Annotated in this window: 106 protein-coding genes, 2 pseudogenes and 1 riboswitch (2 of these 109 only partly in view); of the genes and pseudogenes, 80 read left to right on the top strand and 28 right to left on the bottom strand. The window is 31.5% G+C overall.

Going from position 1 to position 115,343, the window contains the following annotated elements:
* Together ACWJKE_RS09220 and ACWJKE_RS09215 are read left to right on the top strand one after the other, a co-directional pair.
* Positions 1–2,283: the 3' portion of a DEAD/DEAH box helicase gene (locus ACWJKE_RS09220; RefSeq protein WP_462958741.1), read on the top strand. Its footprint begins 666 nt before the window's first position; the window shows 2,283 of its 2,949 coding nt (coding positions 667–2,949); its start codon lies beyond the left edge, outside the window; the stop codon is at positions 2,281–2,283.
* A 54-nt stretch (positions 2,284–2,337) separates the two neighbouring features.
* Entirely contained in the window at positions 2,338–2,751 is a 414-nt protein-coding gene (locus tag ACWJKE_RS09215) for a hypothetical protein (protein WP_220319929.1), read from the top strand.
* Positions 2,752–2,838: 87 nt separating this feature from the next.
* Here ACWJKE_RS09215 and ACWJKE_RS09210 read toward each other — a convergent pair.
* Positions 2,839–3,153: pseudogene (locus ACWJKE_RS09210) on the bottom strand (tyrosine-type recombinase/integrase); the annotation flags it as partial.
* A 62-nt stretch (positions 3,154–3,215) separates the two neighbouring features.
* Between ACWJKE_RS09210 and ACWJKE_RS09205 the strand changes: the two are divergent.
* Complete coding sequence (locus ACWJKE_RS09205) at positions 3,216–3,698, top strand: DnaB-like helicase C-terminal domain-containing protein (protein WP_220319930.1); 483 nt, start codon at positions 3,216–3,218, stop codon at positions 3,696–3,698.
* A 230-nt stretch (positions 3,699–3,928) separates the two neighbouring features.
* Here ACWJKE_RS09205 and ACWJKE_RS09200 read toward each other — a convergent pair whose 3' ends face one another.
* The 4 genes and pseudogenes from ACWJKE_RS09200 to ACWJKE_RS09185 all read right to left on the bottom strand — a co-directional run bounded on the left by ACWJKE_RS09200 (position 3,929) and on the right by ACWJKE_RS09185 (position 9,244).
* A complete protein-coding gene (locus ACWJKE_RS09200) occupies positions 3,929–5,215 on the bottom strand; it encodes a TolB family protein (RefSeq protein ID WP_220319931.1) in 1,287 nt (428 codons plus the stop codon).
* Between the two features lie 62 nt (positions 5,216–5,277).
* Complete coding sequence (locus ACWJKE_RS09195) at positions 5,278–6,786, bottom strand: HAMP domain-containing sensor histidine kinase (protein WP_220319932.1); 1,509 nt, start codon at positions 6,784–6,786, stop codon at positions 5,278–5,280.
* Between the two features lie 18 nt (positions 6,787–6,804).
* The gene (locus tag ACWJKE_RS09190) at positions 6,805–7,491 is read right to left on the bottom strand and encodes a response regulator transcription factor (RefSeq protein WP_220319933.1); all 687 of its coding nucleotides are present in this window, start codon (positions 7,489–7,491) and stop codon (positions 6,805–6,807) included.
* Between the two features lie 819 nt (positions 7,492–8,310).
* Positions 8,311–9,244, bottom strand: a pseudogene (locus ACWJKE_RS09185) (magnesium transporter CorA family protein).
* A gap of 234 nt (positions 9,245–9,478) precedes the next feature.
* On the opposite strand from ACWJKE_RS09185, the gene ACWJKE_RS09180 reads away from it, so the two are divergent.
* The 5 genes from ACWJKE_RS09180 to ACWJKE_RS09160 all read left to right on the top strand — a co-directional run bounded on the left by ACWJKE_RS09180 (position 9,479) and on the right by ACWJKE_RS09160 (position 13,675).
* Entirely contained in the window at positions 9,479–10,027 is a 549-nt protein-coding gene (locus ACWJKE_RS09180; protein WP_165411501.1) for a manganese efflux pump MntP, read from the top strand.
* Positions 10,028–10,044: 17 nt separating this feature from the next.
* On the top strand, positions 10,045–11,505 hold the full coding sequence (locus tag ACWJKE_RS09175; RefSeq protein WP_462956603.1) for an aminoacyl-histidine dipeptidase: 1,461 nt from the start codon (positions 10,045–10,047) through the stop codon (positions 11,503–11,505).
* A gap of 204 nt (positions 11,506–11,709) precedes the next feature.
* Positions 11,710–12,117, top strand: a complete 408-nt coding sequence (locus ACWJKE_RS09170; protein ID WP_216302741.1) for a Fur family transcriptional regulator — start codon at positions 11,710–11,712, stop codon at positions 12,115–12,117.
* A gap of 15 nt (positions 12,118–12,132) precedes the next feature.
* The gene (locus tag ACWJKE_RS09165) at positions 12,133–12,531 is read left to right on the top strand and encodes a DUF6762 family protein (RefSeq protein WP_216302742.1); all 399 of its coding nucleotides are present in this window, start codon (positions 12,133–12,135) and stop codon (positions 12,529–12,531) included.
* A 139-nt stretch (positions 12,532–12,670) separates the two neighbouring features.
* Entirely contained in the window at positions 12,671–13,675 is a 1,005-nt protein-coding gene (locus tag ACWJKE_RS09160) for a rhomboid family intramembrane serine protease (protein WP_462958740.1), read from the top strand.
* Positions 13,676–13,732: 57 nt separating this feature from the next.
* Here ACWJKE_RS09160 and ACWJKE_RS09155 read toward each other — a convergent pair whose 3' ends face one another.
* Entirely contained in the window at positions 13,733–15,496 is a 1,764-nt protein-coding gene (locus tag ACWJKE_RS09155; RefSeq protein ID WP_220286436.1) for an ATP-dependent metallopeptidase FtsH/Yme1/Tma family protein, read from the bottom strand.
* A gap of 416 nt (positions 15,497–15,912) precedes the next feature.
* Here ACWJKE_RS09155 and ACWJKE_RS09150 point away from each other — a divergent pair, with 416 nt between their 5' ends.
* The 5 genes from ACWJKE_RS09150 to ACWJKE_RS09130 all read left to right on the top strand — a co-directional run bounded on the left by ACWJKE_RS09150 (position 15,913) and on the right by ACWJKE_RS09130 (position 23,034).
* Complete coding sequence (locus tag ACWJKE_RS09150; RefSeq protein ID WP_220319936.1) at positions 15,913–16,842, top strand: ribonuclease H1 domain-containing protein; 930 nt, start codon at positions 15,913–15,915, stop codon at positions 16,840–16,842.
* 23 nt (positions 16,843–16,865) lie between these two features.
* Entirely contained in the window at positions 16,866–19,598 is a 2,733-nt protein-coding gene (locus ACWJKE_RS09145) for an ATP-binding protein (RefSeq protein ID WP_462954305.1), read from the top strand.
* Between the two features lie 179 nt (positions 19,599–19,777).
* Positions 19,778–19,954, top strand: a complete 177-nt coding sequence (locus ACWJKE_RS09140; protein WP_165411508.1) for a YtxH domain-containing protein — start codon at positions 19,778–19,780, stop codon at positions 19,952–19,954.
* Between the two features lie 263 nt (positions 19,955–20,217).
* Positions 20,218–21,516 carry a helix-turn-helix domain-containing protein gene (locus tag ACWJKE_RS09135; protein WP_165411509.1) on the top strand — a complete coding sequence of 433 codons (1,299 nt, stop codon included), beginning with the start codon at positions 20,218–20,220 and terminating at the stop codon, positions 21,514–21,516.
* Positions 21,517–21,738: 222 nt separating this feature from the next.
* Positions 21,739–23,034, top strand: coding sequence for a helix-turn-helix domain-containing protein (locus ACWJKE_RS09130; protein ID WP_216302747.1), 1,296 nt, complete (start codon positions 21,739–21,741; stop codon positions 23,032–23,034).
* 36 nt (positions 23,035–23,070) lie between these two features.
* On the opposite strand, the gene ACWJKE_RS09125 is transcribed toward ACWJKE_RS09130, so the two are convergent.
* Both ACWJKE_RS09125 and ACWJKE_RS09120 read right to left on the bottom strand, forming a co-directional pair.
* Positions 23,071–23,796, bottom strand: a complete 726-nt coding sequence (locus ACWJKE_RS09125; RefSeq protein ID WP_216302748.1) for a type 1 glutamine amidotransferase — start codon at positions 23,794–23,796, stop codon at positions 23,071–23,073.
* Positions 23,797–23,828: 32 nt separating this feature from the next.
* On the bottom strand, positions 23,829–25,187 hold the full coding sequence (locus tag ACWJKE_RS09120; protein ID WP_216302749.1) for a Mur ligase family protein: 1,359 nt from the start codon (positions 25,185–25,187) through the stop codon (positions 23,829–23,831).
* Between the two features lie 742 nt (positions 25,188–25,929).
* On the opposite strand from ACWJKE_RS09120, the gene pckA reads away from it, so the two are divergent.
* The gene (pckA, locus tag ACWJKE_RS09115; protein ID WP_216302750.1) at positions 25,930–27,507 is read left to right on the top strand and encodes a phosphoenolpyruvate carboxykinase (ATP); all 1,578 of its coding nucleotides are present in this window, start codon (positions 25,930–25,932) and stop codon (positions 27,505–27,507) included.
* A 416-nt stretch (positions 27,508–27,923) separates the two neighbouring features.
* A complete protein-coding gene (locus tag ACWJKE_RS09110; protein ID WP_462958739.1) occupies positions 27,924–28,751 on the top strand; it encodes an undecaprenyl-diphosphate phosphatase in 828 nt (275 codons plus the stop codon).
* A 226-nt stretch (positions 28,752–28,977) separates the two neighbouring features.
* Here ACWJKE_RS09110 and ACWJKE_RS09105 read toward each other — a convergent pair whose 3' ends face one another.
* Positions 28,978–29,841 carry a ComEC/Rec2 family competence protein gene (locus tag ACWJKE_RS09105; RefSeq protein ID WP_462958738.1) on the bottom strand — a complete coding sequence of 288 codons (864 nt, stop codon included), beginning with the start codon at positions 29,839–29,841 and terminating at the stop codon, positions 28,978–28,980.
* Between the two features lie 153 nt (positions 29,842–29,994).
* On the opposite strand from ACWJKE_RS09105, the gene ACWJKE_RS09100 reads away from it, so the two are divergent.
* Entirely contained in the window at positions 29,995–30,723 is a 729-nt protein-coding gene (locus tag ACWJKE_RS09100; RefSeq protein ID WP_216302753.1) for a lysophospholipid acyltransferase family protein, read from the top strand.
* A gap of 114 nt (positions 30,724–30,837) precedes the next feature.
* On the opposite strand, the gene ACWJKE_RS09095 is transcribed toward ACWJKE_RS09100, so the two are convergent.
* Complete coding sequence (locus ACWJKE_RS09095) at positions 30,838–31,059, bottom strand: DUF378 domain-containing protein (RefSeq protein ID WP_165411517.1); 222 nt, start codon at positions 31,057–31,059, stop codon at positions 30,838–30,840.
* Between the two features lie 321 nt (positions 31,060–31,380).
* Between ACWJKE_RS09095 and ACWJKE_RS09090 the strand changes: the two genes are divergently transcribed.
* Positions 31,381–31,767 carry a hypothetical protein gene (locus ACWJKE_RS09090; RefSeq protein WP_216302754.1) on the top strand — a complete coding sequence of 129 codons (387 nt, stop codon included), beginning with the start codon at positions 31,381–31,383 and terminating at the stop codon, positions 31,765–31,767.
* Between the two features lie 118 nt (positions 31,768–31,885).
* Here the strand turns inward: ACWJKE_RS09090 and ACWJKE_RS09085 are convergent, their stop codons facing one another.
* Positions 31,886–34,918: a vitamin B12-dependent ribonucleotide reductase gene (locus ACWJKE_RS09085; RefSeq protein ID WP_216302755.1), complete on the bottom strand. Its 3,033-nt coding sequence runs from the start codon at positions 34,916–34,918 to the stop codon at positions 31,886–31,888.
* 435 nt (positions 34,919–35,353) lie between these two features.
* Here ACWJKE_RS09085 and ACWJKE_RS09080 point away from each other — a divergent pair, with 435 nt between their 5' ends.
* Together ACWJKE_RS09080 and ACWJKE_RS09075 are read left to right on the top strand one after the other, a co-directional pair.
* The gene (locus tag ACWJKE_RS09080; RefSeq protein WP_216302756.1) at positions 35,354–35,884 is read left to right on the top strand and encodes a gamma carbonic anhydrase family protein; all 531 of its coding nucleotides are present in this window, start codon (positions 35,354–35,356) and stop codon (positions 35,882–35,884) included.
* A 164-nt stretch (positions 35,885–36,048) separates the two neighbouring features.
* The gene (locus tag ACWJKE_RS09075) at positions 36,049–36,888 is read left to right on the top strand and encodes a CvfB family protein (protein ID WP_216302757.1); all 840 of its coding nucleotides are present in this window, start codon (positions 36,049–36,051) and stop codon (positions 36,886–36,888) included.
* 57 nt (positions 36,889–36,945) lie between these two features.
* On the opposite strand, the gene ACWJKE_RS09070 is transcribed toward ACWJKE_RS09075, so the two are convergent.
* The 4 genes from ACWJKE_RS09070 to ACWJKE_RS09055 all read right to left on the bottom strand — a co-directional run bounded on the left by ACWJKE_RS09070 (position 36,946) and on the right by ACWJKE_RS09055 (position 42,874).
* On the bottom strand, positions 36,946–39,609 hold the full coding sequence (locus ACWJKE_RS09070) for a cation-translocating P-type ATPase (protein WP_462959347.1): 2,664 nt from the start codon (positions 39,607–39,609) through the stop codon (positions 36,946–36,948).
* A 44-nt stretch (positions 39,610–39,653) separates the two neighbouring features.
* Positions 39,654–40,178, bottom strand: coding sequence for a chromate transporter (locus ACWJKE_RS09065; RefSeq protein ID WP_165411523.1), 525 nt, complete (start codon positions 40,176–40,178; stop codon positions 39,654–39,656).
* Positions 40,179–40,697 (bottom strand): chromate transporter, encoded by a 519-nt coding sequence (locus tag ACWJKE_RS09060; RefSeq protein WP_216302766.1) that lies wholly within the window; start codon positions 40,695–40,697, stop codon positions 40,179–40,181. It lies immediately after the preceding gene.
* 266 nt (positions 40,698–40,963) lie between these two features.
* Entirely contained in the window at positions 40,964–42,874 is a 1,911-nt protein-coding gene (locus ACWJKE_RS09055; protein WP_462959346.1) for an NAD(+) synthase, read from the bottom strand.
* A 430-nt stretch (positions 42,875–43,304) separates the two neighbouring features.
* On the opposite strand from ACWJKE_RS09055, the gene ACWJKE_RS09050 reads away from it, so the two are divergent.
* From ACWJKE_RS09050 to ltrA, 3 genes are all read left to right on the top strand, one after another.
* Positions 43,305–43,733 (top strand): NfeD family protein, encoded by a 429-nt coding sequence (locus ACWJKE_RS09050; protein ID WP_220286424.1) that lies wholly within the window; start codon positions 43,305–43,307, stop codon positions 43,731–43,733.
* A 30-nt stretch (positions 43,734–43,763) separates the two neighbouring features.
* Positions 43,764–44,729: an SPFH domain-containing protein gene (locus ACWJKE_RS09045; RefSeq protein ID WP_216302762.1), complete on the top strand. Its 966-nt coding sequence runs from the start codon at positions 43,764–43,766 to the stop codon at positions 44,727–44,729.
* 451 nt (positions 44,730–45,180) lie between these two features.
* A complete protein-coding gene (gene ltrA, locus ACWJKE_RS09040) occupies positions 45,181–46,590 on the top strand; it encodes a group II intron reverse transcriptase/maturase (RefSeq protein WP_462952630.1) in 1,410 nt (469 codons plus the stop codon).
* A 77-nt stretch (positions 46,591–46,667) separates the two neighbouring features.
* Here ltrA and ACWJKE_RS09035 read toward each other — a convergent pair whose 3' ends face one another.
* Positions 46,668–47,261, bottom strand: coding sequence for a flavin reductase family protein (locus ACWJKE_RS09035; protein WP_216303397.1), 594 nt, complete (start codon positions 47,259–47,261; stop codon positions 46,668–46,670).
* A 182-nt stretch (positions 47,262–47,443) separates the two neighbouring features.
* On the opposite strand from ACWJKE_RS09035, the gene ACWJKE_RS09030 reads away from it, so the two are divergent.
* Positions 47,444–47,800 (top strand): hypothetical protein, encoded by a 357-nt coding sequence (locus ACWJKE_RS09030; protein WP_220286422.1) that lies wholly within the window; start codon positions 47,444–47,446, stop codon positions 47,798–47,800.
* Positions 47,801–48,163: 363 nt separating this feature from the next.
* Positions 48,164–49,087, top strand: a complete 924-nt coding sequence (locus ACWJKE_RS09025; RefSeq protein WP_220286421.1) for an alpha/beta hydrolase — start codon at positions 48,164–48,166, stop codon at positions 49,085–49,087.
* A 162-nt stretch (positions 49,088–49,249) separates the two neighbouring features.
* Here ACWJKE_RS09025 and ACWJKE_RS09020 read toward each other — a convergent pair whose 3' ends face one another.
* The 3 genes from ACWJKE_RS09020 to ACWJKE_RS09010 form a co-directional block, all read right to left on the bottom strand.
* Positions 49,250–50,026 carry a nitroreductase family protein gene (locus ACWJKE_RS09020; protein ID WP_216303399.1) on the bottom strand — a complete coding sequence of 259 codons (777 nt, stop codon included), beginning with the start codon at positions 50,024–50,026 and terminating at the stop codon, positions 49,250–49,252.
* A gap of 85 nt (positions 50,027–50,111) precedes the next feature.
* On the bottom strand, positions 50,112–50,909 hold the full coding sequence (locus ACWJKE_RS09015; RefSeq protein WP_165411532.1) for a metal ABC transporter permease: 798 nt from the start codon (positions 50,907–50,909) through the stop codon (positions 50,112–50,114).
* A 9-nt stretch (positions 50,910–50,918) separates the two neighbouring features.
* Positions 50,919–51,578: a metal ABC transporter ATP-binding protein gene (locus ACWJKE_RS09010; protein ID WP_220286420.1), complete on the bottom strand. Its 660-nt coding sequence runs from the start codon at positions 51,576–51,578 to the stop codon at positions 50,919–50,921.
* 321 nt (positions 51,579–51,899) lie between these two features.
* Here ACWJKE_RS09010 and ACWJKE_RS09005 point away from each other — a divergent pair, with 321 nt between their 5' ends.
* From ACWJKE_RS09005 to cobS, 4 genes are all read left to right on the top strand, one after another.
* Complete coding sequence (locus ACWJKE_RS09005) at positions 51,900–52,160, top strand: DUF3892 domain-containing protein (protein ID WP_258280749.1); 261 nt, start codon at positions 51,900–51,902, stop codon at positions 52,158–52,160.
* Positions 52,161–52,350: 190 nt separating this feature from the next.
* Positions 52,351–53,433, top strand: coding sequence for a nicotinate-nucleotide--dimethylbenzimidazole phosphoribosyltransferase (gene cobT, locus ACWJKE_RS09000; protein WP_216303402.1), 1,083 nt, complete (start codon positions 52,351–52,353; stop codon positions 53,431–53,433).
* 19 nt (positions 53,434–53,452) lie between these two features.
* Complete coding sequence (cobC, locus tag ACWJKE_RS08995; RefSeq protein WP_220286418.1) at positions 53,453–54,043, top strand: alpha-ribazole phosphatase; 591 nt, start codon at positions 53,453–53,455, stop codon at positions 54,041–54,043.
* 118 nt (positions 54,044–54,161) lie between these two features.
* Positions 54,162–54,914 carry an adenosylcobinamide-GDP ribazoletransferase gene (gene cobS / locus ACWJKE_RS08990; RefSeq protein ID WP_216303404.1) on the top strand — a complete coding sequence of 251 codons (753 nt, stop codon included), beginning with the start codon at positions 54,162–54,164 and terminating at the stop codon, positions 54,912–54,914.
* Between the two features lie 322 nt (positions 54,915–55,236).
* Here cobS and ACWJKE_RS08985 read toward each other — a convergent pair whose 3' ends face one another.
* Positions 55,237–56,148, bottom strand: coding sequence for a transposase (locus tag ACWJKE_RS08985; RefSeq protein ID WP_216303405.1), 912 nt, complete (start codon positions 56,146–56,148; stop codon positions 55,237–55,239).
* A gap of 213 nt (positions 56,149–56,361) precedes the next feature.
* Positions 56,362–56,546, top strand: a riboswitch (cobalamin riboswitch).
* 145 nt (positions 56,547–56,691) lie between these two features.
* Between ACWJKE_RS08985 and ACWJKE_RS08980 the strand changes: the two genes are divergently transcribed.
* The 12 genes from ACWJKE_RS08980 (at position 56,692) to ACWJKE_RS08925 (ending at position 67,313) form a co-directional block, all read left to right on the top strand.
* A complete protein-coding gene (locus ACWJKE_RS08980; protein ID WP_165411539.1) occupies positions 56,692–57,525 on the top strand; it encodes a sirohydrochlorin cobaltochelatase in 834 nt (277 codons plus the stop codon).
* A 69-nt stretch (positions 57,526–57,594) separates the two neighbouring features.
* Positions 57,595–58,713, top strand: coding sequence for a pyridoxal phosphate-dependent aminotransferase (locus tag ACWJKE_RS08975; RefSeq protein ID WP_216303407.1), 1,119 nt, complete (start codon positions 57,595–57,597; stop codon positions 58,711–58,713).
* 41 nt (positions 58,714–58,754) lie between these two features.
* A complete protein-coding gene (locus ACWJKE_RS08970; RefSeq protein WP_462959345.1) occupies positions 58,755–60,080 on the top strand; it encodes a cobyrinate a,c-diamide synthase in 1,326 nt (441 codons plus the stop codon).
* 68 nt (positions 60,081–60,148) lie between these two features.
* Positions 60,149–60,775: a precorrin-8X methylmutase gene (locus tag ACWJKE_RS08965; protein ID WP_165411542.1), complete on the top strand. Its 627-nt coding sequence runs from the start codon at positions 60,149–60,151 to the stop codon at positions 60,773–60,775.
* 92 nt (positions 60,776–60,867) lie between these two features.
* The gene (gene cbiD, locus ACWJKE_RS08960) at positions 60,868–61,953 is read left to right on the top strand and encodes a cobalt-precorrin-5B (C(1))-methyltransferase CbiD (protein ID WP_462959344.1); all 1,086 of its coding nucleotides are present in this window, start codon (positions 60,868–60,870) and stop codon (positions 61,951–61,953) included.
* Positions 61,954–62,012: 59 nt separating this feature from the next.
* The gene (cbiE, locus tag ACWJKE_RS08955) at positions 62,013–62,618 is read left to right on the top strand and encodes a precorrin-6y C5,15-methyltransferase (decarboxylating) subunit CbiE (protein WP_165411544.1); all 606 of its coding nucleotides are present in this window, start codon (positions 62,013–62,015) and stop codon (positions 62,616–62,618) included.
* A gap of 67 nt (positions 62,619–62,685) precedes the next feature.
* Positions 62,686–63,351: a cobalt-factor II C(20)-methyltransferase gene (locus tag ACWJKE_RS08950; RefSeq protein ID WP_216303410.1), complete on the top strand. Its 666-nt coding sequence runs from the start codon at positions 62,686–62,688 to the stop codon at positions 63,349–63,351.
* Positions 63,352–63,432: 81 nt separating this feature from the next.
* Positions 63,433–64,185: a precorrin-4 C(11)-methyltransferase gene (cobM, locus tag ACWJKE_RS08945; protein WP_216303411.1), complete on the top strand. Its 753-nt coding sequence runs from the start codon at positions 63,433–63,435 to the stop codon at positions 64,183–64,185.
* Positions 64,186–64,205: 20 nt separating this feature from the next.
* The gene (gene cobJ, locus ACWJKE_RS08940) at positions 64,206–64,922 is read left to right on the top strand and encodes a precorrin-3B C(17)-methyltransferase (protein ID WP_216303412.1); all 717 of its coding nucleotides are present in this window, start codon (positions 64,206–64,208) and stop codon (positions 64,920–64,922) included.
* A 99-nt stretch (positions 64,923–65,021) separates the two neighbouring features.
* On the top strand, positions 65,022–65,789 hold the full coding sequence (locus ACWJKE_RS08935) for a cobalt-precorrin-6A reductase (protein ID WP_216303413.1): 768 nt from the start codon (positions 65,022–65,024) through the stop codon (positions 65,787–65,789).
* A gap of 213 nt (positions 65,790–66,002) precedes the next feature.
* Positions 66,003–66,851, top strand: a complete 849-nt coding sequence (locus ACWJKE_RS08930) for a DegV family protein (protein ID WP_216303414.1) — start codon at positions 66,003–66,005, stop codon at positions 66,849–66,851.
* A gap of 6 nt (positions 66,852–66,857) precedes the next feature.
* Entirely contained in the window at positions 66,858–67,313 is a 456-nt protein-coding gene (locus tag ACWJKE_RS08925) for a PadR family transcriptional regulator (protein WP_165411550.1), read from the top strand.
* An 80-nt stretch (positions 67,314–67,393) separates the two neighbouring features.
* Here ACWJKE_RS08925 and ACWJKE_RS08920 read toward each other — a convergent pair whose 3' ends face one another.
* The gene (locus tag ACWJKE_RS08920) at positions 67,394–68,419 is read right to left on the bottom strand and encodes a PTS transporter subunit IIC (RefSeq protein WP_220319947.1); all 1,026 of its coding nucleotides are present in this window, start codon (positions 68,417–68,419) and stop codon (positions 67,394–67,396) included.
* A gap of 347 nt (positions 68,420–68,766) precedes the next feature.
* Between ACWJKE_RS08920 and ACWJKE_RS08915 the strand changes: the two genes are divergently transcribed.
* The 6 genes from ACWJKE_RS08915 to ACWJKE_RS08890 are packed head-to-tail and all read left to right on the top strand — an operon-like array spanning position 68,767 to position 74,498.
* On the top strand, positions 68,767–69,342 hold the full coding sequence (locus ACWJKE_RS08915; protein ID WP_216303416.1) for an RNA polymerase sigma factor: 576 nt from the start codon (positions 68,767–68,769) through the stop codon (positions 69,340–69,342).
* Positions 69,311–70,138 carry a hypothetical protein gene (locus ACWJKE_RS08910; protein WP_462954294.1) on the top strand — a complete coding sequence of 276 codons (828 nt, stop codon included), beginning with the start codon at positions 69,311–69,313 and terminating at the stop codon, positions 70,136–70,138. Before ACWJKE_RS08915 ends, ACWJKE_RS08910 begins: the two co-directional genes overlap by 32 nt.
* Entirely contained in the window at positions 70,122–71,006 is an 885-nt protein-coding gene (locus ACWJKE_RS08905) for an ABC transporter ATP-binding protein (protein WP_462954293.1), read from the top strand. Before ACWJKE_RS08910 ends, ACWJKE_RS08905 begins: the two co-directional genes overlap by 17 nt.
* Positions 70,990–72,093, top strand: coding sequence for a hypothetical protein (locus tag ACWJKE_RS08900; RefSeq protein WP_462954292.1), 1,104 nt, complete (start codon positions 70,990–70,992; stop codon positions 72,091–72,093). The genes ACWJKE_RS08905 and ACWJKE_RS08900 overlap by 17 nt, the downstream gene beginning before the upstream one ends.
* A gap of 35 nt (positions 72,094–72,128) precedes the next feature.
* The gene (locus tag ACWJKE_RS08895; protein WP_462954291.1) at positions 72,129–73,160 is read left to right on the top strand and encodes an ABC transporter permease subunit; all 1,032 of its coding nucleotides are present in this window, start codon (positions 72,129–72,131) and stop codon (positions 73,158–73,160) included.
* Between the two features lie 18 nt (positions 73,161–73,178).
* Entirely contained in the window at positions 73,179–74,498 is a 1,320-nt protein-coding gene (locus ACWJKE_RS08890) for a S8/S53 family peptidase (protein WP_462959343.1), read from the top strand.
* Positions 74,499–74,584: 86 nt separating this feature from the next.
* On the opposite strand, the gene ACWJKE_RS08885 is transcribed toward ACWJKE_RS08890, so the two are convergent.
* The 4 genes from ACWJKE_RS08885 to ACWJKE_RS08870 all read right to left on the bottom strand — a co-directional run bounded on the left by ACWJKE_RS08885 (position 74,585) and on the right by ACWJKE_RS08870 (position 78,641).
* On the bottom strand, positions 74,585–75,253 hold the full coding sequence (locus tag ACWJKE_RS08885) for a DUF4397 domain-containing protein (RefSeq protein ID WP_462959342.1): 669 nt from the start codon (positions 75,251–75,253) through the stop codon (positions 74,585–74,587).
* Between the two features lie 277 nt (positions 75,254–75,530).
* Positions 75,531–76,364, bottom strand: coding sequence for a carbohydrate ABC transporter permease (locus tag ACWJKE_RS08880; RefSeq protein ID WP_165411558.1), 834 nt, complete (start codon positions 76,362–76,364; stop codon positions 75,531–75,533).
* Positions 76,361–77,224 (bottom strand): carbohydrate ABC transporter permease, encoded by an 864-nt coding sequence (locus ACWJKE_RS08875; RefSeq protein WP_216303424.1) that lies wholly within the window; start codon positions 77,222–77,224, stop codon positions 76,361–76,363. Before ACWJKE_RS08875 ends, ACWJKE_RS08880 begins: the two co-directional genes overlap by 4 nt.
* Before the next feature lie 94 nt (positions 77,225–77,318).
* Positions 77,319–78,641 carry an ABC transporter substrate-binding protein gene (locus ACWJKE_RS08870; protein WP_216303425.1) on the bottom strand — a complete coding sequence of 441 codons (1,323 nt, stop codon included), beginning with the start codon at positions 78,639–78,641 and terminating at the stop codon, positions 77,319–77,321.
* Positions 78,642–79,232: 591 nt separating this feature from the next.
* On the opposite strand from ACWJKE_RS08870, the gene ACWJKE_RS08865 reads away from it, so the two are divergent.
* Complete coding sequence (locus ACWJKE_RS08865) at positions 79,233–80,930, top strand: oleate hydratase (RefSeq protein ID WP_216303426.1); 1,698 nt, start codon at positions 79,233–79,235, stop codon at positions 80,928–80,930.
* A 141-nt stretch (positions 80,931–81,071) separates the two neighbouring features.
* Here the strand turns inward: ACWJKE_RS08865 and ACWJKE_RS08860 are convergent, their stop codons facing one another.
* Complete coding sequence (locus ACWJKE_RS08860; protein WP_462954289.1) at positions 81,072–81,632, bottom strand: TetR/AcrR family transcriptional regulator; 561 nt, start codon at positions 81,630–81,632, stop codon at positions 81,072–81,074.
* Positions 81,633–81,836: 204 nt separating this feature from the next.
* Between ACWJKE_RS08860 and ACWJKE_RS08855 the strand changes: the two genes are divergently transcribed.
* The 5 genes from ACWJKE_RS08855 to ACWJKE_RS08835 all read left to right on the top strand — a co-directional run bounded on the left by ACWJKE_RS08855 (position 81,837) and on the right by ACWJKE_RS08835 (position 86,570).
* Positions 81,837–82,256, top strand: a complete 420-nt coding sequence (locus ACWJKE_RS08855) for a HutP family protein (protein WP_216303448.1) — start codon at positions 81,837–81,839, stop codon at positions 82,254–82,256.
* Positions 82,257–82,396: 140 nt separating this feature from the next.
* A complete protein-coding gene (locus ACWJKE_RS08850; RefSeq protein ID WP_462953225.1) occupies positions 82,397–83,458 on the top strand; it encodes an IS30 family transposase in 1,062 nt (353 codons plus the stop codon).
* 430 nt (positions 83,459–83,888) lie between these two features.
* A complete protein-coding gene (locus ACWJKE_RS08845; RefSeq protein WP_216303428.1) occupies positions 83,889–84,899 on the top strand; it encodes an ABC transporter substrate-binding protein in 1,011 nt (336 codons plus the stop codon).
* The gene (locus ACWJKE_RS08840) at positions 84,899–85,792 is read left to right on the top strand and encodes an ABC transporter permease (protein ID WP_165411564.1); all 894 of its coding nucleotides are present in this window, start codon (positions 84,899–84,901) and stop codon (positions 85,790–85,792) included. Before ACWJKE_RS08845 ends, ACWJKE_RS08840 begins: the two co-directional genes overlap by 1 nt.
* Entirely contained in the window at positions 85,776–86,570 is a 795-nt protein-coding gene (locus ACWJKE_RS08835; protein ID WP_165411565.1) for an ABC transporter ATP-binding protein, read from the top strand. Before ACWJKE_RS08840 ends, ACWJKE_RS08835 begins: the two co-directional genes overlap by 17 nt.
* A gap of 80 nt (positions 86,571–86,650) precedes the next feature.
* Here ACWJKE_RS08835 and ACWJKE_RS08830 read toward each other — a convergent pair whose 3' ends face one another.
* On the bottom strand, positions 86,651–86,935 hold the full coding sequence (locus ACWJKE_RS08830; RefSeq protein ID WP_216303429.1) for a DUF4491 family protein: 285 nt from the start codon (positions 86,933–86,935) through the stop codon (positions 86,651–86,653).
* Between the two features lie 426 nt (positions 86,936–87,361).
* Here ACWJKE_RS08830 and ACWJKE_RS08825 point away from each other — a divergent pair, with 426 nt between their 5' ends.
* The 19 genes from ACWJKE_RS08825 (at position 87,362) to ACWJKE_RS08735 (ending at position 103,400) form a co-directional block, all read left to right on the top strand.
* A complete protein-coding gene (locus ACWJKE_RS08825; protein ID WP_216303430.1) occupies positions 87,362–88,531 on the top strand; it encodes a 1-propanol dehydrogenase PduQ in 1,170 nt (389 codons plus the stop codon).
* Positions 88,532–88,751: 220 nt separating this feature from the next.
* Positions 88,752–89,096 (top strand): ethanolamine utilization microcompartment protein EutS, encoded by a 345-nt coding sequence (gene eutS, locus ACWJKE_RS08820; RefSeq protein WP_165411568.1) that lies wholly within the window; start codon positions 88,752–88,754, stop codon positions 89,094–89,096.
* 9 nt (positions 89,097–89,105) lie between these two features.
* Positions 89,106–89,537 (top strand): EutP/PduV family microcompartment system protein, encoded by a 432-nt coding sequence (locus tag ACWJKE_RS08815; protein WP_220286410.1) that lies wholly within the window; start codon positions 89,106–89,108, stop codon positions 89,535–89,537.
* Between the two features lie 38 nt (positions 89,538–89,575).
* Positions 89,576–90,151, top strand: a complete 576-nt coding sequence (locus ACWJKE_RS08810) for an ANTAR domain-containing response regulator (RefSeq protein ID WP_165411570.1) — start codon at positions 89,576–89,578, stop codon at positions 90,149–90,151.
* Positions 90,141–91,550 carry a sensor histidine kinase gene (locus tag ACWJKE_RS08805; RefSeq protein WP_220286409.1) on the top strand — a complete coding sequence of 470 codons (1,410 nt, stop codon included), beginning with the start codon at positions 90,141–90,143 and terminating at the stop codon, positions 91,548–91,550. Before ACWJKE_RS08810 ends, ACWJKE_RS08805 begins: the two co-directional genes overlap by 11 nt.
* Before the next feature lie 140 nt (positions 91,551–91,690).
* A complete protein-coding gene (gene eutA, locus ACWJKE_RS08800; protein WP_220286408.1) occupies positions 91,691–93,124 on the top strand; it encodes an ethanolamine ammonia-lyase reactivating factor EutA in 1,434 nt (477 codons plus the stop codon).
* Between the two features lie 22 nt (positions 93,125–93,146).
* A complete protein-coding gene (locus ACWJKE_RS08795; RefSeq protein ID WP_216303434.1) occupies positions 93,147–94,511 on the top strand; it encodes an ethanolamine ammonia-lyase subunit EutB in 1,365 nt (454 codons plus the stop codon).
* A gap of 17 nt (positions 94,512–94,528) precedes the next feature.
* Entirely contained in the window at positions 94,529–95,407 is an 879-nt protein-coding gene (eutC, locus tag ACWJKE_RS08790) for an ethanolamine ammonia-lyase subunit EutC (RefSeq protein ID WP_216303435.1), read from the top strand.
* Positions 95,408–95,437: 30 nt separating this feature from the next.
* On the top strand, positions 95,438–96,091 hold the full coding sequence (gene eutL, locus ACWJKE_RS08785; RefSeq protein WP_165411575.1) for an ethanolamine utilization microcompartment protein EutL: 654 nt from the start codon (positions 95,438–95,440) through the stop codon (positions 96,089–96,091).
* 14 nt (positions 96,092–96,105) lie between these two features.
* Positions 96,106–96,684, top strand: coding sequence for a BMC domain-containing protein (locus tag ACWJKE_RS08780; RefSeq protein ID WP_220286407.1), 579 nt, complete (start codon positions 96,106–96,108; stop codon positions 96,682–96,684).
* Between the two features lie 14 nt (positions 96,685–96,698).
* Positions 96,699–98,144: an acetaldehyde dehydrogenase (acetylating) gene (locus ACWJKE_RS08775; protein ID WP_216303449.1), complete on the top strand. Its 1,446-nt coding sequence runs from the start codon at positions 96,699–96,701 to the stop codon at positions 98,142–98,144.
* A gap of 47 nt (positions 98,145–98,191) precedes the next feature.
* The gene (gene eutM / locus ACWJKE_RS08770; protein WP_165411577.1) at positions 98,192–98,488 is read left to right on the top strand and encodes an ethanolamine utilization microcompartment protein EutM; all 297 of its coding nucleotides are present in this window, start codon (positions 98,192–98,194) and stop codon (positions 98,486–98,488) included.
* 85 nt (positions 98,489–98,573) lie between these two features.
* On the top strand, positions 98,574–99,329 hold the full coding sequence (locus ACWJKE_RS08765; RefSeq protein ID WP_216303437.1) for a cobalamin adenosyltransferase: 756 nt from the start codon (positions 98,574–98,576) through the stop codon (positions 99,327–99,329).
* 13 nt (positions 99,330–99,342) lie between these two features.
* A complete protein-coding gene (eutD, locus tag ACWJKE_RS08760) occupies positions 99,343–99,969 on the top strand; it encodes an ethanolamine utilization phosphate acetyltransferase EutD (protein WP_165411579.1) in 627 nt (208 codons plus the stop codon).
* A gap of 97 nt (positions 99,970–100,066) precedes the next feature.
* Entirely contained in the window at positions 100,067–100,831 is a 765-nt protein-coding gene (locus tag ACWJKE_RS08755; RefSeq protein ID WP_220286406.1) for a hypothetical protein, read from the top strand.
* Between the two features lie 45 nt (positions 100,832–100,876).
* Positions 100,877–101,155: a EutN/CcmL family microcompartment protein gene (locus ACWJKE_RS08750; protein ID WP_462959341.1), complete on the top strand. Its 279-nt coding sequence runs from the start codon at positions 100,877–100,879 to the stop codon at positions 101,153–101,155.
* Between the two features lie 42 nt (positions 101,156–101,197).
* On the top strand, positions 101,198–101,740 hold the full coding sequence (locus tag ACWJKE_RS08745; RefSeq protein WP_216303439.1) for a BMC domain-containing protein: 543 nt from the start codon (positions 101,198–101,200) through the stop codon (positions 101,738–101,740).
* Between the two features lie 73 nt (positions 101,741–101,813).
* Positions 101,814–102,911 (top strand): ethanolamine utilization protein EutH, encoded by a 1,098-nt coding sequence (gene eutH, locus ACWJKE_RS08740; RefSeq protein ID WP_216303440.1) that lies wholly within the window; start codon positions 101,814–101,816, stop codon positions 102,909–102,911.
* A gap of 36 nt (positions 102,912–102,947) precedes the next feature.
* Positions 102,948–103,400: a cupin domain-containing protein gene (locus tag ACWJKE_RS08735; RefSeq protein ID WP_216303441.1), complete on the top strand. Its 453-nt coding sequence runs from the start codon at positions 102,948–102,950 to the stop codon at positions 103,398–103,400.
* A gap of 79 nt (positions 103,401–103,479) precedes the next feature.
* Here the strand turns inward: ACWJKE_RS08735 and ACWJKE_RS08730 are convergent, their stop codons facing one another.
* A complete protein-coding gene (locus ACWJKE_RS08730; protein ID WP_462959340.1) occupies positions 103,480–105,051 on the bottom strand; it encodes an acyl CoA:acetate/3-ketoacid CoA transferase in 1,572 nt (523 codons plus the stop codon).
* A 222-nt stretch (positions 105,052–105,273) separates the two neighbouring features.
* On the opposite strand from ACWJKE_RS08730, the gene ACWJKE_RS08725 reads away from it, so the two are divergent.
* The 9 genes from ACWJKE_RS08725 to ACWJKE_RS08685 all read left to right on the top strand — a co-directional run.
* Complete coding sequence (locus ACWJKE_RS08725; RefSeq protein WP_462959339.1) at positions 105,274–106,437, top strand: iron-containing alcohol dehydrogenase; 1,164 nt, start codon at positions 105,274–105,276, stop codon at positions 106,435–106,437.
* On the top strand, positions 106,438–107,283 hold the full coding sequence (locus ACWJKE_RS08720) for a class II fructose-bisphosphate aldolase (protein WP_216303444.1): 846 nt from the start codon (positions 106,438–106,440) through the stop codon (positions 107,281–107,283).
* 9 nt (positions 107,284–107,292) lie between these two features.
* Positions 107,293–108,309: a 5-dehydro-2-deoxygluconokinase gene (gene iolC / locus ACWJKE_RS08715; RefSeq protein ID WP_216303445.1), complete on the top strand. Its 1,017-nt coding sequence runs from the start codon at positions 107,293–107,295 to the stop codon at positions 108,307–108,309.
* A gap of 11 nt (positions 108,310–108,320) precedes the next feature.
* Positions 108,321–109,109, top strand: a complete 789-nt coding sequence (locus tag ACWJKE_RS08710) for a 5-deoxy-glucuronate isomerase (RefSeq protein ID WP_216303446.1) — start codon at positions 108,321–108,323, stop codon at positions 109,107–109,109.
* A gap of 35 nt (positions 109,110–109,144) precedes the next feature.
* Positions 109,145–111,079 carry a 3D-(3,5/4)-trihydroxycyclohexane-1,2-dione acylhydrolase (decyclizing) gene (gene iolD / locus ACWJKE_RS08705; RefSeq protein ID WP_216303447.1) on the top strand — a complete coding sequence of 645 codons (1,935 nt, stop codon included), beginning with the start codon at positions 109,145–109,147 and terminating at the stop codon, positions 111,077–111,079.
* 19 nt (positions 111,080–111,098) lie between these two features.
* A complete protein-coding gene (gene iolG / locus ACWJKE_RS08700) occupies positions 111,099–112,112 on the top strand; it encodes an inositol 2-dehydrogenase (RefSeq protein WP_216304652.1) in 1,014 nt (337 codons plus the stop codon).
* A gap of 18 nt (positions 112,113–112,130) precedes the next feature.
* Complete coding sequence (gene iolE, locus ACWJKE_RS08695; RefSeq protein WP_220286536.1) at positions 112,131–113,027, top strand: myo-inosose-2 dehydratase; 897 nt, start codon at positions 112,131–112,133, stop codon at positions 113,025–113,027.
* 26 nt (positions 113,028–113,053) lie between these two features.
* The gene (locus ACWJKE_RS08690; protein ID WP_216303165.1) at positions 113,054–114,649 is read left to right on the top strand and encodes a solute:sodium symporter family transporter; all 1,596 of its coding nucleotides are present in this window, start codon (positions 113,054–113,056) and stop codon (positions 114,647–114,649) included.
* Positions 114,650–114,745: 96 nt separating this feature from the next.
* Positions 114,746–115,343: the 5' portion of a DeoR/GlpR family DNA-binding transcription regulator gene (locus ACWJKE_RS08685; protein ID WP_216303164.1), read on the top strand. The gene runs 158 nt beyond the window's last position; 598 of the gene's 756 nt are visible here — the first part of the coding sequence; its start codon is at positions 114,746–114,748; its stop codon lies off the right edge, out of view.

Raw genomic sequence — 115,343 nt, 5'->3', positions numbered from 1 at the left:
GATAAAAATGATGTGTATTTATTTAATTGGAAACTTTATATACCATCAAAAAATCAAGTTCTAAAATATGTTGCGTTATGTGAAAAGTTAAAAAAAAATGGTGAAATTCTATACCCCGGCGGAATAGAAAACTATAACAAAATTATCTCATTTTTAAGTAGTATTTCAAATAATATTAATATTAGTGAAGAGATAAAAGATTTTGCAGCAAATTTCATAAAACCTGAGTTTTACATATATGAGATAGGCAGTGATATTTATTGTGATATAGAAGTGATTTACGGTAATGATAAAATAAATATATTAAAGAAAGATAAAAGTAAAAATATAATTACACGTAATTATAAAAAAGAAGACAAAATACTTATGGAACTAGAAAAGTATAGGTTTATAAAAAGAAATGAGAAGCTACTTTTTATAGGCTCAGATGAGCAATTATTTGACATATTAAGTAAGAACGAGAAGAATCTACATTCTCTTGGCAATGTTACATTTGGAAAAGGGATTAAAGACAGGAAAATATATGATTTCACGGCTATTGAAGCAGAAATTAAAGAAAAGGATGGCTACTATGATTTTTCCTACGGTATACATGATATCGAAAATAAAGAATTAAATAGTGTACTCTCTTCATTTAAGCAAAAAAGAAGGTTTTATAAAACTAATAATAATAACTTTTTAGATTTTAAAGATGCGGGAGTTAAAAATTTCTTTGATTTAATAGAAGTGTTTAATATTAATAAAAAAATAGAAAATGGATTAATGCATATGGATAAAGGTAAGGCATTATATTTAAATGAAAAGATGAAAAACAAGGGTATTCAGTTTGTAAAAGGTACTGAAGTGTTAAATGATATAGAAAACGCTTTATTGGATATAAATAATATGGATATAAGGGTGCCAATGAACTTAAAAGCCACACTTCGTGAATATCAAATAGATGGTTTTAAATGGCTTAAAAGTCTAAGTCGGTTAGGATTTGGAGGGATATTAGCCGATGAAATGGGACTTGGTAAAACAATTCAAACAATAGCTCTTCTATTATCAGAAGAGAATAAAAAATCTATTATTATTAGTCCAACTTCCCTTATTTATAATTGGAAGGCTGAACTAGAAAAATTTTCACCTAGTCTAAATGTAGCTATTGTACATGGCGAAAAAAGCCGGCGACTTAAATTGATTCATAGTTTAGAGGAGTATGATATAATACTAACAACCTATGGAACTTTAAGAACAGATATAGGGTTATATGAGGATATTAGTTTTGATTATTGTATTATAGATGAAGCCCAAAATATAAAAAATCATTTAGCACAAAATACAAAGGTTATTAAAGAAGTTAAAGCTAAGGTAAGATTCGCATTAACAGGCACTCCTATTGAAAATAATTTAATAGAACTTTGGTCTATTTTCGATTTTATAATGCCCGATTATTTATACTCTAAAGAAATTTTTGAATCAAAATTTATAATTAATAAAGAAGGTGATTTAGAAGAACTTAAATTGCTAATTAAGCCTTTTCTCCTAAGGAGAACAAAAAAAGAAGTATTGAAAGAACTACCAGATAAAATAGAAAAGAAGTTTATAGTTGAGATGACATCAGTTCAAAAGGCTGTATATAAATCTTATACTAAAGTTGTCAGGGATAAAATGAAAAATAATAACGGTGATGATAAAATAGAGATTTTTTCTTGTTTAACTAAGTTGCGACAAATTTGTTTAGATCCTTCACTTGTAATAGACGAATACAAAGGTGGAAGTGGAAAGCTGAAAATTGCAACTGAGCTTATAGAAAATCATATGGAAACATACGGAAAAGTGTTATTATTTTCTCAATTTACGGCAGTACTTAAAAATATAGGAGAGAATTTAAATGAAAAGGGAATTCGGTACCTTTATTTAGATGGAAAAACAAAAGCAAAGGATAGAATTAAACTGGTAGATGAATTTAATAACAGTTGTGAATCATTAGTTTTTTTAATCTCGCTAAAGGCAGGGGGAACAGGTCTTAACTTAACCTCTGCAAATTTAGTTATTCATTTTGACCCTTGGTGGAATCCAGCAGTAGAGAATCAAGCAACAGATAGGGCTCATAGAATTGGTCAAAAAAATGTAGTAGAAGTGATTAAGTTAGTTACTAAGGGGACTATAGAAGAAAAGATCATTCTACTCCAAGAAAACAAAAAACATTTAATAGACAGTGTAATTACAGGGGAACTTACAAGTAGTGATATTCTAGGCAAACTTACAAAGAAAGAACTTCTGGAAATTTTTAGATTTTAGGGTTTAGAGTGAGGGTGCCACGCGCTAAAGATAGCACCAAAAGGAGATATAAAAATGTACGTAGAGTTTAATAATAAAATTGTAGATAGCAAGGATATAAAAGATATAATTGAAAAAAATACAGAATTTAAAGTAGTTAAAGACATGAGTAAAGGTTCAAAGAGAAATGATATATTAGCTTTTAATTTAAGTGTAGAAATAAATACATTAAATGACCTAATGGAAGGTGAATTTAATTTAAATGAATTAACAGAAGATGAATTATTCGATGAATACTTATCACTGGCAGAAGAAATTGCAATGGACATTGAAGAATACGTTCCTGACGGTGCTATTATGGACATTAAGTCTTATAAATGGGATAAATCAGATGATGGGATAAAGTTAGTTATAATTATAGCATCAGAGGATACTACAGAATTAAAATTAAAGGATATTATGAGGAAACTTATAACTCAAGTGGAGTAAAATTGCAGACTAACGTTGAAATAACTAGGGTTTACAAGTAACCAATCTTTTGATTTGGTCTATATGCCACCCCTTTGCCACCCTTAATTATTTTTGGGTGGCAAATATATTTTCAAGAATATTTACAGTATCATTTTTCATTTTTAAGGTTACATGAGAATAAGTATCCATAGTGGTGCCTATTTTGCTATGTCCAAGTCTTTCTTGAATATCTTTTGGAACAGTGCCACCTTCTAAAAGAATGGTGGCATGAGTATGTCTTAAAGAATGAAAATTATATTTAATTCCTAACTCATAATTAACTACACGAGATATATATATTAAACTATTATTTGAGACAAGTCCACCATTTTCTTGAGTACATACAAAATCATTTTTAGTATAAAATTCACCATAATATAAAAACAGTTAAGAACTTAAGTATTAAACGAGAACTAATAAAGGCGTGTCAAGATGATCTAAACATGGTGTATGGAGAAAATATAGACATAAGAGACGTAATTGCTACCTTAGAAACTAAGATGTTTAGCGCAAGCGATATGTACGAAGAAAAAACAGTAAACTTAGAAGAACTAATGACTCAATCAATAGATTTAATTGATAATGGATATAAAAATGGGGGACAACTACTAGGAACGACTACAGGATATAAGCCTCTTGATAATGCTATAAATGGTTTTGTAAAAGGAGATTTACGTATTATAGCTGTAAGGCCTAGTATGGGCAAAACTGCACTGAGTATGGAAATGTTAAACAAACTACCTCCTGGGAAAAAAGGCTTAATATTTGAAATTGAAATGCCTAAAGGTAAATTAGGAATAAGAATGTTAGCACCCAGGACATGCATAAACCAACAAGATTTAAGCAAAGGATTAATAAAAGATACTGACTTTAGTGTGATCCAAAAGGAAGCTGAAAAAATGGCATTTAAAAATATAGTCTCATAACTTAACTTAGTGGTCAAGTATTAATACTATGATTCTGAGATAAGATTTGATACAGTTTTGATGCCCTTTTATTAAAATTCACTTAAAACCAAATAAGTCTCAAAAACGAACGTTTTTGAGACTTGTTTATATATTTCAAATAATTTAACTAACTCATTTTGAGAGAATCAACAAAAGCATTATCATTTAATGCAGTCTTTGATAACCATTCTAAATAGGATTACTTTTTTCTATTTTAAATATATGCTATGAATACTTCCATTTTCAGCAAAAATCCTACTATCTAAATTTAAAATTTTAGATTCAAAAATTGTAACTTTATTGCTATCATTATTCCAAAATACTCCATTAGGGTTAAGTATATTAAAATAATTTATATCTTTAAGCAATAAAATCTTATTAACTATTTCGTTTCCATTAAACTTTGCTGCATATATACTCCATACTCCTTTATAATCTTCACCACTATATGTTGCATAAACAATTTTGTTTTCATCCGGCGAAATCCAAAATGGTACAATATGGCTTCCTATTGATTGTGCGAATTTATTTGTTTTTTTACTATTTACATCATAAATAAATAAGCCATCTTCCCCATTTATGTTTCCTTCAAAAACTATTTTTTGTCCTTCATTAATAACAGCAAAACCATAGTTAACTATACGGTTTTTTTGTGTCTTTGCTTCAGCAGATGGTAAAACCATCACAGGTTGCACTTTCCCATCATCTGTAGTTATCTTATAAATGCCTTCTGTTATAATTGTTTTTTCATTGTTTTTTGTTTTAGCAGTCCCTACAAAGTAAACATCTTTTCCATTATTACTATAAACACCTGCTAATTGATTTATTCTCTGATTACCCTCTTTAAATTCTTTCAATTTGTCATTCTCCACGTCATATACAACTATTGATGGGCTTTTAGCAAATGTTAATCCTACTATATATTTACTATTTATAGACCATTGTCCCAGCATATTGCCTTTCACATTAATTTTCTTCTTGGAATTGCTTTTTATATCAACTATATAATAACAGCTTTCATCATTTTCCTTTGTGTTATACATATACTTTGTTTTATCGGGAGAAATTGTAGCACCATCTTCTAAATTGGAAGGTGACTTTTCAAAAGTAGATAAGTTAAGTTTATAGGTGCCTCCTCTAACCTCCTTAATAAATTTAAGTTCTTCTTCTTCATTTGTATTTTCATTATCAATCTTTTCAAATTTCTCCTCTATATCCTTTCTACTGAGGCCTATTTGAACAATAGCTTGGTTATCTCCTACCAGGCCTATCATATTATTAAGTCCTTCTATTCTATCTGTTTTTTCACTCTTTACTACTTGCAGTGGTTTATATTCATCTGGGGCGATTGCCTTTATTTTGTTATAAGGCAGCACTACAGAATTATTACTTGCCATTAAGGGCTTGGAGTATGAATATACTACACTCACTGCCCCTAACACTAATATCCCTACAACTACAGCCCCTACTTTCCAATTCTTATTTCCTTGTCCCATAATTTCTTCCTCCTAAATTTAAATTTTATAAGTTAATTATAAACAAAAGTTGTGACATTGAGTTAACACGATGTTACAATGTTGTAAACTTTTAGAGGAATTACTATATGTACTTCAGTGCCTTTTCTCTCTTCACTAATTATTTTTATACTTCCATTATGTTTATCTATAATTTTTTTTACTATAGATAGTCCTAATCCAGAACTTCCTGCTTCTCTTGAAGTTTGTTTATTCACCCTATAAAAAGGTTCAAATATCATTTCTAACTTATTAGAAGGTATTCCTTGTCCTTTATCTTTAATAATTATATTACAGTTACCATTTTCCTTGGATAACTTCACATTTATAGTAGAGTTAACATTGCCATACTTAATAGAATTATCTATTATATTTATAATTACCCTTCTAATCTCGTTTGGATTACCTAATACAATAACCTCTTTATCTATAACTTTTTCTATATGTATCTCATATTTATTTGCTCTTATTTTCATATCATTACATGCTGCACCTAAAATTTGTGATACGTTAACTTCTTCTTCTATATTTGAGATCATGTTTGATTCAACCTTTGAGATTTCCAATAGTTCAATTACCATGCTATGCATTCTTTCACTTTCATCATTTATCTTGTTCATACTTTTTCTAGCGAATTCTTTGTCCTTAAAGTCTTGCTTAAGAAGTATTTGACAATATCCAGATATTATAGTCAAAGGAGTTTTCATTTCATGAGTTATATTATCAAAAAAAACTTTCCTATGGCCTGCAATCTTTCTTAAATCATCTCTGTCATTTTCTATAGTTTCTATTTGATTTTTTATCTTGTTTTTCATTTTATTAAAATTTAAGGATAGTTCCTCTATCTCATCCTTAGAATTAATATTTATATCCTCTTCAAAATTGCCTTTTGAAACCTCTTTTGTAAACTTGCTCAATTTCAATATTGGTATAGTTATTTTTGTAGCTAACAATACTACAAATAAGAAAATCACTCCGAAAACTAATAATACAAAGGTATTGGTTAGCTTTAACAAATTTTTACTAGAACTAAATATTTCTGAATAATCCATAACAGATCTAACAATTCCTATACTTTTTTTGTTGTTTATAATAGGACATGAAAAAACAACTAAATATTTATCTTTAACGGGTACTATTGTAAATGCAGACTTGTTATTAATAGATAGTTTTAAATCTTCATCACTATAATTATTTTTATTATCACTATCTTCATAATTTAGTACTTTTCCATTTGCATTTGCAGAATCAACTAAAAATTTTCCTTCGTATGAGTAAATCATTATTCTATTTCCAACCTTTATAGACAAATCTGAAGCTATACCATTGCTAGAATTATTAAAATTATTAGAATACATATCCTTATTTTTCAATTCAAAATACTGTCTTAAATATGTGTTCAAATCCTTTTCAAAGGTTACTAATTCCTTACTTATTATCTCTTCATTGTTTTCTACAATAAGCTTATTCATGAAAAAGCTCATTGTGTTATACCCTATATAAAATATAACTAAAAAACCAATGATAAATTTACGCTTTATAGACATTTTCATGAAAAATATATCCCCTTCCTACATAATTTTATACCCTACTCCAAATACAGTTTTTATAACAGAGTTATTTTTATCACTAGATAATTTTTTTCTTAACCTTTGAATATGAACATCTACAGTTCTGCTTTCACCTTCAAAATCAAACCCCCATATAGTTTCTAAAAGTTTATCGCGTGAAAATACTTTTCCCCTATTCTCTGCAAGTTTATATAGCAATTCATACTCTTTTGCTGTAAGATTCACTAATTTATCTCCCTTAAATACTTCATAATTATCTTTAAATATTGTTATGTTTTTTTCTAATTTTATAATATTTTCTTTATCCTTAATGTTTTTAAATTGTTCTATCCTTCTTATACTAACTTTTGCTCTTGCAACTACTTCTCTTATGTCAAAAGGCTTGGTAATATAATCGTCTGCTCCAAGTTCTAAGCCTACTACTTTGTCCATAATATCATTTTTTGCCGTAAGCATTATTATAGGGATTTTATATTCTACCGATACTTTCTTACATATTTCAAAACCACTTATATCAGGTAACATTAAATCCAGTATAATTAGTTCTATATATTGATTTTTTAAGATTTTTAATCCTTCTATACCCGTTGCAGCTTCAAAAACTTTAAACCCTTCTTCTTTAAATGAATATGTCAAAATTTCGCTTATACATTCATCGTCCTCAATTATAAGTATATTATTATTCATAGCATGGCCCCCTTACTTCAATAAGTATACAATACAGTTGTTACAAATTTATAACATATATCTCAAAATATCGAGCCAAATACTGTACAAAGTTCAATAACAAATTTGTATATTAAAATAAATGCTGAATTGAGAGTTGTATAAAGGGCAAATCGGTAGTCAATATATAGTTATTGATAGAAACAAAAGTAGTATATTAATTTTGCCCCTTATAGGTTGAATTAAATAGGTATTACTTAAACTTAGTTAAAAAGCAAAATGGCTAGGTATAAAGGATTGACGATATTTTAAACTTAATAAGAACTGCTTCTTTCGAATCTGAAGGTCGAAGGTTGTACAGGTCAAAATTGGAACCGTTAAATGTGTAATGAATATTCTATTGAATACCAGCTAAAGGAACATAATTGAACAATAGAGAAATGTTTATGGTGTGATTAGAAAATATAAGGGTTATAAAAAGGGTAGCAAATTTATCGTATGCCACCCTTTTGCCACCGCTCTATAAAAGATAATTAGATACAATTACTTAATATTTAATCAAAAATAATATTTTACACCTCATAGATGGCTTAATATCAATGATTATATGGTTGTTTATAATATATATAGATAAGTTGAAATACAAGGTGTAAATATATAACTCAAGTGGAGTAGTAACAAATAAACTAATGAAACAAAGTAAAGAGTAAATAAGACGATATGATTCTTATTTGTTATAAAAGCCTCATACTATAAATCTAGTATGAGGCTTTATCCTATTAAAGATTATTTTTTTATTATTATAATGTAGCTACTCAAGCTATATTCCATTTCAATTGTTTAAAACATGTCCTTCTTATTCAAGAAATATATAACAAATATTACGATAAGTCCAATTAATGCAACCACATACCAAAAACCCACAGCATTAGCGGAAAACGGTATTCCAGATAGGTTCATTCCAAATAGCCCAGATATCATATTAGGTATAGCCATAACTATAGTAATAGCAGCAAGAAATTTCATTACTATATTAAGTTTATTTGATATAACAGAGGCATAGGCATCCATAGTACCATTTAAAATATTACTGTAAATAGTACACATCTCTATAGCCTGTCTATTTTCAATAATGACATCATCTAATACGTCTTTATCTTCTTCGTATTTTTGAAGAATGTCTAATTTAAGCATTTTCTCTAAGGTAATTTCATTTCCCTTTAAGGAAGTGGAAAAATACACAAGAGATTTTTCGAGTGCCAATAATTGAATAAGTTCTTTATTTCTTAAGGTCTTGTGAAGTTGTTTTTCTACTATGTAGCTTTTTTTATCAATTTGTCTTAAGTATATTAGATAATAGTTGGCAATTCTATATAAGATTTGTAGCATAAACCTTGAACGCTTAAAGGTATAAAAGGAGCTGATTTTCCCTTCGGCGAAATCTGACAATACTTTACTGTTTATCAAACAAACTGTAATTATTACTTTGTCAGTATGAATCATAGCTATAGGGTAAGTGTCATAGGTAAAGAGTTATCATCCATAGCTGTAAAGGGAATATCCAATATAATTAATGTACAATCTTCTATGTCAATACGGGAGGTTTCTTTTTCATCCAAAGCAGCCCTTAAAAAATCCATAGGAACATTAGTGTTTTTGAAATTAATATTAATTCTTCATCTGATGGATCAATCATGTTAATCCAACAACCTGGCTCTATATTTTCTAGCTTTGCTAGCTGGTTGTTTTCTACACTACTATATATTGAAATCATTGCAACACCTCCTAGTGTAATTCCCTTTATATTATAGTCTATAAAAGGCAGGATAGACAACTCATAATTATTTTAACCATAGCAATTCGAATACTAAACCACAGTTGACAAGGAAGCTCGAATAATTGATAATAGTATATGTAAAGTTTTTCACATAAATTTAAAAAAATGGAATAATAATAAAGAAAACAGACTAAATATATTGTGGAGTATTATTGGGGGGCGTAAAAATTCATGGATATGTACCCATTATTTACAATTGCTTTAGCATTATCTTTAGATGCTTTTGGAGTAGCTTTATGTATAGGATTAAACAATCAAACTAGATTTATAAATAAGGTAGGTTTTACAATTTCTTTTGGACTATTTCAATTTTTATTATCATATATAGGAGCTTATGCAGGCTTCCTTTTCAATACATATGTAGCTTCAATGCCTACCATAATTGGTGGTATGATTATATCTTTCGTTGGAGTGATTATGATTAAGGAAGGCTTTGAAAATCAAGGGAAGTGTCCACTGCTTAAACCTAAAATGTATTTTGTTTTAGGGATATCCGTAAGTATAGATGCAATGGTGGTAGGATTTACGGTATTAAATAATATAACAAATGCTATATTATTAAAAAATACACTATTCATTGGGGGAATAACTCTAGTAATGTCAATAATGGCCTTTGTAATTTCTAGATACCTAAAAAAAATAGAAATTGTAGGAAAATATGCAGACTACATTGGAGGAATAATCTTAATAATTTTCGGTCTAAAAATGATGTTTTTTTGAAAGGGAGGATGATATAAATGTTAAACAAATTAAAGGATTTAAATTCATTTAAGGCATTTAAATATTTTAAAGAGATGAACGAGATCCCAAGAGGTTCCGGCAATGAGAAAGCTGTAAGTGATTGGTTAGTAACCTTTGCAAAAGAACATAATTTGAAAGTTATCCAAGACACCGCATTAAACATTATAATTAAAAAGCCTGGTACTCAAGGTCGAGCTAATGCTCCAAAGGTAATACTTCAAGGTCATATGGACATGGTCTGTGAAAAAAACATAGGGATAAAGCATGATTTTTTAAGAGACCCTATTGAGTTTATTGTAGAGGATGATTTTTTAAGGGCAAATGGGACTACACTAGGCGCGGACGATGGAATCGCAGTAGCATTAAGTCTTGCAGTACTTGCGTCTAATGATATACCGCATCCACCAATAGAGTTATTAGTAACTACAGAGGAAGAAACGGGTATGGGCGGAGCTCAGGCAATAGATCCTAAGAATTTAGATGGAAGAATATTAATAAATATAGATTCAGAAGAAGAAGGAAAACTTTTAGTAAGTTGTGCAGGGGGAGTGCGTGAAAAAATAAGGCTTCCAATAATTTGGGAAGAAGCAGATAAAAACTTTATAAGCTGTGAAATAAGACTAAGAGGATTAAGAGGCGGCCATTCTGGAATGGAAATAAACAAAGAAAGAGGAAACGCTAACAAAATTATGGGACGTTTTTTAATGGATTTAAGATCAGTTATAGATTTTAAAATAAACTCTATAAATGGAGGAGCTAAAAATAACGCAATTCCTCGTGATGCTGATGCTATTATATTGTTTAGAGAAAATGATAAAAAAATAGTTAATGAAAAAATATCACAGTGGAATTCTACATTGAAAAATGAATTAAATACTATTGATCCAGATGTTGATTTAACTATTAAAATATTAGAAAATAAAGTAAATAAGATTTTTTCAGATGACACCGCTACAAAAGCACTTCAAATACTTTTCTTAATTCCAAATGGAGTTAAAAGTATGAGTATGGCGATTGATGGATTAGTGCAAAGTTCAGCAAATATAGGGATTCTTACGACGAGTGATGAAAATATAGTATTTGACTCTGCAATAAGAAGTTCTGTAAAGACTTTAAAGAAAGCAATATGCGATGAAACTATAGTGCTTGCAGAAATGGCAGGAGCAACTATTGAATTTGAATCTGAATATCCAGAGTGGCAATACAATCCAGATTCTAAAATAAGGAGTATACTAGAGAAAGCATATACTGATTTATATGGTAAAATGCCTGAAATAGCAGCTATTCATGCAGGCCTCGAGTGCGGATTATTTAGTGAAAAGTTTGAAGGAGATATTGATCAAATATCTTTTGGACCAAATATGTATGATGTACACACACCGAGTGAACACCTAAGTATTTCATCAACAGAGAGGACATGGGATTACTTAGTAGCAATATTAAAAGAAATAAAATGATCAGGTACATGAAATAGATAAAGCTACTTTAGTAGATAAAGCTACTTTAGTAGATAAAGCTACTTTAGTAGATAAAGCTATTTTAATGGCTTATAAAAAGGCTCCTACTTTTGTAGAAGCCTTTTTATAAGCATTGCTTGTATTCATGACCATATTGAGGTATATTATAATTGTTATAATAATGTAGTAAGGTGATGTATATAGATGAATATAATTTCATATTTAAAAGAGAATAATATTAAAGTAACTAATGCAAGAAAAAGCATATTAGAAATTATAATTTGCAGTAAAGATGCTATAAATGCAAACCTAATATATGCTCTACTTAAAAAAGAGAATATAAAAATAGATTTGTCCACGGTATATAGAACCCTAGATTTGCTAGAGGGTAAAAAGATTTTAAATAAGTTTGATTTGGGGAATAATATGTATAATTACACTATAAATAACAATTCCCACAACCATGTAATTGAGTGCGATTTATGTCATAAGAAAATGGTCATAGATTGTCCAATACCCCAAATAGAAGAACAAATAAAAGCAAAGACAGGAATAACTCTTACAGAAAGCCATGTTTATTTAAAAGGCATATGTAAAGAATGTAAAAAATAAGAGAGGATGAGATTTATGCAATTTTCTTCATTGGTATTAATGGAAGTAGATAAAGAAACTAATCAATTTGTTAAAGAGCTTGGAAGTTATGAAACTTCTGAAGGGGCAGAATTTGTTACAAAATTAAATTATTCTGGAGAACTGATCAACTTGACGTTTGATACTCATGATGATGTGGAAGAGTGGCAATTTACAGCAATTTATGATTGCTTTAATGAAGAAATTTTTAGGTCTAAAGGTTATTCTATTGAAGCAGTAGATGATGAGTATAACCCAACTTGGTTAGTTAAGTTCAAATATTCTGACGAGCATATGATTGTTAGGGAAGATTTAATCAAAATTTGTGAATTAATAAAGCAAGAACTTAAAGAAGTTTTTATTAAAATTAAAGAAAAAGAAGAAGAGTACAAATAGAGATTGTATACGTAGAAGATGCTATATGAAAAATAAACTAGGGAACCTATTAAATTTTATGAAATAGATTTGTTGAAATGCAATAACATTGCGGTGCAGTCAATAATATAAAAAATATAAATTTGAGTAGGAGAAAAATATGAAAGAAAAAAATATAAAAGCCATTATAACTGGTTTTACTCAGCAAAATGGATATTTTTTAGAGGAAATAATAAGTAAGAATAACAATTTGAATATGTGGACAGTGAGCAAAGTTATAGGTGGAGAGTCGTATCGGTTAATATTTATGATGTCGCTTAGCCTGCATCAATTAATACAATATGACATTCCAGATGACAAAAACAATATATATATACTATTTTCTAATGATGAAATCAATAAGGAAGAAGTTTCAAAAGAGATTGCAATAAATAATTTATTAGAGAAATCCTTAATTAGAGTGAATGTTTTGGAGAAAAAAGTGAATTATTCTGGAAATGTAAATTCACAAGTGGTTCAAGATTTAGCTTCCGTAATGAATAATACAAATTTACATAGTGATAGTGAAAAAACAAGTGCAAGAGATAGACCTTGGGTTACTATGATAATTATAGCTATAAATGTAATGATGTATATAGTTACAGCTTATTTGAGTTATGTTTATGCGAAAGGTAGCATATTTAATAGTGACATCAAAATTCTAATTTTACTAGGTGCGAAAGTTAATGGGCTAATTGCACGAGGCCAGTATTTTAGACTCATTTCTTGTATGTTTTTACATGGCGGACTTGTGCATTTAGGGGTCAATATGTATTCACTTTATGCCATTGGGGCAATGGTTGAGAGGGTTTATGGAAAGATAAAGTATATTGCTATTTATTTTGTTTCTGGAATATGTGCATCAATGCTTAGTTATATCTTTTCAACAAGTGTTTCTATTGGTGCCTCTGGTGCAATCTTTGGACTACTCGGGGCAGTGCTTATTTTCGCAATTAAGTCTAAAGGAAAAACTGGAAATGATTTTATAAGAAGTATTTTATCGGTTATATTTATAAATATATTTATAGGAGTTACTCTACCAAACATTGATAATTTTGGTCATATAGGTGGACTAATTGGTGGCATAATTACATCATTTTTAATTAGTTTTAGAGCGGAAATCTAATAGTCACCATTAAATAAACAGACCCCCGAAGATTTAACTTCGAGGGTCTTAAAAACTTTAGGCAACTCCATTATTATGTCTATCTCTGATAATATTAATTAAATCCTCATGATCTATAGTTTCCTTCTCAATTAATAAAGCAGTCATAGCCTCTAAAGTTTCTTTATCACCTAATAGGATATTTTTAACATCTTCATATAGTTCTGAGATTAAATTTTTACATTCTGAAAGTACTGCTTCTTGATTCGTAAAGCCTGAGTCTTTTAATTGGTTCATAGTAAGTAGTCCTAAAGATTCACCCATACCATATTCTGTTATCATATTTGTTACAAGCTGTGTACTCCTTTGTAAATCATTATAAGCACCTGTGGTTACATGGTCTGATCCAAAGATAATTTCTTCAGCAGCCCTACCACCTAAAAGTACCATTATTTTTTTCTTTAAATGTTCCTTGTTCTGGTATAGCGTGTCTTCAGGAATACTTAAAGTATAGCCGCCTGCACCTTTGGTAGTTGGAATTATAGTTACTTTAGAGACTTTATCCTTAGGTAACATCTTAAGTGAAACAAAAGCATGTCCTGCTTCATGGAAAGCGGTAATTTTTCTATCCTTGTCTTTAATGTAATCCCTATCAACTTTTTCATAACCAGCTAGCATTATTGAATAAGCTTTATCTAAATGTTCATTTCCAATAAACACAGAATTGTCTTTGCATGCAATAATAGCAGCTTCATTAGTTAAGTTCTCTAGCTTTGCACCTGAAAAAGATGAAGTTTTATGTGCCCATTCACTATAATCTATATCTTTAATAGGTTTATTTTTAAGGTGAAGTTTTAAGATTTTCTCTCTGGCAGATACATCAGGCAAAGTAACTTCAATATGCCTATCAAAACGTCCAGGTCTTAGTAGAGCTTCATCTAACATATCAAGCCTGTTGGTTGCTGCAATTATAATTATGCCCTCTGTTTCATTAAAACCAGACATCTCAGTTAAAAGAGCGTTAAGTGTTTGATCTTTTTCGTCAGAGCCCCCGCCGCGTCCGTTATCCCTTTTTTTACCAATAGCGTCGATTTCATCAATAAAGATAACTGCTCTGCCATGACTTCTTGCTTTCTTGAATAAGCTTCTAATTCTCCCAGCTCCAACCCCTACATATATCTGAACGAAATCAGAACCGGATACCGCATAAAATGGAACGTTTGCTTCTCCTGCTACGGCTTTTGCAAGTAAGGTTTTACCAGTTCCAGGGTCTCCATATAAAATTACTCCTTTTGGCATTCTAGCACCATATGCGGAATATTTTTCAGGGTTTTTAAGGAAATCCACTACATCCTGTACACTATCTTTAGCCTCATCATTACCTGCTAAACTATCAAAGTTAAAACCTATATCCTTTACTGCGGTAACATCAAGATTCGTAGATGAGAACATACTTTTAGATTTTATCTTTGTATGTTTGAAGGACATAATTCCAAGTGCTATAAGTGAAAGCACAAATCCTGCAATTGATGCTATTTCAGCAGGATTTGTTAGAGTTTGCTCAGAAACATCTATACCATTCTTTAATAAACCTTCTTTGAAATTATTAGTTCTTGGATTATCAGTTTCATAAACAGTGCCATCTTTAAGTTTAACTTGAATTTTAGGAGCGGTTGTTACGTATACAGTTGAGACAGTCCTTAACGAGGCATCTTTAAGAAAATCGGTATATTGTTTATTTGTAGGTGGTTTAAAGGGATTACTCACAAAAACAAGTAATACTAACGAGCAAATTGCGGTGATAACAGGAAGTAAAATATATTTGTTCTTAAGTTTAATCATATGATAGAAGCGAGAAACCACTATGCTGTTTAAATCAGCCGTGGAATCGCCTCATTCACCATCCTTTCGAGTAAGGCACATTCAAATAAACAATAAGTCAGTATAGGGGCCTATACTGGGCTAGTACATTTATTTGAATGTGCCTAATATTTTTTTCCTTGTTTCTAATATTTAAATGGTATACTAATATATCTGTTATAGTAGTTTGTGAATTTCAAATGTTATACAAAATTGTATTGAAGAAATATCAACTTATAATGGCTATTATAATATTTTTATGAGGCCTTGTCCATTGAACCTAATAGAATTTGGAAATGTAAATAATGTAAAAATTATAATTGATAAATTCATTATTTGTTGTATACTTTATTTAAGGTTTAACACTAGGATAGATTTAAAAAAGGAGAACAGATAAAATGGGAAAGAAAGTTTATGCAATAAAGGAAGGATTTAATTTTAGTACTAATAAAAAAATAGTGAATAAAATAGTTGGCACTTGGGCAGAGTGCTTAAAATATGTAAAAGGTGTAAAAGGTGCTAAATATAAGAGTTTTGAGGATATAAATGAAGCTAAAAAGTTCTTAAGTGGGGTAGGAGATGTATTAAAAAAAATAGATAATAATTATCCGGAAAATTGCCTTCATATTTATGTTGATGGCAGCTACAATTCTGCCACGGAGGAGTATAGTTATGGAATGGTAGCTACGCGGAATGATGTAGTTATACATATAGAGAGCGGTGCAGGGAAAAGCGATACAGCAAAAAATATAAGACAAATAGCAGGAGAACTAGAAGGTGCATTAAAAGGTGTGCAGTATGCTCAGAACAAAGGTGAAAAGAAAGTAGTAATATTTCATGATTATGTAGGGATTTGTTACCATGCTACAGGATTTTGGGATAGAAAAGAAGAATCATCAAAAAAATATTATGAGAAAATGCAAGAATTAATGAGTAGTGGAATAGAAGTTATATTTGTTAAGGTGGATAGTCACACGGGAGATTTATTTAATGAGCTTGTTGATGAAAAATGCAAAGAAAGGTTAGGTATAAAATCAGATAAAGTTGTAGAAAAATGGTTACTTAAAAATATTATAAATGTAGCAAGTGACGTTGTAAAACAAGAAATTCTAAAAATAGCGAGCAATGGAGAGTCGAACATAATTGTTATAAATTCTAATGATGAGAAAAGTAAAGAAGAAATTAAGGTAGATGGGTTTAGCAATATTCTTAGTGAATATATCTTAAATCCAGAAGATGTAAGGTCGGTAATAGATAATCTAAGTAGTTCCGATAAAACAAATTTTATTACTTATTTATTAGATAAAATTAAAAAAACACAAATATAATATGAATATGGGGGAGGAATACATTGGGAAATATTTTTAATAGCAGAATAATAGAACCATATTTCTATTGTAGTGGGAGTATTTTAACAGAGGTTAATCAAGGGTTTCTTGATTTTACAGGATATTCATTGGATGAATTGTTAGGTAAATCACTTATAGAAATAGGGGAAATGCTTAAAATCAATTCACAAATATTTCTTGATAGTATAATCAGTGAGTACTCGGGATATATATTCACAAAATCCCTCAGTGCAAGAGAAGTAAATATATCTCTTTTTCATGATACCGAGGCAAATATAAAAAAATATACTTTTGTTGAGGAATTAAATTCTAGACTTGATGAAAAACTCATTTTTGTAGAACAAATATTTGTAGATGAGATATCGGGCGCAGCTGTTTACAGTTTGCCCGATTTAATACTGCTTAGAGCAAATCAGACGTATCTTAATCTTTTAGATTCACCTTTTAATAAAGAAGAAAATAGTATAGGTAGATCTATTAAGGAAATTCTAACAGGGTTTGCAGGAAGTCAAGTTGAAGCTATTTGGAATAATGTTCTTGTTTCGCAAAAGACCAGATATATAAATGAAGTCAGATTTGATGAGTTTGCACGAGGTACAACTTATTGGGAATCTACGCAAATGCCTATATATGAAAACAGAAAGATGAAATACAGATTTGTAACCGCTAATGATATTACTGAAAGGGTTTTAAAAAATAAAAGTATAAAACGACAAAACAAGATATTAGAACAGCAAAAGGAGAAGTTAGAACAATTAGAACAACAGAATATACAGTTAATTAGCGTAATTGAAAATTTATCTGAGGGAGTAATGTTTGCAGATAATAAAGGTGAAGTTATAATGGTGAATGCAGAAGCGAAGAGGTTAGTTTGTCAATCAGACATAGGAATTACCCTAGGCGATGCTTATAAAAACACTAAAGCATTTGATATGAAAGGCAAGGAGATACCATTTGAAAATTTTCCTTCAGTTAGAGCATTAAGAGGCGAAAGAATAAAAAATATTAAGATATTCGTATGCCATCCTAATAAAGAGTATTTTGCTGAAATTAGTTCAATTCCAATTTATAATGCGAGTGGAGAGTTAACTATGATAGTATCATGCTTTCATGATATTACTGAAACAATTAAACAATCTAGAAAAATTGAAGAACAGAAAAAGGAATTAGAAGCTATCATAGAAAATATATCTGATTCTATTGCTATTTTTGACAATAAAGAACGATATGTATTAATTAACAAAGCATCGAGGGAAATGTTTTTCCAATCTTATAATTGCATGGAAAATATAGTTGATGGGTATAAAACATCTGAGTTTTATGATGCTTTTGGAGAAAAAATTGAGACTGAAAATATTCCATCTCATAGAGTTATGAGGGGTGAAAAATTTAAAAACATGAGACTTATAGTAAAGTCTCCTTATAAAACATTACAATTAGATGTTAGTGGAACGCCTATATATGACCTCGAAGGGAAATTTACTTTAGGTGTGATTTGCAGCAAAGATATGACAACCTATTTAAAGCATGAAGAAGCTATAAGAAGCCGATATGAATTTTTGAACAGAATGGTAAATACTTTTGATTTACCTCTTGTCAGATTATCATGTCCTGATTTAAAGATTGTGGATATTAATAAAAAGGCATTTAGTATAATTAAGTTGCTCAGACCTACCGTTAAATCAATGGAGCAAATAAAAAATAATGGGATTGAAGGGTTATTTAAAACATTAGAGACAAGAGAATATTACCAGTGTATTGGTGAAGTGTTAAAAGAAAAGAAAATTAAGTATTTGAATAAAAAAAATCTTTTAATAAATGGGAACGAAGTATATTGGAATATTATTTTTGAACCCATGATTGAATTAAATGGAGAGGTCAGAGAAATATTAATTTTAATAATAGATGTTACTAATGAAATAAAATCTAATATGATCATGGAAAAAGCATTGAAATTACAGGGAGAATTTCTTGTTAACATATCACATGAGCTTAAAACACCTCTAAATGTTATATTTGCAACAGCTCAGTTATTTAATATGTATTGCAATAGTGGGTCCCTGGACGAGAAAAAGGATTCAATTATTAAATACATTGAATCAATTAAGCAAAATTCCTATAGATTATCTAAAATTATTAATAACATAGTTGATTTATCAAAAATTGAAGCAGGATTCTTTAAACTAAATCTATCAAATAACAATATAGTTGAAGTTGTAGAAGAAATAGTTATGTCTGTAACTGCACTAACTGAAAGTAAAGGATTAAATATTATTTTCGATACGGATATAGAAGAAAAAATTATTGCTTGTGATACAGAAAAGGTAGAAAGAATTGCATTGAATCTTATATCAAATGCGATAAAATTTTCAGATGAAGGTGATGAAATATTTGTGGACATTAAGGATATGAACGAGTATGTAGAAATATCAGTGAGGGATAATGGCATTGGTATTGAAGAAGAGCACTTGGATATGATATTTGATAGATTTAAGCAGGTAGATAAATCTCTATCAAGAAATGCAGAAGGTACAGGCATTGGCTTAAGTTTGGTTAAGTCGATTGTAGGATTACATGGTGGTAATATATATGTTGAAAGTAAATTTGGGAAAGGAAGTAAGTTTACAGTTGTGCTTCCTTCAAAAAAGGTACTTCATGAAAATATGATATATAGTAGCAATGTGAGAAGTAAAAACGAAAGTATACAAGTTGAACTGTCAGATATTTATTCGTAATGTCGTTATACTTTATGAAAATTTATAAAAACTTTAAGTTATGACATTAATATTTGTGAATTATTAGCTTTTTTAATGTCAGATATAAAGATAAAGTTTAAAAAAAAGAGATTAATTATTTGAAAAATGCACATCCTATAAAGAGTAAATAAACTAAAGAAGGAAAGGATGTGTAACTTATGCATAATAAATTTATATCAACAATTACAGCAGGGGCAATAATTGGAGTAGCAGCAGGTGTAATGCTAATTCCTAATATGGACAGGAGCACAAAAAGAAGAGCTAAAAAAGCTGGTAAAGTGGTAATGAATATGGCAGGAGATATGTATGATAACGTGAAGGATTATATTTTATAAACATAATTAGAAAACTCCAAACTATATTAATAAATATATAGTTTGGAGTTTTTAATTGAGATCATCATTACGAATTAAAATTCCAAAATATACAAATAAATGTATAGTTTACAATTTTTAATTTTATTAATGAGAATCAAAGAATTGTTCATAAAATTTTAATTTTATAGGTAAACTATGTTATAATTGAATTAAAATTGTCTAAGATTGTTTAAATTAATAATATTTTATATATATTACCATGTTGTAAAGGAAGAGTGATTATGGAAATATTGTCTTTAGGAGAAAAGATAAAGAGGAAAAGAAAAAATTTCAATATGACATTAAAGGATCTTGCAGGAAGCAGAATAACTCCTGGACAAATTAGTTTGGTTGAATCGGGGAAGTCTAATCCCAGCATGGATTTATTAGAATATTTGGCAAATGCCTTAAATACATCTGTTGAATATCTAATGGAGTCGGAAGAGGCTCAAGCTGAGAAAATATGTTTATTTTATGAAAATATTGCTGAAGCACTTATTCTAAATAGTGACTTAATACAAGCGGAGCAAAATATCGAAAAATCTATATGTTATTCTGAAAAATATAAATTGGAATATAGAAAAGCCAGAAATTTATCATTAAGAGGGGATATATATATGGCTAGGGAAGAGGTCGCATCAGCTCAACAGGCTTTTATTTCCTCAAATGTTATATTCATCAAAAATAACTCTTATGAAGAAATAATTGGAACTTTTCTGAAGCTTGGGAAAATAACACTTGAACTTAGGGGTTATCAGTCAGCTTCGAGTTATTTTAAGCAAGCCGAAAAGGTTTTTACGGATAACCAGATTGGAAATGATTTTTTATTAGGTGAAATATATTATTACATAGGGTTTACTTATTTCAAATTAGAAAATATAGAAAAGGCTATAGAATATTCATATTTAGCTCAAGAAAAGTTTAAGCAAATAGATAATAAGAAAGAATACGCTAATTCACTTTTATTATTAGCACATGAATATAATAAAAAAGGCGATATTAAGAATGCTATAAAATATTCAGAGATTACTTTAAAAGTTTTTTATGAAATTAACAATTTAAGTTATGTGTCAGATATAGAAAACAATTTAGGGAGATTATTCTATGAGTTTGAAAACATGGAAGAATCATTTATACATTTAAATAAAGCTAAGGAAATAAGGCAAAAGACTAATGACTTAAAGTTAATAGATACCTTAGTAAATATTTGTGAAAATTATATTAAGCTTAAGTATGTAAATGAAGCTAAGGAAGCTTTAGATCGTATTATAGAATATATAGAAGATGGAAATTATAAAGAGTTATGCCATTACTATTTATTAAAATATAGGGTCGATTTATTAGAAGACAATAAGAATGAAGCAGAAAACACTTTAGTACAAGCACTAAATTTTGTGAAAGAACAAGGGCAAATAAAGGAAGCCGCTGAGATATCTATAATGATTGGAAAGTTCTATATTGAAGGCGGTAGAGGTACGGACGCAGCTAAATACCTAAACGAAGGTGTAGAGTTATTTAAAAAACTAGGAATAATTAAGTAGTTTAACGACATTTCAGAAGGAAAGTCTCCCTCTTCTATAAGAGGGGGTTACGGACTATAACAAAGAAAAAACTTTAGTGGGAATATAAATCTCCTTCTGAAGTCGTTGATATTGCAGCACCGCAGGTGATGATTTAACGACATTTCAGAAGATGATTTAAGTAAAGCTATTTTATGGTTAGCTTCATAAATTAGTTATTTGACTTGTGGATGGGTGATGAGGATGGAAATATTATCAACGGGAGAAAAAATAAAAAGGACTAGAATATACAAAGGATATACATTGAGAGAAATATGCGATGACAAGATCTCAGTGTCTAAAATGAGCTGTATAGAAAATAACAAGGTCATGGCGGAACGTTGGGTACTTGAACTGATTAGTAATAAATTGGACATAGATCTTGAATATTTAAATGAAAACGTGTTTGATCAAATTGAGGAAAACATTAAGGAGTTGAAACAGAATGACATGAATGTCATTCATGTAAATGATATAAATGATATCAATGATGATGCATTTGAAGCTAAAGTATCTTATAATTTGAAGTTTGCTGAAAAATATAATTACTATGATTTAGCAATTGAACTAATACATATGTTGTTTAATTTTTACTTAGATAAAAAAGACTTTGAGAAGACTCAATTAATTACTTCAAAATATTATGATTTACACCTAAAAACATCAATAGAGGATAATCAATTAACTTACTATATAGACATGGCAAGACGCTTATATATAAAAGAAGATTATCTTCAAGCCTCGAGCTATTATTGTAATGTGAGAAAAGGGTTAAAAGCGAGCAAGACGCCTAATTATAAAAAAATAATAACGGTAACTTATAGTGAGGCTGCCTGTAACATTATGCTTGGAAATTTTGAACGCGCTTATCATGTGGGAATAAGATTATTAGATTTACTTAAGCACGTGGATACAGAATTTAAAGCGGCCGAGATATATCATATGTTGGCTATGCTATCTATAAGAGTGAACAATGGTAAGTTCCAAGAATATGAAAAAAAGTCGTATAAGCTGTATAAAGATGAAAATTCTAGTAAGGCAATAGCTATTTTTAATTATGGATCCACAATGTTCGACTGTAATATGAAAGATAGAGCAGTTGAATATATCAATAAGGGTTTAAGCGTATATCCTAGGGGCGATAAGAGAGGACTAGTTAGCTTTATGCTAGATATCGTTAAAGAGCTTATTAAAAATGACGTAATAGAGTTCGCACAGTCTATTTCGGATGAAGTGTTAAACTATGCAATTAATTTAGATGATATTAAATTAATTGAAAAAAGCTATTATTATAAAGCTATTATTCTTGACAGACAAGGAAAGGCATCTAATGCAGAGATGTATATGAACTTGTCTTTAGATTCATTATTGAAATTCGGTGCGAAGCAAAATATATATTCGCGTTACTTAGAAATGGGAAGTATGTATCATAAACTTGGTAATGTAGCTGATTCTATAAAGTATTTCAGTTTAGCGGTCCAATTAGAAAAAAAGATGTAGGTTTGGAATTATCCAAGTCCTACATCTTTTTTTATTTTATTTAGAAGTTTCTCTATTTATTATAAATTGTTTAGCTTTAATTTCTAAACTATCATCTAAAGAAGTTAAGGCTACTTCATTATATTTATTAGTTAATGCTAGTGTAAGTATTCTGTCTGCGAGCTCAGGATTTTTAGATAAAAGGGAGCCATGGAAATAAGTACAGAATGTATTTTTGTAAACGCAGCCCTCATAACCGTCTTCTCCGTTGTTGCCATAGCCAACTTCAACTGTGCCAAGTGGCTTTAAGTTGTTAATGTAGGTTCTTCCAGAATGATTTTCAAAGCCTACGTAGGTTTCATCAAAAGCTTCATTATGAATAACTGTGTTGCCTATGAAACGTTTATCTCCGCCTTCAGTGTAAATATCTAAAATACCAAGACCATCAAGCTGCACGCCCTCAGGAGTAGTATAATATTTACCAAGCAATTGATATCCACCACAAATGGCTAAAAACACTTTTCCACTTTGTATATATTCTTCTATAGCAGATTTTTTGAATTCTATTAAATCAGGGGAAACTATGGCCTGCTCATAATCTTGTCCTCCACCAAAAAATACAATATCATAATCCTCTACTTTGAAAATATCGCCCATAGATATATTAACAATGGTTACTTTAATGCCACGCAGTTCAGCTCTATGTTTCAATATTAAAATATTTCCTACATCCCCATAAACATTCAATAAATCAGGATATAAATGACAAATGTTAATTTCCATAATATTCACCTTCTAATTTAAATTTTTTTATATTACCAAATTTTATCTATGTATCCTTTAGCGTGTAAAGATTTTCTTAAATTTATCATGGCAGTATAGGTAGCTAGTATATAAACTATTTCACCATCGCAAGCTTTGATTTGATGTAGTAAGGACTCTTCGTCTTTGCATAAGAGGAAGGATTCTGAGGTAAAACCTGCTACTTTAAGTCTTATGGCCATATCATACAAACGTATTCCTGATATCATAATTTTGTTAATATTAAGGCTAGTTAGACGTTCAAAATTAACATCCCAAATCCATGAAACATCTTTTCCATCAGCATAATTGTCATTTAGCAGAAGCGATAAATTTATTTTCCGTTTATCAAGATTAATAGTGTTTACTGCTTCATCATAGCCAGCTGGATTTTTAACTAATATTATTTTAACCTCTTTGCCTTCAATATTAAGGGTTTCTTGTCTGCCAAAGCTACTAGCTACTGTTTTAAGAGAGTGCTCTATAGAGGTATCTTCAAGGCCAAGTAACTTAGCTACGGAATATGCACATAGGGCATTATAAATATTATAAGTACCTGGTTGGTTTATGTAATACTCTTTATTATTAATATGAACAGTGGAACCACTGGTGTTTAAATCAACAATTTTATCCACAGAGTATGTAAGCTTTGGACGTTTATATCCACAACCGCTGCAATAGAAGTCCCCTAGATGGTTGTAGGTAATAAAATTATATTCATAAGGAGATTTGCAGATTGTGCAAAATTTAGCATCAGCATTGATATCTACAATGTTGTTATCATTAACTTTAGTACCGAAACCATAGTATACAATATCATTTTTGAGGTTTAAGTTTCCGAATAAAGATTCGTCCCCATTAAGAAGAAGTGTCGCTGTGGGAGCTTTTTCTACACCTTCTAGTATCTTCTTGAGCGTTGTATACACCTCACCATATCTGTCCAGTTGATCTCTGAATAAATTGGTAACAGTAATTATACGCGGAGATATATATTCAGTTACAAACTTTACATTGGCTTCATCTACTTCTATAACAGCTATTTTTTTCTCGCAAGACTTTTTAAAAGAATAATTTGAAATAAAACACGCAACTATTCCTGTATACATATTTGCTCCAGTATTGTTAGTAATTACTTGCTTATTGCTATCTTTTACGATGCTGTAAATCATGCTTGTTGTTGTGGTTTTTCCATTTGTACCGGTTATGAGTATAACCTCATAATTATTAGCAATTGTTTTTAAAATATTTTTATCAAGCTTTAAGGCAATTTTGCCGGGGAAATTTGTGCCACCTTGAAATAAAAATTTTGATAATTTCATAATAGACTTTGAAACTAATATACTGAGTAACGACTGAATTTTAATGTTGAACACATCCTTTAATTGTACTTATGCACTTAGTTATTATTATTGACATTTATATAGAAAAACTCATCACTAATTTTAAAACGTGAATCTTTGGAGAGGTTACTTAATCTACTTAGTAAATTTAGCTTAGCATAGCCATTTATAGGCGTTGGGCAATAGTCATTTGTATAATTCATAAAAAAAGTCAGTAGTAAAGATGAATAGCTTATTTCATTTTTTCTGTTAATTATTCTTATAGGTGATCCTTTTAAGAAAATGCCTCAACCCCACCATTGTTAAATAAATAATTATATATTTAAGCCAATATATAATTATAACATATTTGCATAAATCTCTAACATATTAATGTAACTCAAAATTAAATAATTTGGATTTTTAGTTATGCATTTATTAGAATATAACTATAACACACAAAACGTTAGATTTAACGACATTTCAGAAGGAAAGTTTCAAACCTCTTTAAGTGGGGGTTCCATACTGTAACAAATACTGTTAGTAACAGAAGCCGAAAACATTTTTTTATATTAATAAAATTTAGTTATCTATAACAATAATAAATTACTATAATGAAGGAATTTATGCATAAAAAGCATCGAAGGAATTTTTTTCAATTTTTATCTTGCATTTTTGTTGGAATGTTGTACTATATTATTATAGTAACTAATTTTATAGGCAGGTTAAATATACTAATTATTTTTAAAATTATTAGATATAGAAATAATGATATTATGTAATTGGGGGTAACATTGTGGTTTGTTTAAAAAACTTGAATTATTTAAATATAAGAACATCAAAAAAAATATACAGGAATTTACCTGTATCCGATCTAGTAAGTTTTGCGCTGCAAAGAGAAGAAGGTACTTTATCAGAATCAGGTGCATTGGTTGTAAACACAGGAAAATATACAGGCAGATCGCCTAAGGATAGATTTATAGTTTCACAAGAAAGTGTTGAGGAATTAATAAATTGGGGCGATATAAATTTACCAATTGAAGAGGGGATTTTTGAAAATTTGTATAGTCAAGTGTGTAAATATTTAAGTGATAAAGATATATTTGTGTTTGATGGTTATGTTGGTGCTATGGAAGAATATAGACTACCTATTAGAGTAGTAAATGAATTTGCATCAGAGGCATTGCTTTCTAATCAATTATTTAGAAGACCAGATAAAACAATGCTTGAGTATCATAAGGCTGAATTCACGGTAATTGCGGCTCCGGGATTTAAAGCAAAAGGAGCAGAAGATGGAGTAAATTCTGAAGCTTTTATTATAATAAATTTTGATAAGAAAATTGTTTTAATTGGTGGAACACAGTATGCAGGAGAAATTAAAAAATCAATTTTTTCAATAATGAATTTTTTATTACCTGGAAAAGGCGTATTCCCAATGCACTGTTCTTCCAATATAGGTAAAAATGGAGACACAGCAGTATTCTTTGGCCTTTCAGGTACAGGAAAAACCACATTGTCGGCAGATCCAGAAAGAAAGCTTATCGGAGATGATGAACATGGTTGGTGTGATAAAGGAGTATTTAACTTTGAAGGTGGATGCTATGCCAAAACTATAAAATTAGATAAAAATAATGAAAGTGAAATTTACTCAGCATTAAAATTTGGTGCATTGCTTGAAAATGTCGTGCTTGATGATAATAATATGCCTAACTATGATGATGATAGCTTAACAGAGAATACCAGAGGCGCATATCCTATAGAATATATCGAAAATGCAGAACTAAGTGGAATTGGTGGACAACCAAGCACTATAATATTTTTAACAGCAGATGCTTTTGGAGTTCTTCCACCAATTTCAAAACTTTCAAAAGAAGCTGCAATGTATCATTTTATTTCGGGATATACAAGTAAGCTTGCGGGTACAGAGCGTGGGATTACAGAACCGAAAGCGACTTTTTCATCTTGCTTTGGAGAAGCTTTTATGCTAATGAACCCTTCAGTTTATGCAAAGCTTTTAGGTGAGAGAATAGACAAATATGACACTGAGGTGTTTTTGGTAAATACAGGTTGGATTGGCGGAGAATATGGGGTAGGTTCAAGAATGAAACTATCATATACGAAAGCTATGGTAAAAGCTGCTCTTGAAGGTAAGCTTAAGGATGTTGAGTATAAAGAACATCCAATATTTAAAGTAGATATACCGGTGGCGGTGCCAAATGTTCCAACAAAAATGTTGAATCCACAAAATACATGGGGAGATAAAGAAAATTATGTTTTAAAAGCTAAAGAATTAGCATTCAAATTTGCTGAGAACTTTAGCAAATTTAAAGGAGTTGCAGAAAACATAAAAAAAGCTGGACCTATATATAAATAATATAAAAACCCGACGGCTAGAAGCATTATAATCCGACGGGTTTTTATGTGATTTTTTGCGTAAATATGATATACTCATTAAATATATGAGTATCTATAGGTATTTTGAATAAGGAGGAATAATGAAAGAATGGTATTTTTTATAGGATTTTAATTTCTGCTATTATAACAATAGGTATAGTTATTTAGAATCTTAAAGCTGGAACGGATTTAAGTTATTCATTTTTATTAATTGAATTCTCGAAATGAGAACTTATCAAAATTTAAAACAAAGTATGGACTAAATAAACTTATAGATAATAATGATAATAAATTTGAGAACTCAATAAAAATCATGCAATTTATTAATAGAAAAATAAACATATCTACATACAAATAGAATATAATAAATTATGCTTAGAAGGGAGCAGACATTAGATGGATTTAAACGTTATATTGGTGTTAAAAGCTATAATAATAGCTATAGTAGAAGGGGTAACAGAATTTGTTCCTATTTCCTCTACTGGACATATGATCATTGTAGGAGATATTATAAATTTTAAAGGGGCATTTGCAAATCAATTTGAGGTAGTCATTCAATTAGGAGCTATTCTTGCAATTATAGTTTTATATTGGAATAAAATATGGAAATCAGTTGTGGAGTTTTTTCAAGGGAAACCCTCAGGTATTAAGTTTTGGACTAATATTATAGTTGCATTTATACCAGCTGCAGTCTTTGGGTTTGTTCTAAATGATAAAATAGATAAATATCTTTTTAATTCAGGAACTGTAGCCGTGGGGTTAATAGTTGGCGGAGTTCTAATGATTATTATAGAAGGTAGATTTAGGCAAAAGTATACAACGGAAAGTATAGAGAAAATAAGTATTAAGCAATCATTTAAAATAGGTTTTTTTCAATGCTTAGCACTATGGCCAGGTATGTCAAGATCAGCATCGACGATAATGGGAGGTTGGATTTGTGGCGTTTCTACAGTTGCTGCAACTGAATTTTCTTTCTTTTTAGCGATACCAACTATGGTTGGAGCTACAGCATTAACTTTATTTAAAAGCGGAATGAATTTTAGTAGTGGAGAAATTATAACTTTGGTTATTGGATTTGTAACAGCCTTTTTAGTTGCATTAATTGTGGTTGAAAAATTTGTTTCTTATTTAAAGAAAAAACCTATGAAGGTTTTCGCTATTTATAGAATAATTGTTGGTGTAGTTTTGCTATTATTAATTAAAATTGGTACTATTTCATTATAAGGGACATTCAAGTAAATAATGAATATTTTTACGCGTAAAAAAGTATATATTACGTATAATGCATTGAAGCGAGCTTTAGAACTTCTTATTTTATTTTTAATTAAGATGCGTTAAGAAAAACATATGTTTGAGCGATATAGCGAGTTTATGTTTTTTAGCAGATTAATTAAAAACAAAATTAGTAGTTCTTAGCGAAGTGAATGCATTAATAGTAATATATACTTTTTTATTTTTTATTTATGTTCGTGCCATCGCTTATAAGTATAATATTTTTATCTAAATCAGTTCTATAGACAATAGAATTTATCTTTTTCAATTTAGCTAAGGTTCCTTTATTTGGATGACCATAAGTGTTGTAAGTTCCACAACTTATTACAGCAATTTTTGGAGAAACTTTATTTAGAAATTCTTGCGAGGTTGATGACTTACTGCCATGATGAGCTACTTTAAGCACCTGAGATTTTAAATTGTAACCATTGTCTAGTAGTTCCTGCTCAGCTAGGGACTCTATATCACCTGTAAATAAATAAGTTGAATTTTTATAAGATACCTTTATTGTACAGGAGTAATTATTAGTATTTTCATAACTTGTTTTATTAGGTGATAGCATAACGCATGTTGTATTAGGACCTAAATCTAAAGATATATTAGGGGCGGATACTTTTATTTTAAGATTTTTATTTCTTAGAGAATTGATCATATCAACAAATGACTGCGAGGAAGATATGACTTTAGGGGCATAGAATTCATCTATATCGAAGGTTTTAATTATTTTAGCCATACCGCCTATGTGGTCTTCGTGGGGATGAGTTGCAACTACATAGTCAAGTTTTTTAACATTATTTTTTTTTAGATATCTAATTAACTTTTGAGTTGAATCAACGGTGCCACTGTCAATTAGTAAGTTTTTATTATTTACTTGAACAAGTATACAATCACCTTGTCCTACATCAATAAAATGAGTAACCATATTATTTTCTAAATTTAAGTTAGTTTTTATAGTAGATTTATGACATATAGTTACACAGACAGATATAAAAACTAAGACGGTACAAAGTAAAATATATTTTAACCAGGTTTTCTTTGGCATATGATTAATCTCCTATGAAATATTTGAAGCATATAAATGATTTTATCCAATTATATAAAAAAATATCAATATCCAAGGACAAATTTGAAATAAGTCTTATAAACTAGTATAATTATAGTTGTAATTCAATCGTAAAATGAAAGGAACAGTGATATGAGAACTATATATTTTTATTTGTGTTTTATTATCAATTTGATCGGTAAAAGCTTTGAGAAGATAAAATTTAATAGCATAAAAAAACATAAAACTAGAGAAGAGGCAGATGTGTATATATTCAAAGTAGCTACGAAGTGGTCTAATTTTGTGCTTAGGGTTGCAGGATTAAATTTAACAGTCGTAGGAAAAGAAAATATACCAAATGAGCCTTGTGTTTTTGTGGGAAATCACCAAAGTAATTTTGATACACCAGTAATATTATCTAATATGAATAGACTTACTGGTGCAGTTGCTAAAAAAGAAATGAAAAAAATACCAATAATGAGCTATTGGATGAGGCAAATACATTGTGTATTTATGGATAGGGAAAATCCAAGAGAAGCTTTGAAGGCAATTTCGGAAGGTGTTCAAAATTTAAAGAATGGATATTCTATGATTATTTTTCCAGAGGGTACGAGAAGTAGAAGTAACAGCTTAGGTGAGTTTAAAAAAGGTAGTATGAGGCTAGCAATAAAGGCTGGGGTACCTATTGTTCCTATAACATTTTATGATACTTATAAAGCGATGGAAGGTAATAATGGGAAAATTAAAAAGACAAATGCTAAGCTTATAATAGATAAACCTATATATATTGAGGGTATGTCAAAGGAAGAAAAAGTAAAAATTTCAGAGGTAGTACAAAATATAATCCAAAATAATTTAAATAAGGAACGTGAGGAAAAATAGATTTATATGGTTACTTGTTATTTATTTAAATGCCCTAAAGCTGAAGTAATATAAAAGAAGCTGAATTTGAAACTTCAGCTTCTTTTATATTGTATAGAAATATTTATTTGAAAATTATTTAACCTCAGTTCTATCGCTGTCGCTAGCTCTGTCTCTTCCTAAGAAAGATAAAGAGTATAGACCGCATAAACCTACTAGAGCGAAAATAATTCTCGTAAATGCTGTTCCAGTGCCAAATAAGCTTGATACTAGGTCAAATTTGAAAAATCCAATTAGTCCCCAATTTATAGCGCCTATGATAACTAATACTAGTGCAGTACCATCTAATGCTTTCATTGTAAACATCTCCTCTTTCATAAGTCTTAGTATTATTGTTTACAATTTTTAAAAAATTATTACTATATTAAAAAAAAATATTTAATTTCACCATGTATTTAATAGTGGATTATTAATAATATGTTAAATAATTAAGTACAGTTCTTATTAAATACTGCTCACAGATATTTTGGTATAAACTTTTTTTAAATACAAATATAAATAGATAAATTAATGCATAAGCTATTGATATATATTAAAATATGTTTGATAATGTATAGTATACATTTATTTATAGAAAGATAGTGTTAACATTATCTATAAAAAAGGGAGGGATAAAATATGAATATCTTAATACAAATACTTAGCGTTGTTGCATTTGCAATTATTGTTCTTGTAATATATAATGTTTTAAAAGCTTATGTACTAGATAAGTTAAATATTAACAAGTGGATAGTACTTTTATTAGCTATTGCAATATATGTGGTTCCTGTGCTCATATGGCCTAATATTATAAATCATGCAACTTACTATGTAATGACAGGAATATCTGCTATTATGATTTTATGGTTTACGGATTTATCAGGTTTTTTAAAAAATTCGAATATTTTTAAAAAAAATTCAACAAGCATAGGTTCTGCAAATATTAATGCTAAAAAAGATAAGAAGGACGATGTAGTAATTAGGTCCAAGGCTAAACCTAATAGGAATAAAAATAATAAAAAATAATAAAAAGGAGTACAAATTTCCATGGGGAATTTGTACTCCTTTTGAATGTGTCTATATATATAATATTTAATACTTTTTAACTGTCACAAAATAATTGTGAGATTTTGGTTTGTTGAAGCTAACTACATCCAGTAGTAGTTCCACATTCAAGGCAAACTTTACAAGTTCCGTTTCTAACAAGCCTAGTACTTGAGCAATGAGAGCAGGTTTCAGAGTATAATCTTTCCCCTTGGATAGTGTCTGTGCTTATGTTAGTAGGGGCGAGGACATTCTCAGCGTCTGCTAGGCCAGTTGAAATTTCAGTCTCACCAGGCATTAGTGGATTTTTAGGTATATTAGCGTTGTCGTAATTTTCAGGTTTGATTTGACATCTACTATAATCTCCTAGTTCTATATCAATAATCTTACTAATTAAATCAGATATAGAAGAAACAGATTTAATATAAGGATGCTTTTGTACAAAACCATAAGGTTCAAATTTTTGTCCGCGAAGCATTTTAGAAATGGCTTGCGCAGGTACATGATGCTGAAGCATTACTGAAATTGCCTTTGAAAGAGAATTCAATAATCCAGTAATTATAGTACCTTCCCTATCTGTAGTTATATATATTTCAGAAATTTCTCCGTTTGAGCGCCTATTTATCGTAGTATAGACTTTTACATCATCAATTTGAGCAGGATGAGTAGTTCCATAACGTATTCCAATTGGCTTTTCTCTTGTGGAGTGGTTTGAAGTTTCTTGTAATGACTTTGCTTTCTTTAAAAGAGCCTCGTATGATAAATCCTCAAGTAACAGTTCTTTGTCAACAGATAAAGTAGTGTTTAAAGGTTGACTTGCTTTTGAACCATCTCTATATAAGGAGATACCTTTCACGCCTAGCTTCCAAGAATTTAATATCACTTCTTTAAAGTCTTCTATGGTAGCATTTTTAGGTAGATTTACAGTCTTTGATATAGAACCTGATATCATTGGGGTTATTGCCGCCATCATGAGAACATGTCCCATAAATGAAATATATCTTTTTCCGCTACCGCATTTGTTTGCTGTATCGAATATAGGCAAATGTTCTACCTTTAAATGTGGAGCACCCTCAATTTTTCCATCAATGATTTTTTCATATTCAAAGCCGTTTTCATCAACCTTTTCTTTTCTTAGAATATAATCAAGAATATCATTTGTTTCACTTTCGGAATATCCAAGGTTATCCAATGAGTCTTTAATTACAGGGTTTACGATGGTCATAAATCCACCACCAGATAATTTTTTATAAATAAAATGGCTGAAATATGGTTCAACTGAGGTTGCACCACAATCCATTGCAAAAGAAATAGTGCCAGTAGGAGCTAGAACTGTAACTTGAGCATTTCTAAAACCATATTTTTCACCACTGCTTAGTACTTTTGACCAACAGTTTTTTAAGGTTTCACTTATATTGCTTAGGGAATCATTACCTAAAATATCATGGTTAACTTTTATAGGATCATAATTCAAATGTTCATAGTTACTATTTAGAGCTCCAGCAGCTCTTGCATGATTCCTTATAACTATTTGCATATGTTTTTTGTTGATTTCATATTTTTCAAAAGGAGCTAGTTCTTTTGAAAGTAGGGATGATACATAATAAGCCTGTGCAGTCATTATTCCACTTAGCGCTGCAGCTATATTTCTAGCATCTTCTGAGTCATAGGCATAGCCCATTACCATAAATAAAGAAGCTAAATTTGAAAGCCCAAGACCTGTGGTTCTAAATAAATAACTTTTTCTTGCTATATCTTCAGTTGGAAACTGGCCCCAATGAATGGAGGATTCAAGGACTAATTGAGTAAGTCCTATTAGATGGACATATCCATCTACATCAAATTTTTTAGTCAAAGCATCATAAAATTTATAAATATTAATAGAAGCTAAATTACAAGAGGTATCATCTAAAAAAGCATATTCTCCACAAGGATTAGTCGAATTAATTCTATTATGTTTAGCATTAACTACTCCATCTTCTCCACCGGGGCAAGTATGCCATGCATTAAAGGTGTCATCAAATTGAGGCGCTGGATCAGCACATTGCCAAGCAGCGGTATTAAAGGTATCCCATAGCGTCTTAACACTTATGTCTGCATCAACTGTGGAATCACATCTCCCTTTAAGAGTAATAGTCTGATTAGGATTTTTCGATAAGGTATCAACTTTCATCATAAATTCATCTGAGAATCTTATGGAGTTGTTTCCATTTTGGCCAGATACAGTCTCATAAGCCTCTCCTTCAAAGCTACCATCATAACCCATTTTAGTAAGAGCGCGTACTTTATCTTCTTCTTTAGCTTTCCAAGTCATAAACTCCATTATTTCAGGGTGATTGATATCAAGGCATAGCATCTTAGCAGCACGCCTTGTAGTTCCACCAGATTTTATAGCTCCAGCATTTCTGTCAAGTCCTCTTAAAAAACTCATAAGACCTGATGAAACTCCACCACTAGATAATCTTTCACCTATACCTCTTATGGATGAGAAGTTAGTTCCGGTGCCAGAGCCACCTTTAAATAATTTAGTCTCTGTTACATACTGCTCAGAGATTGAATGATTGCCAAGTAGTTTATCTTGGATTGATAGAATGAAACAAGCTGAAGCTTGAGTCCTTGTATAAGCATCTTCGCTTTTAACTATCATTTTTTCTTTTTCATCGTAATAAAAATTATCTAATGATTCGCCTTTTATACCATAGGATAGGTTAAGGCCCGTATTAAACCATTGAGGAGAATTTGGTGCAAACATTTGATTTAAAAATGCATATATTAATTCATCATAAATAATGCTTTTTTCCTCTTGAGATTTAATAATAGTCTCATCAGTCAAGGATTCACACCAAAAATTAACAAGTCTATGAGCTACCATTTTCATACTATCCTCATAACCTTGCTTATTATTAACACCAGATTTTCTGAAATATTTTGAAGCAATAATATCGCAAGAATTTTGAGAGTAATGCTCTGGAAATTCTAAAGCCTTCATATCTAAAAGCACTTTATTTGTTTTATGGTCTTTTAAAAAAACATTTACCTTTTTCCATTTGAATAAATCAAAAACAGTAATAGTTTTATCTTTTTCTAATTCCTTTGTATAAAATCGTTTGATTAAATTTTTTATCTCCGCCATAATTAATACTAGCTTAAAAAGCTAGTATATTCACCTCCTATTAGTTGCATGATAATTAAGATTAAGTCTAAATTATGTAAAACATACTTCTGTATGGTTGATATTACTACACTAAAAGATTTTCTTGATTATTTAGTTTAATTATTATGTGTTATATTAGTATAACACCATATGTAGTAAGTAGAAAAAGAATTATAACTACAGATGGTATTATATAATAGAATCAAATAAAAATCAACATTAAATATTAACCAAAAATATGACGAATAAACGGCAAATTTATATAATATAGTAGTATAATAAATACATATTTATTATTATGTAAAATAATAAACCTAAATATTTATTATTATGTAAAATAATAAACCTAAATATTTATTATTATGCATAATAAACCTACGTATTTATTATTTTGGAAGAGGTGATGATGAAATTATGATACATCAATTTGATGGAAAAATACCTAATGTACATAAACATTCTTATATTGCTTACAGTGCAGATGTTATAGGAAATGTGTCTATAGGAGAGTACAGTAGTATTTGGTTTGGAGCTGTATTAAGAGGCGATATGAATTCCATGTCTATAGGTTCTTATACAAATATTCAAGACAATTGTACAGTACATAATGATGATGAATTTTCGGTTAATATTGGAGAGTATGTAACTATAGGACATAATGCCATAATACATGGTTGTAAAATTTCAAGTTATGCTTTAATTGGAATGGGAAGTACTATACTAAATGGAGCAGAAATAGGGGAGTATACTATAATTGGCGCTGGTAGCTTAGTTACTCAAGGAAAGAAAATACCCTCAGGGGTTCTTTGTATGGGAGTGCCGGCAAAGGTCATTCGCGAACTAACTACAGAGGAAAAGGAAGGATTAAAAAAATCAGCTCAGCATTATGTAGAGCTTTCAATGAAATATAATACAAAACAAATAAATGACCATACCTTAATTTAGATTGTTATAGAGCGCGAAAAATGATAATATTAAATGGAATAGAAAAGGTGACAGATGAGCAGAAATATAAATACATGTTTATAGAAAATATTTAGTACAATATGTTGATAAATTTAACAAATATATAGATTGGTCAAAAGTTTAAAAAAGGTAGGAGATAATAAATGATAAAAATAGGAGAATTTAATAATTTAAAAGTAGCTAGGCGAGCAGAATTTGGGTACTATTTGGGCGCAGAGACTGAAAACACTAGTGATGATATATTATTGCCAATGAAAAGTACTTTAGGTAGAGCACTTAATATTGATGATGAAGTTGAAGCCTTCGTATATAGGGACTCAAGTGATAGGTTAATTTCAACTTTAAAAAAACCTCTTGCAAAGGTTGGTGATTTAGCCTACCTTAAAGTAATTGACATGACTGCAATAGGAAGTTTTGTAGAAATTGGTTTAGAAAGAGACGTATTAGTTCCTTTTAAGGAGGAAAATTACAAATTAGAAACAGGCAAAAAATATCTTTTTTATATATATTTAGATAAGACTGGAAGAATAGCGGCCACTACTTTTATTGATAAATATTTATACGATACAGATTCATATGATATTGATGAGGAAGTGGAAGGAACAGTATACGGAATCCAGACTAATGGTACCGTAATGATAGCTATTGATGATATTTATAGAGCGGTTATTCTAAGAAATGAGAATTATATGAGTGTAATACCAGGAGATAGATTAAGTGTACGAGTGAAAAAATATTATGAAGATGGCAAAATGGACGTAACAGCAAGAAAACCAAGACTAGAAGAAAGAGATGTAGTTGAGGAACAAATAATAGAATACTTAGATAAAAGTGATGGCTTTATGCCATACAATGATAAAAGTTCTCCAGATGATATAAAGAAAGTTTTTAAAACAAGCAAAAATGCATTTAAAAGGGCATTAGGAGGACTTATGAAAAATGGGCTAATCCATCAAGATGAAGAAGGTACTAGATTAAAGTAATTAGATATATTTATAATAGTAAAAGGCTGATGAGTTAACTCATCGGCCTTTTACTATTTATATTTTAGATGAACTACGTTTAAATATCTTTACAATTTCATTAAAAAGTAATGGCATTAAGGCTAAAATAGTAACGATACCCCAATCTGCTAAACTTAAAGCATGAACACTAAAAGCATTTGCTAGAGGTGGAATAGTTATTATCAAATCTTGTAGCAGTATACCTAAAACTATAGCTGCAATTAAATATTTGTTTGAAAATAAACCTATTTGGAATATGGATTTTTTATTATTTCTCATATTTAAAGAATGAACAAGCTGAGAAACACTAAGTACTACAAATCCCATAGTTTGTGCATGTTTTAAAGCATCTTGTGAAATGTTTTTAGGGAATAGTGGGAATAAGTTAGTTATGCCACTATAATATTTTGCACCTATTATAAAGGCTGCTAAAGTTACTAAACCTATTAACAATCCGTTAAGAAGTAAACTTAATGTTGAACCTTTAAATAAACCATCTTTTTGGTTGCGTGGTTTATACTTCATTACGTCGGGGTCGCCAGGATCTACACCTAAAGCTAAAGCTGGAAGCGTATCTGTAATTAAGTTAACCCATAATATATGGATAGGTCTAAGTGGCGATGCCCAACCTAAAAGTATTGCAAGAAATAGCGCTATAATTTCTCCAACATTACAGGAAATAAGAAATACTACAGTTTTCTTGATATTTGTGAAGATATTTCTTCCTTCCTTTATAGCGGAAACGATAGTTGAAAAGTTATCGTCTATTAATATCATATCAGCAGCACCTTTAGCTACATCAGTACCTGTTATACCCATGGCTACACCTATATCTGCCATTTTCAGGGATGGCGCGTCATTTACTCCATCACCAGTCATTGATACAATGTTTCCTTTGGATTTAAGAGCATTTATAATTTTTACTTTATGCTCTGGAGACACTCTTGCGAATACCCTTATATTATCAATTTTACTATTTAGTTCTTCATCTGAAAGTTTATCAAGCTCAGAGCCAGACATAACTGCTAGGGGATCTTTAGTAATATTAAGGTCTTTCGCTATAGCAAAAGCTGTGTTTTGGTGATCGCCGGTTATCATTACAGTTTTTATTCCGGAATTCGTGCACACAGAAATAGAATCCTTAACTTCCAGTCTAGGTGGATCTATCATACCTACCAGGCCAATAAGTATTAAATCACTTTCTAAAGAATCAATATCCACATGAGATGTTGGAAGAATTTTATAAGCTGCGCCTAGAACTCTTAAAGCATCATCAGACATTTTATTAGACACATCTAATATTTCTTCTTTTATGACTGGAGTAATTTCTATTATATTGCCTTTAATACAGGCTTTAGTACATAGTTTTAAGAGATTATCAATAGCCCCTTTTGTCATTACATAATATTCATTATCATATTTATTTACAGTAGTCATTAATTTTCTATCTGATTCAAAAGGAATCTCAGCGATTCTTTTATGGATTTTTTCTAAATGGTCTTTAAATATATTGTAAGTTACCCCAGCTACTAGTAAAGCAATTTCAGTGGGGTCACCTGTTTTTGAACCCTCAGAGTACGTAGCATCATTACATAAAATAAGATTCTCAAGTAAGAGCTTATGCTCATTGTCATTAATGTTTAGATTGGTTATATTACCTAAGAGGCCATCTGTATAGAATTTTGTTACAGTCATTTTATTTTGAGTTAATGTTCCTGTCTTGTCTGAACATATAATATTTACTGAACCTAAAGTTTCAACTGCGGGTAATTTACGTACAATTGCATTCTTTTTTATCATTTTTTGAACGCCCATAGCAAGTACTATAGTGACTATTGCAGGAAGACCCTCAGGTATCGCAGCTACTGCTAAACTAATAGATGTAAGTAACATTTCAAAAATATCTCTTTTTTGGAGAACGCCTACTATAAACATAAGAGCACATATAAACAACGCACCTATTCCTAGGTATTTTCCAAGTTCAGCCAGTTTTTTTTGAAAGGGGGTCTGGTCGTCTACTTTTTCATCTAGCATTTTAGCAATTTTACCTAGCTGAGTATTCATTCCAGTAGATACGGCAATGCCTATACCTCTACCATAAGTTGCGAGTGTTGACATGAAGAGCATATTCTTTTGATCGCCGAGTGGAATATCATCACCAGTTAAGACTAGGGATGCATCTTTATCTACTGGCACAGATTCTCCTGTAAGTGTAGATTCTTCAATTTTTAAATTTGCAGTTTCAATAAGCCGTAAATCGCAAGGCACATATCTTCCAGCGTCAATAATAATAATATCACCAGGTACAACTTCGTTAGATGGAATTTCTTTTAACTGCCCATCGCGTCTAACTACAGCCTTAGGCGTAGATAATTTTTTTAGTGCATCAAGAGCTTTTTCAGCTTTTGACTCTTGAATAATTCCGACTGTAGCATTAATAACAATTACAATAGCAATTATAACTGCATCACTTGTTTCACCAAGGAGGGCAGAAATTACAGCAGCTGCAATTAAAATATAAATTAAAATATCATTTAATTGGGAAAAAAACATAGATATTAAAGTTTTAGGCTTTTTACTTTCTAACTCATTTAGTCCGAATTTTTCTCTTTTTAGGGCTGTTTCTTTTTGAGAAAGTCCTGTTAGTGGATTGGATCCTAATTCTTTTAGAACTTCCGCTATAGTTTTGTTAAAAAACATAAATACCACCTCGTGTATAGTATTTGTTGTTACCGTTTAATTTATTAAAAATAAAATACAATACCTAATATTCCTGAAATTATTATTACTAAAATTGGATGGAGTTTATTAGTTAATAATATTCCTAAAATTATAATTCCAATTATTATACTTTTAATATCTTTATATGATTCCCTTCCCATGGATAAGAATACAGAGATTATAAGGCCAATTAGTGCAGGCCTCATACCGGATAGTGCGGCCTTCATTATATAGGATTCCTTAAATTTTAAAATATAGTGATTAGCTATGGAAACTAAGATAAAAGAAAATGAAACTACGCCTAGGGTTGCAGAAATAGCACCGAGTACTCCAGAAACTTTATAACCTACAAAGGTAGCTGAATTTATTGCTATAGGTCCCGGAGTCATTTGTGATATACCAATAATATCAACAAACTCTTTAAAGGTAATCCAATTATTAGTGGATACAATTTCTCTTTCGATAAGTGGAAGCATAGCATAGCCTCCACCAAAGCTAAAGGCACCTATTTTAAAGAACGATAGGTAAATTTTAATTAAAATAGACATTTACTTCACCTTCTTTCCAAGAAATATAATCCCGTATAAACCAGATAAAAGTATAACTATAACAGGGTGTACATTAAAAAATAGTATACTTACCATAGAAATTAAGATTATAATAAGATTTACATAGCTTTTCTTTAAAGATTTGGATAAGCTTACTACAGCTATGAGTATAAGAACTGGTACTGCAGCAGAAATGCCTTTGAAAACTAAATCAACATAATAATAATCTCTAAATTGCATAAAGAAAACTGCAATGCATAATATTATGAAAAATGAAGGTAAAATCACACCTAGAAGCCCGATGATAGCGCCAAGTAGGCCGTTAATTCTATAACCAATAAATATACTACTATTAACTGCTAAAGCTCCAGGAAAAGTTTGGGAAACAACAATTATATCCATGAAATCTTCTTTTGAAAGCCATTGTTTTTTACTTACAACTTCAGTCTCAATGAGTGGTATCATTGCATAACCTCCACCAAAGGTAAAAGCTCCAATTTTAAAGAAAGTCCAAAACATATTAAGTAATCTTTTCGTTTTTCTCACCTCAAATAGTTTAAATTTTTGATTATATCAGTAGAAATGCCCTTAAAAGTATGAACCTATACTTTTAATCTATAATAGTTACCATATAAGTATACTATTATAAAAAAAATTGGCAAATATATAAACACTATTGATGAAATTTCAGGATTAATTGTAGATATTTATAAATGAAAAAGTACACATATTTTGTAAAGGTTGTTATATAAACTTCACAAAACATATGCACTTTTTTCAGAAATCTAAAGAAAAGAATTAAAACTAGCATCTGACGGCATTCTAAGATCTCCTCTTGGGGATACACTTATAGTTCCTACTTTTGGACCGTCTGGCAGAGCTGAACGTTTAAATTGTTGGGTAAAGAATCTTTTTATAAATTTATCTAACCATTTGCGTATATCTTTTTCGCAGTAATCAGCTTTGAAAGCTTCTTTAGCTAAAAATAATATTTTACTTGGCGAAGTACCTTGCTTCATAAAATAATAAAGGAAAAAGTCGTGTAATTCATATGGTCCTACTATGTCTTCAGTTTTTTGAGTTATTTGACCGTTCTTATCTTTGGGTAGAAGCTCAGGACTTATAGGAGTGTTAAGGATATCTAAAAGAATGTCTGTTACTTCCTTTGAAGCTTCTTTATCTGCTACATATTTAACTAAATATCTCACCAAAGTCTTAGGGATTGAGCAGTTTACGGAATACATAGACATATGATCACCATTATATGTGCACCAACCTAAGGCGAGTTCTGATAAATCTCCAGTACCTATTAAGAGTCCACCTTCCTTATTTGCAACATCCATAAGAATTTGAGTTCTTTCTCTTGCTTGAACATTTTCATAAGTTATATCATGTTTTTCCACTGGATGATCTATGTCTTTAAAATGCTTCAGACATGCATCTACTATATTAATTTCTCTGAGTTCTGTTCCTAAATTTTTACATAGGTTTATTGCATTCATATAAGTCCTATCTGTAGTTCCAAAACCAGGCATAGTTATAGTAATAATATTTTTTCTGGGTATTTTTAACAGGTCGAAGGTTTTAACTATAACGAGTAATGCTAAAGTTGAATCAAGCCCACCAGAAATCCCAATAATAGCCTTGTTAAGACCAGTATAAGAGAATCTTTTAGCAAGGGCTGAGGATTGAATATTAAATATTTCCTTGCAACGTATTTCACGTTTATATAAATTAGAAGGAACGAAAGGATGCTTATCAATATTTCTATCAAAAACGCCAAAATCTACATTTCTAAATTCAAAGGGAATTTCACATGCTTCAAAAGGGCATATAGAAATACTATTTCTAAAACTGGTATTCTTTAATCTTTCACTGTTTAATTTATCTATATCAATAATTGAAGTAACAACTTCATTTTCTCTTTGAAATCTATTATTTTCTTTTAATACTAAACCATTTTCGCTAATTAAAAGATGGCCACTGAAAAGTAAATCTGTAGAGGATTCAAAAACACCAGAGGATGCATATAAATAAGAACACATACATCTTGCGCTCTGGGATGAAACTAAGGATTTTCTATAATCAGCTTTGCTAACTAATTCATTTGATGCAGATAGATTAGCAATTATATTTGCACCTTGAAGAGCTAAATAGCTGCTTGGAGGAATAGTTACCCAAAGGTCTTCACAAATTTCAAAACCAAATTTAATATTGCCACTGGTAAATAATAAATTTGTCCCAAAAGGGATGCCTTTTGCAAAAGAAAGGTTTACGGTTTTGCTTATGAGGCCAAGACCTTCAGTAAACCATCTTTTTTCATAAAACTCAGAGTAATTTGGAATATAGCTTTTTGGTACTATTCCTAAAAGTTTACCATTAAATATTATATAAGCACAATTATATAGAGAATTGTTATAGTATAAAGGAGACCCTACAGCAATTAGGATATCTTTATTTTTAGAAAACTCACATAGAGATTTAATTGCATTTTCAGATTTTTCAATTAGCTGATGTTGTAAAAATAAATCCGCACATGTGTAAGCTGTTATGCAAAGTTCTGGGAAAACTATGAATTTTGATTTCTCATCATAAGCCTGATTAATGCAGTTTTTTATGTTGATTAAGTTAAATTCTATATCTGCTACATTTACAATTGGACAAGCAACAGAAACCTTTATAAAAGAAGTTTCCAAACTAATTCACGACCTTTCTTTAGTTTTTCAAATATAGTATATGTAAAATTGACTTTAAATAATAAATATTTACTGAAATTATATCATATTAGCTAGATTAGTAGGGTCGGTTAATGATTATTTTACCATTATTTTTTATTGCCTTTTTAATAGTTGTTAACTGTCCCTTGCTATTGTGACAATTTTAATTGTGAAGAGAATGAGAGCAGACATGAGAAAGAAGAAGTCTAAAACAATAAGAAGATGTATAATGCACTAAAATTAAACTTTATTAAGTTTAATATATAAAACATAAAATATATAATTATTGTAGTAACATAATAAAATTGTATTATAAAATGCACAGAAGATGTATAATTAAGATAGAAGTTAGTAATACGTAGTTGAAAAGAGCGTATAATATTAAGTGATATTCGTAAGGGGGTACAACATGAACTGGACGCCGATGATATTTTGGATAGTTGTAGCATTAGCAGCATTAGTTATTGATATTACAACTAGTAGTTTTATGTTTATATGGTTTGCTGTAGGTGCAATGGCGGCAATAATTGCTATTGGGCTAAGTGCATCAATAATTGTTCAAGCAATTGTTTTTGTAGCAGTTAGTGCAGTGGTTATGGCTGTGGGTTATCCTATAGTCAAGAAAACTATAAAAAAAACTGTGAAAAAAACTTTAACTATGGAGGAAGGGTATGTTGGGAAAGAATTTACAATAACAAAAGATATTGATGAAAAAGCAAACATTAAGTTTCAAGGGATTTATTGGACTGTAAAAAATGTTGGAAAACCTTTGAAAAAAGGTGAATCAGTTCAAGTTATCGGTATAGAAGGGAATAAATTACTAATAACTAAAGTATAAGATATATTAAAATATAAGGGGGAATTTGTAATGGGAATAGGAACAGTTATAGGCTTGTTTATATTATTTGTAATAGTTATAATGATTTTATCATCGATTAAGATTGTTAATACTGGATCTGTGTATTTAGTAGAAAGATTTGGTCAGTTTCATAGGATACTAGAACCAGGCTGGCATTTTACAATTGTATTTGCAGATTTTGTTAGAAGAAGGATTTCTACTAAGCAGCAAATATTAGACATACAACCACAGAATGTTATAACTAAGGATAATGTTAATATATCGATTGATAATGTTATATTTTATAAGGTTATTAACTCAAGGGACGCGGTCTACAATATTGAGGATTATAAATCAGGTATAGTTTACTCAACTATAACTAATATGAGAAATATCGTGGGAGATTTGACTTTAGATGAAGTATTATCAGGAAGAGATAGAATAAATTCTAAGCTTCTTGAAATAATCGATGAAATCACGGATGCTTATGGAATAAAAATATTATCTGTAGAAATTAAAAATATAATTCCACCGGCTGAAATTCAACAGGCTATGGAAAAACAAATGAGAGCAGAGAGAGATAAGAGAGCATTTATTCTTACAGCAGAAGGTGAAAAACAAAGTCTAATTGAAAAAGCTGAAGGACATAAGCAAGCTCAAATATTAAATGCAGAGGCTGAAAAACAAGCAAATATTAGACATGCAGAAGGAATGAAGGAATCTCAACTTCTTGAAGCAGAGGGTAAAGCTCGTGCTATAGAGACTATTGCAATTGCAGAAGCAGATGCAATAAGAAAAATAAATACAGCTATTATAGAGTCAGGTACAAATGAAACAGTAATAGCATTAAAACAGATAGAAGCTCTTAAAGAAATGGCAAAAAATCCAGCTAATAAACTTATACTTCCAAATGAAACATTGTCAAGTTTAGGCAGTATAGCAGCCATAGCTGATATGTTAAAAATGAATAAGAACTGTGAAAATAAATCAATATAAAAGAAAGCCTGAGCGATCAGGCTTTCTTTTTATTGTGCGCCCGGCATGGGCGCAATCTAATGGGTGAAAGTCCCTAGCACGGGTTAATAGTGCCAAGTGCATAGCTTAAGACAAGGGTGTCCATCGTGAGATGGAATCTGAAGGAAGTTGGCGGCCAAACTCCGGTCTGACGAACAGAAACTACATATAAGGCATATGCTTGTGGGTAAGTTTGCAATACAAAACGAAGCCCAAAACTATTCGAAACAAGTGGTGTAAATGTAGCAGATAGATGGAGTGAAAGATTGCGTTCTTACCCGGGGAGATCTGATAGGTAAGTTGTGGATATGAATTTAGAAATAACAACCCATACAGTGATGTATGGCTGAACTATCAGAAGTCAGCAGACGTCATAGTACCATGCAAAACGCGTTAGCGTGGGAAGGACTGAACAATAGGAGGTTTTGGAATTTTGAAGGATACGAGAAAATATGATAAAAGCAGACAACTTCATAAAGAAGGCTCTCTACGAGAGAATAGAGTGGAACTCGAAGGTAATGTAGAAGTGCATAGTATTTCCTCTATGTCAGAAGAAGGAAGAAACGATGTGAATGAATATGATAATGGTTTACTCGAGCAGATATTATCGAGAGATAATATGAATAAAGCATATAAAAGAGTAAAAGCCAATAAAGGAAGTCATGGGATTGATGGTTTGACAGTAGATGAACTTCTACATTATCTAAAAGAGCATGGACAAGAATTAAGGCAATCATTATTAGAAAGTAGATATAGACCTCTAGCCGTAAGAAGGGTAGAAATACCAAAACCTGACGGTGGAATTAGGCTACTTGGAATACCTACTGTATTAGATAGAGTTATTCAACAAGCGATATCACAAACTCTAATACCAATATATGAAAAGAAATTTTCTGATAATAGTTACGGTTTTAGACCTTTAAGAAGTGGAAAACAAGCTGTTGAAAAATGTAGGGGATATATTAATGCTGGACATACATGGACGGTGAATATAGACCTTTCTAAATACTTTGATACGATAAATCATGATAAATTAATAAGGATACTATCGGAAGATATTAAAGATAGTAGAGTAATTTCTCTGATACGAAAGTATCTACAAAGTGGAGTGATGATAAATGGGGTATTTATGAATACAGAAGAAGGAGCACCTCAAGGCGGGCCTTTGTCCCCATTATTAAGTAACGTAATGTTACATGAACTCGATGTAGAACTAACAAAACGAGGACTAAACTTTTGTAGATATGCTGATGATGCGAATATATACGTCAAAAGTGAGAAATCAGCAAATAGAGTAATGAAGAGTATTACGAGATTTATTGAGGAAAAGTTAAAGCTTAGAGTGAATAAAGAAAAGAGTACAGTAGATAGACCTTGGAAACTTAAATTTTTAGGATTTTCATTTTACCGAGCAAAAGGTGAATACAGAATGAGAGTTCCTCAAAAACCTATAATCAAATTCAAAGCAAAGCTAAAAGAATTAACTTCAAGAAGTAATGCGATGAGCATGAAATATAGGTTTATGAAACTTAAGCAAGTGATAGTTGGATGGATAAATTATTTTGCTATTGCAGACATTAAAAGTATTCTTAAAACACTTGATGAATGGTTAAGGCGAAGAATTAGAATGTGTTTTTGGAAACAATGGAAAAAGATTAAAACAAAATATGGGAACCTTGTTAAATTAGGAATACCAAACAATAAAGCTTTGCAATATGCAAATACAAGGAAAGGCTATTGGAGAACATCCAATAGCCCTATATTAAACAAAACATTGACCAATAAATACCTTAAAAATATAGGATTAGTTTCTATATCTGAGACATATTTATTAAAACATTAATTTCTATTGAACCGCCGTGTACCGAACGGTATGCACGGTGGTGTGAGAGGTCGCTAAATAAATTAATTATTTAGCTCCTACTCGATTTTTGAATGAGATTTATTGTTTTTTTTCTGAACTGAATAACCAAATTTTCCTAAAGCGTTAGAATTAACACTAAAATACTCGCCATGAGAATAGGTAATAAGATCTGCCTTTTCAAAATGAATTTTTCCAGAAGCATCTATTAAGCTATTATCTACATGAGTATTCACAATTTCAGCTAAAAATAAATCATGGGTACCTAAAGGTGTAATGCTTTTAACTTTGCACTCTAAAGCTATTGAGCATTCAGAAATTAGAGGCGCTATGACATCCTTGCCATTTTCAATAGTGAAGTTCATTTCGTGAATTTTATCTATTTGCTTACCAGAGCGTACCCCGCAATAATCAACTTCACGAACCATTCTAGAATTAGGTAGATTTACTACAAAGTCACCACTTTCTTTTATATATTCATAAGAAAGTCTGTCGGGTCTTATGGCTACAGTTATCATTGGTGGTTTAGTACAAGCCATTCCTATCCACCCTACTGTAAAAACGTTTATTTTTCCCTCTTTATTTTTTGAGGTGATTAATACCACGGGAACAGGGTTTAACATTGCACTGCCTTTAAATATAGTTTTTGTCATATATTTTCACTCCTATATCTTTATATTGTATAACATTACCCATTATACAATACCTTAAAAGATTTATACAGATGAGAGTAAATTGATTTAAAGAAGTCTTTAAAAAAGTTTATTAATAATAATTTTTTGATAATATGGTATAATAAGTGTATATAAATATAGGTATGGTGATAATTATGACGATGGCAGGAAAAATAATATATGGTTTTGGAAAATTAGTTGGAAATACCGCGGGATATAGTGTTAAACTAACGGGTAATGTTATATCATCTATAGCGGAAATCTCAGGAAACGAAAAATTAGCCATAAACACTAAGGAGTATGCTACGATAGCTTCTAAAGGGATTGATAAAGCTGTGAAAATAACAGCAGCAGTAACCGCTGTTGTAATAGATAAAACTATTGATGTAGCTTTAAACACTGCACAATATATTGAAGAAAACGCTGTGGAAACAAAAGTGCGGGTTTATGGGCAATCAGAGAAATTCTACGATAAAGATAAATATATAGAGGTTAACTATGAGGTCCTGGAGAAATAAATGGTAATATGTTAAAAAAGATACTTTAATGCAATATTAATTAATTATTTAAATAATATTACTTTGCAAATATATAGTTTAGTGATATAATTTATATGAGAGTAAATGTGAAATATGAAATATTGCTAAAAAAAAATGAGAGCTACACTAACCAATCTGTTAAATAATGGATTAATTAGTGTGGCTTTTTGTGTTTAACGACATTTCAGAAGGAAAGCCTTCCGCTTATATAAGGGGGAGTTCAATACTATAACAAAGAGAAAACTTCAGTGGGAGTATAAATCTCCTTCTGAAGTCGCTAATATTGTAGCGACCCAGGAGATGATTTAATGACATTTCAAAATATAAATAGGGGATGAAGTTATGATAGTAGAAAATTTTAAGTTTAAAGATAAGGGTGACTTAGAGATATTTGTGTACAAATGGCTACCTAATGTGAACGTACAAATTAAGGGGATAGTTCAGATAGCTCATGGAATGGCAGAGACAGCAGCTAGGTACGAAAATTTTGCAAGTGCGCTAACAAATGATGGGTTCATTGTTTATGCTAATGACCATAGAGGGCATGGAAAAACTGCAGGCGAAGTCCGAAAACTAGGAGAATTAGGTGAGAATGGATTTAATTCGATGGTTGAAAATATGCATGAACTAAATGAGAAGATTAAAGAAGAAAATCCTAATTTACCTATATTTTTATTTGGGCATAGTATGGGATCTTTCTTAACACAAAGATATATTTGTTTATATGGAAGTGGATTAAAGGGGGCAATTATTTCAGGATCCTGCGGCAAACAGGGAATTATTATAGATATAGCAAGACTAATAGCAAAAAGAGAGATTAAGAAAAATGGAAAAATTGCAAAAAGCAAGAAACTAGATAGGTTATCTTTTGGAAGGTATAACAATTCTTTTAAACCAAATAGAACAGCATTCGATTGGTTAAGTAGGGATAACAAACAAGTAGATAAATATATAGACGATCCATTCTGTGGGACGGTTTTTACAACGGGATTTTTCTATGATTTTTTAGGTGGACTAAAGGGTATAGCTGACGACAAGGAAATTAAAAATATTCCTAAAGATTTACCCATTTATATTTTCTCGGGAGATAAAGATCCCGTAGGAAAGAATGGAAAGGGTGTTCTAAAACTGGTTAAGACTTATAAACGACATGGGATCAAGGATTTAACTTATAAACTTTATAAGAATGGAAGACATGAGATGCTTAATGAAACCAACAAGGAAGAAGTAATTGTGGATGTAATAAGATGGATTAAGGAACATTGAGTTTATTATAAAATAGTAAAAGCAACAGGAGACATGGGTATTGTCTACTGTTGCTTTTAATTTTAAGAAATATCTATTGAAAATTTAATTTAACTTAATAACTTCTGTAGAGTGAACTTGTGAATATTATATGTTTACAAGTTGCAAACGTCAATATATTAATTAAGATTTATTTAATATGGCACTAAGAATATAAAGGGAGTTGCCTACGTCATGATAACTTTGCTTTAGTTCGACCTTATAGCCTAATTCAATTGCCGAATTATATAAATGACTAAGCCCTATGCCCATATCTATACGGTTGGTGTCTTTAAGCATCTTTTTAGTTAAAATATTTCTGTTATCTAGATATAAGTCAAATTTATTATTGTTAATTGATAATTTCCAAGGTTGAGAGTTAATTGCAGAGGGGGCATCAATAAGTGATTGTATTATAGTTTCATATTGATTTTCATAATCACCAGTAACTAGTTTGATTTTATCAAATCTCTTTCTATTTACAACTGGTTTTAATTGAGAAGTTGGGTACCCAAAAGCAACTAAAATTATATAACTTTGTTTGTCTTTTACTTTGAATATTGTTTTAAATAACTCCTGTTTAATCGCACTTCCTAACCAACAAGTTCCAATACCAAGCTCTGTTAACTTAAGAACTATTTCCTCACCAATGAAGCCTATATTCTCTAAATGACCTTCCTTAATTTCGGAAGTAAAGGCTAAATAATGTGGAGCTTTAACTTTTGTATATTTGGAAATAAGACCTTTAAATGTATCCGTAATTTTTTCACCATCTTCAATTAGTAATACTTCCATAGGTATATTGTCAAACAAAGGTTTAGCATCATTTATAATAGTTTTAATCTTTTGCAAATGTTCCCCGGATATTTTTTTATCTTTATAATTTCTTATGGATTTTCTTAAATTTATAGCTTGTATCATAATAAATTCCTCTACTTTATCTAAATTTTCGACTGCTATTTAATATTACAGCATCGAATATGATGAACGGCTGCACAGGTGACAATTAAACTCTAGACAATGCTTTTTTGCTGCCGATTACAAGTACTAAGACAAAGACAGAAGTCAGGGCTATAGTTCCCCCAGGGGCACAGTTTATGTAGTAAGATATAAGAAGTCCTAAAATTATGTCAATAAATCCGAACATTATTGAGTAAAGTAGGGTATGCTTAAAACCTTTATTGAGCTGCAGTGATGTTGCTACAGGTAACGCTATCATAGAGGACATAACAAGTATTCCAAGTATTCTTAGCGATGCTGAAATAGTAGCGCCTACGAGTAGCGCAAAAACATAGTTAATCACCTTAACTTTTACACCAGAAACCTTAGCACCCTCTTCATCGAAGGTAATATATAATAATTGATTATATAAAGAAAGTAGAGTTACTATAGAAATAATACTAAGTACAAGCATTATGTATAAATCATTTTTTGTAACAGTCAGAATGCTTCCAAATAAATAAGAATTAACATTGGCACCTGCTTTGCCTGTACTTACTAAAGTTATACCAACACCTACACTAAATGTAAGTAAAATTGCCAAAATCAATTCTGCGTATTTTTTATAATAATCTCTTAAAAATTCAATAGATAAACCGCATAGAGCTGTAAAAACAAAAGCACAAATTATGGGGTTATATCCAAGAACTAAGCCAATAGCCACCCCAGCGAAGGAGGCGTGCGACATAGTATCTCCCATCATGGAATACCTTTTTAATACAAGAAAAACCCCTACAATTGGGAACAAAATAGAAATTAAAACTGATGCAATTAAAGCATTTTGCATAAAACCATATTCAAACATAAAGTAATGTTACCCCCTTTCTTCATTTAATTTGTTTTTATAATTATGTATATTATAAAGTATTCCGCTACCATTACCCATTTCAAAAATATCAGTTGAATTATCTAATGCAGCTTTTAAATTATGTTCTACAGAAACAACTGTAATACCTAGGTTTTTATTTAAGCCTTTAATAATTCTATATATATCTTCCATACTTTGAATGTCTACACCAGTAGAAGGCTCATCTAAAATTAATAACTCAGGGTCACCAATTAAACTTCTAGCAATAAAGATTTTTTGTTGCTGACCTCCAGAAAGATTTCCAATAAGCGTATGAGTATGACTTTCCATACCTACAGCTTGCAGACTTTTTAAAATTAAACTTTTATCTTTAAGCTTTAATACTTTCCTGTGGCAATTTAGCATCTCATAAACTGTTATAGGAAACTGCGCATTAAAATTTTCAACTTTTTGCGCTACATATGCGATTTTAGAAGTAAATATAATAATTTGACCACTATTAGGTTTTAATAAGTTCAATATTAATTTAACTAAAGTACTCTTGGCACTACCATTTTCACCTAGTATTGAGACGTAGCTACCTTTTTCAATTTTAAGATTAACCTTATCTAATATATATGGCTTTGAATTTGTATATGTAAAACATAAATTTTTTATGTTAATCATGTAAATCCTCCTCACTAATTCTTTCAGTTAACAACTATTAATTATTACAAAATTAACTATGCAAAAGGCAATAATAATATGTGCACAAAAATAGTAGCAACAAATAGTATACACCCAAATGCGAATAACTTGCAATAATCTCTTAGTGTTATTGGTAAATAAATATATTAATATTTTTCATAAAATTTATATAATTGGTAAAACTGTATATGGCGATACTTAATTTATGGCGATACTTAATTTAAAAGTATATATAATATTGTTTAAGTATCTACCAATAAGAGATACATGTTTATATGTATTAAGAAAGGTAGTGTTATTTTGAATAAAAACGAAATCTCAGCTCATGTTATTAGTAGAGTAGCGAAAGACAATCAAGGAGAAATTACAGCTTACGAACTTGAAAATGGAGAAATAGTTTCAAAAGAACAAGCAGTGCTGCTTGCAAAACAAGGAAATATAATTGGAGTATCTGTCTCAACTTCAAAAAAAGGTGAAGAATTTTTAAAAAGTCTACCTGATCAAGATAAATCCAATAATTTAGACAATTTACCAGTTATAGATGATAATGATATCTATTAAAAACATTAAAAAACAGGGATAACGAATGTCCCTGTTTTTTAATGTTTTTAATGAGGGACGGTTAACAACTAATTCACATTAGTTGTTAGCTGTAATTTATATCCAAAAAGTTTTTCCTTTGAAAAAGGGGGAAGGTGTGTTTAAATGTGTTAATATTATGTAATAACTATATAAGCAGGAGGGTAAACAAATGGTATTGCTAAACAACACATTACAGTGCATTAAACCACTAAATAAAGAGGCTATGAAAAAAGCGTGGGATAGACTTGATAGTTTATCAAAACCTATAGGAAGTCTTGGTGAAATAGAAAATATTATAGCTAAGATGGCAGGGATTACTGGAGACATACATAATAAAATTAATAAAAAGAATGTAGTTATAATGTGCAGCGATAATGGAGTGGTGGAAGAAGATGTGTCTAACTGTCCTAAAAACGTAACGGCTATAGTTACTAATAATTTCACTAAAAAAATCACGGGTGTATATGTTTTATCAAAATTTGTTGGAAGTGAGATTACAGTTGTAGATATAGGCGTTGATGCAGACTTTAACAATCCTAAAATTGTAAATAAAAAAATTGCATATGGTACCATGAACATGATGAAGGGGCCCGCAATGACTAGGGAGCAAACAATTAAAGCTATAGAGGTTGGAATCGATACAGTTGATGATTTAGCGCGTAAGGGGTATGATTTGTTTGGTACCGGGGAAATGGGGGTAGGAAATACTGCCACAAGTGCAGCAATTTTGAGCGTTCTTTCAGGACTTGAAGTAGAGGTGTCAGTAGGTAAAGGTTCAGGAATTACGCAGGAGCAATTTATTAATAAAAAGAGGGTAATTAAGAAAGCTATTGAAGTAAATAAACCAGATAAAAATGATGTTATCGATGTACTTTCAAAAGTTGGAGGATTTGATATTGCGGGACTATGTGGGTGCTTCCTGTCAGCTGCGAAGAATAGGGTGCCTATTGTTATTGATGGATTTATAGCCTCAGCAGCTGCATTATGTGCTTATAGACTAAACCCATTAGTGAAGGAATATATATTTGCATCTCACTTATCTGCGGAACCGGGGGCAGCTTTTATAATGAAGGAAATAGGATTAAAACCTATGCTTAATTTGAACATGAGACTGGGGGAAGGGTCAGGTTGTCCACTTGCTTTTAATATAATTGAGGCGGCGCTTTTCACTATGGATAATATGGGGACATTTGAAGAGGCAACGCTTGATAGTAAAAAGTATATAGATATAAGGGAGAATACCGTAGGGTAAAATTTAGGTGTGAGAATTTATGAATATTTATTTGTTAAGACATGGCCAGACTGAAGAAAATAGAAAAGGGTCTTATTATGGTAATTTGGATATAAGTCTAAATGAAATTGGCATAGCTCAAGGCAATAAGGCTAAAGATTTCTTTGATGGCATAAAATTAGATAGAGTATACGTTAGTGATAAAAAAAGAACTTTAGAGATGGCAAAGTTAGTTTTAGGACAACAGGAAATTGCAGTTATACAAGATAATAGAATAAATGAAACTGATTTTGGAGATTTTGAAGGGAAAACATACGAGGAAATTAAAGTTTCATATCCCCAACAGTGTATTTGTTGGCAAAATAATTGGAAAGAATTTGTACCTCCGAATGGAGAAAGTTATATTAAACTATGTGAAAGAGTTAAGAACTTTATGGAGCATATTAAAAAGCTAGAATGCGATAATATTTTAATATGCGCTCATTCGGGAGTCATAAGAGCTATATATTGTTATATTATGAATGAAAATATAGATTTGTTTTGGAAATTTGGTTGTAAAAATGGGGATATAAGCATTATAAAATATGAATATGGTAATTTATATATTGATGCTATTATTCATAATGCATAGTTAGAAAATTGATTTGAGGTATATTTAGTTCTTGCCGATTAACTTTAAAATTAAAATAAACATTACTATTTAGGAAAGAGGTGAGCTTTGCAAGGACAAGTCTTTGCGAGCAAATAAAATGAGAGAATATTTAAATGATTTTTTACTGTTTTTCCAATTCTTCACACGGATACCTATAAATAAAAGTTTAAACTGTGACAAGGAAAACTTTAGGCGGGGATCTGTATTTTTTCCGGTGGTAGGATTATTTATAGGAATTGTCCAGTGGATAACTTATTATATATTAATAAAAGTGCTGCCAGTAGATATTACAGCAATATTTGTAGTTATTATACCGATAGTTATTACTGGAGGATTACATGTGGATGGACTTGGAGATACTTGTGATGGTTTCTTTTCGTTTAAAGGAGACAAACATAAAATAATAGAAATTATGAAGGACAGCACAGTAGGCACTTATGCAACTATTGCTATAGTATTTGATATGTTAGCACGATATGCAGCGGTCTGCACTATCATAGGAAAGAATTTACCACTCATATTAATTGCAACGCCAATAATTGCAAGATTTACCGTTGTTTTTATATCTTTTATTGGTAAGAATGCTAAAGAAACAGGCTCGGGTAATATATTTATTGGAAATATTGACATCAAAAGGGTGGTAATTTCAGGTATTATAACTATTGTATTTGGAACCTTATTAATAGGATTTAACAAAAGTGTTATATTGATACTATCAGCGTTACTTTTAAGTTTCCTATTTAATAAGTTTTGCGAGAGTAAAATTACGGGACTTACGGGAGATAGCTTAGGAGCTAATAATGAATTAGTTGAAATTCTAACTATGATCTTATTTATAGCAATAAGTTAAGGTAAGATAATGGGGACGGTTAACAATTATTTATATTATAATTGGGTGCAAGTTGTTTATGGAAACTTGTACCTTTTTATCGTTGAATTAATTTATTGAACACTAATTTTAATTATTTTTATATTATACATAAGTAAAATGTATATTTTTGATACTTGTCCATGTTTATTAAATGCATATATCCATCTGTTATTCTAATTTTTTTTATTTAATATAACAGATTTAATAAATAGGTAGGTTAAAGTAAATAATTAGAATGAATTTTAATGATTGTCATTAAGTTATTAATCATAATATTGAAGATTATATTAATAAATTATTACTAAGCATAACGTTTAATAAAATCCATGATAATATTCTCATATTTATCTTCTGTTCCAATTAATTCGATGCCAATAGTGCTTAATTTTGATACTCTAGCCTGTGTAATGTTTCCAAGAGTGCTGGATATATCGCTAGATTTAAAATTACAGAGGCTCCTCATTAGAACAACGGTTAAGGCTTTTGCCCGTACAAGCTTTCTGCTGTACTTCATATAAAGATGAGTCTTTGATACATTCATCTTTGACGCTATATATTCTATTATATCTTCTGGCTTAAAGTTCCTTACAAGTATTTTTCGTTCACATTTATACTCTGATTTTTCATCTTTAAATTCTATTTCTTGTTTTAATTTTTCTCCATTACAGCGAAAGACAAGATTATAGTAATTCTTTCTTGCATTTTTTAGGTTATTACCAAAAGAGCTCATAATAAATCCATAATCAACTAATTTAAAAGAATCATGTCTTTTTCCTAAAAATATGGCTAGACTAGAAAAAGCATATTTTTCAGGACAATTTTTATATTCATCTATATCCGTAGGATTATTGTGTATATATAGAGATAAAGTCTTCAAATATCGTTCATTATTAACTATTTTACTCTTAAATCTATCTTTAAAAAGATGTCCTTCCCTTTTATATTTTTTATTAAAGTACATTGCATAAGAAAAATTTATTCCATGCATTGCCTTTGATATATCAGTGCCATTAGCATCAATCATTAAATGAGAATGGTTATCCATAAGACAGTAACCGTAGATTTTAAAATTATAGAGATATTTATACTTTTTTACAAGTGATAAATACTTGTTCTTATCCTCATCATCCTTGAATAAATTTATTTCGCTGATACTTTTGCACATAATATGAAATATCGAGTCATCTGTTTTTTCTCTTGCCTTTCTTGGCATTAAAATCACCCTTCCTCATAGATTTTTATTTGAATTATTGCCTATGAATCGGGATGATATTCATAATCTTAAGCTAATATATATATATAAATAATTTAAATAGTTGTTAACCGTCCCTAACTATTTTTCTGAATCATTTTTTTGCCTATTAAACTAAGGAGACACTCTAAATATTGACAGTACGGCTTAAATATAATAAACTAGAATTAATAGAGAATTGAATATGATTTTAGGTGCCTTGAAATAGGTGAAAAGGGAATGCGGTTTAAATCCGCAGCAGCCCCCGCTACTGTAATTGATGAAAAACTTTTAAATGCTACTTCGTAAATTAAAAATGAGGAAGGATAATTAAAGGAAGAATCAAAAGCCAGGAGACCTGCCTAAATGATGTTAACAAGCTTTCGGAGGGAAAGAACTATTTAATTATGGATTAATTAAAAAGTAGTCGCTATCGTATGCGTACTATTTTTTTTGTTTTAAAAAGCATTATATGTAAATGTTATGATAGATTTCGGAAAATATTTAGCAAGGTGGATGATCGAAATGAAGAAGGCAATTTTAATTGTAAGTTTTGGAACAACACATGAAGATGCAAGAAAAGTAACTATCGATGCAATAGAAGATAAAATAAGACATACTTTTGAAGATTATGATATAAGAAGAGCATTTACTTCACATATTATTCTTAGAGTACTTAAGAATAGGGATAATATTCATGTAGATACTCCAGAAGAAGCTTTGGAAAAGTTAAAAAGCGAAGGATATAATGAGGTAATTGTTCAGCCTTTGCATGTTATTCCTGGAGTAGAATTTGATTATATAAATAATGTAGTTAATAGATACAAAGAATGTAAAGCATTTAAAAATATCTTAATAGGAAGACCTCTTTTATGTTTTAAGGGAGAAGAAGCAGGCGTGCCAGATGATTACTCAATAATGGTGGATGCTCTATCAAAGCAATTGCAACCAATGGATACAGTAATTTTGATGGGGCATGGTACAAACCATATTGCAAATGCAGTATATTGCTGTTTTGAAAGCGTTTTAAGGGATAGAGGTTTTAACAATGTACATGTAGCAACCGTGGAAGGGTATCCAACTTTGGAAAGAGTAATACCTAATGTTACTACTCAGAGTATTAGCGAAGTCACTTTAATGCCACTACTGCTTGTAGCAGGAGACCATGCCAAGAATGACATGGCGGGAGATGCAGAGGACTCCTGGAAGAGTATTTTAGAGGCAAAAGGGTTTAAAGTTAAAATATATCTGCATGGGTTAGGGGAAAATAGTGACGTTCAAGACATTTATATACAGCACATTAATGATGTAATTAATGAAAAGTTCAAGAATGTAGGGAAAACACATAAGGGAAATTAAAATTCTGCGTAAGTTATAAGTAACAAAAGTACGGTAGATGAGAGTTACAAGTAGAAAGGAAGGTATTCAATGATACATGGTGGAGATGTTTATACTAATGGATTACTTGAGGGGCGAGAATTAATAGATTACAGTTCTAATATTAATCCATTAGGGGTTCCTAAAAGTTTCACTGATAACATTAGTGAAGCCGTAGATGCTTTAACAAGATATCCAGATATTCAATATAGGGAGGTATTGAAAGAATTAAAAGAATACATTGATTGCCCAAAAGAATATTTTGTTTTAGGAAATGGGGCTGCAGAAATAATTGACTTAGTTATAGCTTGTCATAAAAATCTACTAATTGTGGTGCCATCTTTTGTAGAGTACGAAATTGATGCTAAAAAGTGGAATTGTAGTATAGAGTACTCTTATTTAAAAGAGAAGATTAATGAGAATACCTTATTAAAGCATGAATATGCTGAGCTTTCCTATGATTATGAGGATATTCTTAATAGATTACAGAGTGTAGAAGGTGTGGTTTTAGGTAATCCAAATAACCCCAATGGCAATATCATAAATAAGGCTGAGTTTCAAAAAATTCTTGAATATTGTGAATGTAACGACAAAGTCATAATAATAGATGAGGCTTTTATAGAATTTACTGGAGATTCACAGCACAGTTTCAGTGAAAAAGTTAAAACATACAAATGTTTATTTATAATAAGAGCATTAACCAAATTTTTTGCGATGCCTGGTATAAGGTTTGGGTATGGAATAAGTAGTAACGTAGACCTATTAAAAAAAGTTAAAGAAAAACAAAACCCCTGGAACATAAACTGTTTTGCAGAAATGGCTGCACGTCATGTGTTAAAAGATAACGTTTATATTGAAAAAAGCAAAGAGTGGATAAGAGCGGAAAGGCCTAGGTTTATAAGATCACTTGAAAATATTTCATTTATAGATAAAGTGTATTTAACCTATGGAAATTATGTATTATGCAAATTAAAAGGACTAGACTCAGGGACACTTTATAAACTATGCCTAGCTCAAGGATTTGTTATAAGAAAAGCAGATAATTTTAGAGGACTAGATAAACAATATGTAAGGCTTGCTATTAAGGATAATGATAGGAATGGAAAATTGATTCAGTGTTTGAAAAACTTAGAATTGATAGTGAAAACATTGGGGACAGTTAACAACTAATTGCACATTAGGGGATAGTCCGCAAAAGGATGTGAATATAAATGAAGAGTATAGTCATAGCTTCAGATTCAAGTGGTGGTGGTAAGACCACAGTAACACTCGGAATTATGAAAGCGTTTAAAAATAGGGGATTTGAGATACAAGGGTATAAAGTAGGACCTGATTATATAGACTCAGCTTTTCATACAAAGATAACAGGTAAAGGTTCAAGAAATTTGGATTTGTATCTTATGGGAGAGGCGGGAGTTAAGGCTAGCTTTTCTAGAGGATGCGGAGAATTGGGTGTAGTCGAAGGTGTAATGGGTTTATATGATGGAAAAGGCATAAATACATCCTATTCTACGTATCACGTGTCAAAGGTTTTAGACTTGCCTATCATACTTGTATTGTCTCCAAAGGCTCAGGTAGCAACCCTCTGTGCAGAAATTAATGGAATAGTAAATTTTAAAGATGCGAATATAAAGGGCATAATACTAAATAATATAACAGAAAATTATTATAAGTTACTTAAGGCAGCAATTAAAGAAAACTGTAACTTGAAAGTGTTAGGCTATCTTCCAAAAGATGAACGATTAAACTTAAAAAGTAGGCACTTAGGGCTAATTCAAAGCAGTGAAACAGAGGATTTAGATGAGAAAATTGAAATCTGTGCCAAGTTATTAGAAAAGCATTTGGATATGGATTTATTGTTAGAACAATTTAAAGAAAGTGAAAGGCATATAGATGATTTCCATGTGGAGAATAAGGGGAAAAGGATAGCTGTAGCCTATGACAAGGCCTTTAGTTTTTATTATAAAGAAAATTTAGAGCTTCTAGAGGAAATGGGACAAGTTATATATTTTAGTCCAATTAAAGATAAGAAGCTACCCAGTAATATTGATTTTCTTTACATAGGTGGAGGGTACCCTGAGGTTTTTATAAAGGAGCTATCTGAAAATACATCAATGCTTGGCAGTATAAAAAAAGCTCTTGATAATGGGCTACACTGTTACGCCGAATGTGGAGGATTAATGTATCTTACTGAGGGAGAAAAACTGCAAGGCGAAGAAAAAATATCACATAATACCGTTGGCTTTTTTAAGGGGTATTACACCTTAACAAAAAAGCTTCAGAACTTTGGGTATGCAGAAATAAAGGTAGGGGTAGAAAATAATATTTTACCACAAAATATGAGTATAAACTGTCATGAGTTTCATAAATCTATTGTTAATTTATCTGAAGAAAAGGTATTTAAGCTTTCTAAAGAGGGTTATGATGGATATGAGAAAAATTGGAAATGCGGATATGTTAAAAAAAATACTATGGCAGCTTATGGACATGTGCATTTTTGGGGAAACTTACAATGGTTTAAGGAGATTTTCAAATAGATTAATTAGTTGCTAACCGTCCCTACCTATGAACACTTATTTAAATTAAAAGAAAAGGAGATTAAAATATGGATTATATAAAGATTCCTATGGATATAGAAAAAAAAAGCTTCGAAATTATTGGAGAAGAAATGGGAGAACATAAATTTTCTGACAAAGAGCTTTCAATAATCAAAAGAGTAATACATACTACAGCAGATTTCGATTATAAAAACATAGTTTATATTAGGGATGGAGCTATTGATGAGGCTGTAGAGTTACTTAAAAATGGAGCTACCATTTATACTGATACAAAAATGGCACTGGCAGGTATAAACAAAAAAGCTCTTAAAGATTTAAATTGTAAGGCTTTATGCTATGTAAGTGATGAAAAAGTGGCAGAGATAGCAAAAGCGCGTCACATAACGCGGTCTATGGCAGCAGTTGAAAAAGCGGTAGATGATGGAGTAGAATTTTTCATATTTGGTAATGCACCTACAGCTTTGTTTAGATTAAAGGAACTAATCGAGGAAGGAAAGTGTAATGCTAAATTTATATTGGCAGCACCTATAGGTTTTGTTGGAGCAGCAGAATCTAAGAAAGAAATTGAAAAATTAGATCTGCCAATGATAACAGTGCGAGGAAGAAAAGGTGGAAGCACAGTAGCTGCATCCATTTTAAATGCACTGATGTACATGATAGTAGATAGGAGTTAGTAATCCGCTAGAGTTTCATAGTTATTAGGCATTTTGAAATAAATGTTAGGTATCTTTAAATGAATAAGAAACTTAACAGGGGGTACGTAATAATGCTGAATTTATATGTTAATAGTAATGGAAAAAAGCTTAGATGTGGATATACCACTGGTTCTTGTGCTGCTGGGGCAGCAAAAGCTGCCACACAAATTTTATTTTATGATACCGAAATAGACGAGATAAGGATAGATACTCCAAAGGGTATAGAATTATTGCTACCAATATCTAAGGTAGCAAAGGGAGAAAATTTTGCTGAGTGTTGTATTATAAAAGATGCGGGGGATGACCCTGATGCAACTAATGGTATAGAAATTTGGGCAAGGGCTGAAAAAGCAGAATCAGTATATACATTAAAAGGTGGAAAAGGTGTAGGGATAGTTAGAGGAGAAGGATTATATGTACCCAAAGGGGAATGGGCAATAAACCCAGTACCTAGAAAAATGATAGAAAAAGAAGTAAAAGAGGTGCTTCCTAAGAACTCTGGGATTACAATAACTATATTTGTACCTAAGGGAGAAGAAATAGCCAAGAAAACATTTAATCCTAGACTTGGCATTGAAGGTGGTATATCAATACTCGGAACAACAGGAATTGTGACACCAATGTCAGAAGAAGCTCTCACACAATCTATACATATAGAAATATGTCAAAAGGTAGCTGCGGGGCATAAAAATCTTACCTTAGTTTTTGGTAACATGGGTGAGGATGTGGCTGCACAGGTAGGCCTTAAAGTTGACAATATAGTAATGATTTCAAATTTCATAGGATTTGCACTAAACAGCTGTATGGAAAAGGAAGTAGAAAGTGTAATTTTAGTAGGACATATAGGAAAGGTAAGTAAAATTGCAGCGGGATGTTTTCAAACTCACAGTAGAGTATGTGATGTGAGGCTTGAAGTAATAGCTTTAGAACTGGCGTTGGCTGGAGCACCTACGCAGCTTATTACACAGGTATATAAGGAAAAAACTACTGAAGGAGCAATAAAGCTAGTAGGTGAAAATTATAAGGATATATATGAAAACATTGCAAATAAGGTAAAGCGAAGATTATTCCAGTATACTTATGAAACAATTCCGGCAGAGGTTATTATGTTTTCTATGGATAAGGGAATTCTCTGTGACACAAGAAAGAATAGTTAGAATGGTTAGGGACAGTTAACAACTAATAGATGAATAAATAATGAAAGGTAGCAGAGTATATGGTTTATATAGTGGGGATTGGGCCTGGAAGCCCTAAATATATTATTCCTTTGGCAGTAGAGACTATAGAAAAGGTTGATGTAATCATAGGATTTGAAAGAGCTGCAATGAGTATACCAAAGATTAATGTCGAAAAGATAGTAGTGAAAACATTAAAGGATATTATGAATTTTATAACAGAAAACATAGAGAAGGATATCGCAATAATAGCATCAGGTGATCCATGCTTTTATGGTATCACAAATTATATAAAGAGTAATTTTAAAAGCAAAATAGAAATAGTACCTGGTATAAGTTCTTTTCAATACTTAATGTGTAAGCTCCAAAAGCCGTGGCAAAACGCTTATTTAGGTAGTATGCATGGAAGACGAGAAGAATTCATAAAAATAGTGCGGGAACACGAGATATCTGTGTGGCTTACGGATAAAAGTAATTCGCCACAGGCTTTATGTAGAAAGCTCTATGAAAATAATATTAAAGCCACAGCATATGTTGGGGAAGAATTATCATACGAGGATGAAAGAATAATAAAAGGTACAGTGGAAGAAATTAAGGAAAAAACTTTTAATGACCTTAGTGTGGTTGTTATAGAAAATTTAAATTAAGTAAGACACATAAAAATAAACAATAATATTGATTTGTTTGTGCTTACTTAGATATGGGGGATTAAACATGGCAAAATTATATGGTGTAGGGGTAGGACCAGGAGATAAGGAATTACTTACAATAAAAGCAATAAAAACTATTGGAAAATGCGATGTAATAGTAGTGCCTAGTGCTATGAATGGAGGCAAAAGTATAGCACATGAAATAGCAGAAGAGTATATTAATAAGGACTCTGAGGTGCTAGTTAAGCATTTTCCTATGGGGGGAGAAGAGCAGGAATCTAAAATATATGAAGCATTTAAAGCTGTTGAAGAAAAGCTAAAAGCTGGGAAAGATGTGGCTTTCTTAACTATAGGCGACCCGTTTGTATATAGTACATATATATATCTTTTAAATTATATTATGGAAAGCGGATATGAAGTTGAAACAATTCCAGGTATAACATCATTTTGTGCTTGTGCGAGTATTGCAAATGAGTATTTAGTAATTGGTAATGAGCCTCTTTTAATACTTCCAGCATCTAGGCTTGATACTATAAAGGATGAAAAATTCTTAGTAATTATGAAGGTTTATAAAGTAGAAGAGGAAGTAATAAATCATCTAGAAGCAAAGGGATATAGCTATGTATATGTTAAAAAAGCAGGTAGGGAAGGACAAGAAGTTCTAAGAAGCCGTTTGGATATATTAAAAAATAAAGAGTACATGAGTTTAATAATTGCTAAGAAGGAATAGGGTAGGGACAGGTAACAACTAATTAAGCGGGGACGGTTAACAACTATATCAATAATAATTAATAAGGGATAGGTGGATTTTATGGTTTATTTTATAGGTGCAGGGCCAGGAGATGTGGATTTAATAACAGTTAAGGGAAGAAATATATTATCTAGTGCAGATGTAGTTATATATGCGGGATCGCTTGTGAGTGCTGAGCATATGACTTTCTGTAAGGAAGATGCAGTAATTCATAATTCCGCTTCAATGACACTCGAAGAAGTTATTGAGGTTATGAGAAAGGCACATATTGAAAATAAAAATGTAGTAAGACTACATACTGGAGACCCAGCTATATACGGAGCTATAAAAGAACAAATGGATGAGTTAGATAAACTAAATATAGATTATTCAATAGTACCAGGAGTAAGCTCCTTTTCAGCAGCAGCTTCTGTTATAAAAAAAGAATTCACACTTCCAAGTGTAACTCAAACTTTAATTTTAACAAGAGTAGAGGGTAGAACCCCAGTACCTGAAACAGAAGATTTAGAAAAACTTGCATCAGTTGGAGCATCTATGGCTATTTTTTTATCTATAAGTATGATAGACAAGGTAGTTGCAAAGCTTAAAGCAGGTTACGGAAGGAATGTTCCAATAGCTGTGATTGAAAGGGCTACTTGGCCAGATGAAAGAGCTATTATTGGGAATTTAGATGATATAGCAGAAAAGGTAAAAATAGCTAAAATAACAAAATGTGCTCAAATTCTTGTAGGCGATTTTATAGATTGTGAATATGAAAAGAGCCTTTTGTATGACAAGACCTTTACACATATGTTTAGAGAAGGAAAAAAATAGATAGCGAAGGGGATGTAGAATTGGGTAAATTATATGTAATAGGAATAGGACCAGGTGGACTTTCTCATATGACAATAAGAGCAATGGAAGCCATTAAAGAGAGTGATATAGTTGTAGGCTATAACAAATATATAGATATGATAAAACCATTATTACAAGGCAAGGAAGTATTCTCTACAGGCATGATGGGAGAAGAAGAAAGATGCAAAAAGGCATTAGAGCTTTGCCGTGGTAAGATAGTTAGTGTAATAAGTACTGGTGATGCTGGAATTTACGGAATGGCGGGATTAATTCTTCAGCTTCGAATAGATGAGGAGGTTGAGGTTATTCCGGGAGTTACAGCATCGTCAGCTGCAGCTTCAGTACTAGGAGCACCTTTAATGCATGACAATTGTAACATAAGCTTAAGCGATTTAATGACTCCATACGAATTAATTACAAAAAGAGTAAAGTTAGCCGCAGAAGGCGATTTCATAATTTCATTATATAATCCTAAAAGTAAGGGTAGACCTCATTATTTAAAAGAAAGTATAGATTTAATAAAAAAATATAGAGAAGGAACCGTACCAATAGCCGTAGTTAAAAACGCGCTTAGGGATGGACAAGAAGTAAGTATATCTACATTAGATACCTTTGATGAAAACATAGTTGATATGCTTTCAATTGTTATAATTGGTAACAGTCAAAGCTATGTAAAAGATGGTAAGTTTATAACACCAAGAGGTTATAAGGTTTAAAAAAATTGAGGGACAGTTAACAACTTTTTAGCTATTAGTAAACTAATAAGTAAGAAAAAGTTGTTAACCGTCCCCAACTATTTTAGGATGTGAATAAAAATGATAGGTTTAATTGTAGGGACTTCAGAGGGGAAAAATATTCTTGCAGGACTGAATGGGTTTACAGAGGATATTTTCATCTCAACAGCTACGGCTTATGGCGCAGAGCTTTTGAAAAATTATAAATATAAAATTTTCAATGAAAAACCATTAGACCTTTCAGGGTTAATGAAAGTCATACGATTACATGATATTAAAATATTAATTGATGCATCTCACCCTTATGCTCTAGAAATTACTGAAAATGCAATGGAAGCATGTAAAATCTATGGAGTACAATATGTTAGATATGAGAGGCCATCAGTTGTGGAAAAATTTAAGAAAAATAAAAATGTTATTGTGGTGGAGGATTATGATAGTCTATATACACAGCTTACAAAAGTAGAGGGAAATATTTTAAATACCACTGGTAGCAGAAATATAGATAAAATTCTAAGTTTTAATTTAAATAATAGGATAATACATAGGGTTTTACCTTCTGTTAAGGTTCTAGAAGAGATTTTAGAATTAGGAATAAGAGTTGAGGATATAGTGGCGATGAAGGGTCCTGTAGGCTATGAATTAAATTGTGGCTTTATTAAAGAATACAAGGCTAAGGCAATACTCATGAAGGATAGCGGAGTTCAAGGTGGAACTTACGACAAAATAAAAGCAGCTATAGATAATAATATACCAGCGTTTATAATAGGAAGAAAACCAATGGTATATTCACAGGTGTTTTATAGTGAAATAGAACTTATAAAATATATATCGGAATTAACGATGTAAAAATTAGTTTATACAAACCCCTTTAGTTTAATATTAGCTAAAGGGGTTTATAATTATGTATTATTTAAATTCATTAACTGTCTCACATACCTGTATGCATACATTTGTAGTTATTTGTACAAACTAATTAAAATGATTGTGGATGTATCACTATTGATACACATATATTATAGTGATATAATATTGATATTATGTAATGTAGGAGGATTTAATTTGAATAAAATAGCGTTGATTACAGACACTACAAGCGATTTAAGTAAAGAAACAATAGAGAAATATAATATAAATGTATTACCCTTTAGGATTATCTATTCTGATAGAGAATATTTGGATAATATAGATATATCGCCACAAGAAGTTTACGATAATATGAAAACAGAAGTACCTACATCCTCTTTGCCATCAATGAAGGATATGGAAGAACTGTTTTTGAAATTAGAAGAAGAAGGATACACTCATGTTATAGCAATAACTTTATCTACTGGGTTATCAGGTATATTTAATGCTGTGAAGCTTACAAGTGAAAATCATCCAAGTATTATTACTCATGTATGTGATTCACAATCTATAGCCCTAGGCGAAGGATTAATAGTAACGGAATGTGGAAAGCTGATACAAGAAGGAAAGAGTTTTGAAGAAATTGTTGAAGCTATTCCGTCTATTAAAAAAAGAATCCATCTATACTTTGTAGTAGGGACTTTAGAGTACTTAAAAAAAGGTGGAAGAATAGGGAAAGTTGCAGGCACAATAGCTGAGCTTTTAAACATTAAACCTATAATTTCGTTTGATGATGAAGGTAAGTATTGTACATGTGAAAAGGTAAGGGGTAGAAAGCAATCTCTTAATAAACTTGTAGAACTTACAAATAGCATTTTAGATAAAAAGAAGTGTAGGGTTTATATATTACACGGTGATGCATTAGAAGAGTCTAAAAAAGTAATGGAAAGTATAAGTCTCCATCCAAATGCTATTTCCGTAGAATTCGGAGGATATATAAGTCCTGTATCAGGGGTTCATAGTGGACCAGGTTTGGTAGGAATGGTTTGTATAGAGGAACCTTAAATAAAAATGGATGATATAGTGAATAAAGAAAGTGAGATAGACATTAGGGTGCAGGAAAAGAGGTTGTATGTTGAATACAAGAAAAAACTTTTACAGCTTCGAAAAGTTCAAAAGGAAAAAGAAGCTGTAGGTCAAGTATTCACAAAAGGGTTACTACCTTTGTACGTGCTATACATTCTAAGTTTAGGCGAAACTAATGGAAACGATATATCTCATAAAATTGGTGATAGAACAAATGGTCTTTGGATTCCTAGTACAGGCGGAATATATCCTCTTTTAAAAAAAATAGAAAAAGAAAAATTGATTATTGGGGAATGGAGTAATTCCAAGAAAGCACAGAAAATTTATAAAATCACGGTGGAAGGTAGAAGGCAGCTAGAAAATAAAAAATACCTACTACAAGATAAAATAGAAGAGGCTTTAGAAGTATTTAAAATTATTTATAGTGATTTATACAATTAAATATTATAACAAAAGAAGCTGCAGGTGAACTCACCCAAAGGGTGTATTATCACCTGCAGCTTCTTTTGAATTTCACTAACTCAAAGCTTAAGCTTTAAGTCTCCTTGACTAATCCACCCTTTCTTCCTCATAATCTCTGAGAAGAGTAGGGTTAAAACAGCAGGGGCTATAAAGTGTAGAAGTAATATTTTTAAAACTATCACCGAAGTAGGTTGGCTCCCCTGCATAGCGGCAAGGGTTCCAAACTGACCTACAAGACCGCTAGTACCCATACCTGCACCTAGAGAGTTGTTTTTCATGGAGAAAACCGTAGTAGCAAGAGGGCCGAGTATTGCACCGGCAAGTGTTGGAGGTATCCAAACCTGGGGACGTCTTATTATGTTAGGTACTTGTAGCATAGAGGTACCTAGTCCTTGAGATACTAAACCACTTATCTTATTTTCTCTATAACTAGAAACAGCAAAACCTATCATTTGAGCACTGCAACCAACAGTGGCGGCACCGGCTGCAAGGCCAGACATTTTTAGTGAAATTGCTATGGCAGCACTACTAATTGGAGCAGTAAGCGCTAAACCCATTAAAGTAGATACAGCAATACCCATTGGAATAGGCATAAGAGTTGTAGCAGAATTTATGACTGCACCAATATTCGTCATAAGAACTGAGATATAAGGGCCAACAAACTTACCGGATATACTTCCAGTAACAATAGTAACAATGGGAACTATAACAATATCAATCTTAGTTTTTCCAGACACAAAGTTGCCAAGTTCTGCACCTATTACTGCAGCAATGAAAGATCCTACTGGGCCACCACCCATATACATATATCCAAAAGCACCAGTAGCAGCGCAGGAGAACATAGTAAGTGGGGTAACTTTTAAGCCCCAAGCTATAGCCACACCAATAGCTGCGCCAACTACAGGGGATTTAACTGAAATGATTTCTGCAAACTCTTCAAGGAAAGCTAGTGCAGGTATTTTTGATAATTGACTTAGTATTAGTCCAATAATTAATGAAGCAAATAGACCTAATGCCATTGCACTCAAGGCATCTAAAAAATATCGTTTAAGGCCTTTTTTTACAACGATTTTGAATTTTTCCATGAGGTTTCCTCCTAATAAAATATATACTTTGTTAAGTTATGAATATAAATAATGTTTATAATATTATGCACATAAACGGTTATTTAACTCAGGCGCACATGTATATACTAGTGTATATACATGTGCGCCTGACAACATTATAACATCTTATTATAAACACATCAATAAGATATACAAAAAAATGACAAGCCTAATATATAGTGAATTATTAGTGAGGTTATTAGCCTATAAAGTAAAGCCTATATCTTATTTTACATAGTAATTTAAGATATAGGCTAATTTTATTTTTTTATTTAAAACTTTTAAATAAAACTTTACGTTATTATATGTAGAAGGGTGGTGATGGAATGTCGACTGATGAAGAATTAATTAAGGAAATACAAAGCGGAAATCAATATGCAATGGAAATTTTGGTTAAAAATAATTATAAATTATTGTTTTCATTTATATATAGACATATTGGAGACTATCATACATCTTACGATATTACACAAGAAGTTTTAATAAAGCTTGTTAAATCAATTAAATCTTATAAAGATGAAGGAAAGTTTAAAAATTGGTTGCTACGGATTGCAGCAAATACATGCAATGATTATTTTAGAAGTAGCGGCGCTATAAAAAATAAAAGTAACATAGAGCTTAATACAAATATAATTGATAAAAATAGCAATGTTTATGAAATAATGAGTAGGAAAATTGAGAGGCAGAAGATAAAAAATGCAATTACGACACTTCCCCAATTTCAAAGAAATGCTATAATTTTAAAATATTATCATGATTTAAAGATTAAGGATATTGCATATATAACACAAAGTAATGAATCAACAGTAAAGTCGAGACTAAAGCAAGGCATAGGAAAACTTAAACAAGTATTTGAAAGGAGTGAAAAAAATGAAAAAAGTGCCAAAGAATCTTATCGCTAAATCTCAGGTCATACCAGATAATGATGACAAGGCAGTAGAAGAGTTGCTCACGTATATGCAAAATTATACAATAGAACTCCCAGGGGAAGAGGAAATAGATGCAACGATAGAAGTTCTGAGACAATATGTACCGATAAAAAATGAAAGATTTAAAAAGTTCTGCCATATTATAAGGATGGCAGCAGGAGAAATAACTTTTATAAGTAAGATTTACTGGGTTTTCTGCACCGCAATATTCATTATAGGGTATTTTATATCTATTAATCAGATTGATCCATACATTACCATTATGGCGTTAGCGCCTTTGCCTTCTATTTTAGGTATAGTTGAGGTATTCAAAGGTCGTGACAGTGGTGTGCTTGAAATTGAACTAAGCTGTAAAATATCAGCTATTGAGATAATGCTTTCGAGAATATTAGTTATAGGAATTTACAGTATATTTATGAATACAGCACTTTCCGTCGTTCTATACATGTTTAGGAGCAATATAGATCTATGGAAGCTATCAGTACTGTGGCTAACACCGCTTACATTGGTTTCCGGAGTATCACTTTGGATAGCAATGAAAATCAAAGGAGATTATGCGGTAGCTGAGATTGTATCAATTTGGTCAATGGTAATTTTATATATGTGCATCGATAAGAAATTTGTAAATACCATTATGCAACTTGATACTGTTGCATATATGGTTATATTATCAATCAGTACATTAATGTTAGTACTACAGCTTAAAGCTTTACAAAGCAGATATAATAATATTTTTGAGAGGGGAAATCAAATTGAAATTAGTGCTTGAAAACATATCAAAACAGTACAAAGACAAATATGCGGTTAAAAATCTAAAGGTTGAACTAACCCCAGGAGTGTATGGACTTCTTGGTCCTAATGGTTCGGGGAAGACAACACTTATGAGAATAATGACGGATATTTTAAATCCAACAGGAGGAAGAGTTATTCTTAATGGTGAGGATATTAAGGTAATGGGAGATAGGTATCGGGATATTCTGGGATATTTACCGCAAAATTTTGGTATATATAAAGATTTTACTGCCCATAGGTTTCTTATGTACATTTCAGCCTTGAAGGGACTTGATACACGTTCTGCCCAAAGAAAGGTTGACGAACTGCTTGAACTTGTTAATTTGAAGGCAGTTAGTAAAAAAAAGCTGGGAACATTTTCAGGTGGAATGAAACAAAGAATAGGAATAGCACAGGCATTACTAAATGATCCTAAAATTCTTATATTGGATGAACCTACCACAGGACTTGATCCAAAGGAGCGGATAAGATTCAGAAATTTGATATCAGATATGTCAAAGGATAAAATTATAATATTTTCTACTCACATTGTTTCGGATATAGAATATATTTCAAAGGAAGTACTTCTGCTTAAAGATGGAGAGCTTATTGAAAAAGATTCTATCGATAATATTCTAAAGAATATGGAAAACAAAGTATGGAGCGCTATAGTTGAGGAAAATATGCTAAATGAGCTTAACAAGGATTTTAAAGTAGGCAATATAATGAGAAAAGAAAAAGGCATTGAAGTAAGAATAATAAGCGATGAAAAACCGTTACCTAAAGCGAAAGTTGAAGTTCCAAGACTAGAGGATTTATACATGTATTATTTTGAGGAGGAACAAACTGATGAGCAAGCTATTTAATTTAATAAAGCATGAGCTTTATAAAATTTTTTATAAGAAAAGTGTTTTAATTTCCTTGGCAGTGTTTGTAACAATTCTAATATTAAGTACAATATTGACAGGTGGTGGGAATAAAGCGATAGAGGCTAAAAATCTAGTCAAAGAATATTATAAAACTGGTGGTAATGTAACAAAACTTAGTCAAATTACGCAAAAAGAAAAAGAGGGATTATCAATCTATACAAATATCTTTAACTTAGAGGAATATAAAACAAATAATGCTGAAAATGTTGCTGAATTGCAAGATAAGTTAAATGGAATGAAGGCCAGTGGCATCACTGGATATGAGTACAAATCAAAGGTTATGGAACTTAATATGTATAAAAAAGTAAATAAAGATGCAAAGCCTTATTACTTAGGTCTTTGGGGGGATATTAATCTTATAGGTACAAGTAGCATTATTGTTGGGTTATTACTACTTTTATGTTTGGGGCTTTCAGGAGTATTTTCAGAAGAATATTCGAGTGGTATGGATGCACTTATATTAAGCAGCAAGTATGGTAAAAAAACTATAATTACTGCAAAACTCATTGCTTCATGTATCTATTCTTCTTCTATTGCTTTAATATTTGGAATTATACCGATTCTATCATCTGTTTTATGCTATGGAAATATAGAAGGTTTTGATAGCCCGATGCAAGCTTTGGGAATGTATTCTTTTAGCCCATATCAGCTAAATATATCTCAGGTATATTTATTGCAGTTCTTGATGATGTTTATAGGGATATTAGCCTTTGGGTTATTGATTTTAATGTTTTCCTCACGTATAAGGAATCTACTGGTAACGTTCTTCGTTAGTTTTGCAGCAATTATAATGCCTTTATATCTTGCTGGAAATATGGGGATTGAGCATTCTATACTTGGACTTATAAATTCATATTGCTTTTTTATAAGTCCTTCTGATTCATTACAAATGGTTAATACCTATAATATATTTGGGACACCTGTGATAAATATAGTCGCTTGTGGTATCGCTTTAATAATATTTTCTATGATTTCTATATATATTACAAAGCACTCTTTTAGAAAACATGAAGTTGTTAATTAAATTACAGTTTTTGAAGTATAGATGGAGGTGAGTTTATGGATTTAGTAAGACATGAATTATATAAAATTTTTTCGAAAAAGATAGTAATTATTGGAATAGTGATACTTGCAGGTTTCATTGTATTAATAGCTTCGCAGCTTTCTAATGTAAATAATACATTTAAAAAATATAATAATGCAATTAATACTGGTAAAAGTACAATAATGGTAAGTAATATGGAGCAGGAGATATTATATAGCACAATTTCTCGTCCTAACATATTGTGGTCAAATCACAAAGAGAAGCTTACTAAACTAAAAAATGAAATAACAAAAATTCAAAAAGTAAAGGGGATAAGTAGTTATACTTATAGGAAAAAGAACCTAGAATATAATTACCTTAAAAAGATAGGATCACCAGAAACCATCAGTTACCATAGTATATGGCCGGCTATTCTTAGAAAAAATGATATATATTGCTTTATTGCGTTTCTTATTATACTTGGAATATCTCCTATATTTTCTGAGGAATATTCAACTGGTGTTGATGCTCTAATACTAAGTAGTAAAAAAGGAAGAAATACTATAGTAAGAGCAAAAATATTAGCGGCGGTAGTATATATCATTGTTATTGCAGGTTTTGCATGTACACTTCAGACAATTTTCGATATAAGTATGCTGGGTAATTATAGCGGTGTTGCATTCCCTTTAAGCATGTTTGGACATTTTGTTCTTCAATTTCTAACTAATCTTACTGCGGGTATAGCTCTTGGTTTATTCATTTTAGTTATTTCTGCAAAAGCTAAAAATTTGCTTATTCCGGCATTCACTGGAATTGCAGCTGTTGTAGCTATAAATGTAATTGAAATTATTCAAAGTATTCTTCCAGAGTGGCTAAAGAATTTAACAGATTTTTATTATATAAGATACATTTATTCGGATTATTTGTATAAAGACTTTAAAGCGTTTAATATACTGGGATATCCTGTATTATATCCTTATCTAGCATTCTTTGTAATGTTAGTAGCATCAATAAGTTGTATATTAATGACTAAGCGCTTATTTATTAATCATAATGTTTCAGATTAAGAAATTTGGAGGATAAATATGAGAAAAATATATTTGTTGTTGGCATTATCTATAGTTTTAATGCTTTCAGGTTGCAATGCAAAAAATAATGCTGTAACTACTGCATTACAAAGCTCTAATAGTGAAAATACTCCTACTTCTAAAAGTGGGACGTATATTGTGAGGCATCCTCCTGCATCTGGAGAAAATATTGGTGGTCTTAATGTAATAACAGGTCACAAATCAAAGTTCTTAGGAGATGCGAAAAATTTTAACGGTTATCTTGATTTACGGTATAGTGACTTAAGTAATGTCAATCTAAGTCAAAATAGTGAACAACTTAGTAATTGTTTTTTTAGTACTTATACTAAATGGCCTGAAAAAATGACAAAAGAATATAAGCCAGATACCATTTTGGAGCTTGGCAAAAATCAAGGATTAGGAATAAGAAAGCTTAATAATGAGGGTATAGATGGTAGAGGAATTAATATTGCAATAATAGACCAGCCCTTATTAGTTGATCATAAGCAATATAAAGATCAGATAAAATTTTATGATGAGATCAATTGTGGGGGAGAATCATCAATGCATGGGCCTGCAATGACGTCAATAGCTGTAGGTAAGTCAATAGGAGTTGCACCAAAAGCTAAGCTTTATTATGTTGGTTGCTATAATTTTAATACTAAAGAAAATAATTCTAAAATAGATTACACGTTGGCGGAGGTAAAGGCAATTGATAAAATTGTAAAAATTAATAAAACTCTTTCTGAAAAAGATAAAATAAGAGTATTATCAATTTCAGCTGTATGGGGTCCCAATAATAAAGGATATAAGGAAATGAATGAAGCTGTGAAAAGAGCCGAAAATGCTGGGATTTTCGTTATTTCTGCCAATATATTTGAAACTTCTAATTATAAGTTTTGGTATTATGGAGTTGATAGAGAACCTATGGCTGATCCAGAGAAACAATCCTCCTACAAACCTCATAAATGGAGTAATTGGATTTCTTTCGTAGCAGAGATACCTGGATTTGGTAAATATTATGAAGAAAAGTATAATAAATTAGCAGCAAAAGAATTGCTATTAGTTCCAATGAGCTCAAAAACCTTTGCGATTCCTGAAGATGTCAAGGGCTACAGTTTTAATAGAATAGGTGGGTGGAGCTCGGTAGAACCTTATCTTGCTGGACTATATGCCCTGTCTTGTCAAGTAAAACCCAATATCACTCCTGATTTATTTTGGAGTACTGCACTGAGAACAGGCGATGCCATGGATATAAGCAATGAAGGTAAAGAAACCAAAACAGGCAAACTGATAAATCCAATAAAATTAATAGAAGCATTAAAGGATGATAAGTAAGAATTTCAGCGCACCATAAAGTTCTAGGAATTTTTGCAAATCCTAGAACTTTAATTTTAATATTTTTTATCAAAAACACGCAATAACTAATCTTCGCGTAAATCTAAATAAGAACTACCATCAAGAGGAATTAGAGCTTGAAGGCCTGGAATATCGTTAGCTAATCCTACAGCATAAACAGTGTAAAAACGATTAGGTTTTAGTTTTATATTAGGGACGTATAAAGCAATAGTCGTGGTACCAGTAGGTCTAACTTCTAAAGTATAAGTTCCAACAGGGACTTCTATATAATCAGTAAATTGTTTGTACTTAATATTTTTAAGTAGAATTTTACCGTCTGGTAATGCAACATCTACAGCACCAAGATTAGGTGATAAATGAGCAAATTTAATATAAGCATTGTTACTAGGATTTATAACTATAGGTTCTGGAATAGGTAGTAACTCAATGTTAGGTAATAGACCAATAACTGCAACGGTGTAAATTTTTTCAGGCGGAATAAAAATATTTTTATTAAGTACAGGTGTAGTTTTAGTACCTGTAGCATACAATTTTACATTGTAATTTCCAGCCATAACTTCTATATAATCTGTAAAAGCACCATAAGTAAGGTTTTTAAATTTTAACATATCATTAATATATACATCAACAGCTGGGGATTTAGGTGAAGCATGAAGAATCCTAAAATAAGAATTCTTAGGGGTAACTCTATATAGCGGATAAGGATCATTATAATTGTTTGGACAATAGAACATAAAAGGCTCCCTTCAAATATTTCTACTGTATTAATATATGAAGAACAATCCTAGAATGTTACTGAAATTAGTTGTAACTCGACTATCACATGGTAAAACTCGTATTATTGAATGAATCTGTTGAATAAATAGCCAACTAATAAATCCCGGAGAATTAACATCTTCCGGGATTTATTAGTTGGCTATTTATGTAGAAATTTTTAAATAAGCTTAGAAATTGTATGGATTCCTAAGTTTGGTTCACACTAAAGATATCTACAATTTAAAGAAAAACTGATTATTTTATGCTTCCAGCTGCAATAGATTTTATAATTTGTTTTTGTGCTAAAAAATAAAATATTATAACTGGAATAATTGCGAGAGTTAGTCCCGCAAGAGCTAAATTCCACTGTTTGGTATATTCACCAAAGAAAAAGAAAGTTCTCAATGGCAATGTTTGTGTTCCTGGTCTATTAATAACTAAGGATGGCAATAAAAAATCATTCCAAATCCAAACGGTATTTAAGATAGAAACTGTAACAGTTATTGGTTTTAACAAAGGAAATATTATATACCAAAAGGTTTGAAATTTGTTGCAACCATCTAACATGGAAGCTTCATCTAACTCCTTTGGGATTCCTTTTACAAAACCATGATACAGGAATATGGATAAGGCTGATCCAAAGCCAAGATACATAAATATGAGTCCACCCATATTCAATAATTTAAATTTACCCATAATTCTAACTAGGGGCAACATGATTGCTTGAAAAGGTATTAACATGGATGAAATAAATAACAAAAGAATTGCGTTGCTCAGTTTTGTTTTTGTCCGCTCTAACATCCAGCCCGCCATTGAAGCGAATATTGCAATAAAAATAACACCAGATATTGTTATTGTTAAAGAGTTAGTAATTGCATTTAAATAGTGCAACCTATCAAATGCTTCTTTATAATTATTTAAAGTGAATATTTCAGGAAAGGACAATACACTTGCAAATAATTCTTTTTTTGTTTTAAGGGAATTGATAATAATGATATAAAAAGGTGATAAAAATAATGCGCCTAAGGCAATACCAATAACTCCTAGAGCTAGTTTACCTACATTTAATTTTCTGGTTTTTTTTATCATGCTTCCACCTCATTTTTCTTAGAAAGATATACTTGTGTTAAAGTAACCGCACCAACTATTAGTAAAAATATAACAGCTTTTGCTTGCGCTACGCCCATTTGATTAAATTTGAATGCGGTGTTGTAAATATTCATAGAGAGCATCTGTGTTGAATTTGCAGGACCACCTGCAGTTAAGGATAAATTTTGGTCATAAAGTTTAAAGGAATTAGATAAAGTTAAAAATAAACTTACTGTAAAGGCAGGTCCTACTAGAGGGAATGTAATATTCTTTATTCTCTGCCATGCATTTGCACCATCAATCTCAGCTGCTTCCGTAAGCTCTGGTGGTATGTTTTGAAGAGCAGCTACATAAATAACCATTAAATATCCTGACATTTGCCATGACATTAAAATTACTAACCCATAAAATCCAGTAGTCCCATCCGATAACCATCCAAGTAACCATTGCTGATGAAAAATAGTTCCAAGTCCAGAAAAAACTTGTGTGAAAATAAACTGCCAAATAAATCCAAGTATAAGTCCTCCTATCAAGTTAGGCATAAAAAATATAGTTCTAAGTAGATTATTGCTTTTCATACCAGTTGTTACAAGTAAAGCGAGGCCAAATCCAATACAATTTATTACAACAACTGAAACTATAGTAAATTTAGCTGTAAATAAGAATGAAGCAAGGAAAGTCTCATCCTTAAATGCAGAGACGTAGTTTGCAAATCCGATCCAACTTATATCGGATGCAATTCCATTCCAGTCTGTAAAAGAATAGTAAACTCCAAAAAGCAATGGTATGATCAAAACTATAGTGAACACAGCTAAAATTGGACCTACAAACATCCAAAATGACGCATTATTTTTTTTCATTACAGTATCTCCTTTCGTACATTAGCTTGATATTAATAAAATCCTGGAACAGATTTGAACTTTCCCAGGATTTTGAAATCTTAAATCATATTCATTATTTTTTTCTTGCTGCTGACCAGGTCGTTTTCATATTATCTACTAATTTATCCCATGTGATGGTGCCAGCAATATATTTTTGAACGTCTGTTCCGAATTTTTCCATACCCCATGCAGTAGGATATCCCATAAATACCCATGGAATTGTTTTTCCTTCGTTTACGTATCTAAGTACTTCTTTACCTAGTGCATCTGTTGGTTGTAATTTCTCACCGTCATAACCTTTGAAAGCTGGTATAAACTTAAAGTCTTTAATGATCATTTCTTTACCTCTGTCTGAAGTATATAACCAGTTTAAGAAGTCTGCAGCAGCTTTCTTAGCTCCATCATCTTTTGAACTGTTAATAGCCCAATACATAGGTACTCCAACTTGGATACAACCTTCTTTAACGCCATCTAAAGGCATTGGTAATATACCAATATTTTTGGACAATTCTGGATCGATACCATCTATTGATCCAAAAGCCCAGTTTCCTTGTTGAATTATTGCTACTTTACTCATAGAGAACATTTTTTCAACTTGAGTAGAATAGTCCACGCTGTTAATTGATTTATTAGTACCATCTGGCTTATAAGCATATTTAATTTGAAGATCTAATAGTTTCTTTAATGGCTCATTTTGTTTGAATGTTATTTCTTTTGCATTAAATGCATCTACAACTGTTGGAAATTCATTTGCAAAAGCAACGTTAGATAAATGTAATCCTGTTACCCAAGTTTCCTTGCCAGGTAAAGCAAATACTGCATCTATCTTTAATTCTTTCTTCTTTGAATCCAATGTTTTCGATGCGGCTTTTAAATCTGCATATGTTTTGATTTTTGAAGCATCAATTCCTGCTTTTGTGAATATTGTTTTATTGTAAATAAGTCCAGATCCTTCTTGGTTAAACGGCATACCATAAAGTTTACCATCCATCTTTACAGCATCTAAAGTTCCTGGGTAAGCTTGTGATACCCATGGTTCGCTTGATAAATCTTGAAGTTTAGCTTTCCAGTCAAGGACATCTTGAGTTCCGCCAATATTGTATATTGTTGGTTCTTGTCCTGATGCAAATTTAGATTTTAATGCCGCACCGTAGTCTTCTCCACCGCCAACTGTTTGTACATTAATTTTAACATTTTTATTTAATGCCATGTATTCTTTTGTAGCTTTTTCAAGAGCATCCTTAGCTTCAACTTTAAATTGGAATATGTCCACTACGACATCCTTGCCTACCGCTTTTGAAGCAGCAGGATCTGTACTTTTACTACAACCAGACAACATACCTGTCATTATAGCAACTGTACATGCAACTGCTATAAGCTTTTTTGTGTTCTTCATTATTAAGCCCCCCCTATTTTCTAATTAAATCTTATCTATGCAATCGTTTGCTTAAACATTATAATAAACCATTTAGAGAATATTGTCAATATAGTAATTTTATTTTTTTCTTTCAGTATTTTAGTAAATACTAAAAGAGAAGATATAACATTTCTACTGATATTATTCTAATAAATTTTTTTGATATGTGACAGCCATTCCGTGGATATCAGTACATTGCTGAGCTTTTATTATAACTACCACTGGTGAAGTTTCAGGGCCCTATAACTATGGTATTTAAGAGAGCGTTCCAATATTTCAAGTATGGTCAATGAGGAGTGATTTTAGTAATTATAAACCTAATTTTGTTAGCATTTAGTATCGTATTTATTAGAACTCAAAAATAAGAAGAGTAGAGGTGATTTGTATGAAAAATAATGAATTTCAGATTTAATGGAGAATTATGTTTGATTCTGAATTTATTGCACAAAATTATGATTTTATTGCAAAATTGCACATTCGTTGAAGATTGATGATTTGTTTTTTTCTGTAGTTGTAGTAAATTACTTAGTAGACGTATGAATTAATTAACATTTAGGGGGATGAATATTTATGGGGAATTTTCAAAATATTAATACTTTAAAGCCAGAAGGCATTGAAAACAAAAAAGCATATTTAGTCGGAGGAGGTATAGCCTCTCTTGCGGCTGCTGCATACTTAATTCGAGATGGTCATATGGATGGTAAAAATATCACTATTTTAGAACAAGCACATATTATCGGTGGTAGTATGGATGGAGCTGGAAACGCAAAGGACGGTTACGTTGTTCGCGGTGGACGCGAAATGGAAGAACATTATGAGTGTTGTTGGGATTTATTTAGCGCGGTTCCTTCTCTAAGCGCCCCTAATCGAACTGTTTTGGACGAATTTCGAGAGCTAAATATGGCTGACCCTAACGAATCGACTTGTAGGTTACTTCATAACTGTGGTGAAAAGGCCGATTTTTCCTCTCTTGGATTAAACGATCTTCATATTAAGCAACTTACTATGCTTCTTCTTGCAACCGAAGAAAATTTGGGAGCCACAACTGTTGAGCAGTATTTTCACCCATCTTTTTTAGAAACTAATATGTGGTGCTTCTGGCGCTCTATGTTTGCATTTGAAAATTGGCACAGCGTTGTGGAAATGAAACGATATATGCAACGTTTTATGCACTTGCTTCCTGGAATGAGCCATATGAAAAACATTATGTTTCCAAAGTACAACCAGTATGAGTCTATGATTCTTCCTTTGGAAAAATGGTTGCAGTCTAAAAATGTAGTCATTAACCTAAATGCACAGGTTACAGATTTGGATATTGATATAGAAACTGATAAAAAAACTGTTACGGCCATTCGACTGTTGCATAATGGCAAGGAAGAAATAATTCATACAACCGAGAATGATTTGGTATTTGTTACCAATGGATCTATGACAGAAAATTCTACGATTGGAAGTATGCACGAGCCTGCAACAATTAATCGTGGAACAGCAGGTTGCTGGGATTTATGGAAAAACATAGCTAAGAAAGATCCTTCATTTGGAAAACCAGAAGTTTTTTGTAGTGACATAGACAAAAGCAAATGGGAATCTTTTACTATAACTAGCGCGGATCCTAAAATAGCAGATCTTCTTAAGGAATTAACAGGTAATGACCCATATTCCGGGAAAACTGTTACAGGAGGTATTATAACTATCAAAGATTCAAGCTGGCTTTTGAGCGTAACTTGTAATAGACAGCCTCACTTTATTGACCAACCTAAAAATGTATTGGTACTATGGGCTTATGGTCTTTTCCCTGACAATATTGGAGATTTTGTAAAAAAGAGAATGTGTGATTGCACTGGTGAAGAACTTGTAACGGAACTTTTATACCATATGGGTAAGAAAGATGAAATACCAGAAATCCTTAAAAACGTTAATGTTATCCCTTGCATGATGCCTTATACAACCAGTCAGTTTATGCCACGTGTCAAGGGTGATCGTCCTGACGTTATTCCGAAAGGCAGTAACAATCTTGCCTTTTTAGGACAATTTGCAGAAGTTGCAGATGATTGTGTATTCACAGTTGAATATTCCATTCGTTCAGCTATGATGGCGGTTTATACGCTACTTAATCTTGAGAAAGAAGTACCAGATGTATATCCCACTAAATACGATGTTCGCGTGATTGCTGCGGCAACAAAGGCATTATATAGTGGACGTCCTCTCCCCGCTGAGATGATTGTGAAAAAACTTTTAAAAAACACAACACTTGAAGGGTTAATTTAAATATAAAAAAAGAGAACCAGGAGAAATTTAATTCCTCCTGGTTCTCTTTATTATAAATATTTTTATAATAACTACCACATACAATTTCTGATGTTTAAATAAAAATACTATCAGTGACAGTATGGTTGGCAAAAGTGTTTACTATTTTTGTATTTTGCATTTTGATAATGCTCTATGGATATCGCCACTTATTACATTATTGAGATCGGCGATAAGTTGTTCTGGATTTTTAACCATCTTTGTTCTTATCCAATCAAGCAATAACCCTACAAATGCAAATTTATAAAAATTAACTATAAATTCTTTTTTTTCTTCCCAAATCTTCATGTCCACGGCGATCTCATCAACAACATTAAAGACAAGGGTGTACACTGCATTGTATAAATGGGTTTCCAAATACTCACGCCCAACGGAATTATAGGTATTTAACACCATTTTATGATTTTGATCTAAATAGAGAAATATTTGCAAAAATCCCTGTTGCCACGTTTGATACGTTTTATTTTCTGCCATGACACTAGCAACTTCAGTTTCGAAAACCCACTCTAAAAGTGCATAGATATCTTGAAAGTGATAGTAGAATGTACGGCGATTTACTCCACAGTCGTTAACAATATCATTAATTGTAATTTTTGTTAATGGAGTAGTATTCATTAGTTTTTTCAATGATGATGCTAAAGCTTTTTTTGTGGTTTGTGACATACATTACAGCTCCTTTCCCTGCGCATTATATATATTATATTTATAATGAAGGAGTTAGTCAATGAGGTAGTAAGGAGCTGGATTTAGTTATATCCTACGGAATCATGTTCGTAGCCTAAAAAATATAAAATGATAAAACTTTTAGATGCAAGTATAATATATGTTATACTAAAATTGAAAAATATTAATTTAGAGGTGATACTTATGGATCATAAAAGTACAGATATTGCTAAAATTTCTGTGAAAATGTCCCTATGTCCAAGAGCTAGTGAAGAAAAATTTATCGCAGCTTATAAAGAAAAAGGAATATTGGTTACTGCAATAGATATTGGAGGTAATTTTTCTGCATTTACTACAAAGGTAATTGAAAGTGCTATTGTAGCTTCAAAAAGAGGTGGACTTATAAAGGATTGTCATGTTCATGAGGGTGCTGTAGCTGGTGCTACTAAAGATGCTTTAGCCCAAGTTGCACCTAAAGCTAACGGATTAAATGTAGGTGGGAAAATGGGAATAGCGAGATCTGGTGAACATATAAGTGTATGTATATTTTTAAGTATAGGTTTGCTCCATTTGAATGAGGTTGTAATAGGACTTTCACATCGTTCTATACCTGATATTTATTAACTGAAATTTTATAATTTAAAAATCTAATATTGGTAAGTTGTATAATGAAATGACCGAAGAGTAACAAAAAATAAAGACTCAAGAGAAATACTCTTGTATAATGTTAAGTGACTAAACCAACATATACGGGAGGATTTCAAATGAGTCAATTAGATTTTATCACACAGAGCAGAAAAGGTAAACACATAACATACGAGGAACGCATAAAGTTAGAAGCTTTACACAAAATGGGACTTAATTCAACTCGTATTGCGGAGCAAATAGGTGGGCGTTCAGAACGTACAATAAGGCGTGAAATTGCTAAAGGAATTGTAGAACTATTGAATAGTGACTTAACCACTCGCATGGAATATAGCGCAGAAATTGGGCAGTCAGAGCATGACAAACAAGGTACCGCTAAAGGTCCTGCATTAAAAATAGGAAAAGATCATAAATTGGTGAAGTACTTAGAAAAAGCTATTGGTATAGATGGCGAATCTCCGTATGCAGCTATTCAAAATATCACAAATAAAGATCTACAATTTGAAACAACTATTTGCTTCAAAACTGTGTATAACTATTTGGATAATAATTTGTTTTTAAATATAAGTAACAAAGATCTGCCTGTTAAAAAGAATGCTAAAAAGAGAAACTATAAAAAAATAAGATCAGCGTATAACAATACCAAAGGAACTAGCATATCGGAGAGACCTGCAGCGGTAGCTGCACGTGATGAGATAGGCCACTGGGAAATGGACACTGTAGTTGGCAAACAGGGTACAAAAACTGTCTTGATGGTGTTAAGTGAAAGAGTAACTCGTAAGGAGTTAGTCTTTAAAATACCATCTAAATCACAGGCGGCTGTCGTGAAAGAATTGGACAAATTGGAGCGTAAAATGGGAATGTTATTCTCGAAAACATTTAAAACAATCACCTGTGATAACGGCTGTGAGAACCTTGATTTCGAGGGTATTGAGAACTCAGTAAGAAATAAACGAAAGAGAACTAAAGTGTATTATGCTCACCCATATAGTTCATGGGAGCGAGGCACAAACGAAAATATCAATAAAATGATACGACGATTTATCCCAAAAGGTGTGGATATTTCAGCATTCTCTAAAAAACAAATTATGCGAATACAGCACTGGATCAACAATTATCCAAGAAGGATTTTCAACGGTTTATCTGCCAATATGATGGAACAGAAAACCATTACAACTTAACATTATATTTTTCTTGAAAATTTCGGACATTTTATATTGCAATCTACAAAAAATCTAATATTTTAGAAATATATTGACAATTTGAAAAAAATGCTATAAGATTAATAAAAAATTTAACATAGAATAATAATGTAGTTAAGGTATTTTGTAGCATGTAGTATGGTAGCGTAGTAGGGTAGTATGGTAGTGTAATAATGGTAGGGATTAAGACGTAAATAAAGCTAACTATAAAATTAATGACATTTCAGAAGGAAAGTCTCCAACTTTTATAAGTGGGAGTTCTATACTATAACAAAGAAAAAATTATTGTGGGAGTATAAAGCTCCTTCTGAAGTCATTAATATTGCAGCTCCGCAGGAGATGACTCCGCAGGAGATGATTTAACAGTAGCTTTTATTTTTATAATTAAATATTTTAGGAGGATGGTAGTATGGTAGCGAAAAAGAGATTATTATGTGTAATTGGCACGTTGTTTTTAGGTGCCTCAGTTTTAGCAGGTTGTTCGACTGCTAAAACAAAAAGTAAAGGTAATTCTGGTAAGGTGACAAGTATTGGAATAATCCAACTTGTAGAACATCCCGCACTAGACAAAGCTCACAAAGGATTTATGGATGCTCTTAGTTCTAAGGGGTTTATAGATGGTGAAAAAATAAAAATAGACTTTCAAAATGCTCAAGGCGATATTCCAACAGCTCAAACTATTGCAAGCAATTTCACTTCAACTAAAAAGGATTTAATATATGCTATAGCAACGCCTTGCGCACAGGCAGCATATAACAGTACTAAAAGTATTCCTATACTTATAACTGCTGTAACTGATCCTGTAAAATCAGGTCTGGTAAAATCTCTAAACAAACCCGATACAAATGTTACAGGCACTAGTGATGAATTGCCTATGGATAAACAATTTCAATTAATTAAAATACTAAAACCTAACTGTAAAAAGGTAGGTATATTATATAATACTAGTGAAGCAAATTCAGAAATTCAAGTAGAAATGGCAAAAAAGCAAGGTTCAAAGATGAATTTAGAAATAATAGCTGTGGGGATTTCAAGTTCTAACGATATATCTCAAGCATTAGCTTCATTACTTCCTAGAATTGATGTTTTATATACAACAACTGATAACTTAGTAGCATCTTCAATGCCTCTCATCAGCTTAAAATCCATTGAAAAAGGAATTCCTATAATAGGCGCTGAAAAAGCCCATGTAGATGCTGGTGCATTAGCTACAGAAGGTATAGACTACTATAAACTTGGTTTTGAGACAGGTCTTATGGCAGTAGATATCATAAATGGTAAAAAGCCAAATGATATGCCTATACAAACTTTAAAGGAATCAACACTTACCATAAATGAAGATACGGCAAGCAAACTTAAAATTACTATACCAAGTGATTTAAAGGCAAAAGCAGTGATAGTTAAGGGCGGTGCTAAGTAATGGATGGCCTTATCATAAACATACTAGAACAAGGATTTATTTTTGCAATAATGGCTATAGGAGTTTATATAACTTATAGAATATTAGATTTTCCCGATTTATCTGTAGATGGAACTTTTGCATTAGGAGCTGCAGTTACAGCAGCCGCATTAGTAAAAGGTGTAAATCCTTTTATATCACTAATTTTAGCTTTTATTTCGGGCATAATGGCCGGAGGAATTACTGGGATACTTCATGTGAAGCTTAAAATAACAAATTTACTTTCAGGTATTTTAGTTATGATAGGACTTTATTCTATAAATCTTAGGATAATGGGTAAAGCTAATGTGCCATTATTTTCACAAAGCACTATTTTTTCTAATGATATTTCTCCAGTAATCATAATTGCCTTATTTGCTATTTTAGCTAAGATAGTTTTAGATTTGTTTTTGAATACAAAACTAGGGTTTATATTAAGAGCTACAGGAGATAATTCTCAAATGGTAACTTCCTTAGGAATTGATATAGGGACTATCAAAATACTTGGTCTTATGCTTTCAAATGGTCTTGTAGCAGTTTCTGGTTCTATGATGGCTCAATATCAAAGATTTTCTGATGTAGGCATGGGAACTGGAATTATAGTTATGGGTCTAGCGTCTGTTATATTAGGAGAAGCTATTTTCAAAAAAACTTCATGGATGCTTCCAACGACTACTGCAATTTTAGGTTCAATATTATATAAAGGCAGTATATCTCTTGCTTTAAACTTAGGGTTACCTCCAACAGATTTAAAACTTATAACTTGTATAATTGTTATATTTGCTTTGTCCTTAAATGGGAGAAAGGTTAATTTAAGTTTTAAAATGTTAAAGAAATTTAAGTCAGGAGGTGTTCCAATTGCTTCAGATAAATAATCTTCAAAAGGTTTTTAACAAGGATACAATAAATGAAAAAGTTATATTTAATAATTTGAACCTTCATTTAAACAAGGGAGATTTTATTACTGTAATAGGTAGCAATGGTGCCGGCAAATCATCTCTATTAAATTTAATATCTGGTTCAATATTACCTGACAAGGGTTCTATTTGTTTAAATGGAAGAAATATATCATCGCTTCCAGAACATAAAAGAACAAAATTTATAGGAAGGGTATTCCAAGATCCAACTTTAGGTACTTCTCCTTCTATGTCCATATTAGAAAATTTATCAATGGCTTATAATAAAGGGAGTAAATTTGGATTAACTCCTGGCATTAACAATAAAAATTTAGAGTTATTTAAGGAATCATTATCCAGACTTTCTTTGGGCCTTGAAAATAACTTAAATAAAAAGGTTGGTTTATTATCTGGTGGTCAAAGACAAGCTTTGTCACTACTTATATCAACTATATCTAATCCTGATTTATTGCTTTTAGATGAGCATACCGCAGCCTTAGATCCAAAGACTTCTGAAAATATAATAAAATTAACTAAAAATACAGTTAGTGAAAAAAATATAACTACACTTATGATAACTCATAATTTAAATTATGCCATAGATATAGGAAATAGGCTGATAATGCTTCATGGTGGAGAAATAGTTTTAGATATCAGCGGAGAAGAAAAGAAAAGTTTGACTATACCCAAACTTTTAGACAGATTTAACAACAAAAATTCCAATGACTTTATAAGTGATGAAGTGGCTTTTTCATAAAATTTTAGCAAGGAACTAACTAAAATGTACCCTATAGAGTAGACAATTTTAAAAAAGTCTATCCTGTAGGGTAGTTTTAGTTATTTCCTATTTGTTTTTTTTGGAAACCATCCTTTTTTAACTCTTTCTTCTTGCTCTATAATTTCATGAATACTCCAAATGCATGAGAAACCAGCTACCCCTACTATAGCTGATAGTGTAGTATTTTTAATATACAATGAGACAAGCACAAAAACAATTCCTAAAATTAAAAATACAGGCCATATTTTTTTACCAAAATAGTATTCTCCTTTAATTACTATAGGATGAAAAACTCCAATAATAAGAAAGGCAGCAATGCCAATAAAAATTCCATGAAAATTCATTATAAGACCTCCTAAGCATTCTGAATAGTGTTAACACTATCGTTGTTGTATATATAGTATCATATAAAAACATCTTCCTCACCTAATCCGTTTTTACTAACAAAAAATGTAATATTATTAATCCTTGACATATTATAATTAAAAATATAGAATTTAAGTGATAACATAATTTTATATTTTTAATTATGCACAATGAAGTGTATTAAATGAGCATTGAGGCTCCGTGGGAATTGATTCCTATGGCGCTTTTTTATTTAACGACAGTTTAGAAGGAAAGACTCCCACGTCTATAAGCGGGAACTACGTACCATAACAAATAGAAAACTTCAGTGGGTGTATAAATCTCCTTCTGAAGTCGTCAATGCAGCTTCCGCGAAGCTGTTTCAGCTCCGCAGGAGATGATTTAATTCTGAAAGGAGAATATTAATGGAAAGTTTTAACATTAAAACGCAGATATATTTCGGAGACGGTTCATTAGAAAGATTAAGTCAACTTGATTGTAAAAGGGCATTTATAGTTACAGACCCTTTTATGGTAAAATCAGGTGCCATAAACAAGATTACTGATGAAGTTTCGAAGGGTGACATTCAGTATATGGTATTTTCAGATATTGTACCAGACCCACCAATCGAAGTTGTGGTAAAAGGTATAGAGGTTATGATGAAATTTAATCCAGAAGTAGTAATAGCTCTAGGTGGAGGTTCTGCTATAGATGCAGCAAAAGCAATATGTTCTTTTAGTTCTAAGATACATGATCGTATGGATTGTGGCGTGAAGAATAATAAAAAAATTAAATTTATAGCTATACCTACAACTAGTGGAACAGGTTCAGAGGTTACAAGTTTTTCTGTAATTACAGATAAAAGTAAGAATATAAAATATCCTTTAGTATCAGATGAACTACTACCTGACGAAGCTATATTAGATGCAGAACTTGTTACAACTGTGCCAAATTTTATTACAGGAGATACAGGGATGGATGTACTAACCCATGCTATAGAAGCTTATGTATCTACTAAAGCAACAGATTATACAGATGCATTAGCAGAAAAATCTATAAAATTGGTTTTTGAAAATTTAATGAGAGCTTATAAGAATGGTAATGATTTAGATGCAAGAAAAAAAATGCACAATGCTTCTTGTATAGCAGGGATAGCTTTTAATAATGCATCACTAGGGTTAAATCATGGAATGGCACATATTGTTGGTGGAAGATTTCATGTGTCTCATGGAAAAACTAATGCTATATTACTGCCATATGTAATAGAATACAATGCAGATTTAAAAGGTTTTAATTCAAATGATTATACAAAGGCCGCTAAAAGATATTCAGAAATATCCAAAATATTAGGATTGCCATCATCAAATGTTAGACAAGGGGTAAAAAGCCTAATAGCAGCTATAAATAAGCTTTTAAATGAATTAAATATGCCTACATCGCTAAAAGAAACAGGGATAAAGGCAGATGATTTTAAAAAAGAAGTTTCACAAATGGCCCTAATAGCTATAGAGGATAGATGTACTGAAACGAATCCACGAGTACCTAATATAGAGGAAATAATAGCTTTATTTGAAAGGGTTTTTGATAAAAAATAATAGGTCACATTGATATAAATAGCACGGAAAAATTAACAATATTAAAAACGTTTTCCATATTAATTTTTCATATTGACAAATTAGAATAAAGAGTATAATATTTAAGCATAGGTACACAATGGCGTGTACATTTTAAAGAAGGCAATGAGGCTTGTTAAAAATATAATTATATTTTTAGTGAGCCTATTTTTTTATAAAAATTCAAAGAAGTGGTGATACTATGGAAGAGAAACAAAGAGTAATACAAGAATATGTTCCTGGCAAGCAAGTTACATTAGCCCACTTAATTGCAAACCCCAACAAAGATCTATATAAAAAACTAGGACTTACAGCAGATCATAAGGATGCCTTAGGTATACTTACTATAACACCTAGCGAGGCCTCTATTATAGCAGCAGACGTGGCAACAAAGTCGGCAGATGTATCTATTGGATTTGTGGATAGATTTAGTGGATCAGTGGTTATAGTTGGTGATGTAGGCAGTGTAGAGTCAGCACTTACTGAAGTTATTAAGGTTCTTAGTAATGTACTCGATTTTTCTGAATGTAAGATAACCAGATCTTAGAGGTGATATATGAAAACCTTAATGTTAATTGGAAAAACATATTGTGGCAAAACTACTTTGACTCAAGCAATAAACGAAGACGAGTTACATTATAAGAAAACTCAGACAGTTGAAATTATCGACGGAATTATAGATACTCCTGGTGAGTACATTGAAAACAGATCTTATTATAGAGCTCTTATAGTTACTTCTGCAGATAGTGATGTAATCGCTATGATTCAGGATTGTACGCAGGAAGATAGTATTTTCCCGCCAAGCTTTGCTAGTATATTTGCAAAGCCTATTATTGGAATTATTACAAAAACTGATTTGTGCTGTGATGAAAACAAGTTAAAAGCAGCAGAAGAAGTTCTAGTAAGCGCAGGAGTAGAAAGAATTTTTAGAATAAGTGCTTTTGATAAATCTGGTTTAGAAAATTTAAAGGATTATATTATGAATTAAACTTTTTAAAAATCTATTTTTATTTTATGAGGTGAAGTATGAATAAAAAAATAGTAATAGCCGATGATGAGCCTATTACAAGAATGGATTTAAAAGAAATACTAGAAGCGGCAGGATACGATGTTGTAGGAGAAGCTTCAGATGGATTTGATGCAGTATCATTGTGTAGAAAACATTCACCAGATTTAGTGCTTATGGATATAAAGATGCCTCTTCTTGATGGATTAAATGCAGCTAAAATAATTCAAAATGAAAATTTGGCCAGTGGGATAGTTCTGCTAACTGCTTATAGTGGCAAAGAGTTTGTAGAAAAAGCTATCAAAGTAGGGGCTATAGGATACATAGTTAAGCCTATAGATGAAAAATCACTTATTCCAACTTTGGAGGTAGCTATATCCAAGAGCGCAGAAATAAAAAAAATGAAAATAGAAATTGAAAAAGGTTGTAGTAAGCTAGAAGAAAGAAAAATTATTGAAAAAGCTAAAGGCTTATTGATTCAAAGAGATAAAATTACTGAGCAAGATGCTTATGACCAGATTAGAACACTTAGTATGAATAAAAGATGTTCAATGGGAGATATAGCTGAGGCTATAATAATGAGTTATGAACAGTGAAAAAATATATGAACTATGTAGAATGTACACTAATTTAGATGAAGATGACATTTTAAAAATACAGCAAATGTCATCTTGTATTAAATATTTTGCCGACATTTTAAATGCAGATGTTTTTATAGATTGTCCAACTAGAGAAGCTGACGAAGCTATAGTAATAGCTGAGGCAAAACCTATTAATAGACCTTCGATGTATCAAAATACTGTAGTAGGAGAACTAGCATTAAGAGATAATGAGCCTGCTGTGCTTAGAACATTAGATCTTGGAATAACAACCAAAGACTTGAAGGCTGTAACTCAAGAACATATAAATGTACGACAAACGGTGTCACCTATAGAGAATAACGGCAAAATTATAGGGGTTCTAATAGTAGAGAAGGACATAACAGAAAAAATAAAAAAAAAAAAACATATGGAAATGCTAGCACAAGGCTACGAGGAGTTAGCTAATACTTTAGTATCTTCTACAGAAAATGAAAATAACATAGCTGATCACTTAGATGAAGCTATTATTATCTTTGATGAAGAAGGGGTAGTTAGGTTTAAAAATCCTATTGCTGATTTACTATATAAAAAGCTTGGCTACAAGGACAGCCTACTAGGCATGGATTATGATAATTTAGCCTTAGATGATATTAATTTTACGGAGGTAATGAATTTTCCTAATTCTAATGAATGTGAAGTGCATTTAGGAAAACTGTTTTTAAAAGTTAAGAGAATAATATTAACTGATAAAAAATTAAAACTTGTTACTATGATTAGGGATATAACAATGATGAAGGAAAAAGAGAAGGAATTAATTTTAAAATCTGTAGCTATTAAAGAAATTCACCATAGAGTGAAAAATAATCTACAGACTATAGCAAGTTTATTAAGACTTCAAGCAAGAAGAAGTGATAACCAGCAGACTAAAGATGCATTAAATGAAAGCATGAATAGAATTTTAAGTATAGCAGCTACCCATGAGATATTATCGCAAGAAGGTCTGGATGAAGTAAGTATACAAGAAGTTATTTCTAATATTAAAGATAACGCTATAAGATATTTTAATGCAACTAATAAGAATATTAAAGTGAATTTAATTGGAGGTAATTTTAAAGTAAGTTCAGATAAAGCAACTTCAATAGCTCTTGTAGTAAATGAATTACTTCATAATTCTATGCAATATGCTTTTGTAGATAAACCTTCAGGTAATATAGATATTGTAATCGAAAAAAGTGAAATATATTCTACCGTTGTAATAGTTGACAACGGTACGGGATTTGATATTAATAAGGTTAGAAAAAATAGTTTAGGACTTAGTATAGTAAAGACTATAGTTAAGGATAAGCTAAATGGAGATATTAATATAGCAACAGATTCAGAAGGAACTAGAGTTGTATTTGATTTCAAAAATTAATATGGATAATGGAAACACAAGGGCGTGTTTTTAAGATAAGCGATGAGGCTTAAAGTTATTTTTTAAATGACTTTAAGCCTTTTTTTGTTCTTAAACTGTGTTTCTGAAAATTCATAAGGCATTTGAAAAGAGGAATTAATATGAGAGAAGAAATTATAAGTGTTGGTATAGACATTGGTACTTCGACAACACAACTTGTATTTAGCAAGATAATTATAGAAAATTTGGCCTCAAATTTCTCTATACCTAGAATATCCATTGTGGATAAGGAAATTATATATAGAAGTGAAATATACTTCACACCACTTAAATCACAAAAGGAGATAGATGGTGAAAAGGTTCGCGAAATAGTAAAAAGAGAGTACCTTGCAGCAGGAATAGCGCCCTCAGATGTTATAACTGGGGCGGTTATAATAACAGGTGAAACTGCTAGAAAGCAAAATGCTAATGATGTTTTGCAAAAATTAAGTGGACTTGCAGGAGAGTTTGTTGTAGCTACTGCAGGACCTGATTTAGAATCAATAATCTCAGCAAAAGGTGCAGGAGCAGATAAAATTTCTGAGGATGAAGAGTCTACTGTAGTTAACTTGGATATTGGTGGAGGAACTACTAATATAGCAGTCTTCAAAGAAGGAAAACTTTTAGATACAGGATGTTTAGATATAGGTGGAAGACTTATTAAAATTGATAAGTCTTCGGGCAAAGTTCTATATATTGCGGAGAAGATAAAGGAATTAGCTAAGTTAAATCATGTTTCTATAGAAGAGGGGCAGAAGCCAACCTTTGAGGCTTTGAATATTATAGTCGATGAAATGGTTAAACTTTTAGAGGAAAGTGTGAATATAAGAGAAAAGAGCAGCTTCTATGAAAGAATACTTACCAATAAGGGAATTAGAAGCGATATAGCAATAGATTACATTACCTTTTCTGGAGGAGTTGCTGATTATGTTTGCAATCTGGAACCTGAAGAAATGTTTAAGTATGGAGATATAGGTATATTACTTGGTCAAGCTATTAGTAAGTCAAAGTTATGTACTAAAATTGTGGTTAAAAAATCTATAGAGACCATAAGGGCTACGGTGGTAGGAGCTGGTTCTCACACCACAGAAATTAGCGGCAGTACAATAACATATACAGAGGATAAGTTTCCTATTAAAAACCTTCCAATACTAAAACTTTCAGAGGATGAAGAAAATTCAGGTCATGAAAACATGGTTAAGGTTATAAAGGAAAAACTTAAGTGGTTTACATTAGAGAATGAGCTTCAACCCGTGGCTATAGCCATAAAAGGAAAGTTGAATCCTAGCTTTGTAGAGGTGCAAAAACTAGCGGAGACTTTGCTTTTGGGAATGGAAGAGATTTTGAAAGGTGATTTTCCAACTGTTTTAGTAGTTGAAAATGATATAGCTAAAGTCTTGGGACAAACTTTATATAGACAGCTTAATTTCAAAAAAGAAGTTGTGTGTATTGACACTATAAACGTCGAAAATGGCGATTACATAGACATAGGTAAACCTCTAGCAAATGGTAGGGTTGTACCAGTAATAATTAAAACACTAATATTTAATTCATAAAAAATAAGAGGGGTGAATTATCTTGAAATTAAAAACAAAGTTATTTGGAAAAGTGTATGATTTTAAATCAATAATGGAAGTTATGGCAAAGGCAAATGAAGAAAAGTCAGGAGATAAGCTTGCAGGAATTGCAGCAGAATCTTCAGAAGAAAGAGTGGCGGCTAAGGTAGTTTTAAGTCATTTAACTTTAGAGGATTTGAGGAATTGTCCAGCAGTACCTTATGAAATAGATGAGGTAACAAGAATAATTCAAGATGATGTCAATGAAAAGATATACGCTGGAATTAAAGACTTAACAGTATCTGAATTTAGAGAGTGGATATTAAATGAAAATACTACTGGAGAAGATATTAAAAGGATAAGTCGCGGACTTACTAGTGAGATGGTAGCTGCTGTAGCTAAGTTAATGTCTAATTTAGATTTAATTTATGGAGCAAAAAAAATAAGAATTACTGCACATTGTAATACAACAATAGGACTAGACGGAACCTTATCTGCAAGACTTCAACCTAACCATACCACAGATAATCCACAGGGAATTTTAGCTTCTCTTATGGAAGGATTAACTTATGGTGTTGGAGATGCGGTTATAGGCTTAAACCCAGTTGATGATTCCGTTGAAAGTGTAATGCGAGTTCTTAAAACCTTTGAAGACTTTAAGAATAAATGGGAAATACCAACTCAAAACTGTGTATTAGCTCATGTAACAACACAAATGGAAGCTATAAGACGTGGAGCTCCTGCGGATTTAATTTTCCAAAGTATAGCAGGTTCTCAAAAAGGAAATGAAGCTTTTGGAATAACTGCAGATATGATAGAAGAAGCAAGGCAGTTAGCACTTAAAGAAGGCACAGGATCTGGCCCTAATGTAATGTATTTTGAGACAGGACAGGGTTCAGAATTATCTTCAGATAGTCATAATGGTGTAGACCAAGTAACTATGGAAGCAAGATGTTATGGATTTGCTAAGAGATATAACCCATTCCTAGTAAATACTGTTGTTGGATTTATAGGACCCGAATATTTATATGATAGTAAAGAAGTTATAAGAGCAGGTCTTGAGGATCACTTCATGGGTAAATTAACTGGAGTACCAATGGGTGTTGATGCTTGTTATACAAACCATATGAAGGCAGATCAAAATGATATAGAAAATTTATCCGTACTTCTTACAGCGGCAGGATGTAACTTCTTTATGGGATTACCTCATGGTGATGATATAATGCTTAACTACCAGTCTACTGGATACCATGAAACAGCAACACTAAGAGATTTATTACACTTAAAACCAATAAAAGAGTTTGAAGTTTGGATGGAAAAAATGGGATTCACAAAAGATGGGAAATTGACTGAAAAAACAGGAGATGCATCTGTATTTCTTAAATAATGAGAGGAGGAAAAATAATGGTATCAGAAAATGATTTAAAAAAATTGGTTGAACAGGTACTACTTGAAATGACAAGTAAAGATAAGAAAGTTACAGCTAAAGTTGAAAATTCTATTAAAACAGAGGTTGAAGATGGATTTATTGATGATATTACAACTGTTGATATTAAAAAACAACTTTTAGTTCCAAATCCAGCAGATGCTAAGGGATATTTAAAAATGAAGGAGTCTACTCCAGCGAGATTAGGAATTTGGAGAGCAGGTCCTAGATATAAAACTGAAACAGCTTTAAGAGTTAGAGCAGATCATGCAGCAGCTCAAGATTCAGTTTTCTCAGATGTTTCAGAGGAATTCTTAAAGGAAATGAATTTATTTTCTGTTAAAACAGAATGCATCAATAAAGATGAATTTATAACAAGACCAGACCTTGGGAAAAAGATAACTGAAGAGGGTATAAAAGCTATAAAAACTAACTGCAAAATGAGACCACAGGTACAAATATATGTATCAGATGGATTAAGCTCAGCAGCTATAGAAGCTAATATTCGTGATGTACTTCCAGCTATGGTGCAGGGCCTTGAGGGTTACAGAATTTCTGTAGGAACTCCATTCTTCGTTAAAAATGGAAGAGTTGGCGTTATGGATGTAGTATCTGAAACCTTAGAAGCAGATGTTACTTGTGTACTTATAGGGGAAAGACCAGGCCTTGTTACAGCAGAAAGTATGAGTGCTTATATAGCATACAAAGCTACTGTAAATATGCCAGAAGCTAGAAGAACAGTTGTATCTAATATACATAAAGGTGGTACTCCTCCAGTAGAAGCAGGTGCTCATATATCTGACATAATAAAATTAATGCTAGAAAAGAAAGCAAGTGGAGTAGATTTAAAATTATAGTAAAGAAATTATAATTAGGAGGCAAAACACATGAAAAATGAAGCTATTCGTGCAACGGTATTAGGTGTAAAAATAATATCAAATGTTAGTCAAGATTTGGTAGAAGCCTTTAATTTAGCTCCACATCATAAGAGTTTAGGAATTATAACAGCAGATATAGATGATGTTACTTATACAGCTTTAGATGAAGCTACGAAATCAGCAGAGGTAGAAATAGTATATGCAAAATCAATGTATGCAGGTTCTGCAAATGCAAGTACAAAACTAGCAGGTGAAGTTATAGGAATAATGGCTGGACCAAGTCCAGCAGAGGTTAGAAGTGGACTTAATTCTGCTCTAGATTTCATAGAAAATGGAGCAAGTTTTACAAGTGCTAATGATGATAATACAGTTCCATATTATGCTCACTGTGTATCAAGAACAGGCAGCTTTTTATCGAAAACTGCGAACATTAAAGAGGGAGAGCCTATAGCTTATTTGATAGCTCCTCCACTTGAAGCTGTATATGCATTAGATGCTGCTTTAAAAGCAGCAGATGTTAAATTAGTAACTTTTTACGGACCACCATCAGAAACTAACTTTGGTGGAGCATTGCTTACAGGTAGCCAATCAGCTTGTCAAGCAGCTTGTGATGCTTTTGCAGCAGCAGTCCAATTTGTAGCTGAAAATCCTACAAATTTTTAAAGTGAGGCAATTAAATGTATAAGGGAGCATTAGGGTTAATTGAGGTACATGGGTACCTTGGTGCCATAGAAGCTGCAGATGTGGCACTTAAGACATCTAATGTAAATCTTATAGGTTGTGAAATAGTTGATGGTGGTTTGGTTACAGTAAAGATAAAGGGTGATGTTTCTTCAGTTAAAGCAGCTGTTGAAGCGGCTGAAATTGCTGTGACAAAGTTAAATATTTTAGTAGTAGCTCATGTAATTCCTGGACCAGACTTATCAGTATGGAACACTATTGTGGAAAATACAAGCACTAAGGATTGTGACCATAAGGAATGTAGTGAAGAGGTTTTAGTTGTTGAAAGTAAAAAAATCAAGAATGTAAATCAAGACAAAAAAACACAAGAGATTAAAGCGATAGAATTTGGAGATAACACTCTAAGTAATAGTACAAGCCTAAAAGAGCAGTTAGAGAGTGAAAAAGTAAATGAACTCAGAACATTAGCGAGAAGTCTTGACTTAGATAATATGACTAAGAAACAGATAAAGTTTGCTAAAAAAGATAGGCTTGTAGAAGAGATCGTATTATTCTATCAAAGGAGGAGTAAATAGTGGATAAGGATTTAATGTCAATTCAAGAAGTTAGGGACCTAATAGCTAAAGCAAAGATTGCACAAAAGAAATTAGGCGAAATGAGCCAAAGCGAAATCGACAGAATAGTTAAAGCCATTAGTGATTCAGCTTATAATAATGCTGAAAAATTAGCTAAAATGGCAGAAGAGGAAACTGGTTTTGGAAAATGGCAAGATAAGATTGTGAAAAATACTTTTGCTAGTAAGGGAGTTTATGAATATATAAAGGATTTAAAAACTGTAGGAATAATAAATGAAGATAAAGATAAAAAATTAGTTGAGGTGGCAGTTCCAGTAGGGGTTGTTGCAGGACTTATTCCATCAACTAACCCTACATCTACAGCTATATATAAAGCTATGATATCTATAAAAGCAGGAAATTCAATAGTTTTCTCACCACATCCAATGGGTAAAAAATGTATATTGGAAACTGTAAGAATAATATCTGAAGCAGCTGTGGCTGCAGGAGCACCAGAAGGAACTATTGGATGCATGTCTATACCTACTATGCAAGGTACAGATCAGTTAATGAAACATAGTGATATTTCATTAATACTCGCAACTGGTGGTACACCTATGGTTAAAGCAGCCTATAGCTCAGGTAATCCAGCTATAGGAGTAGGACCAGGAAATGGACCAGCTTTCATAGAAAAATCTGCAGATATTCCTTTAGCAGTAAAGAGAATATTAGATAGTAAGACTTTTGATAATGGAACTATCTGTGCTTCAGAACAATCTATAGTAGTTGAAGCTTGCTCTAAGGACAAAGTAGTTTCTGAATTAAAAGCACAGGGCGCTTATTTCTTAAATAGAGAAGAAGCTGATAGATTAGCAGGATTTATACTTAGAAGTAATGGTTCAATGAATCCTCAAATAGTAGGAAAAAGTGTTGAAGCTATAGCTAAAATGGCTAACTTAAATGTTCCTACTGGAGCTAGAGTACTTATATCTGAAGAAACAAATGTAGGACATAAGTATCCATACTCAAGAGAAAAGTTAGCTCCAATTTTAGGTTTCTTCTGTGAAGAAACTTGGGAAAAGGCTTGTGAAAAATGTATTGATATATTAAACAATGAGGGAGCAGGGCATACTCTTATAATACACTCAAATAATGAGGCTGTAATTAGAGAATTTGCACTTAAAAAACCTGTATCAAGATTATTAGTTAATACTCCAGGTTCACTAGGTGGAATAGGAGCTACTACAAGCTTAGTACCAGCTTTAACTTTAGGCTGTGGAGCAGTTGGCGGAAGTGCAACTTCTGATAATGTTGGACCTATGAACTTATTGAATATAAGAAGATTGGTTTATGGAACCCGTGAAATAGAGGATATAGTAGATAGAAGTAACACTGTTAATTCTAATATTAGCAAAGAAGATTTAAATGAAGACTCTATAAATCTAATAGTAGAAAAAATCATGGAAAAATTGAAAAGCTAGTTATATAAAATTAATATAGATAAAAAAAATTTTAGGAGGAATATAAAATGGCAAGTACAAACGCATTAGGAATGGTTGAAACAAGAGGACTCGTAGGTGCAATAGAAGCTGCAGATGCTATGGTTAAAGCTGCAAATGTTACATTGGTAGGAAAAGAGCAAATTGGTGCAGGACTCGTAACTGTAATGGTTAGAGGAGATGTTGGAGCTGTTAAAGCAGCTACAGATGCTGGAGCTGCTGCTGCAGAACGAGTAGGAGAATTAGTTTCTGTTCATGTAATTCCAAGACCACATGCTGAAGTAGATGCAATACTTCCAAAAGTAAAAGAAGTAATAGAAGAATAATATTTAAAAACATACTATCCCCACAATTCAAAAGGTTGTGGGGTAGTATGCTTATATACAATCTTCTCAAGGGGATGTGAGTTATATGAGTTTGTTAACTGAAAGTGAACTAAGAAAACAACTTAAAAATACAGATATTAAAGAATACGAAGTAGTAAAGGGTGTTATTATTACCCCCTCTGCAAAACAGTATCTACAAGATAAAAACATTAAACTAATAATTGTTGATACATTGAGTGCTAAGAAACAAGGTAATTCCAAAACTGAAAAGGAAGATGAAGGAAAAATTTTCCCGAAATATATTTGCCTCAAGGGTGGTTATGTAGAGGAAAAACCAGAGCATATGACACAGTTATATGGAAATAAATTAGTACCTAAAGATCATAGGAAAATAGAGTTTAGAGGAAGACTTGATAGTCTTCAATCTAAAATTTTGGAAGTTCAAGTAATAGCTTCAAAACTTCAAAATGAAGGAGTAGCAAAAGACTTAGAGGAGATTCTATCTTTTGTACGTAACATATTAAGGGCGGAAGTATTAGAAGAAAATCTTCCGGAATTCTCTATTTTAGGAATTGGTGAGAATGACCTGAGGGAAATGTCACATAATCCTAAAAAATATTTTAATATGGATCATTTTATGCCTAATTATAAAATGGGTGAAATAGTTGTTGGACTTAATTCCATAAGAAGTAATATAAGAGAAGTTGAAATATGTGGTTTCAAGGCATTTAAAGACATTGACGCAGAGATAACAAGAAACGATATTATAAGATATTTAAATAGATTAAGCAGCTGTTTATATATAATGATGTTTAAGTTTTTGTCAGGAAAATATAAATAGAGGGGGCACATCAGTGACCGGTATAGACATTGAATACATTATAGAAGAAGTCATAAAAAGAGTAAATGAAAAATTTAAAATTACAGTGGAAGCTTCAGGAAAACATGTTCATCTTTCAAGAGAAAGTATTGATACATTATTTGGTAAGGGTTATAAATTAACAGAGGTAAAGAAATTATCACAACCAGGTCAATATAGCTGCAACGAAAGAGTTAGCCTAACTGGGCCTAAAGGAACAATTAAAAATGTAGTTGTACTTGGACCAGAAAGAACACACACACAGGCTGAAATATCTAAGAGTGATGCTGTTATTTTAGGAGTAAAAGCACCAATTCGTGAATCAGGAAAATTACAGGGTAGTGCAGGTGTAACCATATCTACAGAAAAAGCTTCTTTAACAATTAAAGAGGGGTTAATAGTTGCAAAACGTCATATACATTTAACATTAGAAGATGCAAAGTTATTTAAGGTTCGTGATAAAGATATAGTTAAAGTTGAAGTTTCTGGGGAAAGACCGCTAATCTTTGATGATGTTGTAATTAGGGTAAAGAAAGAATTTAGAACATTTATGCACATAGATTATGATGAGGCAAATGCCTGTGGATATAATAAAGGCACTACTGCAAAAATTATAAAATAGAATTGTTGTTTTATAGATGATTTTAAAAATAAGATGATATACCTTATATGTTAAGCTGTATTAAACATTATAATTTTTATATAAGGAAGTGATTTAAGTGGATATAGAAAAATTAGTAGATATGATCACTAAGGAAGTTATGAAGAGGATTCCTAGCAGTAGAAATAGTACTGCAATGGATAAAGAAAAGGTATTGGTAATAAGTTCCTCTGAAGAAGAGTTAATAGTGATTAAAGAGCTTGTAGAAGATAAATACGAGGTTCATATTTATGATAAAGAAGATATAAATTTGAGAGACTATGAGCATATAATAGTTACAAATTTATGTAATAAAGGATTATCATCAATGGCGCTTGGGTTATGTAATAATGGTGTACAAGCGTTTATAGTAGAGGCTCTTTTTAACGGTAAGAAGGTTTATGTATTAAAAGAGGGAATACAGTACAGAAAACATTTAAGTACGTCTAATGAAGCTTTATATAATCTATATAATCAATATGAACACAAAATCATGTCTTATGGAATTGCTTTAGTCCATCAAAAGGATTTATTAAAAAGCATGCAAATGGGCGCTAATCGCAATGATGAATCAGTGCAAAAATCCTGCTCAATAGAATCAAATATAGTAATCGATGATATGCATAATAAAACTGAATCACAAGCTAAAAAAGCGGTTTCAGAGGATACTGTGCAATCTCATCAAATAGTAGAAATAAATAATAAAAGACTGATTACAGAATCAGACCTTAGAAAATTATATATGAACGGAATAAAGGAAGTAAACTTAATTAAAAAAGCTATATTAACCCCACTTGCTCAAGATTTTATAAGAATAAAACGATTAAAGATAAATAGAGTTTAGGGTTATTCTAAAACATTTTAAAAAATAAAAAGGGGGGGGCAGTTAATGATTATTGGTAAAGTTATAGGCAATGTTTGGGCTACAAGAAAAGATGATAAATTAAATGGATTAAAATTCTTAGTGATAGAACCATCTAAAGCTGCAGCCGGCGAGGGGAGCGGAATTTTTGTTGCCGCAGATATAGTAGGGGCTGGCATAGGGGATAGTGTATTAGTGACTAAAGGTAGCGCTGCAAGCGCATCACTGCATATAAAAGATGTGCCTGTGGATGCTGTTATAGTAGGTATAATAGATAGTTTAGAAGTAGATGCAGAATTTCTATAATAAAGCACTTCTCGTATAAATAAATTTATTTGGAGTGAATCTATGATTAAAACTTTAGGAATGATGGAATTTAGAAGTATTGCAAAAGGAATAGAAATAGCGGATGTAGTTCTAAAAGCAGCAGAGGTAGAATTAGTATTTTGTAGAACTATTTGTCCAGGGAAATTTATGATACTTATATCAGGAGAAGTAGGATCTGTTAAAGAAGCCTTAGACAAGGGGACGAATCAAAGTAAAGGTTTTTTGATAGGAAGTTTTCTACTTCCTAATGTACATAAGGATATTATACAATCATTAAAAAATAAAATAAAAGTAGTACCTAATGGAGCTATAGGAGTAGTGGAGACCACTAATGTAGTTTCTGGAATATTTATCTTAGATAAGGCGCTTAAAGCAGCGGAGGTAAGGCTTTTTAAGTTAAGTCTCGGCACTTTAATTGGTGGAAAATCTTATTTTATTATATATGGTGATGTGAGTTCTGTGCAGGAAGCTGTAAAAGAAGCTTTAAGAGAAATTGATGAGAAAAAAATAGTTTCAAGTATAGTAATTCCATCACCATCTAAGGAACTAATCAGTAGCTTATAATAATAGTTAACAATGTAGATAAATTCTAAAAAAATACATATGATCAAAAAATAATTTTCTGGAAGGAGAAAAAATGGGAATAAATGAAATTATTATATATATAATGGTTGTTTTCATGGTTTTAGGTGCAATAGATAAGTGCATAGGAAATAAATTTGGTTTAGGAGAACAATTTGAAGAGGGATTTATGGCAATGGGTTCATTAACTATAGCTATGGTTGGTGTAGTTTGTTTAGCACCAGTACTTGCTAGTGTATTAAAACCTGTAGTAGTCCCAATTTACACTGCATTAGGAGCAGATCCATCTATGTTTGCTACTACTTTACTTGCTTGTGATATGGGAGGATATCCTCTTGCAAAAGAACTTGCACAAACAGCACAAGCAGCAAGCTTCTCAGGCGTAATTATAGGATCTATGATGGGACCAACTATTGTATTTACTATACCAGTTGCTCTTGGAATAATTAAAAAAGAAGACCATAAATTTTTGGCAACAGGTGTACTTGCAGGGATAATAACAATTCCTATAGGAGCGCTTATAGGTGGACTTGTAGCTGGATTTGGAGTAATAATGTTACTTAAAAATCTTGTGCCAATAATAATATTTGCAGCACTTCTTGCTGTAGGATTATGGTTAATTCCTGAAAAAATGATAAAAGGCTTTACCGTTTTTGGAAAAGGTGTAGTTGTGCTTATAACAATAGGTCTTGCAGCTATAATAATAGAAACTTTAACAGGAGTAGTTGTTATACCTGGAATGGCACCACTATCCGAAGGTATTGAGATAGTAGGTTCTATTGCAATAGTACTCGCAGGAGCCTTCCCAATGGTTTATGTTATAACGAAAGTATTTAAAAAACCTCTAATGAAGCTTGGTTCATTACTAGGTATGAATGATATTTCAGCAGCAGGTATGGTGGCGAGTCTTGCAAATAGTATACCAATGTTTGGAATGATGAAAGACATGGATGAACGGGGTAAGATAATAAACGTTGCATTTGCAGTTAGTGCAGCTTTTGTATTTGGAGATCATTTAGGTTTTGTTGCTGGAGTAGAAAAAGGAATGATATTCCCTATGATAGTTGCAAAATTAGTCGGTGGAGTTGCAGCGGTTGCGTTAGCTTGTTTTATACTTTCGAAAAATAAAAAAAATAAGTCTGTTCAAGCATAATAGCATTATAAGATAATAATGAATGGAGGAATTAAAATGGAAAATATAGATGCAAAATTAATTGAGGACATGGTTAGAAAAATCATAGCAGAAAGTTTATCAAAGGAAAAATGTGAATTTGAAAAGCACGTAGATCCTAGTGGTATAATGTCAATAAAATTAGACACTGTAAAAATGGGTAAGTTTGATACTGGCAAAGAGGGAGATGACGTACTTTTAACAGATGTTTTAACATTAGAAGAAAGTCCGAGACTTGGATGCGGTCTTATGGAAATGAAAGAAACGTGCTTTGATTGGACATTAAAATATGATGAAATAGATTATGTTATAGAGGGAACTTTAGAAGTAAATATTGATGGAAGAAAAGTTGTAGCCAATAAAGGGGAAATGATTTTAATTCCTAAAAACTCAAAAATTCAATTCAGTGTTCCAAATTATGCAAAATTTATGTTTGTGACATATCCTGCTAATTGGGCCGATATAAAGTAGATATTTTTTAAGGTAAAGACTTAGAACAAAACAAAAAAAAAGCCTCATACTATTAATTTAGTATGAGGCCTTTATCTTATTAAATATCTTTCTCTCTTGATAAACTAAAATCTATTAATCCCATTGGTTTATCATAGAAAATACGCTCATCCATAAGTTTGGGAATATCATTCATTTTTGGCTTGAAAGCCATTAAATCTAAAACATCCTTTTGCAAATCAATACCTGGTGCTATTTCAGTAAGATAAAGTCCATCCTTTTTAAGTTCGAATACAGCTCTTTCAGTAATGTACATTACTGGCTGATTTACCTTTCGTGCATATTTCCCACTAAAAGTAATTTGCTCAACTTGATCAATAAATTTAAATAGCTTACCTTCTTGTTTGATAACAAGCTTTCCATCTTTTATTTCTTGTTTAAGTCCTTGGGCTGTAAATGTTCCACAGAATATAACTTTTTTTGCATTTTGGGTAATATTGATAAAGCCACCGCATCCTGCAACACGTGTTCCAAACTTACTTACATTTAAGTTACCGTCTTTATCAACTTGAGCTAATCCTAAGAATGCTAAATCAACTCCACCACCATCATAAAAATCAAATTGGCATGCTTGGTCTAGAATTGCTTCTGGATTTACTGATGCACCAAAAGCTAATCCACCCTGTGGCAATCCACCAACTGCTCCTGCTTCTACTGTAAGTGTCATATAATCGCAAATCCCTTCTTCACTAGCAACTAATGATATTACCTCAGGTATTCCAATTCCTAAATTTACAACAGTATTAGATTTAAGCTCAAAGGCAGCTCTCCTTGCTATTATTTTCCTAATATCTAAAGGTGTATTTTCAATTGAATCCATTATTGCTTTTATTTCACCTGTACAAGCTGGATTATATTCAAATCCAAAGGTCTGCTCATGTTCCTCTGGTTTTGAAACAACAACATAGTCTACATATATACCAGGAATTTTCACAAGTCGTGGATCAAGGGTGCCAGCAGCTACTACTCTTTCAACTTGAACTACAACTATTCCACCGCAGTTTTTTGTTGCTTGAGTAATGGATGTTGCTTCAAGAGTAGCTATTTCTCTTTCTAGACTAATATTACCATTTTTATCTGCATATGTACCGCGTACAAAACAGATATCAATTGGAAATGATTTATATAGTAGCTTCTCTTCACCTTCGATTTCAATTATCTTTACAATATCCTCCTTTGTAATATCATTTAATTTCCCTCCTTCAATTCTAGGGTCAACAAATGTGTTTAGTCCTACATGAGTTATAGTACCAACCCTTTTACCAGCAATATCCCTAAAAAGCTGAGAAAGAGTTCCTTGTGGAAGATTATAGGCTTCTATTTTATTTTCTACAGCTAATTTTCCTAGGGCAGGTGCCATGTTATAATGACCACCTACTACTCTTTTAGTCATTCCTTCGTGTGCAAAATGATCTGCACCTCTTCCATTTTGATTACCCTGAGCAGCGGCGTATATAAGATTTAAATTTATAGGCTTACCAGTTTCTAAAAAACGCTTTTCTAAAGCTGTAGTAAGGGTTTCAGGACAACAACTGCCAACAAATCCATCTGTTACAATATAATCGCCATCCTTTACTAACTCAGCAGCTTCTTTAGGTTTTAAGATTTTCATAGAACTACATCACCTTTCACAGTATATTGTAAAATTATTAATATTGATTAGCATCATAAATATAACTATTATTCAGTTGTCTACGATATTCCAGGGAAAATGAAAATGATAATGAATATGAAGAAATAATTAAATATACTACTATTATTAACATATATTGGTTAAGTTGCGCATAATATACTTAAGAAGTGACAACAAAACAACAACATGGGAGGTTATATAATGAGCAACTTGTTTTTAACACCAAGATATATAATTACTGGAAAGGAAGCACTTAATCTAGCTGGCGAAAACGTTAAACAGCTAGGGGAAAAAGCTTTAATTGTAACTGATGATACAATTGTAAAAATTGGAAGCTTGAAAAAAGTAACAGATATGTTGGATAGTATTAATATTGAATATGTGGTTTATAGTAAAGTAAATAGTGAACCGACAGATATCATGGTAAACGATGGAACTAAAGCTTATAAAGAAGGAAAATGTGATTTCTTAATTGGGTTAGGTGGAGGAAGCCCTATAGATACAATGAAAGCTGTAGGGGCTATGATAACGAATACAGGGGAAATTAATGATTATTTAGGGAAAACGATTCCTAATGCAACCCCTCCTCTAGTTGCATTACCTACAACAGCAGGAACGGGTTCAGAAGCAACTCAGTTCACTATAATATCGGATACAAAGAGGGATATAAAAATGTTGTTAAAGGGGTCTTATCTAATGCCAACTTTAGCAATAATAGATCCGATTTTTACAACGACAGCTCCACCTAACGTAACAGCAGCTACAGGATTGGATGCATTAACTCATGCAATCGAAGCATATACATCAAAGAAATCGCAGACAATGTCAGATACCTTTGCTCTTTCTGCGGTTAAAAGGATAACTAAGTATTTATTAAAAGCTTATCAAAATGGGAATGATGTTGAAGCTAGAACAGAAATGTCAATAGCTGCACTTGAAGCTGGAATTGCTTTTAATAACTCTTCAGTGACAATAGTTCACGGTATGAGTAGACCAGTGGGTGCACTTTATCATGTACCACATGGATTATCTAATGCTATATTGTTGCAAGATTGTTTGAATTTTGCATTATCTGGAACACCAGAAAGATTTTGTGATTTAGCTAAAGCTATAGGCATCTATAAGAAAGGTGAGAGTGATATAGAAGCAGGTCAAGCTTTTATAAAAGAAATTGGAGATCTATGTAGAGACTTAAACATTCAAACCCTTGAAGAGGTTGGTGTTAATAAGCAAAAATTCTTTGAAAATTTAGAAAAAATGGCGGGTGATGCTTTAGACAGTGGCAGCCCAGGAAATACAAGAAGAAAGACTGAAAAGGAAGACATAATAAATATTTATAAATTATTATGGAAACAGGTGAAATAAATGCCACTAGTAAATATGCGGGATTTATTGAGTAAAGCAGAAAAAGGAAAATATGCTGTTGGATCTTTTAGCGTAGCAAATATGGAAATGTTAATCGGTGCTATAAAGGCTGGTGAAGAGTTAAATTCTCCGATGATAATTCAAATTGCAGAAGTAAGATTAAATGCTTCGCCATTAGAGTTAATAGGATCTATGATGGTTGCAGGAGCAAAAAAAGCGAAAATACCAGTAGCTATACATTTTGATCATGGTTTAACTTTAGAAAAGATAAAGGAAGCTCTCCAGCTTGGATTTACTTCAGTTATGATAGATGGTTCAAAATATCCACTGAAAGATAATATAAGGTTAACAAGAGAAGTTATAGATGAAGCAAAAAAATATAATGCAGACGTAGAAGCTGAAATAGGACGAGTAGGCGGTAGTGAAGATGGCTTAAAAGAAATATCAGGTTTGTTTACTGGGGTAGATGAGGCAAGGGAGTTTTTCGATGCAACAGGCGTTGATGCATTAGCAGTGGCAATAGGAAATGCTCACGGAGTATATTTAGAAAATCCAAAATTAAATTTTGATGTATTAGACAAAATAAACAAAAGGGTAGATGTTCCATTAGTATTGCATGGGGGAACAGGTATAAGTGATGACGATTTTAGAAAATGTGTAAGTCTTGGAATTAGAAAAATTAATATAGCAACAGCAACATTTGCTTCAGTTGAAGAAAATGTTGGGAAGTTATATGAAGAGTCCGAAAAAGTTGATTATTTCGAGTTGCATGAGAAAGAAATAGAAGGTGCTTATATTAATGTAAAGAGGCATATTAAGATATTCGGAAGTCAAAACAAAGCATAGGGGGAAATAATGGGTTACATTAAATTTGATAATAGTAGAGAATTTGATATTGTGCCACTCGGAAGAGCTGCAATTGATTTTAATCCTATTGATATAAATATGCCACTTTCAGAAAGTGCGACTTTTAAAAAATATTTAGGTGGGTCACCAGCTAATACTGCAGTTGGACTTGCAAGACTAGGTAAAAAGGTAGGGTTTATTGGTAAAGTATCAAATGATAGGTTTGGTGAATTTGTTATTAACTATTTTAAAAATGAAGAAATAGATACGACGCAAATTTATTTTGCTAAAAATGGAGAAAATTTAGGACTTACTTTTACTGAAATACTTAGTCCAACTGAAAGTAGTATTTTAATGTACAGAAATGGTGTTGCAGATTTAGCGCTGGAAGCCTCCGAAATTAGTGAAGAATATATTAAGAATACTAAAGCTATTATAATATCTGGGACTGCTTTATCTCAGAGTCCGTCAAGAGAAGCAACCTTGAAGGCATTAGAGTATGCAAAGAAAAATAATACAGTAGTTATTTTCGATATTGATTATAGAGAATATTCATGGACTAATAAGGATGAGATTGCAATTTATTATGCTCTAGTCGCAAAAAACAGTGATGTTATAATAGGGTCAAGAGAAGAATTTGATTTAACGCAAACAATAATTGGACAAGATAGTAGCGATCAGGAAACCGCTAATAGATGGTTTAATTATGGTAGTAAAATTGTTGTTATAAAGCATGGAAAAGATGGATCAACTGCTTATACATCAGATAAAAAAAGCTTTAATATAAAGCCTTTCCCAGTTAAACTTCTTAAATCTTTTGGTGGCGGGGATGCATATGGGTCTGCATTTGTTTATGGATTACTTGAAGGATGGGATATTATTGACTGCTTAGAGTTTGGTAGTGCTTCAGCTTCAATGTTAGTTGCAAGTCACAGCTGCTCTGATGCAATGCCAAAAGTCGAAGGGATTAATGAATTTATAAGAAAGAGCAAAGAGGAATATGGTGAAATGGTCGTAAAATCATAAGGAGGATTTAAATGGTAGAAAGTTTAGGTAATCTAAAATACGGTGAAAATACAATATGCGAGATTAACGGTAAAAATAAAGAAATGTTAATGGATATTGCTGTAATAAAACTTGAAAAAGGTTCAGTTAAAACGTACTATTCAGATTTCAAAGAATTGGCTGTATTGATGTTAACAGGAAAACTTGAAATTAGGTGGTCAGGAAATAAAAAAGTAATAGAGAGAACTTCAGTATTTGATGAAGGTCCCTGGTGTTTACATGTGCCAAAGGATACAAAGGTCCAAGTAGAAATTTTAGAACAAAGCGAAATACTTCTTCAATATACAGATAATAAAAATACCTTTGAAGCAAAATTATATTATCCAGAAGATTGTAAAAGTGAAGTATTTGGTGAAGGGGTATGGAATGGTACTGCAAGAAGAGTAGTTAGAACAGTATTTGATTATAAAAATGAACCATATTCAAACATGGTAATGGGAGAAGTTATTACTTATCCTGGTAAATGGTCAAGTTACCCACCACATCATCATCCACAACCTGAAGTTTATTACTATAAATTTAATAAACCTCAAGGATTTGGTTTATGTCTAATAGGTGAAAATGCTTATAAGATAACAGATAGAAGCTTTGCTTTAATTCAAGGAGGCCTTGTTCATCCTCAAACAGCTGCACCAGGTTATGCTATGTACTATTGTTGGATGATAAGACATTTAGATAATAACCCATGGACTGACAGAATAGATGATAAAGATCATACTTGGCTTTGGGACAAAAATGTTAAGATATGGCCAGAAAAATAGTATAAATGATTGATTAAGATATAAGGGGGTTTGAGATGGGTACAATTAGACTGACTACTGCACAAGCAGTGGTTAAATTTTTAAATAACCAGTTTGTAAGTTTTGATGGCAAAGAAGAAAGATTCATCGAAGGAATTTTCGCAATATTCGGACATGGAAATGTATTAGGTCTTGGTCAAGCATTAGAACAAGATCCTGGCAAATTAATAGTACGTCAAGGTAGAAATGAACAAGGCATGGCCCAAGCAGCTGTGGCTTTCGCTAAGCAAAAAAGAAGGAAAAAAATATATGCATGTACATCATCGGTAGGTCCTGGATCTGCTAATATGGTAACTGCTGCCGCAACAGCAACAGCAAATAATATACCTGTATTATTATTTCCAGGTGATACATTTGCTACAAGGCAGCCAGATCCTGTACTTCAACAAGTCGAACAAGATTATGATGCTTCAATTACTACAAATGATGCTTTTAAACCTGTAAGTAAATATTGGGATAGAGTGAGCAGACCAGAACAATTGATGTCAGCTATGATAAATGCAATGAGAGTATTAACAGATGAGGGAGATACTGGCGCAGTATGTATTGCACTGCCACAGGATGTTCAAGGAGAGGCTTACGATTATCCAGAATATTTTTTCAAGAAGAGAGTGCATAGAATTGAAAGAAGAAAAGCTACGGATTTAGAACTAGAAGATGCTATAAGTTTAATAGCTAGAAAGAAAAAACCATTAATCATTTGTGGCGGAGGAGCCAAATATTCAGAAGCAGGTGAAGAACTAAAGAAATTTGCGCAGGAATTTAATATACCTATTGCAGAAACGCAGGCAGGAAAAAGTGCAGTAGAATCAACCCATTATCTGAATCTAGGAGGTATTGGAGTTACAGGTACCCTTGCTGCAAATCTTATAGCTAAAGATGCAGACCTCATAATAGGACTTGGAACAAGATTTACAGATTTTACAACAGCTTCTAAAGGATTGTTTAAGAATGATGAAGTTGAATTCTTGACAATAAATACATCTAGATATAATGCAACTAAAATGGATGCTACTAAAGTGGTCGGGGATGTATTGGTTAATTTAGAACAACTTAGATATAAGCTTATTGAAAAAGGATATAAAAGCGAGTATAACAAGGAGATTTCTGATGCCAAAAATAAATGGGGAAAAGAAATTGAGAGATTATATAGTATAAAATATAGTGAAGATAATTTCAAACCTGAAATGCTAGGACAAAATGAAGCAAGCTTAAGAGAATTTTATGAACTTTGCGGAGAAGCTCTTCCACAAACCACAGTTATAGGTGAAATTAATAATTTTCTTAAAAAAGATTATGTTGTAGTGGGTGCTGCAGGAAGTTTACCAGGCGATTTACAAAAGTTATGGACTTCAAGAGATAAGTATAGCTACCACATGGAATATGGTTATTCATGTATGGGATACGAAATATCAGGAGCTTTAGGAGTGAAGCTTGCAGAACCTAATAAAGAAGTATATGCATTTGTTGGTGATGGAAGTTACTTAATGCTTCATTCGGAATTAATAACGTCTATTCAAGAAAACAAGAAGATAAATGTATTACTATTCGATAACAGCGGATTTGGTTGCATTAACAATCTAGAAATGGGAAATGGAATGGGCAGTTTTGGAACAGAGTTTAGATATAGAAATGAAAAAAGCGGCAAGCTTAATGGTGGATTGATTCCAATAGATTTTGCAAAATGTGCACAAGGGTATGGAGTAAAAAGCTATACAGTCAAAACAATAGAAGAGCTTAAAGAAGCGCTAGTAGATGCAAAAAAACAAACTAGATCTACTTTAATAGATATAAAAACACTTCCAAAAACAATGACAAACGGTTATGAGTCTTGGTGGCATGTAGGAGTTGCTGAGGTTTCTGATAAAGATTCAATAAAAAATGCGTACATTAACAAAACAGATAATCTTACAAATGTAAGAAAATATTAAAACGGGGAGAGATGTTATTATGTTAAAGGTTGGAATTATTGGTGTAGGAAGAATTGGGAAGGTACATGGAGAAAGTATATCAAAATATGTTAAAAATGCTGAAATTAAATCAATTGCTGATGCATACTTAAACGATGCTACAAGAGAATGGGCAAAGAGTAAGGGAATACTTGAGGTATATACTGACTATAAAAAAATATTAGAAGATCCAGAAATTGATGCAGTATTAATTTGCTCCTCAACAGATACACACTCACCAATCTCAATAGAAGCAATAAGAGCAGGAAAGCATGTTTTCTGTGAAAAACCAATTGATCATGATTTAACTAGAATAAAAGAAGTCATTAATGAATTAGGTAAATCTAAGGTTAAGTATCAAGTAGGGTTTAATAGAAGATTTGACCACAACTTTAAATCAATTAAGAATGCGGTTGCTAGTGGAAAAATTGGAGAACCTCATATTTTGAAAATAACTTCAAGAGATCCTGAGCCACCTTCAATAGATTATGTGAAGATTTCTGGTGGCATGTTCTTAGATATGACAATTCATGATTTTGATATGGCTAGATATCTTTTAGATAGTGAAGTTGAAGAAGTTTATGCACTCGGTAATGTATTGATAGACAACGCTATAGGCGAAGCTGGGGACATTGATACAGCTATTATAACATTAAAGATGCAAAACGGAACTTTAGCAGTAATTGATAACTCAAGGCAGTCAGCTTATGGATATGATCAAAGGGCTGAAGTGTTTGGATCATTAGGTCAGGTTTCAATAGCAAATGATAGCACTTCATCGGCAGTAATATCAAATGAAAATGGTGTTACAGGAGAAAAACCATTATTCTTCTTCCTAGAAAGATATATGCAGGCTTATGCGCAGGAAGTAACAGAATTTATTGACGCAATTGTAAATAATACAGATACACCTGTAGATGGTGAAGATGGGTTACAAGCTGTATTAATTGGTGAAGCTGCTACAAAATCATTACATGAGAACAGACCAGTTAAATTATCTGAAATTAAATTTTAATTATGAGGGGTGTTAATTATGTTAAATAGTAAAAAGGTCAAATTAGGTATTGCTCCAATTGCATGGACAAATGATGATATGCCAGATTTAGGAAAAGAAAATACTTTTGATCAGTGCTTGAGTGAAGCCGCATTAGCCGGTTTCCAAGGAACAGAGGTCGGAAATAAGTATCCAAAGGATGTTAAAGTTTTAAAAAAGGCTTTAGAGCTTAGAGGGTTGGAAATTGCAAGTGCTTGGTTTAGTTCGTTCTTAACTACGAAACCATATGAAGAAACTGAGGCAGAATTTGTTAAGCATAGAGATTTTCTACATGATCTTGGGGCTGATGTAATCGTTGTAGCTGAGCAAGGACATAGCGTACAAGGTGAACTAGATACTCCAGTGTTTGATGGGAAGTACCATTTTAATGAGGAAGAATGGAAGCTGCTTGGAAATGGATTAAACAAGCTAGGAAAGTTAGCTCAAGATAAGGGAATGAAAATGGTTTACCATCATCATATGGGAACAGGAGTACAAACAACAAAAGAGATAGATAAGCTTATGAGTATTACTTATGAAAATTTAGTTTACTTGTTATTTGATTCAGGTCATTTAGTATATTCAGGTGAGGATCATATAGCAATACTTAAAAAATATATAAATAGAATCAAGCATGTTCATTTAAAAGATATTAGACCGGAAATAGTAAAAAAGGTTAAAGATGAAAAACTTAGTTTCTTAAAAGGAGTTCGATTAGGAGCTTTTACAGTGCCAGGTGATGGAAGCATTGATTTTAAGCCAATATTCAAAATTTTAGCAGACAATAATTATGAGGGTTGGCTATTGGTGGAAGCAGAGCAAGACCCAGCAAAGGCAAATCCATTTGAATATGCAGTAAAAGCAAGAAAATATATTAAAGATATATGCGGAGCATAATCCTATTACAAAAAGGGGGTGACTTAATGAATCTCTTTTCAGGAATTACATTTATGGCTATCGTTGCAACTGTATGGTTTATTGCTTGGAAAAAATCACAATTAATTAACAAAGATGATGCGGATGGTTATTTCCTTGGAGGACGAAGCCTAACAGGAATAACAATTGCTGGAACAATTCTAATGACGAATCTATCTACAGAGCAAATTGTTGGACAAAATGGCCAAAGTTACGTAGCTGGAATGGAGGTAATGGCTTGGGAGGTTACAGCTGCTTTTGCTTGTGTGCTACTGGCGTTTGTTTTCTTACCTAAATACTTAAAACATGGAATTAGTACTATTTCTGATTTTATTGAAATTCGTTATGATACAACGACTAAAAGAATTATATCATTTTTGTTTCTAGTAAGTTATACAGTTACTTTTTTACCGGTCGTATTGTTTTCAGGAGCGTTAGTTTTTAATAAACTTTTCCATATAGATAAGTTATTAAATGTAAATGGCCAAGTTGCAATTATAATTGTAGCAGCATTTATTGGCTTGGTTGGACTCTTGTATGTGTTGATTGGAGGAATTTCTTTAAGTGCCTTTAGTGATACGATTTATGGTGTTGGTTTAATTGTTGGAGGTATTTCAATTCCAATTTTAGGATTAATCTTGCTCGGTAACGGTAGTTTCACTGGAGGAATTCAATTAATAATCCAGCGAACTCCAGACAAATTAAATGCTATCGGAGCACTTGATTCAAAATTGATTCCTTGGCCGACATTGTTCCTCGGGATGTTTTTCAATAATCTATTTTATTGGTGTACTAATCAAATGATTGTTCAAAAAGCATTAGCAGGAAAGAATCTCAAAGAAGCACAAAAGGGTGCTTTATATGTAGGCTTTTTTAAAATTTTTGGAGCTTTATTTTTAGTTTTTCCGGGGATTATTGCATATAATATGTTTGGAAAGACACTAAAAGTAGCTGATGATGCGTACCCATCTTTAGTCACGGCAGTACTTCCAACATGGGCTTATGGTATTTTCGGAGCAGTAATTTTTGGAGCTATTTTAAGTTCTTTCGCAGGAGCTTTAAATAGTACTTCAACCCTATTCGCATTAGACTTTTATAAACCAATAATTCGTCCTAAAGCTTCTGACAAAGAAGTTGTTAAGGTTGGAAAAATAGTGACAGCATTTGTAGCAATAGTTTCAATAGTTGTAGCCCCTTTTATTGCTTATGCACCAGCAGGTTTGTATACTTTCCTTCAAGAATACAATGGCTTTTATAATATGCCATTACTAGCAATTATTCTGCTTGGTTTCTATACAAAACGTGTTCCTGCCTTAGCCGCAAAAGTAACAATGATTTTTCATATTATAGCCTATACGATTTCTAAATTTTTATTTGCTGATGTTAATTTTTTATACGTATTGAGTGGTTTATTTTTCTTGGATATTTTAATAATGTTATTAATTGGTAAATTAAAACCGATGGAAATACCATTCAAAATTCAAGATGATGAAAGTAAAGTTGATTTAACACCTTGGAAATATGGAAAGTGTATTGGAATAGCTGTTGTAATTTGTATGATCGGAATGTATATATTATTTTCACCACTAGGACTTGCTAGATAAAAAAGAAATAAGAGAATGTTCTTATGGGTTTTTGCTATAAATACTGAAATTACAATCTATCGCCTAGAAAAATCATGTGCGAAAGGATAATTGATTATGAAAATTAATAGAATCAAAGAAATTGAGGAATATATATTAAGAAATGAATCAGTCACTTTAGATTCATTATGCGATATTTTTAAAATCTCTAAAAATACAATTCGCCGATATATAAATGAACTTGTAAAAAAAGGGAGTGTAAAAAAAGTTTATGGAGGAGTAACAGCTATTATTAAAGAAATAATTCCTTTCGAAGAAAGAAACATTAAAAATAATTATGAAAAAATGGCAATAGCTAAGGTTGCATCTGAATTTGTAAATGATGGAGATGTAATATTCATTGATTCTGGGACAACAACAATTAATATGATAGACTTCTTAAAAAACAAAAATGATGTAACTATACTGACGAATAGTTTGAATGTTATAATAATCGCACTCCCTTTTCCAAATTTAAATGTTATTTGTACGGGAGGAAGGTTAATAAGAAAAACAAATTCTTTTGAGGTGATAAATACTCTTACAATATTCAAAGATTATAATATAAATAAAGCATTTATGGCTGCTTCAGGTATTTCTATATCTAATGGAGCCACAAATTCTTCACCATTAGAATATAAAATTAAAAAAATTATAGTAGAAAAGAGTAATGAGT

The organism is Clostridium sp. CM036 (assembly GCF_055081135.1).
Note: the sequence above shows the minus strand (reverse complement) of the source record. Positions and strands in the feature narration are given on the sequence as shown.

Coding starts and splice junctions, on each gene's coding strand:
- ACWJKE_RS09215 (WP_220319929.1), top strand. CDS start 2,338: ATGTACGTAGAGTTTAATAATAAAATTGTAGATAGCAAGGATATAAAA.
- ACWJKE_RS09205 (WP_220319930.1), top strand. CDS start 3,216: ATGGTGTATGGAGAAAATATAGACATAAGAGACGTAATTGCTACCTTA.
- ACWJKE_RS09200 (WP_220319931.1), bottom strand. CDS start 5,215: ATGGGACAAGGAAATAAGAATTGGAAAGTAGGGGCTGTAGTTGTAGGG.
- ACWJKE_RS09195 (WP_220319932.1), bottom strand. CDS start 6,786: ATGAAAATGTCTATAAAGCGTAAATTTATCATTGGTTTTTTAGTTATA.
- ACWJKE_RS09190 (WP_220319933.1), bottom strand. CDS start 7,491: ATGAATAATAATATACTTATAATTGAGGACGATGAATGTATAAGCGAA.
- ACWJKE_RS09180 (WP_165411501.1), top strand. CDS start 9,479: ATGGATATGTACCCATTATTTACAATTGCTTTAGCATTATCTTTAGAT.
- ACWJKE_RS09175 (WP_462956603.1), top strand. CDS start 10,045: ATGTTAAACAAATTAAAGGATTTAAATTCATTTAAGGCATTTAAATAT.
- ACWJKE_RS09170 (WP_216302741.1), top strand. CDS start 11,710: ATGAATATAATTTCATATTTAAAAGAGAATAATATTAAAGTAACTAAT.
- ACWJKE_RS09165 (WP_216302742.1), top strand. CDS start 12,133: ATGCAATTTTCTTCATTGGTATTAATGGAAGTAGATAAAGAAACTAAT.
- ACWJKE_RS09160 (WP_462958740.1), top strand. CDS start 12,671: ATGAAAGAAAAAAATATAAAAGCCATTATAACTGGTTTTACTCAGCAA.
- ACWJKE_RS09155 (WP_220286436.1), bottom strand. CDS start 15,496: ATGATTAAACTTAAGAACAAATATATTTTACTTCCTGTTATCACCGCA.
- ACWJKE_RS09150 (WP_220319936.1), top strand. CDS start 15,913: ATGGGAAAGAAAGTTTATGCAATAAAGGAAGGATTTAATTTTAGTACT.
- ACWJKE_RS09140 (WP_165411508.1), top strand. CDS start 19,778: ATGCATAATAAATTTATATCAACAATTACAGCAGGGGCAATAATTGGA.
- ACWJKE_RS09135 (WP_165411509.1), top strand. CDS start 20,218: ATGGAAATATTGTCTTTAGGAGAAAAGATAAAGAGGAAAAGAAAAAAT.
- ACWJKE_RS09130 (WP_216302747.1), top strand. CDS start 21,739: ATGGAAATATTATCAACGGGAGAAAAAATAAAAAGGACTAGAATATAC.
- ACWJKE_RS09125 (WP_216302748.1), bottom strand. CDS start 23,796: ATGGAAATTAACATTTGTCATTTATATCCTGATTTATTGAATGTTTAT.
- ACWJKE_RS09110 (WP_462958739.1), top strand. CDS start 27,924: ATGGATTTAAACGTTATATTGGTGTTAAAAGCTATAATAATAGCTATA.
- ACWJKE_RS09105 (WP_462958738.1), bottom strand. CDS start 29,841: ATGCCAAAGAAAACCTGGTTAAAATATATTTTACTTTGTACCGTCTTA.
- ACWJKE_RS09100 (WP_216302753.1), top strand. CDS start 29,995: ATGAGAACTATATATTTTTATTTGTGTTTTATTATCAATTTGATCGGT.
- ACWJKE_RS09095 (WP_165411517.1), bottom strand. CDS start 31,059: ATGAAAGCATTAGATGGTACTGCACTAGTATTAGTTATCATAGGCGCT.
- ACWJKE_RS09090 (WP_216302754.1), top strand. CDS start 31,381: ATGAATATCTTAATACAAATACTTAGCGTTGTTGCATTTGCAATTATT.
- ACWJKE_RS09085 (WP_216302755.1), bottom strand. CDS start 34,918: ATGGCGGAGATAAAAAATTTAATCAAACGATTTTATACAAAGGAATTA.
- ACWJKE_RS09080 (WP_216302756.1), top strand. CDS start 35,354: ATGATACATCAATTTGATGGAAAAATACCTAATGTACATAAACATTCT.
- ACWJKE_RS09075 (WP_216302757.1), top strand. CDS start 36,049: ATGATAAAAATAGGAGAATTTAATAATTTAAAAGTAGCTAGGCGAGCA.
- ACWJKE_RS09070 (WP_462959347.1), bottom strand. CDS start 39,609: ATGTTTTTTAACAAAACTATAGCGGAAGTTCTAAAAGAATTAGGATCC.
- ACWJKE_RS09065 (WP_165411523.1), bottom strand. CDS start 40,178: ATGTCTATTTTAATTAAAATTTACCTATCGTTCTTTAAAATAGGTGCC.
- ACWJKE_RS09060 (WP_216302766.1), bottom strand. CDS start 40,697: ATGTTTTGGACTTTCTTTAAAATTGGAGCTTTTACCTTTGGTGGAGGT.
- ACWJKE_RS09050 (WP_220286424.1), top strand. CDS start 43,305: ATGAACTGGACGCCGATGATATTTTGGATAGTTGTAGCATTAGCAGCA.
- ACWJKE_RS09045 (WP_216302762.1), top strand. CDS start 43,764: ATGGGAATAGGAACAGTTATAGGCTTGTTTATATTATTTGTAATAGTT.
- ACWJKE_RS09035 (WP_216303397.1), bottom strand. CDS start 47,261: ATGACAAAAACTATATTTAAAGGCAGTGCAATGTTAAACCCTGTTCCC.
- ACWJKE_RS09030 (WP_220286422.1), top strand. CDS start 47,444: ATGGCAGGAAAAATAATATATGGTTTTGGAAAATTAGTTGGAAATACC.
- ACWJKE_RS09025 (WP_220286421.1), top strand. CDS start 48,164: ATGATAGTAGAAAATTTTAAGTTTAAAGATAAGGGTGACTTAGAGATA.
- ACWJKE_RS09020 (WP_216303399.1), bottom strand. CDS start 50,026: ATGATACAAGCTATAAATTTAAGAAAATCCATAAGAAATTATAAAGAT.
- ACWJKE_RS09015 (WP_165411532.1), bottom strand. CDS start 50,909: ATGTTTGAATATGGTTTTATGCAAAATGCTTTAATTGCATCAGTTTTA.
- ACWJKE_RS09010 (WP_220286420.1), bottom strand. CDS start 51,578: ATGATTAACATAAAAAATTTATGTTTTACATATACAAATTCAAAGCCA.
- cobT (WP_216303402.1), top strand. CDS start 52,351: ATGGTATTGCTAAACAACACATTACAGTGCATTAAACCACTAAATAAA.
- cobC (WP_220286418.1), top strand. CDS start 53,453: ATGAATATTTATTTGTTAAGACATGGCCAGACTGAAGAAAATAGAAAA.
- cobS (WP_216303404.1), top strand. CDS start 54,162: ATGAGAGAATATTTAAATGATTTTTTACTGTTTTTCCAATTCTTCACA.
- ACWJKE_RS08985 (WP_216303405.1), bottom strand. CDS start 56,148: ATGCCAAGAAAGGCAAGAGAAAAAACAGATGACTCGATATTTCATATT.
- ACWJKE_RS08980 (WP_165411539.1), top strand. CDS start 56,692: ATGAAGAAGGCAATTTTAATTGTAAGTTTTGGAACAACACATGAAGAT.
- ACWJKE_RS08975 (WP_216303407.1), top strand. CDS start 57,595: ATGATACATGGTGGAGATGTTTATACTAATGGATTACTTGAGGGGCGA.
- ACWJKE_RS08970 (WP_462959345.1), top strand. CDS start 58,755: ATGAAGAGTATAGTCATAGCTTCAGATTCAAGTGGTGGTGGTAAGACC.
- ACWJKE_RS08965 (WP_165411542.1), top strand. CDS start 60,149: ATGGATTATATAAAGATTCCTATGGATATAGAAAAAAAAAGCTTCGAA.
- cbiD (WP_462959344.1), top strand. CDS start 60,868: ATGCTGAATTTATATGTTAATAGTAATGGAAAAAAGCTTAGATGTGGA.
- cbiE (WP_165411544.1), top strand. CDS start 62,013: ATGGTTTATATAGTGGGGATTGGGCCTGGAAGCCCTAAATATATTATT.
- ACWJKE_RS08950 (WP_216303410.1), top strand. CDS start 62,686: ATGGCAAAATTATATGGTGTAGGGGTAGGACCAGGAGATAAGGAATTA.
- cobM (WP_216303411.1), top strand. CDS start 63,433: ATGGTTTATTTTATAGGTGCAGGGCCAGGAGATGTGGATTTAATAACA.
- ACWJKE_RS08935 (WP_216303413.1), top strand. CDS start 65,022: ATGATAGGTTTAATTGTAGGGACTTCAGAGGGGAAAAATATTCTTGCA.
- ACWJKE_RS08925 (WP_165411550.1), top strand. CDS start 66,858: ATGGATGATATAGTGAATAAAGAAAGTGAGATAGACATTAGGGTGCAG.
- ACWJKE_RS08920 (WP_220319947.1), bottom strand. CDS start 68,419: ATGGAAAAATTCAAAATCGTTGTAAAAAAAGGCCTTAAACGATATTTT.
- ACWJKE_RS08915 (WP_216303416.1), top strand. CDS start 68,767: ATGTCGACTGATGAAGAATTAATTAAGGAAATACAAAGCGGAAATCAA.
- ACWJKE_RS08910 (WP_462954294.1), top strand. CDS start 69,311: ATGAAAAAAGTGCCAAAGAATCTTATCGCTAAATCTCAGGTCATACCA.
- ACWJKE_RS08900 (WP_462954292.1), top strand. CDS start 70,990: ATGAGCAAGCTATTTAATTTAATAAAGCATGAGCTTTATAAAATTTTT.
- ACWJKE_RS08895 (WP_462954291.1), top strand. CDS start 72,129: ATGGATTTAGTAAGACATGAATTATATAAAATTTTTTCGAAAAAGATA.
- ACWJKE_RS08890 (WP_462959343.1), top strand. CDS start 73,179: ATGAGAAAAATATATTTGTTGTTGGCATTATCTATAGTTTTAATGCTT.
- ACWJKE_RS08885 (WP_462959342.1), bottom strand. CDS start 75,253: ATGTTCTATTGTCCAAACAATTATAATGATCCTTATCCGCTATATAGA.
- ACWJKE_RS08880 (WP_165411558.1), bottom strand. CDS start 76,364: ATGATAAAAAAAACCAGAAAATTAAATGTAGGTAAACTAGCTCTAGGA.
- ACWJKE_RS08875 (WP_216303424.1), bottom strand. CDS start 77,224: ATGAAAAAAAATAATGCGTCATTTTGGATGTTTGTAGGTCCAATTTTA.
- ACWJKE_RS08870 (WP_216303425.1), bottom strand. CDS start 78,641: ATGAAGAACACAAAAAAGCTTATAGCAGTTGCATGTACAGTTGCTATA.
- ACWJKE_RS08865 (WP_216303426.1), top strand. CDS start 79,233: ATGGGGAATTTTCAAAATATTAATACTTTAAAGCCAGAAGGCATTGAA.
- ACWJKE_RS08860 (WP_462954289.1), bottom strand. CDS start 81,632: ATGTCACAAACCACAAAAAAAGCTTTAGCATCATCATTGAAAAAACTA.
- ACWJKE_RS08855 (WP_216303448.1), top strand. CDS start 81,837: ATGGATCATAAAAGTACAGATATTGCTAAAATTTCTGTGAAAATGTCC.
- ACWJKE_RS08850 (WP_462953225.1), top strand. CDS start 82,397: ATGAGTCAATTAGATTTTATCACACAGAGCAGAAAAGGTAAACACATA.
- ACWJKE_RS08845 (WP_216303428.1), top strand. CDS start 83,889: ATGGTAGCGAAAAAGAGATTATTATGTGTAATTGGCACGTTGTTTTTA.
- ACWJKE_RS08840 (WP_165411564.1), top strand. CDS start 84,899: ATGGATGGCCTTATCATAAACATACTAGAACAAGGATTTATTTTTGCA.
- ACWJKE_RS08830 (WP_216303429.1), bottom strand. CDS start 86,935: ATGAATTTTCATGGAATTTTTATTGGCATTGCTGCCTTTCTTATTATT.
- ACWJKE_RS08825 (WP_216303430.1), top strand. CDS start 87,362: ATGGAAAGTTTTAACATTAAAACGCAGATATATTTCGGAGACGGTTCA.
- eutS (WP_165411568.1), top strand. CDS start 88,752: ATGGAAGAGAAACAAAGAGTAATACAAGAATATGTTCCTGGCAAGCAA.
- ACWJKE_RS08815 (WP_220286410.1), top strand. CDS start 89,106: ATGAAAACCTTAATGTTAATTGGAAAAACATATTGTGGCAAAACTACT.
- ACWJKE_RS08810 (WP_165411570.1), top strand. CDS start 89,576: ATGAATAAAAAAATAGTAATAGCCGATGATGAGCCTATTACAAGAATG.
- ACWJKE_RS08805 (WP_220286409.1), top strand. CDS start 90,141: ATGAACAGTGAAAAAATATATGAACTATGTAGAATGTACACTAATTTA.
- eutA (WP_220286408.1), top strand. CDS start 91,691: ATGAGAGAAGAAATTATAAGTGTTGGTATAGACATTGGTACTTCGACA.
- eutC (WP_216303435.1), top strand. CDS start 94,529: ATGGTATCAGAAAATGATTTAAAAAAATTGGTTGAACAGGTACTACTT.
- eutL (WP_165411575.1), top strand. CDS start 95,438: ATGAAAAATGAAGCTATTCGTGCAACGGTATTAGGTGTAAAAATAATA.
- ACWJKE_RS08780 (WP_220286407.1), top strand. CDS start 96,106: ATGTATAAGGGAGCATTAGGGTTAATTGAGGTACATGGGTACCTTGGT.
- ACWJKE_RS08775 (WP_216303449.1), top strand. CDS start 96,699: ATGTCAATTCAAGAAGTTAGGGACCTAATAGCTAAAGCAAAGATTGCA.
- eutM (WP_165411577.1), top strand. CDS start 98,192: ATGGCAAGTACAAACGCATTAGGAATGGTTGAAACAAGAGGACTCGTA.
- ACWJKE_RS08765 (WP_216303437.1), top strand. CDS start 98,574: ATGAGTTTGTTAACTGAAAGTGAACTAAGAAAACAACTTAAAAATACA.
- ACWJKE_RS08750 (WP_462959341.1), top strand. CDS start 100,877: ATGATTATTGGTAAAGTTATAGGCAATGTTTGGGCTACAAGAAAAGAT.
- ACWJKE_RS08745 (WP_216303439.1), top strand. CDS start 101,198: ATGATTAAAACTTTAGGAATGATGGAATTTAGAAGTATTGCAAAAGGA.
- eutH (WP_216303440.1), top strand. CDS start 101,814: ATGGGAATAAATGAAATTATTATATATATAATGGTTGTTTTCATGGTT.
- ACWJKE_RS08735 (WP_216303441.1), top strand. CDS start 102,948: ATGGAAAATATAGATGCAAAATTAATTGAGGACATGGTTAGAAAAATC.
- ACWJKE_RS08730 (WP_462959340.1), bottom strand. CDS start 105,051: ATGAAAATCTTAAAACCTAAAGAAGCTGCTGAGTTAGTAAAGGATGGC.
- ACWJKE_RS08725 (WP_462959339.1), top strand. CDS start 105,274: ATGAGCAACTTGTTTTTAACACCAAGATATATAATTACTGGAAAGGAA.
- ACWJKE_RS08720 (WP_216303444.1), top strand. CDS start 106,438: ATGCCACTAGTAAATATGCGGGATTTATTGAGTAAAGCAGAAAAAGGA.
- iolC (WP_216303445.1), top strand. CDS start 107,293: ATGGGTTACATTAAATTTGATAATAGTAGAGAATTTGATATTGTGCCA.
- ACWJKE_RS08710 (WP_216303446.1), top strand. CDS start 108,321: ATGGTAGAAAGTTTAGGTAATCTAAAATACGGTGAAAATACAATATGC.
- iolD (WP_216303447.1), top strand. CDS start 109,145: ATGGGTACAATTAGACTGACTACTGCACAAGCAGTGGTTAAATTTTTA.
- iolG (WP_216304652.1), top strand. CDS start 111,099: ATGTTAAAGGTTGGAATTATTGGTGTAGGAAGAATTGGGAAGGTACAT.
- iolE (WP_220286536.1), top strand. CDS start 112,131: ATGTTAAATAGTAAAAAGGTCAAATTAGGTATTGCTCCAATTGCATGG.
- ACWJKE_RS08690 (WP_216303165.1), top strand. CDS start 113,054: ATGAATCTCTTTTCAGGAATTACATTTATGGCTATCGTTGCAACTGTA.